Genomic DNA, 115,343 nt, shown 5'->3' with positions numbered 1-115,343 from the left:
AAAATAATGATATATAGGAACAGCTTGATTATTTTCGCCGACATTCATATCTTGATAGGGAGGATTACCGACAACCACATCGAATTTCATTATCTATCTCCTTCGCCAAAAAAAATCATTTCCCCTATATCCCAATTCATAATTTTTACACGCTTACCGTGGTTTTTAAGCAATTGTTGTGCATTGTTTTCTTGACTAAAAGAAGTTAACTGATTGTCACACAATGAGGCTTGTTGTTCTGACAAAGGAATAATCTGTTGTAAAGCATCCATCTGGAATAAATTATAGCTAATCACTTCAGCCACATTTTTCAAAAATTCATATAATGGTTCTTCTTGCCACTTAGCAAAATAATAATCACAACATGTGTAAAATAAATTCTCTCGAGCTAATAAAAGCGAGTCGCCATTCCATTCAAAGCCATAACTGGCTTGATAAGCTTTGATAGCGAATCTTTGCCATTCTTTTTTATCATTTATTTCAGCATTGATACGTTTTAGTTTCCTATCAACAAAACCTACTCTTTTTTGCAGTGGTATCATTTGCCCAGAATTCATATCATAGCGAGTAACCATATACGGCGCTTCACCACATGATATTTCTAACCATTTTCGCTTAATATAAGTATCCAAATCATCATTAGCGTATTCTTTCTCAAGAATATCATTTTGTTTTTGCACAACCCAAATTGGTGTAAATACTTCCGCTTTTGATTTAGTTCGTTCTTTTTGCTGCTCTCGCGGTTTTAACGCCCGAGGCATGATGATTTTTGCCATGTTACCTGTGATTAACTCAGGTCTTATCTGAGCAGATGGTGAATAGGCTGTATGGTTATATTGGCTATAATTATCATTGGCCCAAATAATATTATTTATCTCATCAGCTGTAGATGTCGTTCTATCAATTAATAATATGTTGAATATTTCAGGCATTTGTTCTCTTATGTTGTTTTCTGAAATATCCGTAACCGGATAGTCACGATTCAATTGCTCATCCTTATATAACTTATTATTGGGATTAATTATTCTGTTTGGCATACAACTCGTTTCATCCAAAGATATAAATTTTAGATATGTTGATAATAGTTACAGTAATAGATCCTATAAATAAATCAGATTGTTGCTGTAATTTCCTCAAATGCTCCATGTTTTAGCATACAATATTTCATTTAAACTAAGTTTATAAATACTCAATTTAAGGATGCGTATAATTCACCAGTATAATCATTTAAAGCTAATTTATCTAATAACATTGCTTGTCGTGGCCTAGTGAAGGTGGATAATTAAAGGAGAAGATGACAATATTACTTAGTTGGTTGTTATTCCTGAAGAAATAACAACCTAATTATATATAATGCGAATAAATTAATTTTTAATTAATAAGTTTTTGGCGAGTAAAAAATTACCAATTGTTGCACTACCATTATTTTCAACTGACGGGGTTTTTATATATTTATCAATATTTTCAATGGTGACATAATTATTTAATAATCTTTTAAAATGCGTTTTTATTCGTTCTAGCATATGATTTTGGCTCATCACACCACCACCAACAATGACTAACTCAGGTCTAATCACTAAGGTCGCATTTAAAATAGCTTGGGCAATATAGTATGCTTGAATATCCCAAACATCTGAACTAGCATCCAATTCTTGGCCTTTTTTACCCGTTCTTGCTTCAATACTTGGCCCTGATGCTAGCCCTTCTAAACAATCACCATGTAATGGACAAACACCTTTAAAATTGACATCTAACGAATGTTTTTTTATTAATTGATGCCCCATTTCTGGGTGACCGACGCCACCTATAAATACGCCATTTTGAATAGCGCTTCCTCCAATTCCAGTGCCAATTGTGTAATAAACCAAATTATTACATGAGTTTAAATACATTTCACCATAAGCGCTTGAGTTAACATCCGTTGTAAAAAAGATAGGTATATTGAGTTCTTTCTGTATTGGTAAAACAATATTTACATTAGTCCAACCTTGTTTTGGAGTATTCAGTATGCATCCATACTGGTCACTAGAAATATCAAGATCTACCGGCCCAAAACTGCCTATTGCTAAAGCATCAACACTATTTTGTTTAAAAAACAGAATGACCTTTTTTATCGTTTCTGCATAAGTTGTGGTTGGAATAGTTTCGCTAATAATTATTTCATTATTTTCATTGCCAACAGCACAAATAAACTTTGTTCCTCCCGCCTCAACACTACCATATCGTTTCATTATTTATCTCCATTAAATATTATTCATTACAGTCAATTAGGGTTATCTACTAACCAAATTGAAATGTAAATTTTTCATCCTAGTAATTATTAAAATGCCTTACAGTATTTTTGTTTATTATATATTACTTAAATCAAAATGCAGCGACGTCGTAAAACTCTCTAATGGTGCTAAAATCAATCCCCCCTCTGGCTTATTCATTGGCCATCCTAACCAGGTTCAATACCGAGAACATATTCATTTTGACCAAATTGATTCCACTGTGTCAGATAAGGGAGCTCAGTTGAGTCATATTGACAGTCCAGCGCAATACCAATAGTTTTATTTTCAACCCTAAAACGGCATTTTTTTTCTGGTTTTGGTCGATGAAAATAGACCTGCTCATCGAAAATAGCTTGAGGCGGTAATACATCAAGAAAATGCGCCAACCCCTTATCTGCGACTTCATCTCGGGGTAACGTGGTTACTGTGGGTAGCTTTATTGTCGTATCTGGTGATAATAGTGGATAACCAAAGTTAATATGATATAAAAGTTGAATATTTTCATGCCTAAATGCTTGGTTAGTGATTGTGTCAGTGATAGTAAAAGATGAAGATTTTAATGAAGTAGTTATTGTTCTTTGTAATTGAATATTTTCAGAAAAAAACACAGCTTGACGTATTTTACCCTTCAACTGAATAATATAATCATCATCATCCCAAAATTCATTAATAGAAAAATTTTCTGTACGTAAATTAGAAAATGGGCCATGTAAACCATTAATAGCCGATGGCGGACCAATATGCGTTAATCCACAAGTAGTTAATAAACCACAATGAAAATTTTTTAAAAACTCATATCCACTATTATTCACGCTTTCTGGATTTCTGATCCCTACTTTTGATATTGGCGCAATGGGTATGCCTTTATAACGACATGCTGAAATATCCATTCCTCGATCAGGTAATACAGTAAAACTTAACCCTGCTGCGGTATTAACCTCACAAATACGAGAATTAAAACCAGGGCCATCATTTAAAATGGAACTCGTTGCCCCAGCAATTTGTTTAATATCACCAACATACTGTAGCAACTCTTTAGCCGTCATATTTTTAAACCAACTCATAATAGGCCCCTTTATCATCAAGCAGTTAGAACTTTTATCGACCTTTTATATCGCTCAATATCCTTTTTATCAACAGTTTGAGTTGTTATTAAATAATCCACTTCTTTTAATTGTGCGAAACTGGATTTTGAATCAATATTGAATTTGGTTGAGTCAATTAGTGCAATAGATTGTTGGCATTTAGCTAAAAATCTTTTTTTGTCGACAACTTCATTGTAATTATAATCAGAGAACCCGTTTTTTAGTGAAACACCTGATGCTGAAAAGAAAAACTTATCAATATTAAAAGCATTAATAACGCTATCATCAAAAGAGTTTTGTATGGTATTTGATTTTGGTTTTAAAACTCCGCCAATGATAATAACCGTCAAATTCGGGTTTTCTTTTAGCTTAACAGCAATATTGATACCCGTAGTAATAATAGTAATTTTAATATCAATATTGACTAATTTATTCGCAATTTCATTACTAGTTGAACTAGAATCAATCAGTATTGTATCTTTGTGTTTAATTAAAGATATAGCCAAACTAGCAATGCTCTGTTTTTCTTTTAGATTAAGTGCTTTTCTTTCATCATAAGGGGTTTGATGTATAAATTTATTCGATAACACAATCCCACCATGCGTTCGCTCTATATCTGGATAATTTGCACAAATTATATCAATATCACTACGCACTGTAGGCATTGATACATCTAATAACTCTGCTAACTCTTTAACAGTAATCGATTTATTTTCTATTACTTTCTTTAAAATAATCTGTTGTCTTTCTTCAGCAAACATAATTAGCCACCTTATATTTTGATTTATCTGCATAATACACAAAAAACAAATTAAAATAAAACAAAAAAACAAATAACAAAAAGAAAATAAAAAAAATAATTGACACAAATAAGAAAAGATAAAATAATAAAAGAAAAGAAAGTAAAGGAAAGTATTAATAACAGCAAATTTAAGGAGCAGCTCATGTTAATCACTGGTAAAGAAATGCTAGATATAGCAAGAAAAAATAAATTTTCCGTCCCTGCGTTCAATGCTGGTAGCGGACAATTACTGACTGCCGTAATGGAAACAGCAGAACGTTTAAACGCACCATTTATGATGGCAATTCACCCCGATGAGCTTGCTTTCTTAAAAGACAGTTTTATCAGTCAAGTTATTTATGAATGTAACCACAGTAAAATACCCGTTTGTATTCACTTAGATCATGGTGCCAACATGCAACAAGTTGCACATGCCATTCAATTAGGCTTCACATCAGTAATGATTGACAGTTCACATCAACCATTTGATGAAAATATTAGAATTACTAAAGAAGTCGTAAAACTAGCACATAGCGTTGGTGTGTCAGTGGAAGCAGAGTTAGGTACCATTGGCGATACTGGATCCACCGTTGAAGGGGGAGCAAGTGAAATTATTTACACCGATCCATTAAAAGCCAAAGAATTTGTTGAAGAAACAAAAATTGATTCTCTTGCGGTAGCCATTGGTACATCACATGGTATTTATCCAAAACACTTAGTTCCTAAATTACGTTTAGATATTCTAGAAGAAATTTATAAGCTGGTTTCAATCCCATTAGTACTTCATGGGGGTTCTAGTAATGCGGATGATGAACTTGCTGCTTCGCTAGATTTAGGAATTGCCAAAATAAACATCTCTAGTGATATAAAAATCTGTTTTGCTAACAAATTACGCGAGATGTTAAATGGAGGCAATAACGAGATTAGAGAGCCTAATGTTTTATTCCCTCCTTGCGTGCTAGAAACGCAAAAAGTAGCAGAGCAAAAAATTAAATTATTTAAAGCAGATAATAAAGCATCATTATATTATCGATAAGTTTTAAGACTACATAAGAACAAATAGCTAAATGCTTGTTCATATTAATAAATGTAAGCTAAAAGCCGGTTAATTATCGACCGGCAACAAGCAACGGATTATTACATTTAATAAGAGGAAGAGTTTATGTCATTAAATAAAATTTTAGATGAACAAGTCATTGCCACAAATATTGATGCAAAAAATAAAAATGAAGCATTACTGATTTTATCAGAGAAACTACTTAATGCTGGCTATATTAATGATATTAATTCATTTCTGGAAGATATCTATTATAGAGAATCATTGGGAGCAACAGGTATAGGTAATTATATTGCAATTCCTCATGGTCAAAGCGATAGCGTACTACGAAATGGTATTGCTATCGGGAAATTCAACCAAGAAATTGAATGGGAAACTCTTGATGATAAAGGAGTTAAATTAATATTTTTATTTTCGGTCAGCGCTAATAATGACGGTGCTAATGAACATCTCATGTTGTTAGCACAACTAGCCGGTAAACTTGGTAATGATGATGTTATTGATAGATTGTTAGAAGCAAATGATAGTCAGGAAATTAAACAAATTTTCACTAGTTACTAATAACAAATTTATCAACAAGGAATTGTAATAAAAATAGGACAAAGGCTATGAATATTATTGGAATCGCTGCCTGTACCGCAGGAATTGCACATACTTATATTGCAAAGGAAAAATTAATCACTGCCGCCAAAAATGCTGGGCATAACATACATATTGAAACTCAAGGTACGATAGGTGTACAAGATGAAATTCCCGATGAGTTAATTGAAAGTGCTGATATTGTTATATTAGCTATTGATGTAAAAGTATCTGGAAGAGAACGATTTGCCAACAAAAAAATCATTGAGGTCCCCACAGAAATTGCCATAAAGTCCCCCAATAAATTAATTAAGAAGATCGAAGAAGCTATTTCTCAATAATCTTACAGGTGAGGTTGCACATGAAGATGTTCAAATTAATAGAGTTAAAGCGTCATGCTCTAACAGCTATATCATATTTAATACCCATTGTTGTCAGTGCTGGTTTTTGTCTCGCTATAGGTAGTTTATTTGGTGGGCAAGTAATGAATAGTTTCCATGATGATTTCCGATTAGTTGATGCGCTTTCAACTATGGGGGTTCTGGTTCTTGGAATGTTACCGGTGGTGATATCTACGGGTATATCTTATTCAATCGCTGATAAACCAGGTATTGCTCCCGGTTTTTTGACTGGACTAATTGCGATTAATATCGGCGCAGGCTTTATCGGTGGTTTTATCGGTGGCTATATTGCTGGTTATATTGCTTTACTTCTCAGAGAAAAAATTAAAGTACCACATTGGGCGGAAGGGCTAAGACCGGTTTTAATTATTCCTTTATTATCGGCGTTTGCCATGGGTCTCATAATGTACTACGTTGTCGGCACCCCAATTGCTGCATTCACTGAATTACTTATGGACTACTTAAAAAATCTTAATACGAGTGAAAAAATTGTATATGGATTAATTATTGGTGTTCTTTCAGGAATTGATTATGGTGGCCCAATCAATAAAACCGTGGTCATGTTTTTACTTTCATTAGGTCCAAATGGTTATGAACCAATGGCAGTTATGATTTTAGCCTCAATGGTAACGCCTTTTGGAATGACAATCGCTTACTTTATGCAAAAAATATTTTCTAAAAATATTTATACCAACAATGAAGTTGAAACATTAAAAGCAGCATTTCCAATGGGAGTCTGCCAAATCACAGAAGGTTGTTATCCGATTATCTTTAATGACTTACTCAGATGTTTAGTAGCAACTGGTGTCGGTGGTGCTGTTGGTGGTGCAATTAGTATGGCATGTGGTAGTGCTACACCAGCACCTGCTGGTGGGCTATTTGCAATGGTGACAATGGTCAATCCTATCCAATGGTTTATTGCCTTAATGGCTGGCTCACTTGCTACCGCAATTATATTATTTGTACTGAAAAAACGAGTCAATCTAGATGATAACAATGAACTCACTATTGATGACGAGAAAGATATTGACTTAGATTCAATCAAAATCAGCTAAGTCTATAAAAATTGGATGGTTATGGAGGTCATTATCGATTAAACCATAACCATCTAAATACTAAATATAGACTTAGTTTTAGTTATATGAGGTGTACTATGTTAGTTAGTGAAGATTATAAGAATAATGTCAAAGAGTTATATAAAAAATCTCAACTTATTCTAACTGAACAAGAGTTAAATAATATTGAGTTTGCTGATTTCGGTTTAAATAATATTGAAAATGAAGGTTTAAATTTAATTATTTATATTAATACTGACCGATATTGTGCCAAAGAAATGGTATTACTACCTAACCAAACCTGCCCTGAACATCGACATCCTGACATCAACAACAGCAGAGGAAAACAAGAAACATTTCGTTGTCGATGGGGTAAAGTATATTTATATGTTGAAGGTGAAAATAAGGGCAGTATATCTTGTACTTTACCACAGGGTGGTAATCAACAATACTATACTGCTCGCCAAGAGATTGAATTACTCCCCGGTGAGCAATATACCATCGACCCCAATATTAAACATTGGTTTAAAGCTGGGCCTGAAGGTGCTGTAATAAGTGAATTCTCATCAACCAGTTATGATGAATTTGATATTTTTACCAACCCAAATATCAATAGAGTTTGCCAAGACCAAATCACATAAGTGAAATGAACTTGTCATGATAATAACTTAAATTTTACCGTGCTATAAAGCAACCTAAGAACAACCATAATAAAGGGTTTATTTATCCTAATTATCCGTGAAAATAAGATTAAATAAACCCTATACACACCAGGTAACCAACAAATTAATAACATTCGCTACTAACTAAATCTGACTATTAACAATGACACTAAGCAATCAATCTAAAAACAAAAGACCAGCAATTCGCATTAAAAGTACTGCTGTATTAAAAAAATAACCGCCGATAAATCATATTAACAACATTCTATCTGTAAAATCTAATCAAGTTAAAACGTTATCCTCTTGGTAGCCTGTTTAAACTGTTTAAAAAACTTCTTTAATTATTATTCGAAAGGCAAATAGCTATTTATCCTTTGATAGTATTGAAAAACATTTTTAAAGCTATTTTTCAATAAATTTTCTTTGTCAGCTAATTGATGATCCAATATGTTTAGAACATAATAAAATTTGTTGGCTAGATATTAATGAACTAAATCATCTTGATTGGGCTGAAGCTGATTTACCGATTGTTTCATATTTGCAGAATATTGAAACAGATCCAAATGAATAATTAACCATCGAATATTAAAAGCAAATGATAAAGTTACACAATTTGCAATAATCTTCTATTTTGGTATTAATTATCGATATAAACATCAATGCTGACTTTTGTTTGCTTGATTTAATGTACAATACGAATGATATGTAGTATTAAATAGAGGATTTCTTCATTTGAAATCGTGATATTGAGCTGATTAATTAAATATTTTTTAATGATATTTGCACATTTAAACTCATCTGGATATTGCCTAATCACCTGTTGAAAAACAAAATCATTATCAGATTGTAGCTGCTTCTGCTCAAAAATACGCTGAATAAAAAACTGCATATGAGTTAAAAAACGTGAATAATTTAACGATTGTTTATCTATTCGAATTGCAAAATTAAATTGAATAATATTGAATATATCCTTCAACATTTTAACGGACAATAACGTATGCTGCATAGTTTGTTGATGTGATTGGCCGTTAACTAAATGAAAGGCTATGTTACCTGCTTCCTCCTCAGGTAAACTAATATTAAGACGTTGGTTTATATAGGTTATGCCATACTTTGCAACTTCAAACTCTTTAGGATAAAAGCTTTTCACTTCGTATAACAAGCGATTTTGAATAACCACTCCTGAATAATATCTTTCAATAGCATAATTGAGGTGATCTAATAAGGTAAAAAAGAGTGTTTCTCTAAAAGTCGTTTGTAATGTTTTGTTCGCATAGTCTAACAAAAATCTCGTTAACTCGATGTAATCATCAGGTAATGATTCAATTAAGTTAAGATAACCTTGAATATCTGTTATTTGTTGTAAAACAAAACATTTCTCAATCTGCTCAGCATCAAGCAGATCACCAACTTTAGCATTAAAACCGATCCCTTTTCCCATCAGGATCACCTCGTTATTATCACTATTTTTGGATAATACTAGGCTGTTATTTAAAATTTTATCAACTTTAAATGTTATCATAACGGTTACGTCAATTTATCCAACTGCCCATTAGCCTTAATTAATTTCTGATACCAAAAATAACTCTTTTTCTTGATACGTTTCATGTCTTTTAAATCAAATTCGCCTCGATTAACATAGATAAAACCATAACGCTTACCATAACCTTGATGAGTACTTACCACATCAATAACAGACCATGGGCAGTAACCAATAAGTTCAACACCATCGGTGATAGCCAATTGCATTTGGGTTATATGTTGGCTAATAAAGTTGATGCGATAATCATCGTTAACAGTATTATCTGCATTAAGTTTATCTGGAGCACCAATGCCATTTTCAGTGATTAGAATTGGTAAATTGTAACGTTCATAAACTTTTCTTAAAGTTAATCTTAAACCAATAGGATCAATTACCCATCCATAAGCCGTTTTATCGACAAAAGGATTTTCCGCCGCTCGATAAACGCCCTGTTCACCCAGCATGATTTGTTGATCGCCAGCTCTGGCTGATATATCGGAAGCATTTCCTTTACTGGCGGCAATTGTTGCTGTTGAATAATAATTCATGGCAATAAAATCAGGTTGAGCATTTTTTAATACAACGAGATCCTCTGCCAAAATTGTTGGGCAAAGCCCTCTATCCTGTAAATAACTTAAAAATAACGCATTATAGCGCCCCAAAATAGCGGTATCGAGGAAACTCCAACATCGAATAGTTTCCCAATTATGAGCAGCAATAGCATCTTCAGGTCGGCAAGTTTCAGCATACATTGAAGTAATATTTAATGCTGGCCCAATTTTAGCATTGGGACAAAGAGTGTGGCATAGCTGCATAGCTTTAGCCTGAGCGATAAACATATGGTGATTTTGTTGATAAAGTGTTTTCTTATCTGGTAATTTACCATTTTCAGGAACACCAATTGCACCAGGATGAAGAATCATGGTGTTTTGTTCATTAATTGTTAACCAATATTTAACTTTTTTACCAAAATTTTGGAATAGAACTTCAGTATATCGGACAAAAGCATCAATGGTTGATCGTTCACTCCATCCACCTTGTTTGTCCAATTTATAGGGTAAATCAAAATGATATAGAGTTACTATTGGTTCAATATCATAACGTTTAAGTTCATCAATTAAGTTATGATAAAAATCTAATCCTTGTTGATTAACGTCACCAATACCATCTGGAATAATACGCGTCCAAGCAATAGAAAAACGATAGGCTTTTAAGCCTAATTCGGCAAAAAGTCGTACATCTTCTTTATAATGATGATAGTGATCACTTGCTACTTTAAAATCGGCTACATCTTCAGGATGGCAATACATATCGACAATTGATGGAGATTTTCCATCTTCATCCCATGCCCCTTCAAACTGATAAGCCGATGTTGATCCTCCCCATAAAAAATTTTGAGGAAACGGTTTTAATGTTTTATAGAGCATGATTATCACCTTGATTTGATTTTTTAACTAATATCAGATCCTCACCGATTGTGACCATATTTTTCTTAATATTTTCAACAAAATACTCATCTGAATATAAAATAATTATTGGGGTAGTTGTCATATAACCAGCTTGATTGATAGCCGCTAAATCAAATTCAATTAACTCATCACCAACATTAACCCGCTGACCTTGTTCAACTTTAGCTGTAAAAAATTGGCCACCTAATTTAACGGTATCCAGTCCTATATGGATCAAAATTTCAATACCCTGATCACTTTTTATACCGATCGCATGTTTTGATTCAAGTAAACTGACAACCTTACCGCTAATTGGTGCAACAACTTTACCTTGATTAGGCTCAATGGCTATACCATCACCTATCAAATTTTTTGAAAAAACATCATCTTTTACTTCTGATAGAGGTATTACTTTTCCTGTTAAAGGACTACTTAAGATAACATTACTCAAATCAGCAGCAACAGAGTTATTTGTTGATGATAATGTTGAATCTGTATCAATAGTTTTAATCAAATCATCCTCATCAATTGGATCATCAAATCCCATAAACCATGTCAATACAAATGTTACAACTATCGCAATACAACATGTCACCAGAGCATGAACAATATTCATCGGATTATCACCTATAAATGCCGGTAAACCAGCTAATCCTGGCGATACAAAAGCATAACGTAATAATCCAGATACCCCTGCATAAACGCCAGCAACTCCACCACCTATCATTGAAGCAATTAATGGGCGTTTTAGCTTTAAGGTTACGCCATACAATGATGGTTCGGTAATACCTAATAATGCGGTGAAACCAGCAGAATACCCAAGTTGTTTTAGATTTTTATTTTTAGTTTTGATTGCTACACATAATGTAGCTGCACCTTGTGCTATATTTGAGGCTAGCATACCAGGGCCATTAATCATTTCAGAACCATTACGACTTAACTGTCCTGTTGCAATTGGAGTCATTGCCCAAGCTGTACCAGTGATAATTAAAAATGGCTGTAACCCGCCCATTAACATTGGAATTAACCAACTAGCTTTACTATTTATATAACCCGCCCCTTGTGCAACTAAATCATTTAGTAAGATGCCAAATGGACCAATAATGACTAATGCTAATGGCCCTGCTATCAATAAAATAAGCATTGGTTTGATAAAAAATTTTATCATTGATGGAGTCACTTTTTCAGCAAAGCGCTCAATATAAGACATTGCCCATACGGTAATAATAATAGGTAATACAGAACCTGAATAATCGGCTAATTTAACCGGTATACCAATAAAAGAAACATCTTGACCCAACACCATTAATTTTCCTAAATTGGGATGTAACATTGCACCTGCAATAGTCATAGCTAAAATAGGATTACACGAAAATTTACTTGCAGCACCATATGCTAACAAAATAGGCATAAAGAAAAATGCCGCATCAGCCAACATGTCCAACAAATAATAGGTATGGCTATCTGGCGATAACACCCCCATTAATTTACATATAGCTAATAACGCTTTAATCATCCCCGCACCAGTTAATGCAGGAATTACAGGCGTAAATGAAGTGGATATAATGCCAATAATATATGAAAGTATCCCTTCTTTCTTTTTGCTTCTTACCTTGCCATGTTCTTGGTTAGATAAATTCTGACTAATAGCTTGATACACTTGTTGGACTTCGTTACCGATCACTACTTGGAACTGCCCCCCACTATCTACAATACTAATAACACCAGTTAATTTCATGATTGCATCACAATCAACGATATTTTTATCAAAAAGATCAAACCGTAAACGAGTTGCACAATGAGTCAAGGAATTAACATTATCTTTTCCCCCAACTAACCGCAAAATTTGTATTCCTAACTGTTGATAATCCATATATACACTCACTCTAAAAGATCCAAAAAAAAAGACCAAAACAAAAACTCACCTTCTAGATAAGTTTTTGTTTTGGTCCTGCCTGAATTAAATCAGTAACATGCCTTAATGGATCCGATAGTATATATAACTAATATTTATTTCAAATTAAAATTTAAGAAATGTGATCTATATCTTATTTTATATAACTTAGATAATTACATTGCTATGCGTTAATTAACCGCAAACTTTAATATTTTTGCTAATTTTTAAGGCGCCTTCAATTTCAGCTTTGTGCAATCAATTGAGATCTTTATTTAATAAAATAACCCAAATAATCCACTATGAATAATCACTAATTATCTTTAAATGACAATATTATGATTCAAATTAGAACAACCATCTTTTTACATAATTTTTCTTATCTTATCAGATAACAAATTGTGATATTAATGGTTTTGTGTTAGTTTCTCTGTCTTTACAAATTTACATTAGTCATTGACTTAGCAAGGTCTAACTATGTCCAATTCATCTGCTAAAAAAGTTGCTTTTGCTGCTTTTATTGGTACTACCATTGAATGGTATGATTTTTATATCTATGCGTTAGCATCAGTCTTAATTTTTGGTCAACTTTTCTTTCCTTCTGATAATCAATTTGTGCAAGTTTTAGGGGCGTTTGCCTCATTTGCAGTTGGTTTTTTATCTCGACCATTAGGCGCAATAATTTTTGGCCATATTGGCGATCGATTAGGACGGAAAAAATCACTAATTATTACTTTGCTATTAATGGGCATTGCGACAACGTGTGTTGGTTTGTTACCCTCTTATCAACAAGCAGGCATCATCGCACCGATACTGTTAGTTGGATTACGTATTTTACAAGGTATTGCTGTCGGTGGTGAATGGGGTGGCGCAGTATTAATGGCTAATGAACATGCTCCCAAAGGCTTAAAAAACTTTTTCTCATCGTTTGCTCAGTGGGGGAGTCCGGCAGGTAATATTCTCGCATTATTAGTTTTTTCTTATATCATTAGCTTGCCTACGGATAAACTTATAGATAGCGGTTATTGGCGGATCCCATTTTTAGTCAGTTTTGTTTTATTAATTGTTGGAATTATTGCCAGAATTACCTTAACCGAGTCACCCGTATTTATCGAATCAGCTAAAAAGCAAGCGAGCTTGAAACAAAAAGAGTCGGTGCCAATTATTGAGGTGTTTAAACGGGCAACGCCAATACTGGTATTAGCCATATGCGCCAATGTACTGTCATTTAGTGGTATTTTTTCTAATACACTAATGATTGGTTATACAACAATGGCTCTAGGTGTTGAGAAGAACATCATCGTTGATGCACTATTTTGGATTGCAATGGTACACTTTATTGCGCAACCATTTATCTCTTATTTTTCAGAAAAGTTTTCAGCAACACGCTTTTTAATTATTTCAGCAATATTAGCGATGGCATCCGTATTTTTGTTATTTCCCATTATTCAAGCAGGAACAAAAACTAGCTTTATTATTGGTATTTCATTAAATGTACTTTGTTACAGTGGTTTCTATGGGGTAATAGCGGGTTATTTAAGCCGAATTTTCCCTGCTAGAATTCGCTATACAGGCTTATCCATGAGCTATCAAGGTTGCGCAGCTATTTTTGGTAGCCTTATTCCATTGATCGGGGGTTATATTATCTTTACCTACCAAACTTATTGGTTACCATTAGCGCTATTTTATTGTGGATTAGCAATGCTATCTATTATCAGCATCTATCTTTTAAGCCATTATCACTATTATGATGAATAAAAAGGCAACGACTTATGAAAACCGTTTTATCAATTCAATCTAATGTTGTTTATGGCTATGCAGGCAACAAAGTTGCCACATTAGCCATGCAATTACAAGGCGTTGAAGTCATGCCGATCCACACAGTACAACTATCGAGTAATACGGTTTATCCCGATTATGATGGTATTGTGCTGGGGGCTCAGCAAATTACACGGATCGTAAATAGTCTCGAAAAAATTGGCGTTTTAAAATCAATTGATGCCGTTATATCAGGTTACATCGGCCTTGCCGAACAAGGTGAAGAAATTATCGAAGCAGTAAAAAAGATAAAATATTATAACCCTAACGCCATTTATGTGTGCGATCCGGTTATGGGCGGAGATATTAATAAAGGGAGTTCGCTGCCGCAAAATATTATTGATTTTTTCACTAACCAAGCGATTAAACATGCAGACTATATTACGCCGAATCTATTAGAATTACAGATATTATCGAATATCGAAATTAAAACCTTTAGCGATGTACAAACGGCAATCAAAAAACTGCAACATCAACCTATCCAAGCAATTTTAGTTAAGAATTTAGTCCATGCCGGCAAAACCACAGAATTGTTTGAAATGATATTAGCCACACCATCGCAAAGTTATCACCTTGCCCGTCCATTATATGATTTTCCTTATCGTCCATTGGGCGTTGGCGATTTAATCTGTAGCTTGTTCACTGCTCATTTAATCAATGGCAAATCACAATTAAATGCGTTTGAACTAGCGGCCAATGCAGCGAATCATGTATTAGCTGTTACCAAACAAAAAGAGGTTAGAGAACTAGCGATTATTGATTCACAGGACTGGCTGAAAAAACCTGATTTACAGTATCGAGCAACACCATTATTATAAAAACAGCATTTTAAAAATAATTTGATTTAGATTATTGGCATAATTAATTAACAACACTAATAATAGATTAATATGTCATGTAAACAGGATGGATGAGATGAAAGGTTACCGAATTAGTTTGATTGCAACAGCGTGGTTGGCAACTATTGGGGTTGCTACTGCTTACGAAATTGATTGCCCAACCCGAATCAATATTAAATCCAATCATCCCGAACTTGAAGCAACTCCTGAGGGTTGGCAAGTTTCAATCAACAAAAATCGTAGCCTACTACTCACTAGTCTTGGTGTTTATTCCGATGAACCAGTTAAATTATTTGAATTAAAACCTGAAATTGGCATTATTGATGGCAAAAAACATGACCTCACATGGCAAATCAATTCAGCCTATGATGAAAATGGAAACTACGTTAAATGTAGCTATAATGGTGAGGAAGTCCAATTGGCAAAAAAAATCGAATCCATCGATGAAAAGTTGCTGGGCGATTTATGCAAATGATGAAAATCAACACACAACAGCCAAACTTATCTGTAGTACCAGCAAATTGCAAGAAGTGGAATAAGTTTCACTGTTTAATATTAAACCTTTGAATTTACGTATCTTCAATATAGCGTTTGTTATACTTAATCAATTTGATAATTGTCTTATCACCTTATCAAATTTAGCATATTTTAATCTATGCTTAGATGTCATTAATTGAACTAATAAGAAATATATCAAGATTTGTAACAAGAAAATAAGATATTAGTAGTTTTAAACAATGAAAAAATAAAAGGAAAACAATGAATTTTTTTCACAACCTTAAGAAAAATATTAAGAAATATCCTGTTTTGTTTATCGTGTTATTTCTATTTTATATTGTGGGTATAATTTTTCTTATTTTTAATAAAATGCAACTAGATATTTGTACATTTATAATTTCTATTACATTAGTAATTATGATGCTGATAATTTATGATGTTGGTTTTGCAAGTTATCAACAAAAGCAATTAACTATTAGATGGCTTAAATTTACATTTTTACTACCCCAAAAAAAATCAAAAAAAATTTTGCATTTTATTTTTTTTCTATCTGGTTGGGGAACACTATTTGGTACTTTAGCTTTTATTGCATTATTATTAAAATTCAACTGGTTAACTATTTTTGTTTTTTTTATATTTCAATGCATTACAGCTATCTTAATAATAGCATCTTATGTAAATCATAAAAAAATTACTAGTTTGGCTGTAGCGATTAAAAGCAGTTTTTTAGTTATTATATATAATTTTTTAGATTTCTTTAGTAATAATTCTGGGCGTTCTTTAGTCTCGCAAATAATATCAGTTCCCCCAGAACAAATTCCGACTATAACACGTGGGATATATTGGTATTACTTTATTACAATAGTAAGTATGTTTTTACTGCTAATTATTATATTTTGGGCTGATTTAGCAAAAAATAGAAAAATTTTATATAAATTACCATTTTTAACTTATATTTTTATTTTCATAAGTATTATATTACCAATTCAATTAATCACTTATAATGTAAATAATATTATTAATACTATTATTGAAAAAACATACGTTGCTGACACAATGAATTATTTTAAATGCGATAACAAAATTATACAAAAAGTTCCCAGTGATAGTGCTCGATACTTGAAAGTTGATGAAAATGAATTTCGTGTATTCTATTTTAAAGAAGGTGAAAGTAATATGCAATTAACCACATATCTCTGTAATGGATCTAATTATACTGAAATTGATATTCATAAAAAATAATTATTTAAATTGCAATTATAATGATTGCAATTTAAAAATACATTTGAAGAGCACATAGAAAAAATATCTTATTTATTGTTTTTATTTAATTTTTCCATTAAATATGGTATAATAAAAGCATTAAATACTGATTTAATAAATTCAGTAAAATCACCATTAGAGGAATCGTAAAAAATGAAGAATAAAATTAAAAAAGCAAGAAATCTTTCGAAATTAAACTTAGTTAAAATTTTGACCTGTATAGCTGTGGTTTTTCCTAATAAAATAACCACAGCTATACAGGTTTAATTATATCATATTTCATAAAAAATAACAACAAATTTTTCATTTACACTTATCCTATAAACCTTTCTAGACATTTCATTTGCTATATTTTTTTAAATAATTAAGGAGTCTATGCCATCAAAAGGTCAACGATCATGTATCATTCTCTATTACCAATTGAGCAACATCTTGCCGCTGAGCGTTTTTTGCTGGCGTTGCCGGATTTGGTGGCGACAACGCCTTTATGTCGACGTTTTAAACCAGCTTCATTGTTCATAAATATTGCGCCAATGACGTTAAGCAATCAACCACATAGCTTTATTGCAGATAAGTTTAACCTTTCAGCGCGAGCAGCACGGCGGTGGGATAATGTTATCCGTCAATTGTTAGCACAATATGAACCAGAACTTTATCAAGCGATTCTTAACCTTGCTCAAGCAAAACCAACAGAAGTTTTTCAGCAAGCTAAGGCTTTTAAATCGTGGCTTACTAGGCTACTTAAGACGTCTGTCATGCCTTGCGATTATTGCCACTCTTTGAATACTATTCGCATTGGCCATCGGCTTAATTTTCGTTGTAAAACCTGTCGGAGAACCTTTAACCCACTGAAAAAATATCAACTTAATAAGTTATCTCACCATGAACGATGGTTGCCGTTTATTGATTTATCGCTGCAAGGTGAAACATATAAAACCATTCAGCAACAATTAGGCATTAATGCCAATACCGCAGCTAAATGGCAGCGCTATTTTTTTACATTGATGGAAGAACAAGGATTTACACTTTTAGTTAACTATTGCCGAACAAAGCGACGCCAGCGTTATCGTCAAACTTGGTTAGATATTAATGCCAATAGTCCACATATTAAAGCAAAATAATATTATTATATTTGTAAAAAATATTGAGGAGTCTATACCGTCTTAATTTTTCTTAATAAGAAAATAGATGCGATAAAACACAATAAGGTTATGTTGAGCTATTTTAATTGCTGCCGATAATCATAGATTAATGGGTGCAACCGATCCTCGTGGTGATAGCTTAGCTGCGGGGGTATTGATGATTGATTAAAATAACAAATCAAATCAGAAATGATAAAACTAATATAATAAAGATAATGACATCAATCATTATCTTTATTAACTCGCTATATAGATGCCAGTTTTTGGAGAAACTGACATCTTTTTTACATCATACTTTAAAGGTTATCCACGGTTTAAGTTTGACTGCGGTTTGGATTAAACCGGCATTCTCTTGTGCTTGAATGACTGGCGTAATCGGTTTATATGCAGCAGGCGCTTCCTCAAATAATCGCTCTTGTTTTAAAGTAACGCATTGCCATGGCAATAAGGCGTTATCAGAGGCCAATTTTTTACTGCGCATCGTTTGCCTTTTTTCAGCTCGTCCTGCGCCATGTGAGCAAGACCATAACCAATCAGGATGACCTTTTCCTATTGCAACATAAGAATAATCACCCATAGAGCCTGGTATCAATGCTATTTCACCTAAATGTGCGGGTGTTGCACCTTTGCGATGAATATTCATGCCATTCTCAGGAAAAATGACATTGTGTGAGATATCAACCAATAATTGACTCGCATCCTGCTTAAAGAGAGTATTAAAGGTTTTACGTACCAGCTCTGTGATCACAATGCGGTTTATCCAAGCATAACGCGCAGCAACACCCATCGCTTGCAAATACTCTTGAGCATGATTGTCTGTCAAAGCAAATAAACCTGATTTAGGGTATTTTTGATCGACCGGCCATAATGCTTTGGCTTTATCTTGCCAACGCTTGCCAATATAAAAACCGACATCACGTGATCCAGTATGGATCATAACCACAATAGCATCTTTCTTTAAACCTAATTGATAAGCGACATGGCGATCAATAATTTCATCAACAATTTGTAATTCAACAAAATGGTTACCTGAACCGACTGTACCTAAACTTGCCGGACGAATAATTGCTCGTTTTTCAAAAAAGGCTTCGGGAGCATACTGGCTATCGGCTGAAAGAAGATCATTGCCAGAAATTTTACTAATCTCATGCGAGAGCCGATCAAAATTGACACTATTCCATAAACCTTGTTGCGGTAAAGTTCCTAACCAAGCAGTAAGACCTTCATCAAACAGCGCTTGAAAAGATGTAGGGGTAACCGGTACATCGCGCTCATCATGCAATAACACCTGTTTTAATTGCTCAATGAGTTTTGATTTTTGTTCATCCACCTCATTAAGACTTAAGCCTGTAGTAAACAGGCGCATACCACAATTAATATCCGTGCCTATCGCCGCAGGAATAATTAAATCAGGAGTCGTGGCAACTATACTTCCAACTGGTGCAATCGTACCAGGATGAAAGTCTGGCGTAGCCCTTGCAGCGCAAACTTTGCCATCACTATTGGGCATTGTTACCGATGCAAAATCGAGTAATTGCTCAACCGCTTTTTCTTCTAACGGTAACGGATTAGGTAATAATACTTGTGCCGTAATATCTTGTTTATTAAATGTGTAAATATCATTATTAAAATGAGTTTCAATCCCACATCGGGATAAGCGTTTTTGTAAACGGGTAAATGTAGACATAATAGCCACCTAGAAAACAATAAAATACCGTCCTCTCAATTTGAGAAGATAATTACTGTTTCCTGCAGCAGCACTATTCAGGAAAGCGGCCGTATTCTAGACTAAAGTTTATTAAAAAGTAAACTGATAAATCATTTTTTTATTAGATCATCAATTATTACTGTGTATTATTTCCCAACTCAGGCCAAATTTAGCTAAGTATTTTTTTAGGCGATCAGCATCGTTACTGCGCTGTTTTTTGCTTCTTGAAACAGCAAATAGTGCTCGGCCTGCTTCAGACAAGGAGGCACTGTTTTGGCATATTTCTAATACTTTTTCTAACTGGCAACGATCAAATTCATCAATTTCAGTTGGAATTAAATCGTTAAAGCTTTTGGTTGTTTGCTGCCAATTTTGCTGTAAACGACCGATTTCTTGCTCAACTTGTTGTAATGTAATATTGGCTTGTGGTGCTAATGTCGCCATACGGGTAATCGAACTATTGAGTTCACGAAAATTGCCTTGCCATTTTACTTGAGGAGAAGTGGCAAATTTCAGATAGGCATTACGGGATTGTTGATTGAATCGTGGCAGAATGCCATATTCTTTGGCATAACGGGCTAGCTCAAAATCTATATTGGGTTCAATATCTTCCTTTCTTTCCGCCAATCCTGGTAATTGATAACTCCAAAGATTAATTCTTGCAAAAAGATCTTCACGAAACTCACCTTGTGCTATAGCCTGTTTGAGATCTTTATTGGTACCAGCAATTAATTGAAAATTGCTTTGAATCGGTTTGTCACTGCCATACGGATAAAATTGTTTTTCCTCTATCGCTTTCAATAGCATTGCTTGTTCATCAAGACCTAATTCACCAATTTCATCTAAAAACAATAAGCCGCCATCGGCACTTTTAAGTAATCCGGTGCGGGCAATATTGGCACCAGTAAAAGCACCTTTAACGTGACCAAACAAGGTTGACATTGCGCCATCACCGCGTAATGTTGCACAGTTGATCTCAACAAATTGCCCTTGAATTTGATGATTATTGTGTTTGAGTAAATAAATCTGTTTAGCTAAAAATGATTTACCCGCACCAGTTGGCCCAGACAATAAAATCGGCGCATGTGATCGACTAGCAACTTGTTCTATTTCGGCTATTAGCTGATTAAATCGCTGATTACGGGTTGCAATACCCGATTTTAAAAGATCGGTGGCCTGAGATGCATAGTGTTGGAAACGAGTCAGGATCTTATCATATCGATGTAGATTCAAATCAATCTGATTCATTGTGCCACGAGGAGTCATTGCCAATATGTCATCGTCATTTAACTCATTATTGCTAGCGCTAATATCTTTTGGTTGTGGCGGTGACATTTGGAGCAATTTGGCCGGAAAGTAACGTGATTCAGTCAATAAAAACCAGCAAATCTGTGCAACGTGTGTCCCAGTAGTAATGTGAACATAATATTCTTCTTTATCAGGCTCAAAGGTATATTTTTCGGCAATATCAAATAAGCAAGTATAAACTTGCTCAAAATCCCAAGGATCTGCTATGTCTATGACTATTGGTCTAACTTCAGTCTGTGGTGATAACAGTTTAATATCATTAATGATTTCACAAAGTAGATGATAATCATTTTGATAATAAAGTAATTCTAAACGAGTAATAGGTTTATCGGCATGATGACATAAAGCAATGGTTGGTCGCCAATGCTTCCATCGTCGTTTACCTTTGCCTCGTTGGTCAAGGACATTTCCGAGAAAACCAAACACCACATTCTTTTTCATAAACTTATCTATTTTTATAAATTAATATCTAAAATTATAAAAAATACCATTAAAAAAAACCATGTAAATTTTAATCAATAATGAAGAAAAAAATTTATTTCATTTAAAAACATGTAATTAAAAAATAATTTTAGCTTTTTTTATTAATTGGCACGCTTTTCGCAATAATTAATATGAAGATATAAAAAATATTTTTATAAAACTAAACTTATCAACAAGTGATAACTTGTTAAATGAAATGAAAAAGAGAAAAGGAATTAAAAATGACTCAATATCATTTATTGCAAACCGAAAATGCCAAACCGATTAAGATGTGGACAGAAGGAGTACCAGTTGATCAAGGAGCTAAAGACCAATTAAGCAAAACAGCACAACTTCCTTTTATTTTTAAGCATATTGCTGTAATGCCTGATGTTCATGTTGGTAAAGGTTCGACTATTGGTAGCGTAATCCCAACAATGGGCGCCATTATTCCTGCTGCCGTCGGTGTGGATATTGGTTGCGGGATGATAGCCGTACAAACATCATTAATGGCAACAGATTTACCAGATAATTTATTACCATTAAGAACCGAAATAGAAAAAGCGGTACCACATGGTATCTCGCCAAAAAATCATAAACAAGATAATGGTAGTTGGCATAATCCACCGACTTTGATCGACCAACATTGGCAACAATTATTACCAGGTTTTCAAAAGTTAATTGACAAGTATCCTCATTTGGAAAATACCAATAACTATCGACATCTAGGAACACTTGGTACAGGTAACCATTTTATCGAAATCTGTTTAGATGAAGCCGACCGAGTTTGGATCATGTTGCATAGTGGATCACGAGGTGTCGGTAATGCTATTGGTCGCTTTTTTATTGAGATGGCCAGAAAAGATATGGAAGTCCATATAAAAAATCTACCAGATAGAGATTTAGCTTACTTAGAAGAAGGTACTGAACATTTTCAGGATTATGTCGATGCCGTTCATTGGGCACAAGAGTTTGCTCGACTTAACCGTGAAGCAATGATAACCAATGTGATTTTAGCTATGCGTAAAATCATTACTAAACCATTTACAACACATATGTCGGCAATTAACTGTCACCATAATTATGTGCAAAAAGAGCATCATTTTGGTGAAGAGATCTTTGTTACACGTAAAGGAGCAGTTTCTGCCCGTAAAGGGGAATTAGGGATTATTCCAGGATCAATGGGAGCGAAAAGCTACATTGTTCGCGGACTGGGAAATGAAGAAAGCTTTTGCTCTTGTTCTCATGGTGCTGGACGGGTTATGAGTCGCACAGAAGCGAAAAAGAAATTTACCATCGCAGATCAAATTAAAGCAACTGCACATGTTGAATGTCGTAAAGATGCCAATGTTATTGATGAAATTCCAATGGCATATAAAGATATTGATGCTGTAATGACAGCACAAAATGAATTAGTTGAGATTGTTCATCAACTACGACAAGTGGTCTGTGTGAAAGGATAAATGATATCGAGGATAACTTCCTCGATGATCATGACAGTAATAATATGATAACTAATGATTACTTATAACATTTTGATATAAACAATTAATCATTCACGATAACGATAACATATTTTAAGGATAAACAATGACAACGAATTTAAACACAACAACTGAGCAACCATTTCCAATAGTATGGGATAACAATAGAATCAGTATTTATCAGTTTTTACTCCCTTATCAAAATGCTGATAAATTACCAGATATAGCGCAAACACTCCCTGATGAATCTTTGGATAATAACGAATTCAAATGGGCAGATGGAGCAATGGATGGTGTTATCAATCATCACGGCGCATCAACAGAACAAAATTGTGCAGAAAATATGCTAATGTTGCTTCAACAAATAACAATACAACCTAATCAATCAAATATCGAGCAACTGTATAATTTAGTCACCACTGAACGTACATTAAGCTTTATTGATGATTTAGCTGAAGCAATACCGAACATTGATGTTGATTTTGATAAATTATATGAGTTTGTCTATTGGTTAGCCATTAATAGTCCTGATCGTGAAATCATTAAATTTAGTATTGCTATATTGGGCTGTTTTACCACCGAACAAACCGAATTATTTATGTTATTCGGTATGCATAATGAGTTTAGCTTATATTCTGCTATTGCATTAGAAAATACATTATCATCTGAAAATGATATTGAAAATACCTTAATGAAACTAGCCCAAAAAGTTGATGGTTGGGGACGTATTCAAATCGTCGAACGGTTAACCAACTATCCATTATCATCAGCAAGCAAAGATTGGTTGTTAAGAGCTGGTTATCAAAATAGCATTATGAATGAATATCTTGCTTATACCTGCGCAGTAGCCGGTGAATTAGATAAGGTGTTAGAGCAAGAGAGTATTGATAATGAATTAATTAGCTCAATCGGTGAAATTCTAGAAGCTTTAATTAACGGTGGGCCTGCTGAGGATATATATTGTTATGATGTTGGTGCTCAAATTTGTGCCAATTATTTAACTCATCTACTTAAACAACCAAACTTAGTCGATCTGAATATATTACGAACGGTCAAATTAATACATAATTTTGTTGCTGAAGAGGTAGATGAAAATACGCCTAACTGGCAAGAACAAATAAAAGATGAAATAATCGAAAAAGCTAATCAGTTTATTCAACAAGATAAATGGCTAGAATTGATTGAAGAAAACCTAACGGCTAACAGTGAGAATCAATTTTCGCTAGCAGCAGAACTTTATTCTCAATATGGTTTTGATGCATGGCCAGCACGATTTGAATATCAGAAAAAATATAATGGTGATCAGTGGAATGATTTAATGCAAAGTGATTCAATATCAAGAATCCAACAAGTTATTCAATTAGCTAATCAACAATATGATTTTGCTAAACTCGCAACCGGACCTACATTGGATGATGGCTTTGGCGAAGATGATGCACATTATATATTATTACTGATATTACAAGAACTTAATCGTTTTCCTGAGGTTGGTGAAGATTTATTATTAATCGCTTTAAAAAGCCCGCTAATACGACATCGAACTATGGCATTAAATGCTATAAAAACTTGGGATCGGTCATTATGGTCAGACAATATCAAAACAGCAATACAAGAATTGGTAATCATCGAACCTGATGACGAGATTAAAGAAGATTTAACCGCATTAATAGCTGAAATGAATGATTAAAAATTTTATTCAATTGATGGTTATTATAAAAATTAATAAGGATGTTATTGAAAATGCAAAACCGTATACAAGAAAAACTTATTGAATTAGAACAACAATATAACATCAATATCATTTTTGCCTGTGAGTCTGGTAGCCGAGCATGGGGATTTCCCTCACCAAATAGTGATTATGATGTTCGTTTTATTTATATTCATCCAATTGATAAATATTTATCAATTGATAATCCTGCTTCTCATCTGACTTTTCCAATCGACGATGAGTTGGATTTACATGGGTGGGATTTGAAAAAAACGTTACAGTTAATTCGCAAATCCAATACTACGCCATTTGAGTGGTTGCAGTCACCAATTATTTATCAGCAAAATGCTGCAATTGCTGAGCCATTATGGCAATTATGCGCAGAATTTTTTAATGCCCGCGGTAATATTTTTCACTATTTAGGTATAGCGAAAAGTGCTTGGCAAAGTAGTGAAGGGCAACAAATTGGTGTCAAAAAGTTATTTTATGTGTTAAGACCACTATTATGTGCTAAATGGTGTTTAGAAAAACAGCAAATCGCGCCGATGGCAATAGCACCATTATTGACGCTATTGCCCGAAAATTTACGTAACAAAATCAATAAGATTATTGAGCAAAAAGCAACCATGGCTGAATCACAACTTATCGCTATCGATCCTGAAATATTACTATTTATTGAACAATCGATGAATGATATTTTGCAACAGGTTGCACCAATAACAGAACGGCATTTTAAACCAGCTAAATTAGATCAATTTTTCATAAAAACATTGATGAGTTTGCAATAGGAAAAGAATATCAAATGACAATTGATGATTTAAAAAGGCAAAATTTAATCTTATTTGAGGTTATCAGTGGTAGCCGTGCTTTTGGATTAGCCACTGAAACATCCGATACTGATATCAAAGGGGTATTTTACTTACCAAAAGAAAAATTTTATGGACTTGAATACATTCCACAAATTAGTAATGCCTCAAATGATATTGTCTATTATGAATTAGGCCGGTTTGTTGAATTACTGCTTAAAAATAACCCTAATATTTTAGAAGTGTTAGCTTCCAGCCCGGAATGTATTTTATATCAACATCCGATTATGCAGCAGTTGACCCTCAATCTTTTTTTATCTAAACAAACCGAACAAACATTTGCTCACTATGCAATATCGCAAATAAAAAAAGCTAAAGGGTTGAATAAAAAAATCAATAACCCAGTAGAAGTTAAACGAAAAACAGTACTGGATTTTTGTTATATTATTCAAGGGCAACATACTTATCCAATGACCAACTGGTTAACACAAAATGGTTTACAGCAACAGTGTTGTGGTTTAGTTAATATACCTCATGGTAGAGATTTATATGCCCTTTTCTATGATGCGTCAGGTAGTTGTGGTTATCATGGCATTATTCAGCATGAAGATTCCACGGAACTCTGTTTATCTTCGGTGAAAATCGATACCCCTGTGATGGCTTATTTGAGTTTTAATCGTGATGGCTTCTCATCGCATTGCCGTGACTATAAAGCGTATTGGCAATGGGTCGCCAATCGTAATCAACAACGTTATAAAAATAATATTGAAAATGGCAATGATTTTGATGCTAAAAACATGATGCATACCATTCGGTTATTGCAAGTTGCCTACGAAATCATGACAAAAGGAACCATTACCAATAAACGATCTAATCGCGATGAACTGTTAGCCATTAAGCAAGGTAAATTAAGCTATGATGAGATTATGCAACTTGCTGAGTCGTTATTAGCAAAAATTGAAACCGCATCATTGTCATCGCGATTACCTGACCAACCTAATCGCCAAAAAGCATTAGCGGTTTTACTAACTATGCGTAATCACTTATATCAATCATAATGATTAATAAAAAAGCGCTCATTTTAATAACGGCGCTTTTTTACATTCATTTTTACTAAAGCTTATTATTTATCATCACCAGCCAATAAATATAATGCTTCGTATGGTCTTAATTGGATTTCAGAGTCGAATGCGGTTGCTTGCTGATAATTACTCAATAATCTTTGCCAATTACTACCTTGTAAGTTTTTTGGTAACTGCCAGTTAACAGGTTGTTCAGTTAGATTGGTTATCACTAATAGTTGTTGATTATTGTAGCGGCGCAAGTAACACCAATAATCAGCAACATTGGTGGTTAAATCTTGATAATCACCAAAAATAAATATTGGGTGCTCTTTGCGTAATTTAATTAATGTTTGATAGCAGTAAAAGATCGAATTCTGATCAGCCAATGCGGCTTTGACATTAATTTGTCGATAATTATTTGCCACCTCAATCCATGGTTTTCCCGTTGTGAAACCAGCATTTAAGCTATCATCCCATTGCATAGGCGTACGACTGTTATCACGTGATTTACTCGCTAAAATTGCTAAAATTTCCGCTTCATTCATCCCTTCAGCTATTTTTTCTTGGTAGATATTTAAACTTTCGACATCACGATATTGGTTAATACTATTAAAATGCGGATTGGTCATGCCGATCTCTTCACCTTGATAGAGATATGGCGTACCTTGTAATCCATATAGTAACATAGCAAGCATTTTCGCTGATTCACGGTGATATTGGTTTTCATTACCTAAGCGTGACACAATTCTCGGTTGGTCATGATTACACCAAAAAATGGCATTCCATGCTTTAGCATGCATCCCAGTTTGCCAATCACCAATAATATTCTTTAACTCAAGCAAATCTGGTTTAGCTAATGCCCATTTATAGCCATTTGGATAATCAACTTTTAAATGATGAAAGTTGAAAGTCATAGTGAGCTCTTTTCCGTCTAACGAGGCATATTGCAAACAGTTAGCTAATGAGGTCGAAGACATTTCACCAACAGTTTTGAGATCATTAGGTTGGAAGGCATCACGACTCATCTCTTGTAAAAACTCGTGGATTTTGGGGCCATCGGTATAGAAACGTCGACCATCACCATTGTTGTCATCAGCAAAATCCTGTTGTTTGGAGACTAAATTAATCACATCCAGTCTTAATGCATCAACGCCTTTATCTGCCCAAAATTGGCATACTTTCTTAATTTCGTTGCGAACTTGTGGATTTTCCCAATTAAGATCAGCTTGCTCTTTGGCAAATAGGTGTAAGTAATATTGCCCAGATTGTTCATGCCATTGCCATGCTTTACCACCAAACTTGGAGCGCCAATTATTGGGCTCGCTACCGTCCGCCTTAGCATCTTTCCAGATATAAAATGAGCGATAAGGGCTAGATTTATCTAAGGCTGATTTAAACCATGGATGCTCGGTTGAGGTATGGTTAAACACCATATCCATCATAATGCGGATGCCACGTTCATGCGCCTGTTTGACTAATAATTCAAAATCCGCCATTGAACCATAAGCCGGATCGATATCGTAATAATCGGCAACATCGTAGCCGTTATCTATTTGCGGTGATGGGTAAATCGGCGTTAACCAAATTGCGCTAATGCCGAGTTTTTTTAGATAATCTAATCGGCTAATGATGCCTAATAAATCGCCTGTGGCACTATCTTGGCTGGCTTGAAAACTTTTTGGGTAGATTTGGTAAATGGTGCCGTTTTGCCACCACGGAATATCAATTTTATTCATCACTTGCTCTTTATTTTTAATCAGTAAATTGTAATATTCACTCTTCTGTAAAGTTGGGTGAATCACCCGCGCTATTTTTTATTGGACATTGAGCGTGCCTTTTTTCTGTTTTATCTTATAAACCACTATCGTTAATAAGATCGGAACGACAATCGCCACTAACATCGCCAATGCATAAATCAACCAGTAAACTGGCTTTATCGATAAAATACCTGGTAATCCCCCCACGCCGATACCGTTGGATAATACGCCATTTAAACCACAGATTAATCCCGCACAAGCGGCACCAATCATGGCGCAGTACATTGGGAATTTATAGCGTAAATTAATACCGTACATCGCTGGCTCTGTCACACCGAGATATCCAGATATTGCCGCAGGAATGGAGACTTCTCGTTCATTATGTTTTTTACTTATTAAGATGATACCAACCACCGCTGATGCTTGGGCGATATTGGATAAAGCGATAATTGGCCAAATAGGTGTACCACCCATGCTTTCGGTCATCTGCATATCGATGGCTAATGTGGTGTGGTGAATACCTGTAATAACCAAAGGAGCATAGAAGAAGCCAAAAATAGCTGAACCAATAAAGGCATAATCACCGGTCATTAAATACTTAACCACATAAGCAATCCCATCACCAAGCATGCGTCCAATAGGCCCTAAAACAAAGTGAGCTAAGACGACTGATAGCATTAAGGCAACGATTGGCACAATCACTAGATTTAAGTAATCAGGAATAATTTTACGAAGGCGTGTTTCAATCCATCCTAATGCTAATCCAGCAAAAATTGATGGTATAACTTGTGCTTGATAACCCACTTTGGCAATGGTAAACCAACCAAAATCCCATACTTCAGGAATAACCTTACCCAAATTATAAGCATTCATCAATTGTGGTGAAACTAACGTTATACCTAAAACAATACCTAAAACCGGCGATCCCCCCATTTTTTTAACAGTTGACCAGCAAATAGCCACCGGTAGAAAATGGAAAATCGCTTCACAAGGTAACCATAAGAAACTATGAATCGGTACTAACCAATGATAGGTATCAGTAAGAGGTTTATCGTCAATAGTTGGCATTTCACCAATCACATTACGCAAGCCAAGTAATAAACCACCAGCAATTAAGGCTGGCAACAATGGCACAAAGATTTCAGCTAAGTTTGAAATTAACCGTTCAAACCACGACATATTTTGCTTAGCTGCGGCTTTGGTTTGTTCTTTGGTTGCTTCATCAATATTTAGTTGTTCAATCAATAATTTGTAATAACTATCGACATTGGTACCAATAATAATTTGAAATTGCCCAGCATTATTAAAACAGCCTTTGACAAAAGGTAATTCTTCAATAGCATCAACATTGGCTATTTTCGGATCAGCAAGCGCAAATCTTAATCTAGTTAAACAATGGGTGACACTGGCAATATTTTCTTTTCCGCCAACCAGCTCAATTAGTTGCATAATTGATGCGGTTGAAACTTTAGGTGCTTTCGCCATTGTTAAGTCTCCTTATTTTCAATTTAAACCAATATTTTGGTTTTTAGTTAAATCATTTCGATCCTAATTTGATAAAGATTAAGCATAAATGGAATGACTATTTAAATAAATGGGAACGTTCCCTTTTTGTGATAAACCTCACAATTTTCAGACAATCACAACTAAATGCTATACACAGTGAGTTATTTCAGTAGTTGGGATGGAACAGTAATAATTTTAGCGTTTACCTGTTTTTCTAACATTAGTAATAGCTCGTTTGCCGCATAGATGCCAGCTTTATCGAAACCAAGATCAACCGTTATCGTTTGAGAAAATAAGAAATTTAACAACTCACTACTACCGATACTAATAACAATAATATTATTAATATTTTTTTCCGATAAAAATTTATTTAAGCCTAAAGCAATCGAATCAGTAGCACAAACTATCGCTGTTGGTGAATGAACTAACACCGATTCGGCAAGCTCATAACCAGAATAATAACTTAAATTACCAAGTACGGCGTTGGGTTGAATTTTATAGGCAGTACAAAAATCAATATAGGCCTGATAACGTAAACCACCGGTAGTTTGATCTTGTTTATCAACACCAATAAAACCTATTTTTTTATGTTTTTCTGATTGATATAAGTAAGTTAGTGCTTTGTTTACTGCACCAATATCATCATAACAAATACAAGAATAAGCTGAAAATGGCCTAGCAATCACCACACATTTATGTTGCCAAACCGTTAACAATGAACTGTCCAATCCCGTAAAAGCAAACACAATAATACCATCAGCTTGTTTTTCTCTTAACATCATCAGATGTTCGGCGACTTTTGCGGCACTAAATTGACTCTCGATAATTATAGGATCATAGCCATTAGCATAAAAAATCGGCAACATACTTTGCACTGCATGATTTTCAGATATTGAATCAAGGCGTGTGACAATAATACCGATAACCTTATTCCCATAACCGCGCATTGCTCTTGCTGATTTAGAAGGAGTGAATTGATATTGTTCAACAATTGCCATCACTTTATTGCGAGTTGATTCCTTCACCATAGGATCATGATTAATCACTCGTGAAACCGTTGATTTACTGACGCCACTTAATTTAGCTATATCTTTAATGGTTAAATTAGTTGATGATTTACTCATAATCAATTTGTTGAATGAATATCAATTAAATCATAGTAATACAGATTAAAGAAAATAGCGATATTGACGCTTATTATGCGGTGGCAAAACAACTTAATCTATTATTCAAAAATAACATTAGTGTATTGTTTTAATTTGTTTTTATTATAATCATCAGCATATATTGCTAGTAATCGATTTATTGTTATCGACTGCGAAATCTTGATAGCAAAGTCAATTATTCTCATGACTGCCATTATTTAAAAATTTAAATTGACTCAATAAGTAATTTTTAATCATTACATTGATTATATTGGATTTATCAACCACAGCATTAGCTATAGGAAAGACGATAGCATAGAATCTCAGCTTTATTGTATTTAACAAATCCTACGCAGGCATGGTATTGGCGATTACTATAAATAGACCACATCGAAGACTGAACTAAACCCAGATGAATTTTATTTTGATTGGGAAAAATGTGATAGCTAAGCGCCAAGCATATTTATTAAAAAAGGGCAGAATAGCCCCTTTTCTGAGTAAACTTAAACCCTACTCGTTTTAGTGCTATATTTTGATTTGTAGATACTCCCCCAATCTAACATAGCATCGTGTACTTGCTTTAAACTTTCTCCAACTTCAGTTAAGGTATATTCCACTTTAGGTGGCACTTGTGGGTATACTTTACGGGTGATTAGGCCATTTTTTTCCATAGTACGTAGATGAGAAGTAAGCACTTTTTGTGATATACCATTTAGTGATTTTTTCAGTTCCCCAAAACGTTTGGTACCTGTCAGTAAATCTCGCACAATTAGGACTTTCCATTTGTCACCCATTAATAATAGAGTAGTTTCAACAGGACATGGCGGTAAATTTTCAATCACCTGCATAACAAAATTCCTTTAATTTCAACAATAGTATCTAAACGGTAACTATATTACTACTTGGTACCTACTTTACAATAGAAACTTTGGATATTAAGCTAAAAAAATTAATTTATCTAAGTCGTATTAAGGAGAACAAGATGAAAATTGCAGTCATTGGTGCAAATGGTAAATCAGGACAACTATTGGTTAAAGAAGCATTATCACGAGGACATGATGTCACAGCTATCGTACGTAAACCAAGTTCAAATAGCGACGCAAAAGCGAAAGTATTAGTTAAAGATCTATTTCAATTAACTTATGACGATTTGAAACCATTTGATGTGATTATTGATGCATTTGGTACTTGGACACCTGAATCATTACCATTACATCAAACTAGCCTTAAACATTTAACCGATATTTTAAGCGGTAAACCTAACCGTTTATTAGTTGTTGGTGGTGCCGGCAGTTTATACGTCAACCCAGAGCATACCGTTCGTCTAGTTGATTCACCAGATTTCCCTGATGAATTTAAACCATTAGCCAACAATATGGCGAAAGCTTTAGATCAACTAAGAACCTGTGATGATGTGCAATGGACCTATTTAAGCCCAGCAATTGAGTTTATTGCTGATGGAGCAAGAACTGGTCATTATACTGTTGGTGGCGAGCAATTCTTAGTTAACAGCCAAGGTAAAAGTCAAATCAGCTACGCTGACTATGCGGTCGCTATGATTGATGAAGCAGAAAAAGCCCAACATATCAAACAACGTTTCACTGTTGTCGCTGAATAATAGATATCGATAAATAACCTTACATTAAGATAGCCTATATACAAACGGTTATTTTAATGTAAGGAAAATCATTTAAACTTTCCACTCGACTAACCATATTTGTTCACTCACGCCAACAAACCAAAATGGTGCAAAAACACCAACCTTTGGTATATAAATGGATCATTTTAGTGCGCTAACAATTGAAAAAACTAGATTAGACCGGTTATCGGTTAACTGTTCAATTATTGGCATGCTTATTGCATAAATAAAAGATTATTATGAATAATTTGATAATGCCAATAATACTGATAATATGAATTATTATGTGTTTAATTTGTTATCACTTTACTTGGGAAAACGCTTATGCAGTACGATCTAATCATTAAAAATGGTATTGTTATTCTCGAATCAGGCGAGACTAATACCGACATTGCAATAAAAAATGGCAAAATTGCTGCTATTGGCCCTAATTTGGAGCAAGCAGAGCAAATTATCGATGCTGAAGGTTTAATTGTCAGCCCGGGAATGGTTGATATTCATGTGCATATTAGCGAACCTGGCGGTATCCGCCATGAATGGGAAGGTTATGTTACTGGAACCAAAGCATGTGCAAAAGGTGGGGTGACAACTTTTGTCGAAATGCCACTAAATCAACTTCCTGCTACCACCAGCGGTGAAACATTGCGAACCAAATATGCAGCTGGTGAAGGTAAATTATATGTTGACGTTGCTTCATATGGTGGATTAGTTCCCTATAACCTAACTAATAATGGTATAGAAGAACAAGTTCAAGAAGGTGTTGCTGCGTTTAAATGCTTTATGGCAACCTGTGGTGACCCAAATCTTGACGGTGATTTCGCTAATGTTAATGATTATGCATTATGGGAAGGGATGCGCCAAATAGCTAAAACCGGTAAAGTTTTAGCTATTCATGCCGAAAATGCAGCAATCACAGATATTTTGGGACAACAAGCCAAAGCACGAGGGGAAAGCAAATTATCACAATACGTAGCAACTCGTCCGGCATTCACTGAAGTAGAAGCTATTCGCCGAGCTATCTTTTTTGCCAAACAAACCGGTTGCCCAATTCATATTTGCCATGTAGCTTGTCCAGAAGGAGTTGAAGAAGTAATAAAAGCACGTCAAGAAGGTGTTAATGTCACTTGTGAAACCTGTATTCATTACCTCTATTTCACTACAGATCAATTAGATGCAATTGGCCCAATTGCAAAATGTTCTCCGCCAATCCGTGATCAACAAGCACAAGAAGGTTTGTGGAAATATCTCTTTGCCGGCCACATTATCACCGCCGTATCTGACCATTCACCATGTACCTACGATTTAAAAGATAAAGCCAATGCGTTTGATGCATGGGGAGGAATTTCAGGTGTGCAAAATAATGTCGATATTTTGTTTGATGAAGCCGTTCAAAAACGCGGTATGTCATTAAAACAGTTTGCCGATATCATCGCTAAAAATCCAGCCGAAAGATATAACTTACCAACCAAGGGATCAATTCAAGTTGGTAAAGACGCAGATATTATCTTTATAAAACCTCATTCAGACTATGTTTTAACTGCACAAGATCTCGAATATCGTAATAAATTTAGCCCTTATGTGGGTAGACAAATTGGTGCTCAAGTTGTGCAAACCATATTACGAGGAAAAACCATTTATCAGATTGATTCTGGTATTGATGCAACGCCGAGAGGTAGTTTTATTCGACGTTAATCATAAAATTAAAACGATAAAAAAATAAAATAGGTAGGAAAGGAAAATAATGAAGAATAACACAGCACAGTCATCGACGACACCATTGCAGATTGATAGTTCGTTATTACCCAAATCTAGCAAAGATAGAACAATGAATCCTTTGGCTTATGCCTTTATGTGGATTGGTGATGGTATGAATTTGGGTAATATGACCTTAGGTGCTAGCTTAGTCGTAGCTGGTGTCGCCACCATGAATATTTTCCAAACGTTTGCCGCAACGTTTATCGCAATATTAATCATTACCACAATTTTTGTCTTTAATGATCGTCTAGGATATCGATCAGGTATTCCTTATGTCGTGCAATTGCGAATGTCATTTGGCATAAAAGGTGCGATTATTTCTTCATTGCTCCGCGGTATTCCTGCTATTGTTTGGTATGGTTTTCAAAGCTGGATCGGTGCCACGGCACTCAATGAGATTGTAAAAATATTATCTAATGGTGATTTCGATAATGTATTTATTTGTTTCCTTATTTTACAATTTTTCCAAATAGCCTTATCACTATATGGATTCCATGCTATAAAATGGGTCGAAACCCTAATTTCAGTGGTGATTCTGTGTGCATTAGTTTATGTCTTTATTCTATTACTCAACAATCACCAAGATATTATTATCGATAAATGGGTAAATGCCGAAGGAACTTGGGGACTACCATTTTGTGGCTTTATTATGATGTTCTTGGGTAATTATGCAGCAATTTTTCTTAGTGCAGCTGATTATTCACGAGAACTAAAATCAGGTTTTAGCAATCGCAAACGTGGCCTACTCTATTTTTTACCCATTTTTGTCGCTTACGGCTTTATTATTACTATTGGTGTAATGTTAGCATCAGTCACCGGTAACTCGAATCCAGTTAAAGCGTTCGCCATTGTAGTAAATAATCCATATATTACCATTGTAGTCTCATCCTTTATTGTATTAGGTACCATTGCCGTAAATATTGTTGCTAACATCATCCCACCTGCTTATGTAATTACTTTATTAACTAAAGCGAAATATAAAGTGGCGGTAACCATTACGGGTTTATTAGCTATTGCTTCTTTCCCATGGGTGTTAGTTCAAGATACGTCAGCTAAAGGATTAGGTTTATTTATCTTAATTTATTCGGCATTTTTAGGGCCAATTGTGGCAATTTTATTGGTGGAATATTATCTGTTACGTCGACAAAAAATTGATGTAAACACGCTATATGATAATAACGGTCAATTTGCTGGTTTTAACCCTGCAGCGATTCTAGCAATGCTGATTGGCTCAGCGGCTGCATTTTATGAAGTTAGCTTAACATGGATTGTCGGTTTTGTTGTTGGTGGAATTAGTTATATTTTATTAACCAAATTTACCTTTAAAGATTCGCCGTTCAAAAAAGGAACTATTTTTGAAAAGAAATAGCTCAATTAAGTGACCAGCAAAATTAGGTAGTAAATTCAATGTTATCATCATGATTCACTACCAATTTGACAGGTCACCTTAATTTCACGATTATCGCTAATTTCTAAATTTGATAATACCGCTAATTGTGGAAAGTTAGGTCTTAAAAACTGCGCCAGCATAGCTCGCAAAGTATGATTAACTAATAAAACTGGCGGTGCACCAATTGCATCTTGCTGATTAAGGGCTTGCTGAAGCTGTTGGAGTATATGTTCCGCCAAACCAGGCTCAACATTACTGGTATTTTGTAACGCTTGCAGTAATATTCGCTCTAAACTGATACTTAATCCAATCACTTTTATCGGCTCTGTTCCCGGAAACCACTGCTGAGTAATCACTCTACCCAATGCTATTCTAACAATACTAAGTAAATGGTAAGCATCATTTTGGTTAGGTGCTTGTTCACAAATTGTCTCAATAATCGTACGCATATCACGAATAGAGACTTTTTCGGCCAACAAGTTTTGTAAAATTTTATGAAACGTGGTTAATGGTACAACACCAGGAATAAAATCCTCGACTAATTTAGGAATATCTTGTTTGATGCGCTCCAGTAATTCTTGCGTTTCTAAACGCCCTAATAGATCACTGGCAAATTGATGCAATAAATGATTAAAGTGAGTAGCAATCATGGTACTGGTATCAACCACGGTATAACCTAATATTTGGGCAGCTTCTTTATTATTAGCATCTATCCAAACCGCAGGTAAACCAAATGCGGGTTCAGTTGTTGCAATTCCATCAATTTGTTCGGTCACTGTGCCAGGATTAATCGCCAACCACTTGTTATTCATAATTTCACCTTGGCCTATCTCGCCACCCTTTATAAAAATTTTATATTGATAAGGTGATAATGAGAGGTTATCGCGAATATGTACTTGTGGTGGTAAAAAACCTAATGTTTGGGCAAACTTTTTGCGTAAACTGCGAATTCGGCCAAGTAATTCACCATTTTGGTTTTGATCAACCATAGGGATTAAGCCATATCCAACTTCCATCGCTAAAATATCTTCAATATTGACATCAGACCATGAAGCGTCAACATTTGACGGTTTAGTTGCTGCTATATTTTGTTGCGGAGTAGAGACTGATTTTTCAAGTTTCTTTTGTTTGCTTAACCACCACGAAATGAGCGATAAAATAGCCGTAAACATTAAAAATACTAAATTTGGCATACCCGGAATAAGGCCAAGTAACCCAATTACAACCGCAGTTAAAATTAATACTTGTGGATTATTAAATAACTGCTTTAACATTTGGTCACTGATGTTTTCTTGTGAAGTGACCCGCGTCACAATAACACCGGCAGCAGTGGAAATAATTAGGGAAGGAATTTGCGCAACTAATCCATCACCAATAGTTAATAGCACATAGGTTGTACTGGCATCGGATAATGTCATACCATGCTGCATCACCCCAACTAATAAGCCACCGACAATGGTAATCGCCATAATCAATAAACCAGCGATAGCGTCACCACGCACAAATTTACTTGCCCCGTCCATAGAGCCATAAAAATCGGCTTCTTGAGTAACTTCTGCTCGCCGAGCTTTAGCTTCATCCTCACCGATTAATCCAGCATTAAGATCGGCATCAATAGCCATTTGCTTACCTGGCATACCATCTAATGCGAAGCGAGCACCTACTTCAGCTATCCGACCAGCACCTTTAGTGATTACCATAAAGTTAATAATAACTAAAATGATAAACACAACAATACCAATGGCAAAATTACCACCAACTAAAAAGTGGCCAAAAGCTTCAATTACTCGACCAGCCGCGTCACTACCAGTATGGCCTTTTAGTAACACCACTCTAGTTGAGGCAACATTAAGGGATAAGCGCAATAAAGTTGCAAACAATAAAACGGTGGGAAAAGCGGCAAAATCGAGAACTCGCTTAGTAAACAGTGCCACAATCAAAATGATAATCGATAAGGCAATATTAAAAGTAAAAAAGAGATCTAAAATAAATGCGGGTAAAGGTAATACCATCATCGAAAGAATCAATAAAATCAGCATTGGCCCAGTTAAAATTCGATAATGACCGTTTTTTAAGCTATTTATTGATAATAGATTAGTTAATTTTGATTTCATCATAACAATTGCAATTACCTTTATTTATTCACAGATAAAGATTCTGGGATTGATAAATTGGTTGGTTTGAGTGGTTTTTCACCACCATATCTATGCCATCTTTTTAATTGATAAACCCAAGCGAGAATTTGTGCTACCGCAGCATAGAGCTCTGCTGGTATTGATTTACCTATCTCACCATGGCGATATAATGCTCGAGCTAAAGGTGGCGCTTCTAATTGCGGGATCTGATGCTCTTGAGCAATTTGTTTAATTTTGCTCGCTATATTATCGGTACCTTTAGCCAATATCTTGGGCGCACTCATGGTTTTTTCATCATATTGCAGAGCAACCGCATAATGGGTTGGGTTGGTAACAATAACATTAGCTTTAGGGACATCTTTCATCATCCTACGCCTTGCCATTGCCTGCTGCATTTGTCGAATACGCCCTTTAATTTGCGGATTACCTTCTTGCTCTTTAAACTCATCTTTCACTTCTTGCTTCGACATTTTTAACTTTTTCAAATTGCTCCATATTTGGTAAAAAATATCAAAACCTACCATTGGTATTAAGGCTAATACAATCAATAAACTAGCGTAAATCAGCAATTGCATTACCTGAGATAATGCATTATTTAAATACATACTGGGTAGTACCAGCATATTGGGAAATTGATGTATCAAAAATAGGGCAGCAGCAAAAGCGATTAAAACCACTTTAAGAATACTTTTAAACAGTTCTGAAAAAATTCGCAGACTAAATAACCGTTTAAACCCACTAATAGGATTCAATTTGCCTAAATTAGGCTTAATCGATTGTAGACTAAACAGCAAACCACCAACACTAAGCGGAGCAATGATAGCAACAATAACTAATCCCACAAAAATAGGTAAAATCGCCCAAAATCCAGCGGTTAATAAATTAATTAAATTGAAAATAATCTGTTTATCATCATCGGTTCGGTGGGCAACTAACATGGCTTGTTGAATAATTGCTTTTAATTTGCTGACAAAATGTGTTCCCATTATCCAAAATAACATAATGCCAACTAACAATATCATTAGCGATGTTAACTCACGAGATCGAGGAATTTGTCCCTTTTCCTTAGCCTTTTTTAATTTACTATCGGTGGGTTGTTCACTTTTCTCTAGATCACTATCATCAGCCATATATCAGTTAAACCAATTTTACTGTCTAATTACACTTTACTTTGATAGCACAGTATGAACGCAACTGATTAAAGTTATTGGCTTAATAAGACCCCAAATTACTGGTTATTTAGCTCGTTTAGCTTTAAATAGCATTAAAATGATTAAACTTTAGCACGTTTAGATGAAATCGTTTCAGGCTGTTGATAACCGTGATAAGTGTAAACCGCGGGGTTATTAATACTTTTTAAATAATCAATCGATTGTTGTGTCATATTCATACGATTTTGAATAAGTATACCGTTATCTCGATTGATTTGAGCTAATCGCTGAGTGGTATTAGTGATGGCTTGCCATTTCAACGCTAGCTCAGGGTTTTCACTATAAGGTGATTGGATATTATAGCGTGCACTTACTTTTAGCCGTTTTTCATCAAGTAACTTTAACTCGATAAGTAATTGGCTTTTTTGATTTATAACGTCATTTAATTGGCTAATTGTATTAGTCCCAATTAGGATTTGCTGTTCAGACTCTAGAATATCTGAAAGTGATTGCAACATGACTGTTACATTATTAAAAATGTTATCTAACTCTAACATTATGATATTCCTTCAAAAATTAATTAGCTTTCAATCTCTTCAAGAGTTTGCTTAATAATTTCGTCTGCAATTTTATTTGGATTGATGACTAAGTTACCATTAGTAATGGCCTGTTTTATTTTCTCAATTTTACTAATATCAATATCATTTTCTGTCGAATGTAATAATGCGATAGTGTTTTGGCTCAATTTGACATTGCTATTCAAATTTAAGCTATTTGACGTTTGCACAGATGCTTTAGTTTCTTTATTTTGTCCATTTATTAAATCACGATTTAGCAATCCCGATACTGCTGTAACCAATTTTGTTGCATCTATACTCATAAAATTCCTTTAATTCAAGTCAAGGTTTATAGGGTTGGTTTAGTCTAATTATCGGCAAAAATCAAAAAATCATTAATTTTATTTATTGATAATAGTGATAGCTTTTTCACTAACAACACCTTCAACAACATTACCCGTATTAAGTTTAATATTAATTGATTCTCCCAATGCCCCATTACTTAATGTCTTGCCATGCGTTGCAATTGAGTAACCTTCGCCATTAATAATGACCTTTACGGTTTGACCGACTTTAACATACCAGTTTTTCTGCAGCATTGAATTTTTTATTACTTCACCATCATTAATATTACGTAAAGCAAGATGATTGATAACTTCAGATTGATTTAAAATTACTGTTGCTGGTAATTTATCTAACTGACCAGGTTGCATTTTTACCAGTTGTTCAGTAATTAATGTTCCTGCACTAATTGCTTGTTTAGCAATAACATAATGGCCACTCACAGCCACGTATATCTGGATATATTTAGTGATATTTTCGCATCTGGCGGTAATCGTTAAATTGCCCCATTGTTTATTTTTGTTCAATATTGCCAATGTTGGTGAGTCACAACTTAATTGCGGTTTTGCAGTTGGATAATTAATGACAACTTTATCAACATTCACATCAATAAGTTGTTGATGGATCAGATCACTAATTTGTTTTTCAAGTGCAGTGGCACAAACTATTTTTGAACTACCTAACATACAAAAAAGAAACAACAATCTAATAATCTGAGGCATATTTGTCGGGGTTCATATAATTATTGATAACTAAATTGTACTTTATAAGCTCACCTATCGAATGTTGAAATAAGGGCAATTTTTATCGTTATTTATACGATGATTTTTTTTTGATTTGCTTAAAATTCTTTTTATCTATCAGGATGAGATGATTTTATGCTAAATAAATTAGATACTTTCGTTAATTTTCACCAACAAGCACTCAATGTTCGTGAAAAACGTCAAAATATACTTGCAACCAATATTGCTAATAGTGATACGCCTAATTACCAAGCGAGGGACATTGATTTTAATACTGAATTAAACAGAGCCATCAATAATCAATCGACCCACAATAATATAAAACTAAATATTACTTCTGCAAAACATATTCAAATAACTAGCGCTGATTTCACTAATTATAATCTTCTTTATCGTATTCCTTATCAATCATCTGCTGATGGCAACACTGTTGAGATGGATCAAGAACGAACTGCTTTTATGGATAACAGTATCCACTATCAAAGTAATTTAACCTTTTTAGGTGAACAGTTTAAAAATGTCATTTCGGTATTACAGCAAGGATAATCATCATGAGCTTCTCTATTTTTTCGGTTTCTGGTTCAGCCTTAATGGCACAAACACAACGAATGAATGTCAGTGCCAGTAATTTAGCTAATGCTGATAGTGTTACCAGTACTTCTGGTCAAGCTTATCGAGCCAAACAAGTTATCTTTCAAGTCGATGACAATGGTTATTCCAATAGTGTTGCTGGAGTAAAAGTAGCACAAGTTATTGAAGATCCTGCGCCAATGAATTTAGTTTATGAACCAAATCATCCTTTGGCTGACGAACAAGGCTACATTCAAAAACCTAACGTTGATGTAGTAGCTGAGATGGTTAATACCATTTCTGCATCTCGTAGCTACCAAGCAAATGTAGAAGTGATTAACACCGCAAAAAGTTTAATACTAAAAACACTGACTCTAGGACAATAAAAGGGCGTAATTGATGGGTATCTCAAATGTAGCAGTTTCAGAATCAACTAATATGGCCAGTCCACAAGCGCTAAAGAAAGGTACGTCTGATGGTAACTCTAGTCAGGAACTACAAGATAATTTCTTAACATTACTTATTGCCCAAATGAAAAATCAAGATCCTACCAATCCAATGGATAACAGTCAGTTAACCTCGCAATTAGCTCAAATCAATACGTTAGCGGGTATCGAACGACTGAATACCACATTAGGTATGGTTTCAGGTCAAATTGACGATAGCTTATCGGTCAATGCCAGCAACATGATTGGTAAAGGTGTCATGGTTCCAGGTAATAAAATTTTAGTCGCTACATCAGAAGTGGAAGGTTCGGAAAGCGAAAAAGAAACTATTACCACACCATTTGGCTTTGAACTTATGCGTGATGCTGAGTCAGTGGTCATTACCATCAAAGATGAAAATGGCAATGTTGTACGTGAGGTCGATTTAGGTTCGATTCCTGCTGGAGTTAGCTCTTTTACTTGGGATGGGGAACTGAATGATGGAACACTGGCGCCAGATGGTAGTTATACGTTTTCGGTTAATGCCACTTATGACGGGCAAAAAGTATCGTCCACACCACTATCTTACTCGGTTGTATACGGCGTAATTAATAGCAAAGTTAATAATAAAGTATTACTTGATTTAGGGATACTTGGTTCAATTAGTATTGACGAAGTACGTCAAATTCTTTAAAGGGGAATAAGTTAATATGGGATTTTCTCAAGCAATTAGTGGTATGAATGCCGCATCAAAACAATTAGATGTTATTGGTAATAATATTGCCAATTCTGCAACAGTTGGCTTTAAAAGTGCTAGCATTTCATTTGCCGATATTTATGCTGGTTCAAAAGTAGGAATGGGCGTCAAAGTGGCTGCGGTTATGCAAAATTTTAATGATGGCACAACAACGTCAACCAATAATAGTCTAGATGTTGCTATCTCTGGTAATGGCTTTTTCCGCTTAGTTGATAGTAGTGGTCAAATCTATTATACCCGTAATGGCCAGTTTCAATTAGATGCTGATCGCAATATTATCTCAGCGGATGGTTTTCAATTAACCGGTTATCTTGCCACAGGCACACCACCACAGATCCAACAAGGTTCAGCACCAGGCCCATTAAAGATTTCACAAGAGATGTTAAATGCATCAGCAACCAATAAAGCCTCTTTGCAAACAAATTTAAATTCAAATAGCAAAGTACCTGAAAAACAACCAATTAATGCCACCGATGCTGATACCTTTAATTATTCAACTACGATCACCACTTATGATTCTTTAGGTAATCAACGTAATGTTCAGCTTTTTTATGTTAAAACGGCTGATAATCAATGGGATGTTCATTATCTTGATAGTAGTGATCCTAACGCAAGCCTACAAGCATTAGGGCAAATGGAGTTTGATTCATCAGGCAAATTAATTAGTGATCCAGAAATGACGATTAATATTAATGGGCTTAATGGTTCAGCCGCCAATAGCTTCACGCTGTCATTAGCAAACAGTACTCAACAAAATATGGGTAAAGAAGTCGGTAGCATTAAAACCCCTGTCGTTGATGGTTATGCTGCTGGTGATCTAGTTGGCTATAGTATCAGTGATGATGGCTCAATTTATGGCGTCTATTCTAACCAACAAACGATGTTATTAGGTCAAATTGCCATGGCTGATTTTGCCAATGTTAATGGCCTAGAATCAGCCGGTAACAATAACTGGCGGGCGACTCTTAAATCAGGTGGTGAAGTATTAGGCTCAGCTAATACTGGTACTTTTGGTTTACTAACCAGTGGTGCAGTTGAATCATCCAATGTCGATATGAGCCAAGAGTTAGTCAATATGATTGTTGCCCAACGTAATTATCAATCTAATTCACAAACCATCAAAACTCAGGATCAAATTCTTAATACATTGGTTAATTTAAGATAATTTAAGGAGTATTTATGGATCGCGTTATTTATACTGCTATGTCTGGCGCAAGCCAAACATTAAATCAACAGTCCATAACTAGTCATAATTTAGCTAATGTATCGACAGTTGGCTTTCGGGCGCAATTAACAGCAATGAAAGCCGTTCCCATTGTCGGTAGTAGTATGCCGACAAGAACTATGGTAACGGCAACTACGCCAACCTATGATTCAACAATCGGTGCCTTTAATTACACTGGACGCAATTTAGATGTTGCTTTATCCCAAGACGATTGGCTAGCAGTACAGTTAGCTGATGGCAGTGAAGGATATACCCGTAATGGTGCGATTCAAATAGATGAAAACGGCACACTTAACATTCAAGGCTTTCCGTTACTTGGTGATAATGGCGTATTAACAGTACCTCAGCGTTCACAAGTTAGTGTCAGTACTGATGGGACTTTATCAGCTTTAGGTGCTGGCGATAAACGCACCACCATTGCCCAAGTAGGAAAAATAAAAAAAGTTCACCTTGAACGCAATGAATTGGTACGTGGTGATGATGGATTTTTCCATGCCACTGAGGCAACCATAAATAATCGTGGTGCCGTGTTACAAGATAACCCTAATGCAAAATTGATGTCCGGAGTACTCGAAGGCAGTAATGTTAATCCGGTAACGGCAATGGTGAATCTAATTAGCCATTCTCGTCAATTTGAAATGCAGATGAAACAAATTACTACTGCCGACGAAAATGCCCAAAAAGCCAACCAAATATTATCGTTAACTTAACTAAAATAGGAAACAGCAATGATTAAATCATTATGGATTGCAAAAACCGGTTTAACTGCGCAACAAATGAATATGGATATTATTTCCAATAATTTAGCCAACGTTAGTACAGGGGGTTTTAAACGCCAACGCGCCGTTTTTGAAGATCTGTTATACCAAACAGTTCGCCAACCAGGAGCGCAATCTTCAGAACAAACAACATTACCTTCAGGATTACAAATTGGTACCGGTGTAAGACCAGTTGCAACCGAACGAATTCATAGCCAAGGTAATTTAGAATTAACCGATAACAGTAGTGATATTGCCATTAATGGACAAGGATTTTTCCAAGTTCTTATGCCTGATGGAACGCAAGCCTATACCCGCAGTGGCGCTTTTCAAGTTAATCAAAATGGTCAGTTAGTAACAGCTGCCGGTTATGAAATTCAACCAACAATTAACATTCCATCCAATGCTATAAAAATGACCGTAGCACGTGATGGCATCGTCAATGTCACCTTAGCTAATCAATCAACTCAAGTACAAGTTGGTCAATTAACATTACACACTTTTATCAATGACACCGGATTAGAAAGCGTTGGTGAAAATCTATATCTAGAAACCGAAAGTTCTGGTGCACCAACTGAAAATACACCGGGGCTCAATGGTGCTGGATTGCTATACCAAGGTTATATTGAAACGTCAAATGTAAATGTGGCCGAAGAGCTGGTTAATATGATTCAAGTACAACGTGCTTACGAAATTAATAGTAAAGCAATATCGGCATCTGACCAAATGTTGCAACGTTTAAATCAATTATAAATCTAACAAAATGATAGCGGTAATGAGATATCTTTACATTTTAATAACTTTGTCGTTAGTTGGTTGTAGTCAATTACCTAAAAAAGCATTAGTTGAAGGCGATACCAGTATTGTTCCAAAAATGCCAGAAATTGTGAACAGCAGTGGTTCCATTTATCAAGCCTCACAACCAAGTAGTTTTGGTTATCAACCGATGTTTGAAGATCGTCGACCACGCAATATTGGTGATGTATTAACTATTGTTTTACAAGAAAACGTTAGCGCAAGTAAAAGTTCATCCATTAATGCCGGCCGTAATGGTGGGGTCAATTTAGGGGTAAAAACCGTACCGCACTTTTTAGATGGGCTAGTTGGTCGTGGTAAAGTGGATACCGATATCTCAGGTAGCAATGATTTTAAGGGTTCTGGTGGTGCCAATGCTAAAAATACCTTTAGCGGTACCATTACCGTCACCGTTCAAGATGTCATGATTAATGGTAATTTAAAAGTGATTGGTGAAAAACAAATTGCAATAAATCAGGGCACAGAATTTATTCGATTTTCAGGTGTTGTTAACCCTCGGACAATAAGTGGTAGTAATACCGTTATATCAACTCAGGTCGCTGATGCTCGTATTGAATATGTAGGTAATGGCTACATCGATGAAGCACAAACAATGGGTTGGTTACAGCGCCTGTTTTTTAATCTTTCGCCATTTTAATGAGTATCATTATGCTAAATAAATTACGTACTTTTATCTGTTTTGTTTTGCTAATAGTGGTTGTCCCTTCTAGTTATGCCGAGCGAATAAGAGATTTGGTGACAATACAAGGCGTTCGCGAAAATGCCTTAGTCGGCTATGGTATCGTGGTAGGGCTTGACGGTACCGGTGACCAAACTTCACAGACACCATTTACGATACAAAGTATCACCAATATGCTCTCACAATTAGGTATTACCGTGCCATCAGGAAGCAACATGCAGTTAAAAAATGTGGCAGCGGTAATGGTCACGGCTAAATTACCGTCTTATGCGCGTGTTGGCCAACAAATTGATGTGGTTGTTTCGTCATTAGGCAACGCCAAAAGCCTGCGTGGTGGTACATTGATTATGACACCATTAAAAGGCGCCGATAACCAAGTTTATGCGATTGCACAAGGTAATCTTTTTGTTGGTGGTATGGGGGCAAGCAGTAGAAGCAGTAGTGTAACGGTTAACCAAATGGCTGGTGCCACCATTCCTAGCGGTGCAACCATCGAAAGAGAATTAGTTACACGCTTAGATGAAAACAGCACTATTCATTTACATCTTAACTATTTTGATTTTACTGTGGCTACAAAAATTGCTGATGCTATTAACAAAGTGCAAAAAAATATCGCCATTGCTTTAGATGGCATGACCGTAAAATTGACTATGCCACAAGACAGTCAAGCAAGAGTTAAATTATTATCTACAATTCAAAATCTCCAAATTAGTGCTAGCCCTATTTCCGCTAAAGTGGTGATTAATACACGTACTGGTGTCGTGGTCATGAATCAAAAAGTACAATTAGACAATTGTGCCGTTGCACATGGCAATTTATCCGTGGTGGTAAATAACAAATTGAAAGTTAGCCAACCCAATACACCACTCGCCGGTGGCAACACAGCAGTGGTTCCAGATGATGAAGTAACTATCGAGCAAGATGGTGGCGCACTGCAGAATTTAGCGTCTGGCGCCGATCTAAATCGAGTTATTCATTCACTTAACTTATTAGGTGCCAATCCTACTGAGTTAATGTCAATACTAGAAGCATTAAAAACCGCTGGTTGTTTGCATGCCGCATTGGAAACTATTTAAAGCAGAACTATTGAAATGAAAAACCTAATAAATCAGTCTATAAATCGTTTTGCTTATGATTTTTCTAGCATTAATCAATTGAAACGTAATGCTGTTAGTGGTTCAACTGACAGCATCAAACAAGTTGCCGATCAGTTTGAAACACTATTTGTAAATATGATGATGCAATCTATGCGCAAAGCGGTACCCAATGGCGGTTTATTTAATCAATCAGCAATGCAATTATTTACCTCTATGTTTGATCAACAAATTGCTCAACAAGCGGCAGGTAAAGGTTTAGGGCTATCTAATGTTATTGTTAAACAATTAACTAATCAGCCACATTCTACGCTTAATATTCATTCACAAGCTCAAGCGAATAATAATCAAACCAATATGCGATTGGCACAATCTTTATTTAGTGATAATTCATCCAATTTATCGCCAGCAGCATTAGGGCAAATGCTTTATCAACAGCATAAAGCCAACAATTTAACCAAAGCCAATGTTAATGAATCAACCTTGCCAACTTCGCTCAACAAAGTTGATAAAGACCATATTAGCCAATTTGTCGTCGAATGGTTTGAGCCAGCAAAGCAGGCATCGAAAATATCTGGCATCCCTTATGAAGTCATTATTGCTCAAGCAGCTTTAGAAACAGGTTGGGGTAAAAAACAGATAAAAACGGCTGATAATAAGCCGAGTCATAACTATTTCGGTATAAAAGCAACCTCATCATGGCAAGGTGATTCAACTCGGTTAACGACTCAAGAATTCTTAAATAACAATATGGTTAAAATTAAAGATGAATTTAGGGTATACAACAGTAAACAACATGCATTAACTGATTACCTTAATTTATTAACCAAAAGCCCACGTTATCGTGCCGTGGTTAATGCTCCCGATGCTAGAACAGCAGCCAAAGCACTACAAGACGCACACTATGCAACTGATCCTAACTATAGCGAGAAACTGATCCAAATTATTGGTCGAATCGAGCAAATTGCCAAAAATACACCGCAAAAATCAATATCTGGATTTAGACAAATTGCCTTTAAATAGTGCTTAAATAAATATAGCTGTTAAATAAATTACATTATCATCACAGCCAAAAAGTAGACCAAACTCTACGCTATAGTCAATAAATAACCAATAATGCGTTAGTTACATATATCAAGATCACCTATAATCACGTTTCTCACCCTTTGGCAAATAGCTGGTCATCAGCATAGCAATATAAAAATCTGTATGATAATAAAATGATAACAGTAAGCAAATTGATAGTCAGGAGGTTGTAACCCCCTGTTTGTTAGATGAATAGTCATGTTTAGGATGTGTAAAAATTAATAATAGATTATTTCATTTGAAATAATGACATGTTTTGCATGTTCATAAATGTATATTGTGCTGCTTGTAAATTTGCTTGTAGCATCACATAATCTGAAATCGCTTCATACCAATCAACATCTTCAATTTGACTAATTTGCGTTTCAAAATCAATATCTAAGGTTTTACCCAGTGCGGTTAATCTTTCGACTTCAGCCAATACATTTCCGCCTGCAGCTCTAACAGTCGAGATGTTTTCAAATGAGTTATCAACACCTTGACTGGCTTTAGATAAACCTAATCGAAACTGTTCAATAGCTTCAGGATCATTATCATCTAAACCAATTTGCAATGCCGCTATGGCATAATCGATACTCGCAAAGACATCACTTTCTACTTCTGTATTGGCGCCTGTCATAAAAATCTGTTGACCAGTAAAACTTAGCGATACTTCACGGGTATCATCGATGAAAACATTAATCGTGGTTGAACCACCGACATAATTCACTTTACCGCTTTCATCAACCACAAAAGGAGGGGTATCATTTTTATTACCAGCAAACAGATAATTACCATTGGTATCTTTAGCATTGGCTAACGAAATTAACTGATCTTTTAATCCTTGTAGCTTATTGGCTAAATCTTGTCTGTTTTCATCATTTAACGTCTCATTACCAGCATAAACTAAAGTTTCTTGGATTGATTGAATCACAGTATTCGCTTCTTTTAATACCGTATCTTGCCGACTTAATGATTTATCAACACTATCTCGCGCTGCTTGAAATTGGTTATTTCTTGATTGAGCTTGCTTTAAAATTAATGTTTGTGAAGCACCCATCGGATCATCTGAAGGTGATAATATTTTCTTGCCGGTTGCCAAATGTAATCCTGACTTTTGCCACTTGGTATTGGTATTTAAAATACTATTTAGATTTTTTTGATACATTGAATGAGTACTAAGTCGCATGTTTAAATCCTTTTATTATTTGGCCAAACCTAAAATGGTATCAAATATTGTCGTTGCCACATCAATAACTTTGGCATTTGCTTGGTAATATTGCATATAAACTTGCATAGAAATATATTCTTCTTCGATATTCACACCAGAGATAGATTGATTCTGTTCATAAATTTCTTGAGTGATATTTTGGCTCGATTGCGCTGAAATTTTAGCTGTCTGCGTCTCACTACCTATATAACTAACTAATGATGTATATGCACTATTTAAAGTTTTAGTCCCATTAACTAGTTTTTCATTTTGTATATCAAGTAGTTTTGCCACATTTCGATTATCACCACTACCATTTTCATCATCGTTAATACCGGTAGCGAGTTTATTTACATCTTTAACCAGTAACTGTAATGATGAGGCTACATCGGCAACAGGTTTAAGTAAAAAGCTATCACCAGCAACCGCATTGCCAGTAATTTCAATCGATAAGCCGTCAAACACTAACTTACCATCGCTAACTTGTGGGGTAATTTGTTGATTATCTGATAATCTGGTTACTACCCAATCATTGCCATTGAACTCTATTTTATAATCAGAAGCTTTGACTTCTGTTACCGAGTTATAATCCATTTTAACGGTAGCATTACCTTGATTTTGGCTATTAGCAATACTAGTTGGTTTGTGATAATCAAATAGTTTTTCGCCAGGATCGCCATTAATATCAACGCCAGCCGTATGTACTTCATTAAAGCGCTCAGCTAAATTTAACGCCAGCAACCCTAATTGATTGCGAGCTTCAAGGAGTGGTCCATCACGAAAAGCTAATAATCCATTTAATCGACCTGATGCGATATTTTGACTTGTCAGTTCTTGTGTCGCACCAGAATTATGGGTGTAAATAATCGTATTTAAGGCAGGATCAGAGGCCGAAGGCTGCACCGATAACTGATTTGTCGATGCGCCTTGTACTAAGCTTAAACCATTGCTAAGCGAAATATTATATTGGCCATTTTGCTCGCTAACTGTTATACCAATCAGTTCGCTTAATTCAGTTACCAGTTGATCTCGTTCATCTAGTAAAGAATTAGGTTCATGACCACCACTTACAGCCTGTAATTTGGCAATTTTTTGATTGAGATCGGCAATTTGTTGGGTATAAGTATTAACTTTATCTATGTTATTTGTCAGTTCAGTATTGATATTGGCAATCTGATTTTTTAAATTCAATTCCGTTTTATTGAACTGGCTGACTAAAGAGGTAAGATCGCTAATAACTGTCTGTTTCGTTGCTGCATCACCCGCATTGGAAGAGAGCTTATTTAAGCTAGCAAACAGATTATTTAATTGTGAGGAAATACTGTTTTCGTTTTCAGCTAGTAAATTATCGACTTTTGATAATTCATTGTAATAGGCTTTTATCGAACCATTTTGCGATTGTGATTGGCGTAATTGACCAACCACAAAACTGTTATATGCGCGGTTAACTGATGATACCGCAACACCATTACCTACAAAGCCAAAATTATACTTAGTGCCGTTTGCTTGACGCAAAATTTGCTGCTGGCGATTATAACCAACTGTATGTGCATTACTAATATTATTGCTAATCACATTAAGCATATTTTGTGCTGTATTTAATCCACTAATACCGGTATTCATCAATGAATTTGACATAAAGGCTCCTAAATATAATCTCAGTTAATAATAAAATTATTAAACTAAAGTGTTATTATTTATATCGGCCTACAATTTAAAAACTTTAGTTATTTTTAGATAAAAATGGATTTTTTTTGATTTTAATTTTTTAACCAGCTTAATCTGAGTATTTATGTTGATATTATTCTGATTTAATTTGTTTGGCCTGTTTTAAAAAATCGATGCCAGTCATGGTATTTTCATCTTCAATATACTGCTGTGCTGATTTGTTCAAAATTAAAATACTAATACGACGATTGGCATCTTTGCTGTAATTTGGGTTATTTAATCCCACCGTATCGGCTAAACCAATAATACGAATGATTTTATTGGAATCTAATCCACCAGCTATCAACTCTCTTCTTGATGAGTTTGCTCTATCTGCGGATAACTCCCAGTTACTATAACCACGATCGCCGGTTATATACTGACGCTCATCAGTATGACCAGATAACGTCATTTTATTAGGTAACGAATTTATGATTGGTGCTAAAGCATACAAAATTTCTTGCATATTAGGATGAATAACCGCACTACCAACATCAAACATCGGTTTATCATCGGTGGCTAAAATCTGAATTCTTAGCCCCATTTCTGTTAGTTCAACAATAAGATTAGCGGCTAATTTCTGCAATCGAGGATCAAGTTCAAATACTTCATATATTTTATTCGCTGTATCAATTAATTGCTTTTTTTCATCTTGATTCAAATCAGACTCGACATTCAATATGGTATTTTTATCTTCACCTACATTTTTAGATACATCATCGCCACCACCCGGTATCGGACTTTCACTATCACTGATATTTTTGCCACCATTTTGACCTAATATCAATGGTGTTCTAAAGTATTCAGCAATGCCTTGTAACTCTTGTGGACTGGACTTAGCAATTAACCACATGACGAGAAATAGCGCCATCATCGCCGTCATAAAGTCAGCATAAGCAATCTTCCATGATCCACCATGATGGCCACCGCCATGACCGGATTTCTTTTTAGAAATAATTATTCTTACTGACTTCTTTTTCATTATTCATTATTTTCTGTTGGGTTAGCGTTTTTATCTTTCACTTCTTGAATATATTTTTCTAATTCAAAGAAAGATGGCCGTTCGTGGGAAAAAATTGTTTTGCGACCAAACTCAATACAAATTTGCGGAGCATAATCATGCATACTGGCAATAAGAATCACTTTAGTACATTCTAAAATTTTTACTGTATCGGCATTTTTTTGCCTTAATAAGGCTGCTAAAGGCGACACAAAACCATAAGCAAGTAAAATACCTAAAAAGGTACCAACCATAGCATGGGCAATAAGCTCACCCAATTCGCTAGCTGGGCGGTCAGCTTGTGCTAAGGTGTTAATTACCCCCATAACTGCTGCCACAATACCAAAAGCGGGTAAACCATCACCGACGCTAGCAATAGCATCAGCTGGTTTTTCAAGTTCATGAGTATAGGTTTCTATTTCCTCATTCATTAGTGCTTCGATTTCATATACTTCCATATTGCCACTGATCATCAAACGTAAATAATCAGTGATAAAATCACAAACTTGCGGATTGGCTAAAATAAGTGGGTATTTTTTAAATAACTCACTCTCTTTGGGATTATCGATATCTTCTTCAATGGATAAGCCACCACTTTGACGCACTTTAGTTAATATGGTGTACATTAAATTAATTAATGTTAAATAAAGTGTTTTATTATATTTTGAGGTTTTAAATAAATTACCTAGTGATTTAAGTGTCGCTTTGATAACTTTCTTTTCATTACTGACAATGAAAGCACCAATAGCTGTCCCACCAATAATGAGAAACTCTAATGGCTGAAAAAGTACCGCCAAATACCCGCCACTTAGCACATAGCCGACTAAGGCTGAAGCGATAACCACAATATATCCTATAATTATTAGCATTGGCTTTCCTTTATCTCCATAAAATATAACTAACTCTGTTTTACAGCTTAATGTTTACTTAAATTGTTACCTGATTTGCTGTGACTAAATTAAATGCATTTGGTATTGATAAAACTTGTAAACATTTGGCATGACTCTCTTTATGTGTTTTATTATTTTTTTCTGCTCTTGATGGTGGCTGGCATAAACTGCACACAAAGCTATTATGCGGTTGATAAGCATGGGTAATAAATCGCCCTTTGCACTCCTTGCAACTTGACTGCTGCATAACATTACTTTCAACAAATTTAACTAAAATCCATGCTCGGGTTAATCCTAAAATAGGCTCTTCATCTTGAGGAAAGGAACACTGTTCTAAATAGAGTTGATAGGCTTTTAAAATGGCCTGAACACCAGGTTTAATGCCATGTTTAACTAAAAAATGGTAAGCATTATAAAACATACTTGAGTGAATATTGGGCTCCCAAGTCATAAACCACGTAGTTGAAAAGGGAAGCAAACCTTTAGGAGGAGGACATCCTTGAATTTCTTTATATAATTTAATTAATTTACCACGGCTTAAATTGGTTTCACTTTCTAACATTTGGATTCTAGCGCCGAGTGAAATTAATCGAATAGCTAATTGAACTTCTTTATACTTTTGAATAATACTTGTGCTACTCATCTTTATCATCTACCTACTTATTAATTGAATCTAAAAGTAAGCTTGATAGAAGGATCCCTGTATGCATCTGCTTTATATCACTAACGCGAGATTCCTCAGTTAATTTTTCCATCATTGCCGAATTTTTAAATCTAAATTGAAATGTTAATTGATTGGTTTCAGATAGAACCAACATTTGAGAAGCACTTAAATTACTCAAGATATCAGCTGTTTTTTCATCAATTCCTAATCGATACATCGCCATCACTTTATCTTTTTCAATCATCTTTTGACTTAATAAAAGCGTTGAAAGATTTAAATGATGAATACATTTCAAAATATCGTCATCTTGTATATTTCCCAATTTAACCACCACAATCCATATCTGCTTGCGTTCGTATAAAAAAACGCAAAATTAATAAAATACAACTAATACCACTTTTTTAAACTTAAAGTTACATTTTTAAATTCGAAAGGTCAATAAAAAAATCATTTCAATTTATTTTCGATTTATTTTTCCATGTTTTACTGTTTTAATTCTTTTTTTTATAAAACAATTTTACTTTGTATTCGTTTAATTGCTTGGCTATGTAATTGACTTACTCGAGATTCGCTAATATCCAACACTTTTCCAATCTCTTTTAAATTTAATTCCTCTTGATAATAGAGAGCTAAAACCATTTTTTCTTTTTCTGGTAAGTTACTAATTTGTTGAACAATAATATTGCGAATTTCATCATTAATAATGGAAGCAAAAGGATTGTTATCTGCGTCAGGCTCAATTAACGCATCCAAATTATCGCCGAGTTTTTTGTGAATCTCATCATAAGAACAGATTTGGCTATAATTTGAATCTAATAATACTTTGTGATATTCAGTCAGAGATAATTGCAGATGTGCAGCTATCTGCTGATCATTGGGAGGTATGCCTAATTTTTGTTCTAATTCATTAATAGCATTAGTGACATCTTTAATTTTTTTCCGTGTTTGCCGTGGTAACCAATCTCGACTACGCAATTCATCTAGCATAGCCCCTTTTATTCTCGGAGTAGCAAAGGTAGTAAAAGTATAACCTTGAGATGCATCATAGCGTTTTATAGACTCTAATAAACCTATATAACCAACTTGCAGTAAGTCATCAAGTTCAATCGTTGTTGGCAATCGAACAGCTAATTTCAACGCTTCATTACGAACTAAATATAGATATTGTTGCCAATCGATTTGATTCACTACACCTTGAGAGTTATACAGGCTATCACTCATTTTTCTGAACCAATGTAAAAAAATGCTAATGATTATTATGACGATAATTGATTGAATTAATGGCAAGAATAAGATATTAAAAAATAGGTAATTAACATTATTAACAATAGTGGTATTAAAAAATACCACTATTGTTATCGTACAAAATTAGAGTGACCGAAATTCTAGTTATGTACTTGTATTGTTTTATTGTAATAAAGACAATACTGATTGTGGTACTTGGTTAGCTTGTGCTAATACTGAAGTACCTGCTTGTTGTAAGATTTGACCACGAGTCATATTTGATACTTCTTCAGCATAATCTGCATCTTCAATACGGCTACGTGCTGAACTTAAGTTATTTACAGTATTATTGATGTTAGTTACGGTTGATTCAAAACGATTTTGTACCGCACCAAGCTTCACCACGTAATTCATCAATTTTTGATAATGCTTCATCGATTGTTTTTAATGGATCTGCGGTTGGCGCATCAGATACATTAAAACCAGATAAACCTAATTTATCACTGTCAATTTGTTTTAAATTGATAGCAATGATTTCACCATCATTTGCACCAACTTGAATGTTCAGTGTTTTGTCTTCTGATAATACTTTAGTACCATTGAAGTCGGTTTGTGCTGATACACGGTCGATCTCTTGTAAACGTTGATCGATTTCATTTTGGATTGATACAAGATCGCTTTCAGAGTTAGTACCGTTTGCTGCTTGAACAGTTAATTCACGAATACGTTGTACGTTATTATTGATTTCGTTTAATGCACCTTCTGTAGTTTGTGCAATTGAAATACCGTCATTGGCATTACGTGCAGCTTGAGTTAAACCACGAATACTAGAAGAAAAACGGTTAGCGATTGCTTGACCAGCGGCATCGTCTTTAGCACTGTTGATACGCATACCAGATGATAGACGCTCAATTGCAGTTCCAAGCACGCTTTGAGAATGATTAAGGTTGTTTCTTGCCATTAAAGACATAGTATTAGTATTAATTACTTGTGCCATTTTTATCTCCTTTAATATGATTAGTTAGATCAACGAGATATTGAAAAACAATTCAATATATATGCTGATGGTTTAGTTATCGGTATTAAAAAAGGAAACTTTAATATTTTTTTGAATTTTTATTTATTGAGGTTAAATAAAGCGGAATAACTAAGTTGTTTGATGAACATGATTAAAGGGCATCATAGATATTTATATGTATAGTAATCAAAGTTATGTATCGCTGAATCGACTGGTTGATAGCCTTCTTTAATAAAAATTTGTGGCAACAAAGCTTAAGCTTGTCCCAATTTAATTCATGGCAATATATTTTCTAATCAATCAATAGTAATGATATTGGAAGTTTCACTACACAATTTTAATGTTAGGCAACATAAAGGACAGCTAACAACACTATTGATTGAGATAACTAACTCATTTTTTAATAGATAAAACTGATTATCAATATTCTCATTGCCAAAACCGACTTATTTATTAGTAAAGATAAAAAACTAAAAACAGCTAAACTTTTTACGGTATTGGTCGATAAAACAAGGGATGAAAGAATTTATATTAGGATAATCAATCATGGCAATGAGTATATTAGGAATTGGTTCTGGTATTGATTTAAATGAAGTATTAGATCAATTAGAAGCCGTTGAGAAAAATCGTCTTACACCGATAAAAGCCCAACAAAAAGCAGTTAATAATAAAATAAGCGGTTTTGGTAAATTAAAAAGTGCATTATCAACATTCAACAGCGCAACAGCAAAACTGCAAAAAAAAGAGCTGTTTCAAGCGCGTTTTGCATCTGGTAATGACAACTATTTTACCACTAATGTAAATAGCAAGGCCCAATTAGGTAATTATGCAGTTAGCGTCGAACAACTTGCCACTGCACATAGTGTTGCCACGAATGCTATAAATGATAAAACATCAGCTTTAGGTAATGATAATGAAACCCGTACCCTCACAATAGAACAAGCTAATGGCCAAAAATTAAATATCACGTTAGGCAAAGATGACACATCGCTCGAATCAATAGCCAATGCAATCAATCAAGCTAAGGTGATTAATGAAGATGGTTCAACCAGTGACACAACGGTAAATGCCACTATTGTCCGTTCTGGAACTGATAGCTATCAACTGGTTATCACATCGAAAGAAACCGGTGAACAACAAGCCATTACCTCTATTTCATCCGATGATGATAAACTTAATTCACTAATTGGTTTTAATGCTAATCAAGCTGATTCATCAGCTATGAGTGAAGTAGCTAAAGCGCAAGATGCTAAATTTAGCTTTAATGGTATAACGATTAATAGCTCATCAAATACCGTTAAAGAGGTTATTCCTGGTGTCGATATCACATTAAAAGCAGTCACTACAACAGCGCAAAATTTAACCATCAGCGCTGACAATGACAAAGCTCAAGAAGCCCTTAAAGAGTGGGTTGATGCCTTTAATCAATTACAATCAACCATATCAAGCTTAACGCAATTTACCGCTGGTGATGCCAATTCAGATGAATTAAATAATAGTAATGGCCCACTGATTGGTGATTCAACTCTACGTAATATTGATCAAAGTATTCGCTCTATATTTTCTAAAGGTCAAACAGGAGAATTATCGGTATTAGCACAAATTGGTATCAATATGGATAGTAATGGCAAGCTGGTAATTAAAGAAAACGAATTAGAAAAAAACCTTAAAGAAAACAGTGAAGCAGTCGCCATTTTATTTACTGGTGATGGTGAAACAACTGGCATTGCCAACGAAGTCTTTGCCAAAGTAAGTAGCTTTATTGATAGCGACGGCATGATTGATACGGCAACTAACGGTTTAAATTCTACCTTAAAATCATTAGATAAACGCTATGACCAAGTTAATAACTCTATTGACCAAACTATCGAGCGTTATCGGGTACAATTCACAAAACTAGATATCTTAATCAATGAATTAAATGGTATGAGTAATTATCTTACCACCCAATTTGAAATGATGGCGAATTTGAAAAAATAAGGCATAACAATGTATAAAATGGGATCTCAAGCTTATAAACAAGTTAATTTAGAAACCAGCGTTAGTCAGGCTTCACCTCATCAGCTTATTGTTTTGTTATTTGATGGCGCATTAAATGCTATTCGCTTAGCTGAGTTATATATACAAAAGGGTAATATTGCTGGTAAAGGAAAAGCCATTTCTAAAGCTATCAATATCATTGATAATGGGCTTAAAAGTTGCCTTGATCTAGATCAAGGCGGTGAAATTGCTGAAAATTTAGATCAGTTATATCAATATATCAGTCAACAACTGGTTTTCGCTAATCTACATAATGATACACAAATACTGCAAACTTGTTTTGATCTGCTTAATAATATTGCCCAAGCTTGGCGTGAGATAGCATAGTTATGGATGTAGCAACATTGAATACGAGTCTAGTACTAGAACAATACGAGCAACTTAATTATGTTGTTGAGCAAATGCTAATTAATGCACAACAAGAAAATTGGGAATTATTAATTAGTTGGCAAACTAAATATCAGCAGTTAGCACGTGATATTCAACTCAAAAATGGGTTAACTACTATTGATAATATACCATTATCACAACAAGATATTCTTCAAATGTATATCAATAATATTCTTAGTTATCATGAGCAATTAAAGCAATTAATCCATCTTCGACATAATGAATTAAGCCAATTAATTGGTGAGCAGGTTGATTATCAAGCCAAAATAGATAGCTACCAAACAATCGCCAATTTAGTTTAGATTATTCACAGAGTAGTTAAAAAAAAGAATAAAAATAATTGAGGAACGGGGTTTTTTAGCTATTTTTATCTGCCAAAAACCCCACTCCGCAAACTTTTTTTGCTTAATTTTACATCGTTAATGTATACACTTTGCTTGTACTGGTGACTAGCTCACTTCGCAATAACTAAAGCATTTTTAACTTCAAAAATAATCTTATAGCGAGTATCTCGATAGTCGTTGTAATAACAATAGTGGTGAGGTTAAACCAATTTAGGATAAAAATTGGTGATTAATTAATACTATTTTTTAAACCAAAATATTATCATCTAGTCGATAAGTAACCATCCGATAAAGGTTTAAACATTCATATTCATAATTTCTTGATATGCTGCGACTAATTTATTGCGAACTTGAATACCAAATTGTAAAGAAACTGAAGACTTTTGCATGCTAACCATCACCTCATTTAATGCGATATTGGCTTCACCCATCTCAAATGCTTTGGCTTGCTGGCTAGCGTCTATTTGTGTTTGACTGATTTTATCTAATGCCATTTTTAATTCAGCCATAAAATTTTGTTCACTATGATTAATAGATTGCTTATGTGAAAAATCAAGTTGGGTTAATGTTGTGCTATTAAAGGCATCAATACTATTCATAATAAAGGTCACGGTTATTCGTCTTAATCAAGTTATAGCGTAAATTATCATAAAGATAACAATCTAAAAGCGATAACTAAAGGGTAAAGCATATGCTTTTTTAGCTATTGATTTTTTTAAATACACAGATAATAAACCCTAGAATTAATCTAGTCAGTTTAGTGTTAGGATACATATGGATAGCCAGGCAGTTGGTAACAAAGGCGAATCAATATTGAGTAAGTTACCTTTTATTAATCAATTAAAAATAAATCGTAAAATGCTACTCCTTATTGTAGGAGTAATTGTAATAGCAATTAGTAGTATTACTTACTTATGGCTTAAAGACGATAATTATGGCGTATTATTTAGTAATTTGAATGATAAGGATGGCGGTGAAATCATTAGCCAACTTGATAAGTTAAATATTCCCTACAAATTTTCATCCTCTGGCACAAATATCTTAATTCCCCAAAATCAAATTTATCATACTCGTTTACGAATAGCACAGCAGGGTTTGCCTAAAGGTGGTGCAATTGGTTTTGAACTACTCGACAAAGAAAGTTTTGGCATGAGTCAGTTTAATGAACAAATCAACTATCAACGAGCATTAGAAGGCGAACTATCGAGAACCATTGCCATTATTAGTAGTGTAGATGATGCCAGAGTGCATTTAGCGATGCCTAAACCCTCTTTATTTGTTCGAGAAAGAAAATTCCCTTCCGCCTCTGTTGCACTAACTTTATTACCAGGTCGAGCTTTATCTCAAGGTCAAATTGACGCCATCATTCATTTAATTTCGAGTAGTGTGCCAGAATTACAAGCGGATAAGGTGACGATTATTGATCAAAAAGGCAATTTATTAACCGGTGAAAGATACCGTGACAGTAACGTTAATATTGCCCAATTAGAATATAGTGAACGCATTGAAAATCTAATTCGAGAACGAGTAGAAAAAATTATTATCCCTATTTTGGGACAACAAAATGTTAAGGTACAAGTGAATGCGGATATCGATTTTAGTCGGCAAGAGTCAACATCAGAAATTTATGATCCCAATAGCGATGCCAGCAACCAAACTATTCGTAGTAAGCAACAAATTGAAAATAGCCAATTAGCATCAAGCAATATTATCGGTGGTGTGCCGGGCGCATTATCTAATCAACCGGTACCAACGCCTAGTGCACCAATTGATGGTGAGAGCGATACCAAAGATAAAGACGATAAACAAAAAATGTATCATTTACAGTCAAATAAGACATTGAACTTTGAAGTTAATCGTCAAGTTATTCATAGCAAAATCCCTGAAGGTCGTATCAAGCGTTTATCTGTCGCTGTTTTAGTTAATTATAAATTTATTTCAGCCGATGAAGTCACATCGGCAAATGAAGAAAATTCAGAACAGGAAGCCGTTGAAAAATGGGTAAAACTAGATCAAGAGGAACTCACCCATATTGAAGCGCTTGCCCGTCAAGCAATGGGGTTTTCTGACTTGCGTGGTGATTCATTAACAGTGGCTAATTTGAAATTTACCGATCAAATTGAAGATGAAAATGCCGCCATTGTCTTTTTACAAAAACATGAAGTTTTCGACATGCTGAAAGTCGCAATTAAATATCTGATTTATATTTTAATAATCTGGTTTGCATGGCGCAAAGTATTACGCTCGATATGGATTAAAATTCAAAGACAATATCTTAATACTGATAACAGATCATCTGATGGCACAATGGCTAGTGAAGATAAGCTTGATTACAAAGCACACAGTAAACTGCAACAGAAGATTTTTGAAGATAATATGCAACAACAGCAATACATCCGCAAAATTGTCGAGAAAGATCCTCGTGTAATGGCTCTGATTATACGTGGTTGGATGAACAAGAAGGACACCGAGTAATGAATTTAACTGAAGCGCAAAAAGCAGCGACAATTTTAATGATTTTAGGTGAAGAATTAGCAGCCAAAGTAATGCAATTTTTAAACCACAAAGAGGTACAAAAAATTAGTAGTGCCATGATGGGATTGCCACAATTAACTCAAGAACAACTGAAAAATATTCTTAATGAGTGTCAAAATACTCTTGATGATTGTGCAGTATTAAATACAGATACCAATGGCTATTTAAGAAAAGTTCTAGAAAAATCAATTGGTAGTGATAAAGCTAACCGATTGCTTGATGAACTATTAGATACTGATATCGAAGATACCACTGATGGTTTAAAAATGCTTAACTTTGTCGATGCTGCACGCGCGGTTGATTTAGTTAAAAAAGAACATCCACAAATTATCGCCACCATTTTAGTTCACTTAAATCGCGATTTGGCTGCTGAGATTTTAAATTTATTTGATGACCAATTACGTAATGACGTCATGCTACGTATTGCAACTTTCGGTGGCGTAGAGCCATCAGCATTAGAAGTGTTATCGACATCATTATCAACCTTACTACATGGACAAAATATTAAACTTAATAACATGGGTGGCATCCGCACCGCAGCAGAAATTATCAATCTGATGAAATCACAACAAGAAGAATTGGTTATCAATGCATTACGAGATTATGACAATGAGCTTGCTCAAAAAATCATTGATGAAATGTTCCTATTTGAAAATCTGATTGATGTCGATGATAGAAGTATCCAACGTCTACTCAAAGAGGTGGATAATGAAACCTTAATCATCGCTATGAAAGGGGCAACAGAAACGCTACGCGACAAGCTATTAGCAAATATGTCACAACGCGCTGCCTCAATATTACGAGAAGATTTAGAAAACAGACCACCAGTTCGCTTGTCGCAAGTCGAAACCGAACAGAAGAAAATTTTGGTTATTGCACGGCGCTTAGCAGAAACTGGTGAGATGATCTTAACAAGTGGTGATGATGAATATGTATAATCATACTAATAGTGTAAGTTGGAAACCATTGCATTTCCAAGATTTGGCACTTAGCGAATTATCACCATTAACCAGCCAGCAACAGCCAGAAGAGTTGGAAGAATTTGCGCCACCATTAGAGCCAGATAGCCACGATGATAAAGATGAAGACTCTTTTGATATTAATAGCCCAGCAATATTGCTAGAACTCGAAAATATTAAACAACAAGCAAGAGATGAAGCATACCAAGAAGGCTTTAATTTAGGTAAAGAAGAAGGTTTTAATATTGGCAAACAGACTGGCTATGAGCAAGGATTCACTCTCGGTCACCAAGAAGGGCTGGACACAATAGAACAACAGTTAACAGCAGAAAAATTAACTAGCATAAATGCCATCAAAAATTTAGCAATCAGCTTTCAACAATCGATTAGCCAAATTGATGAGAAAATTGTACCAAAGCTATTTGACTTAGCTTTACTTGCTGCCGAAAAAACAGTTGGTTCATTATCAAAAGTAAAACAAAAACAATTATTACATATTATAAAATCATTAATTGAACAAAATACAATTGTTAACCCACCAATTGTAGTACGAATTAATCCAACAGACTTGTTATGGCTTGAACCACAACTAAATAATGAGTTGCAACCACAGCAATGGCAGTTTATAGCCGATGCCAATATCGAATTAGGGGGTTGCAAAATATTTACCCAAACCAATGAGATCGACGCCAGTGTAACCCATCATTGGCAAATCATCTCAGATAATGTACATGGAGTTGAACATTAAGGTGGACTTTTGTAGGCAATGGATGACTAAAATTGATTGTGCGCAACAAAAATTACAGTCAATATCGTTAATCCGTCAATATGGTCGCTTAGTTAAAGCTTCGGGCTTAGTTTTAGAGGCCGTGGGTTTAAAATTACCTTTAGGTTCTAACTGCTTTGTCGAACGGCAATTAGATGGAAAAGTACAAGCTGTTGAGTGTGAAGTTATTGGTTTTAATGGTAAAACCTTATATCTGATGCCATTTGAATCAACCGATGGCATATTACTTGATGCCAGAGTATATACCTCACAATATGATTTAACTCATTTTAGCCATAAAGTTTTACCTATTGGTACGGGCTTATTAGGACGAATAGTTGATGCAATGGGCAAACCATTGGATGGCAAACCTTTACCAGAAAATATTGAATATGAAGGATTAATCAATAAATCACTAAACCCTCTGACTCGCACACCTATTCATCAAGTATTAGATGTCGGTATTCGTGCTATCAATGCATTATTAACCGTTGGCCAAGGTCAACGAATGGGGCTTTTTGCCGGTTCTGGTGTTGGTAAAAGTGTACTACTTGGCATGATGGCTAGGTATACCAAAGCTGATATTATTGTGGTTGGTCTGATTGGCGAACGAGGCAGGGAAGTAAAAGATTTTATCGAAAATATACTTGGTGAAGAAGGCTTAGCGCGTTCAGTAGTTGTCGCGGCACCAGCCGATGTATCGCCATTATTACGTCTACAAGGTGCAGCTTATGCCACAAAAATAGCCGAAAATTTTCGTGATCAAGGGTTTAATGTATTACTGATCATGGATTCACTAACCCGTTATGCCATGGCACAACGGGAAATAGCCTTAGCCATCGGTGAACCGCCGGCAACCAAAGGTTATCCACCATCAGTATTTGCAAAATTGCCAGCATTAGTTGAAAGAGCAGGTAATGATGCCAAAGGAAAAGGGGCAATTACTGCTTTTTATACTGTGTTAACCGAAGGTGACGACCAACAAGATCCTATTGCTGATTCAGCAAGGGCAATTCTTGATGGTCATATAGTGTTATCACGTTCACTAGCTGAATCGGGGCATTATCCAGCCATTGATATCGAAGCGTCAATCAGTCGTGTAATGACCGATCTTACCCCGCCAGAAAATGAAAAAAAATCACGGTTATTTAAACAATTATTTTCAAGTTTCCAGCGCAATCGGGACTTGATTAATGTTGGTGCTTACGTAGCTGGAACCGATCCATTATTAGATAAAGCTATCTCACTTTTTCCAGCTATGCAGCAATTTTTACAACAAGGAATCAATGAGTATTGTAGTTATCAAGACGCTTATCAACAATTAATCAATATTGTTGCTGCTCGCTGATAAATTAGGAAAGAATTATGGCCAATCAACATCATGGTAAATTTGCATTTATAACGTTAAAAAAGCTCGCTGAAAAAGCAGTTGATGAAAAATTGATTAAATTAAAACATGCACACGAAAATAAACGTAATGCACAATCACAACTAAATGTATTAAATGATTATTATCACGAGTACCAACAACGGCTAAATAATGCTTTATCCAGTGGCATTAAGGGATCGGAATTAAATAATTTTAATGCTTTTATTACAGCTATTGAACAAGGTATAGCGCAACAAAAAAAACTACTATTAACTTTAGATATAAAACAAAAGCAGATCACCAATGAGCTTAATCAATCACAAAAAAGCCTAAATACTTATACTACATTATTAGATAAACAACATAAAAAACTGTTACTACAACAGAGTCGTTTACAACAAAAATTAACCGATGAATTTGCTCAGCAGCAGATAGCAAGGAGAACATTGAATGAATATTAATCAGTTTAGCGATATTCCATTAATCTCATCTCAACAATTTGAATTAAACGACAACCAGTTATCTATTCTTGATGATGATTTTTTCCAAAAATTATTACAACTTACCGAAAAACAACAATGGCTAAGTGATAATAATAATCACGTTAATGCTACAAACTTAAAAGACAATGAGTTAGAGCAGAAAGAACGAATGGAAAGTGAAGAGTTGTTCATACTATTTTCTATGCCATTCAATCAGCAAGAGGATATACAGCAAAATAGGCAATCGGATGCTCAACCAAAAAATCAACCAATATATGAAACTAAACTATTATTAGAAGCTAATCCAACCATGATTGATCCAAAGTTGGATACACAATGTACTGATGATATCAAACAGCGCATCCATATTGATGAAAAAGCTGCCGAAATTATTGCCTCAATTAATCACAGTGAGCAATTAATCAACAAAACCAATCAACCAAACCATAGTCATTTATTGGCTTGGGAAAATAATCAGCCACAAACGACCAAAAATGTACATTTGATCATTAATCAAACACAGTCAACTGATACGCTGGTAAATAATCATAGCAATGATCATCATACTGATTTGGCGTCAATTTTGACAGATAAATTGTTTACTACTAATTTGGTTAATACACCATCAGAAATGGCTTTATCAATAGATCTAAATGGCCAATCATCGCTATTTAATCCACCAACCTCTACAGCAAATCCAACCACATTAAACTTAAATTTACCGATGCCCATGGATATTAGTAAGTGGCAAGCATCTTTAAATGAACAAATTTGTTTGATCAGTAGACAAGGTATTCAAAATGCCGAAATAAAATTAAATCCACAAGAACTAGGATCATTACATATTAAATTAGCCATGATTGATGACAAAATCGATCTGCACATGGCGGTTGCGCATAATATGGTTAAGGGTGTGTTAGAATCAGCTCTCCCCATGTTAAGAACCTCATTGGAACAACAAGGTATCACTTTACAACACACTAACATTAGTGATTTTTCAATGATGAATGATTCTAAACAGTCATCTTCTTATCAACAACCACAACAATTTGAAACAGAACAACTATTAGATGATATCAATCCAATTCAACAAAAAATTGATCATCATACTGAGGTTGTTCAATCAGGATTAAGTATTTTTGCCTAAATAACGGTTATGACAATGTTTATAAAATGATTGATATCTAGGCTTATCGCTGTGTTTAACGTTGATAACTTAATATTAAAAAGGTTGAATAGATAATATTTTTATTGCCTATTCTTCCGATTAATTCTTACGGCATGATTTATTATTTTGGTAATTTTTGGTTATTTAAATAGCTACAAATCTTTCGTTAATTTTCATTGAGACAATAATAAATATGCAAACCACCAATAAAAAAGTAAGAATTTTAAACCTAATACTTATTCTAATTACCTTACTCGCAATAGGTTCAGCAGCTTATTTATGGTTCGAAAATCAAGCTAAAAATACGACGCACACTCATCAAGAACCTCAAGTTTCATCACCAGTTTTTTTAACCTTAAAACCATTTACCATTACATTACCACCTTCTGAAGATAATTTAGATATCAATAAAATTCTATATGTTGGTATGGTGTTACGTGTCGAAGATGAAGATCAAAAAACGGTATTATTAGAATATTTGCCTGAAGTAAGAAGTGATGTATTGCTGTTAACCTCAAAACAATATGTCAATAATTTGAAAAAAGAATCTGGCAAACTCGAATTACAAGAGCAAATAAAAACAGCATTATCACGTCAATACGATGCCAAACATTCAGTAAAAATCGATGAAGTGTTATTCACTGATTTCATTATAAGGTAATTATCATGTTTGATAAGCTTCAATCTACTAGCGATAAAAGTGAATCTTTAGCTAAACATTCACCGAATAATGTTGCCAGTATTGAAAAAAATATTGTGCAAAATTATCAATCACAGCAAAGTAAACGGACTGAAGTAAAACCTTATGATATATCAGTTAAACATAGTTTTATCCCTGAAAGACTAACAGCATTAGAAATCATTAATGAACGCTTTGCTCGTCAATTTCGAATTGGTTTATTTAATTTATTACGTCGTAACACGGATGTTATTACCTCGCCAATTGAGCCAAAAACATTTAAAGAGTTTTCGCATATTTCGGCAACTTACCATTTAAATTTAGTTCATCTTAATCCTTTACGAGGAAGCTGCTTATTTTCTTTTTCACCAGAACTGGTATTTATTGTTGTTGATACGCTTTTTGGCGGTGATGGACATACCTCCAATATGGAAAAGGAAGGACGTGAATTTACTCATACCGAACAAGAAATTATTAGACGAGTATTAGATCTTGCTTTAACTACATATCAAAATTCATGGATTGACGTATACAGTATTGAAACTGAATATATTCGTTCTGAAGTTGAGAGTAAATTTACCAATATCACCAGTTCTCCCGATGATGTTGTGTTAACGTCCACCTTTTTAATTGAAATTGGAAGCTTTAAAGCAACTTTCTGCATATGCATTCCATATACAATGGTTGAACCTATCAAAGAGCTATTAATTAAACCACCGATCGAAAGTCAAACCCATCAAGATGATAATGTCTGGATGAGTTCCCTCACTAGCGGTATTAAACAATCAACGGTTGAGTTAGTCGCTAATTTTACAAATATTCAAACAACTGTTGCCAAATTATTAGCATTAAAAGTAAACGACATTTTAGATATTGAAAAACCAACCAGCCTAGATGCCACTATTGGTGGCGTACCGGTTTTAAAAGGCCAATATGGTAGTGTAAATAAACAATATGCAATTCAAGTAGAGCAAATAAGCAACCCTGTATTAGAACAATTGAATGAAGGAGTGTTCAATGAGTGATATGCCAAATAACAGTGATGATAGCCAAGCAACTAACTTAACTGATGAAGAATCGGTAACGACAGAAGCTATTTTTGAAACCCTTTCTCCCCAACCATCAAATGTAAAAGAACAAGATATTAATCTTATTTTAGATATTCCGGTTAATTTAAGTGTTGAACTTGGCCGCACCAAAATGGCCATTAAAGATCTATTAAATTTAACTCAAGGCTCAGTTATCGCCTTAGATGGTTTAGCTGGTGAGCCATTAGATATTTTAATTAACGGTTACTTAATTGCGCAAGGCGAGATCGTGGTGGTGGGTGACAATTATGGTGTACGAATTACCGATATTATTACCCCATCAGAACGGGTACGTAGATTAAGTCGTTAATAAACATTAATGAGATAACCATGAGCGAATCAACTATCAACTCCGGTATACAAAACTTTTCGTCTATTCCTGCTGAATCAAGTTTATATAGCCAAATAGGAATAGCCTTTTTTAGTGTCATCACCATTATTTTCGTTTTAATCTGGCTAATAAAACGGTTAGGTTGGCAAAAATCTACTAAGCAATTCATTGATGTTAAAGCAACTTACAATATAAATGCCAAAGATCGCATTATGCTGGTTTATGTTGATCATCAATTACTGGTGGTCGGGGTTACAGCACAACAAATGACTTTACTCCATACTATCAATGAACAACGTACTGAAATGTTATTCGCAGAGCCAGCTGACGTTGAACAACAGTCAAAAAATAATCTGTTCAATCAGATATTAAGATCTGTGTTAAACAGTAAAAAGGTGTGATTAATTGTGCGGTTAAAACTTGTTATTTTATTTAGCTTATTGCTGGCCAGCCAATATAGTTATGCTGAATTATCACCGTTAACAATTGTTACTCAAACCTCACTACCAGAAGGGCAAACTTGGTCATTACCAGTTGAAACTTTAGTTTTTTTAACCCTACTAACTTTTATCCCAATTATATTACTATTAATGACGAGTTTTACTCGTATCATTATTGTGTTAGGACTATTACGTAGTGCACTTGGTACCCAATCCGCACCGCCTAATCAATTAATTTTAGGTATTGCACTATTTATGACATTTTTTATTATGTCACCAACATTGGATAAAATATATCAAGATGCTTATATTCCCTATTCACAACAACAAATCACTATGCAACAAAGTTTGACGGAGGCAAGCAAACCACTGCGTGAATTTATGTTGAGTCAAACTCGTGAAAGTGATTTAACACTATTTGTTAATATGTCCCATACTGGTGATATTCAAACGCGTGAAGATATCCCGCTACGAGTTTTAGTCCCCGCTTTTGTGGTTAGTGAACTTAAAACCGCTTTTCAAATTGGCTTTACTCTGTTTATTCCTTTTTTAGTCATTGATTTAGTTGTTGCCAGTACATTAATGGCATTAGGGATGATGATGGTACCACCAGCAACAGTATCACTACCTTTTAAAATTATGTTGTTTGTATTAGCTGATGGCTGGCATTTATTGTTAGGTTCATTAGCACAAAGCTTTTTCAGTTAACAACAACAGTATAAGGGATTATATGCCTTCTGAATATATTAGCCATTTTGCCATTCAAGCAATTAAAGTTGCCGCATCACTTGCAGGTCCTTTACTACTCGCAGCATTAGTCACTGGGCTAATTATCAGTTTGTTACAAGCTGCAACCCAAATTAATGAAATGACCTTATCTTTTATTCCTAAGATTTTAGCGGTGGTGTTAGTATTAATCATTTTAGGCCCCTCAATGCTGACGACTATGATCGATTATATCCGTCTGGTTATTACTGATATTCCTAACTTAACTAGTTAACCTTAATGGACGCCGCGATTCACGATCTGTTTAATATTGATTTTTTTGCTTGGGTTCGATCAAGTTTTCTGCCTTTTACCCGTATTTTAGCGCTAATTATGGTCGCACCTATTGTCGGTGAAAAAGAGGTGCCAAATCGGTTAAAGATTGGTTTAGCAATGCTGATCGTCATTTTATTACCTTTACCAAAGTTAGACGACAACCTTACCCTTTATTCATTACTCGGTATCTGGGTTATTGCCCAGCAAATCATGATTGGCATCATAATCGGTTTTACCGTACAACTTACTTTTTTAACGGTAAGATTTGCAGGTGAATTAATTGGTATGCAAATGGGATTAGGCATGGCAACCTTTTATGATCCTATTGGTGGGCCATCTACTTCTGTACTGTCACGTTTAATTAACATTATTGCCTTGTTGATATTTCTCAGCTTAGATGGACATCTATGGTTACTATATGGGTTAGCTAACAGCTTTGAGATTATTCCTATTAGCGTTTCACCTTTAAAGGCCAACGGTCACTTAGCCTTAATCGAAACAACCGGTCTATTATTTAGTAATGGCGTTATGTTGGCATTACCATTAATGACGTTATTGCTGATTATTAATTTGTCATTAGGGCTATTAAATAGAATTACCCCTCAGTTATCAATTTTTGTAGTTGGCTATCCACTCACCTTATTATGTGGCTTAATGATGTTAAGTTATTTATTTTCCACCTTGCCTTCATTTGTTGAATTTATTTTAGAACAGATATTTTCAACCACTTCGCAAATTTTAATCTATCTTGCAACCACCAATAATTAAGCCAATTAAGCTTAATAAAATTCAGGGGTATTTTTTAACAAAAAATTTTGAGGAACGGGGTTTTTTAGCCTTAACATTAAAGGTTATTAACCATGTATATAACTAATAGTTGCTTATACGAGATAATAAAAAACCGCTGTGTAGCTTTGCGTTACACAACGGTTCAAGTTAATTATAAATTAAAAATTAATTAAATAATTTATGGAATTGTAAGCTTATCCAATCCCAAATATTACCAAAGAAGCCTGCTTCTTCAACATTTTCAAGGGCAACTAAAGGTTGTTCGTTGATCACTTTATCATCTAATAAAAATTGAATTTTACCAACCGCAGCACCTTTGGTAATTGGCGCATAGATGTAATCATCAATGGTGTATTGTACTTTAACATCAGCTGAACGGCCTTTTGGCACAGTAATATAAGCACCATTAATAGTCCCTAAATTTACTTTGTTTTGATCGCCATACCAAACTGACTCTGTCACTAATGGCGCATTAGGCTTAACTGGATTAGCCGTTTCAAAGAATCGGAATCCCCAAGTGAGTAATTTTTTACTCTCTTCTTCACGACCTTTAAAGGTTCGGCCACCAAGCACGGCTGAAATTAAACGGGTATTACCATCAACTGCTGATGCAACAAGGTTATAACCAGCAGCATTCGTATGACCAGTTTTAATACCATCTACATTTAAAGTTGTATCCCAAAGTAAACCATTACGATTTAATTGTGGTTTAGACAAGTTATAGGTGAACTCTTTTTCTTTATAGATAGCATATTCAGTTGGTAAGTCACGAATCAAAGCTTGACCTAATAGTGCCATATCTTTAGCTGTTGTATACTGTCCTGGCGCATCAAGACCATGTACCGTTTCAAAATGGGTATGTTGCAAACCTATTTTTTTTGCATATTCATTCATTAAATTAACGAAAGCACCTTGACTACCAGCAACATGTTCAGCCATAGCGATACATGCATCATTACCCGATTGAATAATGATACCTTTATTCAAATCGGCAACCGAAACAGTTTTACCGACCTCTAAAAACATCAATGATGAGCCTTTTAAAACCGGATTACCGGTTGCCCATGCATCTTTACTCACCAGTACCATATCATCATTTTTAATACGGCCTGATTCTAATGCTTGACCAACAACATAACTTGTCATCATTTTAGTTAAGCTTGCTGGATCGCGTTGTTGTTCAGCATTATATTGCGCTAGGATTTCGCCAGATTTGGCATCGATTAAAATATAGGCTTCTGCATCTAATTGAGGGATAGCTGGAATAGGAAAAGCCATCTCTGCAGAGGCAGAAGAACATATTGCAAGCGCCAATAAGCCAAAAGATAATTTTAATTTCTTTTTCATTTATAAAAATTCCGTTAAATGTTTTTAGATAACATGTATCGATGAGTGTGAATAGACATCATAATGCCAAAACTTGCCATTAAAACGACCAGAGAAGAGCCACCATAACTTATTAGAGGTAATGGTACACCAACTACTGGTAAGATTCCACTGACCATACCGATATTAATAAATACATAGACAAAAAATACCAAAATCAAACCACCAGACAGTATTCGTCCAAACGTCGTTTGTGCCTGAGCAGCAATAATTAATCCACGTATAATTAAGCATAAAAACAAGACTAACAAAACAATAGAGCCAATAAAGCCAAACTCTTCAGCGATAACTGAAAAGATAAAGTCAGTATGTCTTTCCGGTAAAAATTCTAGCTGAGATTGCGTACCTTCAAGCCAACCTTTACCCCATATTCCCCCCGATCCTATCGCGGTTTTCGATTGCAAGATATGATAGCCAGCACCATTAGGATCACGCTCAGGATTAAATAATGTTAATACTCGTTCACGTTGATAATCATGCATTAAATAAAACCACATAATCGGTAAAAATATGGCTATCAATATCAAAGCAACAAGAATAAATCGCCAGTTAATCCCAGCTAAAAATATAATAAAAATACCCGACATAATAATTAAAATAGCCGTTCCTAAATCGGGTTGCATTGCTACTAATAAGGTAGGTACACCAATAATAGCTAAAGTTTGCAAAGTTGTTTTAAGCGGTGGTGGGCAGCCGTCACGATGAATAAACTTAGCTACCATTAATGGTACAGCAATTTTAGCAATTTCTGACGGTTGAAAACGAATGACGCCTAAATCTAACCAACGTTGAGCACCTTTACTGGTATAACCGAAAATATCAACTAATAGTAATATAATAATACAGGCAATATAGAGATAAGGTGCCCACTGTTCATAGCTTCGCGGTGAAATTTGGGCAAAAACAATCATCACAAAAAAACCAAGAATTATTTGGATAATTCGTTTTTGCATCATATCTACATTTTGGCCACTAGCACTCCATAAAATATAAAGGCTATAACCAAGTAGTAAGGTTATAAATAAGCAAAAAAGGGGATCGATATGTATCTTTTGCCAAAAAGATTTCTTAATATTGTTCATAATTAATCTTCATGTCCTGTCGTCGATGATGATGCATCATCTAATTCTGTTGAGTTATCACCCTCAAGATAATAATCCAATATTTTACGGGCTACTGCACCACCATTGGAGCTACCACCGCCACCATTTTCAAGGACTATAGCTAGCGCTATTTTCGGTTTATCATAAGGTGCATAAGCGATAAATAAGGCATGGTCACGTAAATGTTCGGGTATTTTATGGGCATTATAAGTTTCGTTTTCTTTTAAACCATAAACTTGAGCGGTACCTGACTTACCTGCCGCTTGATATTTAGCACCAGCATAAACTTTACGTGCAGTACCTCGAGCACCAAACATAACTCGATGCATACCTTCTTTAGCTAATGCCCAATAGCCTGGATTAACATCAACTAGGCTATTAGGTTCAACATATTTTTCGGGATCAATAGTTGGCTGATTCTGATTAGTATTAATAATGTCACTTTTTTTATAGAGTAAAAAGTGCGGCGTAAAAGTTTTACCGTTATTAATTAATGTGGTTAATGCTTTAGCCATTTGCATAGGTGTGGCAGTCCAATAACCTTGACCTATACCAACCGGAATGGTGTCACCTTGTAACCAAGATTTTTTATGGCGCTTCAATTTCCATTCGCGACTTGGCATAACCGCACGAGTCTCTTCATTAGCCGAAATATCGATACCAGTACGCTCACCATAACCAAACTTAGTCATCCATAAATTTAGGCGATCAATACCCATATCATAAGCAACTTGGTAAAAATAGGTATCTACCGATTCTTCAATTGCTCGTAATACATCAACATGGCCGTGCCCCCATTTTAGCCAATCTCGATAGCGTCTTTCAGTACCGGGTAATTGCCACCAGCCAGGATCATTAACCACACTTTTTGGTGAAACGACTCCTTCACTTAAAGCGGCTATCGAAATAAATGGTTTTACCGTTGAAGCAGGAGGATAAGCACCAAGTAAAGCTCGGTTAAATAGTGGTTTACTTGGATCATTAAGTAACTCACTATATTTTTTACTGGAAATACCACCAACAAAATCATTTGAGTCATAACTAGGGCTAGACACCATTGCTAATACTTCACCATTATTGGGATCAATAGCAACAACTGATGCTTTTCGTCCAGTAAGTAGTGATTCAATATAGAGTTGTAATTTAAGGTTGATGGATAAATAGATATCTTCACCAGCTTGTGGCGGATGTTGTTCAAGTAAGCGAACAATACGACCTCGGCTATTTACTTCAACTTTTTCATTACCAGCCGTACCATGTAAGACATCTTCGTAATACCGTTCAATCCCCATTTTACCAATATTGAAAGTAGCCACATAATCGCTGGCTTTATTTTCTTCTTCTAAACGTTGTTTATCTTGAGTATTTATTTTAGAGATATAGCCAAGAATATGGGTAAGTGAAGCGCCATATGGATAATATCGATGTTGAATTTTAACAATCGACACAAATGGAAAACGATGCTGATCAACAATAAAACGTGCTATTTGTTTTTCGGTTAGATTTTCTTTTAGTGGCACAGGTCGATGAGCCCGATAATTACGGCGTTCCTTTTGGAAATTCTCAATATCTTCATCAGTTAAATCAACAATCATTTTTAACTGTTCAAACTGTTCGTTAAGGTTTTTGGTTTTATCAGGAACAATATTAAGTTGATAGGTAATATTATTTATCGCCAATGGCGTACCATTACGATCATAAATCATACCGCGACTAGGAGGAATAGGGATAATTTCAATACGATTGTTGTTTGATTTAGTACTGTAATAACTAAAGTTTGAAATTTGTAGATCAGCTAAATTGGCTAATAACACAAAAATTAATAGAATAATTACCACAAATGCAAACAACGCCCTACGCAAAAATAAGTTTGTTTCTGCTGAGTGATCGCGAATATTGCCCTTTTTTGTTTTACCTGAAATAGAGATAATATAGCTCCTCTAAATTCTGTTTATGACTGTTGTTGCTTGTGTTCTTGTTGTTCCCATTTTTCATAAGCATTAACAATTCTAGCTACGACAGGATGGCGAACTACATCTTCACTCTTGAAAAAATTAAAACTAATATCATCAACTTCGCTTAATACTTCGATGGCATGGCGTAATCCTGATTTTTGGTGACGAGGTAAATCAATTTGCGTAATATCACCAGTGATGACCGCTTTAGAATTAAAACCAATACGCGTTAAAAACATCTTCATTTGCTCAATTGTGGTATTTTGGCTTTCATCAAGAATAATAAAGGCATCATTAAGAGTACGCCCACGCATATAGGCTAATGGAGCAACTTCAATAACACTTTTTTCGATTAGTTTTTCAACTTTTTCAAAACCAAGCATTTCAAACAATGCATCATAAAGTGGACGTAAATAAGGATCGACTTTTTGACTTAAATCACCAGGTAAAAAACCTAGTTTTTCGCCGGCTTCAACCGCAGGGCGAGTTAAAACGATACGTCTAATTTGCTGTTTTTCTAGTGCATCAACCGCTGCGGCTACCGCTAAATAGGTTTTTCCGGTACCAGCCGGACCAATACCAAAAGAAATATCATAATCTAATACATGAGCAATATATTGAGCCTGATTAGGTGTACGTGGTTTTATTACTCCACGTTTGGTTTTTATCATGACTTGCTTACTACCATGCAGATCAACATACGCAGGAAGATGCTCTTTAGCTTTTTCTAATGCACCAGATTCTTTAATAGCTAAATGTATCTGCTCTGGCTCAATATCGATAATATTATCTTTTTGTTTAGTTTGCTTATAAAGCAATTGTAATATTTCTGATGCAGCTTTTACACAAATGGTATCACCAGTGATGGCAAAGAGATTACCACGGTGATTTATTTCAATCCCTAAACGACGTTCAAGTTGTTTAATATTGTCATCATAAGGACCACAAAGACTATTAAGTCGCTGATTATCTGCTGGCTCTAGCACGGTTTCATGGGTCGTAATATTCAATGATAAGTCCTCTAATTATTCAGGTTAATGATCAAATACGCTCTTCACATAAAGAACATTTTTCAACACCTTTTAAAAAATCCATATGGCAATGATGACAAGTCACTATGTTGTCACCAACTACATTATTCACAGCACTAGTTGCTTGATTATTATCGAGCCCTTGGCTTTTCAACTTATTGATAACCATCGTGATAGGTGTACCACTTTTTAACTCTTGCTCGACATAAGATGCTACTTGCTGTTCAAATGTAGGTGGAATATAAGTTAAAACATTTTCATTAAAATCAGAATTACAGTGTTGGCATTTAATATATCGACCTAAAGTTTGAAAACTAAAAATAGGAATAAAAAATAGCGTAAAATATTTGGCTACCTTTATTTGCGTATACTGATGTTGTTTTTTATCACCAGCAATATTTTGCTGTGCACAACAGTTCGGGCAATTAAATGGTCCTGTATGTTCATTAACTTCACGTCCTTTTGTACCAAATATAATAAACACTTAATATTCCTTATTTATAAATTACCATCTTTATTATTAATTAAATTACACCACTATTTGTATAATTATGGTTGATAAATACCAACGCCTAAATTATTTTCTTTACGAGTTCGGGAAATAACTGATATTGGTGATTCACTAACCCGTAGATCCATCTGATCTTCAGTTCTCACTACTTTACCACGCAATGAGTTAGGATAAACATCGGTAATTTCAACATCAACAAATTTACCAATCATATCTGGATGTCCAGCAAAATTAACAATTCGATTGTTTTCAGTTCGGCCGGTTAATTCCATAAGATCCTTTTTAGATGGACCTTCAACTAAAATACGTTGTACGGTATTTAACATGCGACGACTAAATTGCATAGCTTGTTGATTGATTCGCTCTTGAAGAATATAGAGCCGTTGTTTTTTCTCTTCTTCAGAAACATTATCTTCCATTTCTGCAGCAGGCGTACCTGGACGAGCTGAATAGACAAAACTATAACTTAAGTCAAAATTAACATCAGCGATTAATTTCATAGTTTGTTCAAAATCTTCTTGAGTTTCACCAGGGAAACCAACAATAAAATCAGAACTGATTTGAATATCTGGGCGAACTTTACGTAATTTACGAATAATTGATTTATATTCAATTGCAGTATGAGTTCGTTTCATCAAATTCAATACGCGATCAGAACCACTTTGTACAGGTAAATGTAAAAAATTAACCAGTTCAGGCGTATCACGATAAACATCGATAATGTCATCTGTAAATTCAATTGGATGGCTAGTGGTAAAACGAATACGATCAATACCATCAATAGCAGCAACTAAACGTAATAATTCAGCAAAAGAACAGATATCACCATCAAAGGTTGGTCCGCGATAGGCATTTACGTTTTGCCCTAATAAATTCACTTCACGAACACCTTGTTCTGCTAACTGAGCAATTTCATAAATTACATCATCACAAGGTCTACTTACCTCTTCACCACGAGTGTAAGGTACCACACAATAAGTACAGTATTTGTTACATCCTTCCATTATGGATACAAATGCCGTTGGGCCTTCACTACGTGGTTCAGGTAGACGGTCAAATTTTTCAATTTCAGGAAAACTAACATCAACAACATGCTGACCATTACCACTGCGGATCTGTTCAATCATATCTGGCAAACGGTGAAAAGTTTGTGGTCCAAAAATAATATCAACAAAAGGCGCTCGTTTACGAATATGGGCACCTTCTTGTGACGCTACACAACCACCAACACCAATAATAATATTAGGATTATGTTGTTTTAAATTTTTCCAACGACCTAGTTGGTGAAAAACTTTTTCTTGGGCTTTTTCTCGAATAGAACAGGTATTTAATAATAAAATATCTGCTTCTTCGGCATTTTCTGTTAAGGTTAAACCATGGGTGGATTCAAGGAGATCTGCCATTTTAGTTGAATCATATTCGTTCATTTGACAGCCCCAAGTTTTGATATGTAATTTTTTGCTCATCAATAACTCAGCTATATTTAATTGTTAAAATGAAAACGGGTTTAAATCCGCGATTTTAGCGAGCCATATTGTAATCCTTTGTGATTGTAGGGTCTATAATAAATATAAAAAACTATATTTATTACTTTATATATAAAAAATAAACAATTAGTAATTAATTTATCGAAAAAACAACTAATTATAATAATCATTCTATTTATTTTATGTTATTATTCTCGTCCTATTAATATTATTAACAATATAAGTGTTTAGGTATGTCAAAAACATTTAGTCCAACAAAGCGCTTTTTGATTAAAGGCATTATGGCAACTTGTTTATTGTCGGTCACACGGGTTGGTTTTGCTGCATCAATGGCTCAGATTATTGCTGTGCGTGTTTGGCCATCATCAACTTATACACGAATAACGTTAGAATCGAACGCAAAACTTAACTATAAACACGCAAAGTTACACAACCCCGATCGTATTGTTATTGATATTGATAATCTCAATTTAAATCCAACGTTAAAAACGATTTCAACAAAAGTACTAAGTCGAGATCCTTTTATTAAATCTATTCGAGCATTGCAGTTAGATCCCAAAACTGTCCGTTTGATGATTGAATTAAAACAAGGTATCGATCCAAATACATTTACATTACCACCGATTGCTGAATTCAAACATCGATTAGTTGTAGATCTTTATCCTTCTAAACCAACTGTAACTGATGATGATCCCCTTTTAGCACTCTTAGAAGAGTATCAAAAAGGCGAGCTAAATAAAAAACAATCACAAATAAAATCATCTAATAAGAAGAAAAATTCACCTATTATCGTTATGCTAGATCCTGGTCACGGTGGTGAAGATCCTGGCGCTATTGGTTATAAGAAAACTCGGGAAAAAGATATAGTGTTGCAAATTGCACGCCGTACTTACAATTTGCTCAAAAAAGAACCTAATGTAAAAGCCTATATGACCCGTAAGGAAGATGTGTTTATACCTTTAAATGTTCGTGTAGCGAAGGCAAGATCTTTACATGCAGATCTATTTATTTCTATCCATGCTGATGCTTTTGCTAATCGCTCAGTTAAAGGATCATCAGTATTTGCTTTATCAACCCGTGGAGCTAGTAGTTCAGCAGCCAGTTATTTAGCTCAAACCCAAAATGATGCCGACCAAATAGGTGGCGTAAGTAGAAGTGGTGATAAATATTTAGATAATACGATTTTAGATTTAGTACAAAAAACAACGTTGTCTAATGGGGTATTATTAGGTACAGCTATTTTAAATCGTATGAAAAAAGTGAATAAACTGCACAAACCATCGATTGAAAAAGCGGGTTTTGCAGTATTAAAAGCACCAGATATCCCATCAGTTTTAGTTGAAACAGCCTTTATTAGTAATATCAATGAAGAGCAAAAACTTAAGACAGCTTCCTTCCAAAATCAAGTATCTAAAGCAATTGTTGATGGTATTAAAGATTATTTAAAACGTCGTAAAAATTGATCTAATCATTTTTTAGATCAATTTTACCTTTACTGAATGATCATTAATCGTCGTTCAGCATTTAACTCCGGAATAGTCAGTTTAATATTTTGTTTAAGAGTAAACCCTTCAGGGATCACATCAAGATCGCTACCTTTTAATGCGTAAAATGATCCTTGCTGATTAGGAAGATGTTTACACCAAGTTAGCATATCTTGCAAAGAAGCAAATGCTCGGCTAATGACTCCATCAAATTTTTTCTCATTATATTCTTCTATACGACTTTGAATAGGTTGAATATTAGTTAATTTTAATTCAAATTGAACTTGTTTTAAAAAACGAATTCTTTTACCTAAACTATCCACCAGATCAAATTGTTTATCAGGATTTATTATTGCTAAAGGGATCCCTGGTAATCCAGGGCCTGTTCCCACATCAATAAAAGTATTGCCAACTAAATAAGGCGAAACAACTAAACTATCCATAATATGTTTAATTAACATTTCACTAGGATCGCGCACTGCTGTTAAATTGTAAGCTTTATTCCATTTATTAAGCATTTCAACATAATGGATCAATAGATCAATTTGTTGAGAAGTGATCGAAAGATCCGTTTGATCAATAAGATTAATGAGTTTCTTTTTTAACATAGTTTTTCTTTTTTAAATAAACCAATAACATTGAAATTGCCGCTGGTGTAATGCCAGAAATACGTGAAGCTTGACCAATTGAAACAGGTTTATGCTGTTTTAATTTAGCAACGACTTCGTTAGATAACCCTGATATTTCAGCATAATCAATGTGCTCAGGAATAAGAGTTTCTTCATTTCGTTTTTGTCTTTCAATTTCTTCAATCTGTAATTTTATATAACCATCATATTTTACTTGTATCTCAACTTGTTCAGCGGCTTGAGTATCAGTTAAACCAGGCGCAAAAAGTGATAATGATTGTAGTGTTTTATAGCTCATTTCAGGGCGTTTAAGCAACTCTTCACCATTTGCCTCTTTGGTGAGATTAGCACTTAAAACAGCATTCACTTCGTCGATAGTTTCAATATGAGGATGAACCCAGATATCTCGAAGACGGGCTCTTTCTTGTTCAATAGCTTCAAATTTTTCATTAAATCGTTGCCAACGATAATCATCAACCATGCCTAATTGTCGGCCGATTTCAGTCAAACGAATATCGGCATTATCTTCACGTAACATTAAGCGATATTCAGCACGCGAAGTAAACATACGGTAAGGTTCGTTGGTGCCTAAAGTACAAAGATCATCAACTAATACCCCTAAATAAGCTTGATCACGAGTAGGGAACCATTGATCTTGATCATATACAAATCTTGCCGCATTTAAACCTGCTAACATACCTTGAGCAGCAGCCTCTTCATAGCCGGTAGTACCATTTATTTGACCCGCTAAAAATAAACCTTTGATCACTTTACTTTCTAAAGTTGGTTTAAGATCACGTGGATCAAAATAATCATACTCAATCGCATAACCCGGTCTTACGATATTCGCGTTTTCTAGCCCTTTCATACTACGAACAAAAGCTAATTGTGTGTCAAAAGGTAAACTGGTCGAGATCCCATTAGGATAAATCTCATTACTATCTAACCCTTCTGGTTCTAAATAGATCTGATGAGAATTACGATCAGCAAAACGCATTATTTTATCTTCAATAGACGGACAATATCGCGGGCCAACACCTTCAATCACACCTGTGTACATAGGACTTCGATCTAAGCTATTGCGAATGATCTCATGGGTTGTTTCATTAGTACTTGTTATATAACAAGGGATCTGTCTAGGATGCTGTTTAGCATCGCCTAAAAATGAAAATACTGGCACTGGATCATCACCATATTGAGTGCCTAATTTAGAAAAGTCTATTGTTCTGGCATCAATACGTGGTGGTGTTCCTGTCTTTAATCGTCCCATTCTAAATGGATATTGATGTAAAGATTTAGACAAACCGATAGAAGCGGGATCGCCAGTTCTACCACCACTATAATTATCTAAACCTATATGGATCTTACCATCTAAAAAGGTACCTGTTGTAAGTACTACAGCTTTTGCTTTAAAAGAGACACCCATTTGGGTAACAACACCGGTGATCTGATCGTTTTCAATGATCACATCTTCAACAGATTGTTGAAACAACATTAGGTTTTCTTGGTTTTCCAGTGTAGTTCTTATTACTTTACGATATAAGGATCGATCCGCTTGAGCACGTGTTGCTCTTACCGCTGGCCCCTTACTGCTATTTAAGATCCGAAACTGGATCCCTGCAAGATCTATAGCTTGCGCCATTAATCCGCCCATAGCATCAATCTCTTTTACTAAGTGACCTTTACCAATACCACCAATAGCTGGATTACAAGACATTTGTCCTAATGTATTGATATTATGCGTTAAAAGTAATGTTTTTCGGCCCATTCTTGCTGATGCCATTGCAGCTTCAGTTCCGGCATGACCTCCACCAACAATGATGACATCAAAAAGATCTGGATAAAACATATAAAGCCTCGTTTTTTATATTACTGATAGATGATCACTATTTTTGATCAGGTGATTTGGTTTTATTTAGTGTTACGAATTTTACGCATCTTTTTTATTACGTCAAATGATCTATTTTGATCGCGATCTAAATTAAATAAGATCTTTTATATGATCTTTTTATTTTTACTATTATTAGCTTGGATCCTTTTTGTTGATAACTGGTTTTTATTTTTATTTTATATGATCTTATTGATCAGTTAATTCTGTTAATTGATCGGATCTTTTTTTAATTAAACTTGTTTATAACTCTCTTATTTATCCACAACATTGACTTCAATTAAGGTTATTAATGCGATCATAACAGCTTATGATCGTTGTTTGTCACAGAGTTATCCACAAAAAATAAATTTGTTTGCTTAAATTTTTATCTTTTATTGCTCATAAATTAAGCTAGCTAATTTAAGTTAATTAGAGGATTTTAGTTAAAAACAATTTATAATAGCAGAAGTTGTATAGATAAATATGTTGTTATGAGTATTAAACAGTTCTACAAAATTCAAAATAAGATCGTCAGTCGTTCTTGGCGCCATAAACCAACTTATCCTGTTCTACCGAGCTGGGAGACTGAATTTGTCTGCATTAAAGGAATAATTGAGCGTATAGATTTAGAAGAAGAGTATAATTATTTTGAATTCGTACCTAAAAGCGAACTTAAAAATAGGATAATTAATACTTATATTAATGATTTATCTCCTGAGTATAATTTTGAGGAATTAAAAAAAGATTTCTTAGCAAAAGAAGTTAATTCTTCTATTGATACAGCATCTCTTGAGTTTGATTTTAAGGAATTTAAAAAAAGCTTATTAGCAAAAGAGCCTTCTATTAATGCTGCATCTCTTGAATTTGATTTTGAGAAATTTAAAAAAAGCTTCTTAGCAGAAAAAGTTAATCCTTTTTTAATTAAGGCTAATTTTGTTAATGTTCAAATTGATGGTGTTATTTATCGAGGTTGGATAGGTGATTGCCCTTTTCAAGCGGGTGAAAAAGTTGCTGTTATAGCGCAGTGGCAAGAAGATCATTATGAACTTTATGCTTTAACTAAACCTGACGAAAGGATTATTAGTATATGTCCTAATTGCAGTAAAGGACGAATAGCTTATTTAATACATCAAGCTAAAACGACATTATTTCTGATCCTTTTTTTTATGATTATTTTTAATGTTTTTTATATTTTAGTTTGGGGTAGTCTCTATCAATTACTTCATTTAACAGCTGAATATATCTCTTTTATGAAACCTATATTCTTTGGTAGTAGTATTTTTTGCAGTATTGGTATGATTATTGAATCTATACCTAATGTTAATAAAAAAGCAAAAATAGCCGAGAAAATTTTTAAAACTTTAAATCTGCCGAAAATAGCTAGAATGGATTTAAGACGTTTTACTAATAAAAAAGTCGCTAAATTAAAACAAAAAAAGCAGCATAATAGTGTGAAACCTTCTAAAAGGTTCTTTCTTGGAAAAAATGAAAATAATTTATTTTATTATTAATGAATAATAATAAGTTAAAGTTTATAACTAAATAGCATTTTAGTTATGTTATTATTTGTTTTTTTGTAGGTTAACTAGTTTTTGTATATCGATTTTTAATAGCTGCTTTTGCTAACTTATTTTGTTCTCTATAAAAGTAATTGATTTTTGTGAAAGCAAATTTATACTTAGTATGATTGTATTTTTATTGTGAGGTCATTTTATTACTCTTTCACAGTTGCCTTTACCTTTTATATTACCTAATAACGAAACATTTGATAGTTTCTATGTGGGTGATAATCAGCTATTGTTTGATTCTTTGCAAACCTTACTTGATAGGGAAGGTTTTAATGTCTTTTATATATGGTCAGCAAGCGCAGCTGGTCGTACGCATCTATTGCATGCTTCAAGCCAAAATAAATTAGCTAGTTATATTCCATTAAAGCAACATGTGTTATTGGTTCCTGAAATTTTACAAGGTTTAGATAATTATGATTTGGTTTGTTTAGATGACATTGATGCCATAGCTGGTCATCGAGATTGGGAAGAGGCAATATTTGATTTATTTAACCGTTTAACTGAAAAAAATGTTAGTAAACTTTTAATTACTGCTTATGCTCCGCCTAAACAAATTCCTTTTATCTTGCCTGATTTAGCTTCAAGATTAACTTGGGGACAGGTTTATCAGCTAAAAGAATTAAGTGATGAAGATAAACTAAAAGCTCTGCAACTTAGAGCGCAATTAAGTGGCTTTGAGTTATCAACTGAAGTTGGTTTGTTTTTGTTAAAACGTGTTAATCGCGATATGCGAACATTGTTTTCTTTAATGGAAAAATTTGAGGTTGCAACATTAGCTCAACAACGCAAATTAACTATTCCTTTTATTAAAAATATTTTGGATTTGTAAAAATGACTAAAAAACCTGATGCTATCGTTTTTTTCGATTTAGATGGTACTTTATTTGATAGTAATATAGAAGTGTTGCCAAGTTCTTATGCTGCAATTGAAAGATTAAAGCAAAATAATATTATACCTATGCTAGCAACAGGCCGAACCCCTATGGAAGCCGCTAAATTGATGAAAGAGACGGGCATAAATTCGATTATAGCAATGAATGGCCAAGCTGTTATTTATGAAAAAGAAGTCGTATTTACCAATAATATTGATAAAAATGTTATTACTAGATTATATGAATTTTCAAGGGAAAAAATGAATATTCCTTTGTCTTTTTATAATTATAATAAGATGAGAGTCAGTGAAATTAATCAAGCTACCGAACAGTTTTATCGTTCTTTAAAACTAGAAATTCCTCCGGTTGATGATCAAATTTATTTAAAAGAACAGATTCAGATGTTGTTATTGCTTTGTGAGCAAGGCGAATCGCCTTATCGAGAAGCTTTTCCTGAATTAACTTTTATTCGTAATACTCATTATTGTGTTGATGTCTTTAACCATGGTGGATCGAAAGGTAACGGCATTAATGAATTATTAAAAACCAAAGGTTTTGATAATGTGCCTACTTATGCATTTGGTGATGGCATGAATGATTTAGAAATGTTCTTAACCGTTGATCATCCAATTGCTATGGCTAATGCAGTTGATGATTTGAAAGATAAAGCTGAGTATATAACCGATAATAATGATAATGATGGTATTGTTAAAGCGCTGCAAAAATTTGGTTTAATTTAAATTTAGATATAAAAAAATCATCTAATCTTATCAATTAGATGATTTTTTATTTAATTATAAATCGTTATTTTGGATGATGTTGTTTAAAACCAACATTATTGTTACCAAAACAGTTATCATAATCAAAGCCAGTTAGTTCTTTAACTAAGCTTCTTATTTCTGGTGTTGCATCTTCTTTTTTACCACCAGTTTTTAATCTATCAAGTTCTTGAATAATAAGTGCATGAGTAGATTTGTCTAATTTCATTCGGTAAGTAAAGAAAATACCCAATAATGCCATTCCACACACGCCAAAGATAAGAACTAAGTTAATTGCAGTCACTGCACTATCTGGTTGAACGGTATTTACACCAGAGACAAAACCTGAGTATTTCAATACAATTCCTAGAATAAATACAATGGTCGCTCGCATTAGTTTTCCAGCCATAGTCATTGCACCTGCATAGATACCTTCACGACGTCTTCCGGTTAATACTTCATCGATATCTGCTAAGAAGGTGTATACACTCCACGGAATGTAATAAACCCCACCAGTTCCTAAACCAAACCAAATTGTAATACCAATAACAATCCAAGTAACATGAGGCATGTTAAAATAATAGACTCCGATATAACCAATTACTGAAGATATTACGATTAGTATTGCAATAACAAATGGTCTTTTGAATCCTCGTTTTACACACCAAGCCATAAAGAATGCCGTTGAAATTAACTGACATATACTACTTAAACTATTCATTTGTGAAACAAAAGTTTTAGGTTGGCCTAAGTTAAATACTACAAAATAGGTAAATGTTGCCGCGAATAGCCATTCAGCACCAAAACCAAATAGATACATACCTAAATGGTTTCTAAATGTTTTTAAACGGAAGGTTGAAAACACATCTGAGAATAATTTAACAATGCTTTCCCAAAGACCAGAAGTTGTTTCATCTTCAATTTCATCAATTGATTTTTCCCAACTATTTAGGTAAAGCAAGATTAATGCAATAGCCATAATAGTTGCATAAGTAATACCTGTTAGTAAGAACGGTAATGGGGAGTCTTTACCATCAAATAGATAGAAAAATACCCCTGGAATTGCTGCAGCTAAGAAATTAGCAACTTTACCAAACATTGCTTTAGAACCGGCTAAGTAAGTTCTTTGATCAAAGTTTTTGGTCATCTCTACCGGTAAAGTATTATATGGAATCATAATCATGGTATAGATGAATTCAAATAAAATATAGGTAGTTAAGTAGTACCAAAAATTCATGCCATCAACCCAAAGTAATGGGTAAATAATCATACATGGAACAGCAAATAAAATGAAAAATCGGCGACGGCCAAATCGACGGCCAAGTTTTGTGTGGTTAAAATTATCAGTAATAAATCCCATTAATGGATTTAGAATGACATCTAAATAAGTAGCGATTGAAAAAATTAATGTTGCTTGAAATGCAGAAAGACCACAGAATGTTGTATAAAAATATAGTAACCAAGCAGCACTAATTGCTAGCGCCCCACTTCCTATCAAATTACCACTACCATACGAAAATCGAGTTAGTGTGGTTATTTTCTTTTGATTGTCAGCCATAAATTTATTTCCTTTAATAATTATGAAATACCGTTTTAAAAATATTATTAGAATAATACTAAATTTATACAAATTTATTTCAAAATTTTTTAAGAAATGTGACGTTGGTAACAATTTATTTAATTTGAAAAGTTAATATATTGATATTATTATAAATTAAATTGATAAATATCATAGAGTTATTGTTTTTCTGAAATTGTTTTCTGAAATTGTGATCTTATTAACAGAAAACATTAAAAAAATAATAAAAAATATAAAACAGTATTTCAAAAAATATATTAAAAATAGGAAAACAATAATGAGTCATTTTAAATTAAAAAAAATACCGCTTTTAATGTTTCTATCCACCTTTCCTATCTATTCTTTTGCTGGTTCAAGTCAAACAACCTTTCAATATGAACATAACTGGAAATCAATGGATCGAATTCTTCGTGGTATTATTAAGCTAATTTATTAATACTTTGTATTAGTTGGCAAGCCGCAATAAAAGATTCATTTGGACCACAGATTAAAAGTAAAGATTTTAAATCTGTGACCAGCAGTGAATTATGGAAAGACAATGTTGATTTTAAAATAACTCGTGATCAAAATGGTAATATAGTTTTACCAAAAGAGTTAAAAATCTTAATTGAAAAGAATAAAGCTAAATAATTAAAGAGTTATCAATCTATAAGAACGCTAAGTCTAATAATCAGATTTAGCGTTTTTATTCTTTTTATTATCAATTCAATTTTACTTATTTCTATTCGTCAGTTAGTTTTTAATCTTGTTCAATAAGCTATTATTAATAAGGATATTTAAGTTTATTGCTAACCTTAGCTTAAATATTAATTTAATTGTTATGAAGAAATGTAGAAATAAAAAAGTGTCATTTCATCAATTGAGTTGAAATGACACTGACATTATAGGATGTAGTAACTAATTAATTAATATCAATTAAGCTAATAGGCTTTTGATATAAGCTGTTATTTCAGGATTTTGGCTGTTTTCAAATAAACATTTTTGGAAACGTTCGCCTTTGATTGCATCTTTAAGTAATGATTGATCAATTGATTTCAATGCTTCGATTAAACTTTTTCCTGCAGCATTTTTCATATCATTTAAAATTACCGCATTAGCATTTTGAGATTCTCGGCGTTCAGGTGGATAACCTAAACCTTTTTCACCATCAAATGCTTTTTCAAAAATATAACGAGCATTAAGTTCTGCACCCCAACCAAAGCCTTTAGCAAAAGCAAGTGATAATGCATTACCATTATTCACTTGTGCAAATAAATAAGCATCAGTAGGTTCGATACAATAACCACAATTAACACCAGGAAATGCATTTAATGCCATTAATGCGCCTTGGCCTGTGCCACATCCGGTGATAACAAAATCAACTGCTTTACTGTTTAATAAAATAGCGCTAATTATACCTAAATGAACATAAGTTAATTTTTTATCATTGTCGCCATCCATGCCAACATTAAAAACAGTATGTCCATATTTCTCAGTTGCATTTTTTAATTCATTTAAAATAATTGGATTTTTAGCTGCTTGGCTAAACTCGTTCATTAGTGCTATTTTCATGATTTCCCTCTATTTTCATTGAAATAATAACAAACCATCTAACAATTTTGTCATTTGTTATTAGTACTTACGCTTTAATTATAAGCTCGCAAAAAAATATATCAATTTTTTTAACTAAAATAAAACGATGTTTTAATAAATTTATTGCAATGTGATGAAAGTCACAAAACCATCATAGTTTTTATATTACTATATTTAACAAATCATAATATTTTGAACTTTTTATTATACTTATATTCAGGGAGTTTATATGGCTAAGGGAAATATCGTAAAGCTATCATATTCATCATTTACTGATGAAGATTCAAAAAATGAAATTATCCGGTTAACGCCAGAAGGTGTTTTATGCCATCGTAACTATTTTTATCAAAAATGCTTTACCAATGATGGTCAAAAGTTACTCTTTGCCGGTGAATTTGACTCTAATCGCAACTACTATTTGCTTGATATTGAAAATCAAACAGCAAAACAACTTACTGAAGGACCTGGCGATAATACCTTTGGTGGTTTTTTATCACCAGATGATAAATTTTTATACTATGTCAAAAATGAACGTAACTTACAACAAGTCAATCTTGAAACTTTAGAAGAAAAAAATGTTTATACAGTACCCGATGAATGGGTTGGTTATGGTACATGGGTTGCTAATAGCGATTGTAATGAAATTGTTGGCATTGAAATTGATAAAAAAGATTGGACACCACTCACTGACTGGACAATATTTAAAGCGTTTTACGATAAAAACCCACACTGCCGTTTAATCAAAATTGATATTGAAACTGGTGTTGCTAAAACGGTTATTGATCAAAATGTATGGTTGGGCCATCCAATCTTTAGACCTTTTGATGATAAAACTATCGCATTTTGTCATGAAGGGCCGCATGATTTAGTTGATGCACGAATTTGGTTAGTTGATCGTGATGGTAAAAATGAACGAAAAGCTCATGATAATTTACCTGGTGAAAGTTGTACGCATGAGTTTTGGGTACCAGATGGTTCAGGATTAGCTTATGTATCTTATATGAAAGGACAACAAGAGCGCTATATTCGTCTTTATAACCCAGTAACCAATGAAGATAAAGAGATTATGGAAATGCCTGCCTGTTCACATTTAATGAGCAATTTTGATGGCACGCTTTATATCGGTGATGGAACAGGAAGCCCTGTTGATGTTATTGATACTAGTGGTTATAAAATTGAAAATGATCCATGGCTTTATATTTTAGCGCCTAAAACCAAAACAGCACATAAACTCGTTAAACATAATAGTACATGGCGAGTTTTAGATGGTGACCGTCAAGTTACTCACCCTCATCCATCGTTTTCACCTGATAATAAATACGTTTTATATTCTTGTGATGCACAAGATGAACCTGCACTTTATTTAACCAAAGTGCCAGCTAACATATTAGAAGAAATGTGATAGAGCGATTTTGTCTGTCACAACTATAACGGAGAATATAATTATGTCGATTTTAAATAAATTTTCACTCAATAATAAAATAGCGCTGGTTACCGGCGCTTCTTATGGTATCGGTTTTGAAATAGCAAAATCATTAGCTGGTGCCGGAGCGAAAATCGTATTTAATGATGTGGTACCTGAAAATTTACAAAAAGGTCTTGAAGCTTATAAAGAAGCAGGCATTGATGCACATGGCTATTTATTTGATATAACCGATGAAGCTGCGGTTGAAAAATCAATTGCGCAAATTGAAAAAGAACATGGTGTGATTGATATTTTAGTGAATAATGCCGGCATTATTCAACGCAAATCAATGCTTGAAACAAGTGCTGCCGATTATCGAAAAATTATCGATATTGATCTTACAGGTCAATTCATTATGGCAAAAGCAGTGCTTCCTTCCATGATCAAAAAAGGCAGTGGTAAAATTATTAACATCTGCTCAATGATGAGTGAGCTTGGCCGTGAAACCGTTGTTGGTTATGCATCAGCTAAGGGCGGCTTAAAAATGTTAACTAAAAATATTTGTTCTGAATTTGGTCATGCCAATATTCAATGTAATGGTATTGGTCCTGGTTATATTGCAACTCCACAAACGGCACCATTACGCGAAAAACAGGCTGATGGTTCTCGTCATCCTTTTGATCAGTTTATTATTGCTAAAACACCAGCTGGACGCTGGGGAACTCCAGATGATTTAGCGGGTGCAGCAGTATTTTTAGCATCGGAAGCTTCAAACTTTGTAAATGGTCATATTCTTTATGTTGATGGTGGTATCTTAGCCTATATTGGTAAACAACCTTAATGCCATAACATTGAAAATTAATTGATTTAAGAGATAATAAATTAAAGGGAAGTTTTTATTATCTCTGTTTATTTTATAAATTTAGGAGTAATGCGATGTTTTGTTTTAATTCAGATATTGAATTAATTGATTTAGGAAATGGTGTTAAACGTAAAGTTTTAGCTCATGATGGTAATATGATGGCTGTTGAAGTTCATTTTGAAACTGGCGCTATTGGAGCCATGCATCATCACCCACATGAACAATTAACTTATGTTTTATCGGGTGAATTTGAATTTACTATTGGCACTGAGACCAAAATTGTTCGTGCTGGTGATACTTTGTATAAAAAACCAAATATTGAACATGGTTGTATTTGTAAACAAGCTGGTGTGCTACTTGATATGTTTACTCCGCAGAGATTGGACTTTTTATAAAATAGCTAGTAACTAGTCATTATTAATTATGATATACTTTCGATAATTTTGTGTTGTTCTAATTGATCATTAAATAATAGAATAATGACTATTTTTTAGTAAGGAGATGTGCTAATCATGAATGATAGCTCACCAGAATCGGTTGCTTCGGTTTTAAAAGTTTTCGGAATTTTAGAAGCTTTATCTGAATCTAAAGACATTGCTATTTCGGAATTATCGCAAAAAGTAATGATGCCAAAAAGCACTGCTTATCGCTTTTTACAAACCATGAAATCATTAGGTTATGTTAATCAAGAAGAAGATTCAGATAAATATTCTCTTAATTTAAAATTACTTGATTTAGGTAATCGAGTGCTTTATCACCAAAACTTTTTGGCTATTGCTGATTTAGAAATGAGAAAGCTAAGGGACAAAACGAAAGAAACAATCCATTTAGCTGTTCGTGAAGGTGATCAAATTATCTATATTAATAAAGTGGCATCAGAACAATATAGTCTTTGTTTGACATCTAAAATAGGTAATCAAGCGACGGTTCATGCTAGCGGTCTAGGTAAAGTTTTATTGGCATGGTTAGATGATGAAAGCAAAAAAAGCTTAATAAACAACATCGATTTTGTTCAATATACAGCTAACACCATTACTAATAAAGACGCATTTTTAGCTGAACTTGATGAAGTAAAACGTGTTGGTTATGGTAAAGATGATGAAGAGTCTGAACTAGGTTTACGTTGCTTTGCTGTACCAATTTACAATCGTTTAGGTAATATTATTGCTGCTTTAAGTTTATCAACTTCTATCTTTAGATGTAGTACAGCTGAAGATGAAGCTAATTTAGTCAGTGAAATTAGCCAATGTGCAGCTAAAATATCTGAATTAATTGGTTATGTTAAGCAATCAAAATCAACGGACTAAAGGTGGTTATTGATAAATAACCCCTAAACATACAGATTGGCTTGCTCCAGTAACTTCTGGAATATTAGAAGGAATATTATTCATTCTACAATAAGCAAGCCAAGCAAAAGCGATCGCTTCCATATCATCACTGTTTACTCCTTTTTTATCTGTAGCAGAAACTTGCCATTTCGGTAGTAATGCTGATAATTGTTGCATAATAAGTGGATTTTTGGCGCCACCACCACAGACTAATAACTGGCATGGCAAGTTATTTTTTATCGGTAATTTATCAATTTCATTGGCAATTGTAATGGCGGTAAATTCAACCAATGTCGCTTGAATATCTTGGCCATTTAAAGCAAAGTCAGTTAATTTTTGCATCAGCCAAGCTAAATTAAATAATTCTCTGCCAGTACTTTTTGGCGCTGGTAATTGGAAATAATCTTCATTACATAACGCACTTAATAAGTTTTGATTTACTTTACCTGATTTTGCCCATAAACCATCTTTATCATAGCTTGTTCCGAGGCTTTTATTTATCCAGCCATCAAGTAATACATTACCAGGGCCGGTATCGTAGCCAATTACTGGTTGGTCAGGTATTAACACAGAAATATTACTGATACCGCCAATATTTAAGACTACACAGTTAATTGCCGAGTTTAAAAATATTGCTTTATGAAAAGCAGGAACTAATGGCGCACCTTGACCTCCATAAGCCATATCTTTACGACGAAAATCTGCAATAGTTGTAATGCCTGTTTGGGCGGCGATGATATTGGCATCACCTATTTGCATGGTAAATGGATTATCACCATTCGGCGAATGATAAATAGTCTGTCCATGACAGCCAATCGCTTTAACTTGTTTGTTATCAATATTATTTTGTTTTAAAAATTGATTAATACTTTTAGCGTAAATTATGCCAAGTTGATGATCAAGTTCGCCTAAATCTTGTAATGTTGTTTGTTTACTATTACAAAGCGTTAATAATCGAGTTTTAATTTCGTTTGGCATTGGATAGCAATCACTAGCAATAGCGGTAATTTTTCCATTGCTGATATCAACTAATGCGATATCTACTCCATCCATACTGGTACCCGACATGACACCAATATATAAATTTTGCATAATATTACCCCTGCCGAATGATAGTGCCAGTTTGCACATCGCGAATGATTGATGGTTGTGAACGATTGCCTGTTTGACCAGCTAAAATGGGGAAATTATTACCGAATTGGTTCGCCACTTCTAACGCTGTTTTACAAGCTGGATGGCCAGAAAGATTGGCACTGGTTGAAACTAATGGCTTAGCAAATAAATCACACAATTTACAAACTAAAGGATGATCGGTAACACGAACAGCAATGGACTGATATTTTCCACTTAAAAAATCAGGAGTGTTAGCATTCTTGGGAAAAATCCAAGTATTTGGTCCCGGCCAACTGTTAAACGCCATTTGTATTTGTTCTTTCGTTACTGCCGATTGATCAATATAAGGGATCAGTTGTTGATAATGACTGGCAATTAAAATCAATCCTTTATCAACTGAACGTTGTTTTAGATTTAACAGTTTATACACTGCTGATTCACTGTCAGGATCACAACCTAAACCAAAAACGGCTTCAGTTGGATAAGCAACAACTTCACCTTTTTGTAACAGTTGATTAATTTCTAGTAGAGTTAATAAGTTTGCCATCAAATTTTTATGTTTACCCAATATCATTAAAATTTATATTAAACTGAGGTAAGACTATTTGCAAATTGGCAACAAAAGAATTAATAATGTTATTACAATGAATATCGCTTATTTGCTGTGATAGATAAATTAGCATTTATCGAAAATAGCAAAATTATTCCCAATTCATTTGCGGAAAATAGTTAACTGTTAAATCAATAACCTGTTGCAGGTTGATAATTTTAACTCTTGAATCGATTAGGTCGCCTAAGCCTCGAGCATTAATGTCGTTATCAAGAACATAACAATGATGGGTGTTTTGCAAAATAGCATTTAATGTAGAGTTATCTTGACAACACATAATTACACCATTTTGCCAAAATAGTACGGCATCTTGCGCTGAAATTAATGTTGGATCGATTGTTGATTGGTTCGGTGTTGCAATGGTATGTAACATTTTTCCTCTTTTAGCGTTAAATTTACCCTTAAAAAACCCCGTTCCTCAAAATTTTTTTGGTAAAAATTCAACTTAATCTTAGTTGGTACATCTTTAATGGTTATTAGTATATAATAAGGGCTATTTATTGAGCAAAGAATTCGTTATGAAACCCATTATTTTAGCTAACGAGCAAGAGACAATATTGTTTGGTAAACAGTTGGCAAAACAGTGTTTAAATTATTTATCTAATCATTATAGTACAATTGTCATTTATCTGATTGGTGATCTTGGCGCTGGTAAAACCACTTTTAGTCGTGGTTTTTTGCAACAATTAGGTCATCAAGGTAATGTTAAAAGTCCAACTTATACATTAGTTGAACCTTATCAATTTGATACATTTTCAGTTTATCATTTTGACTTATATCGCCTTGGTGATCCAGAAGAGTTAGAGTTTATGGGCATTCGCGAATATTTTTCCTCAAGATCTATTTGTTTAATTGAATGGCCTATGCAGGCAAGAGGTATGTTACCTGCTGCCGATATTGAAATTCATTTGGCATATTTAGCGCTTGAACGTACGGTTTGTGTGCAAGCTAATAGTGAAAAAGGTCAAGCTATTATCAACCCATTACTATAAAAATTAGTGAAAAAACAATGAAGAAAATATTAACTTTTTTTATATTATTACTACTATGTAGTTCAGCTTATGCTGCAAAAGTTGTTATTGCCGTCGATGCTGGACATGGTGGTAAGGATTCTGGTGCTGTTGGTAAGAATAAGTTATATGAAAAAAATGTAACTTTATCGATAGCGAAAAAATTAACTAATTTATTAAATAAAGATCCTAATTTTAAAGGGGTATTAACCCGTAATACCGACAATTTTATTTCAGTCCCTCAGCGTTCTGATATTGCGCGTAAAAATAAAGCGAACTTGCTAATTTCTATCCATGCTGATGCCGCACCGAATCGTAATGCTTCTGGTGCATCAATTTGGGTATTATCTACCAAACGAGCTGATACTGAATTGGGTCGTTGGTTGGAACAAGATGAAAAACAGTCACAGTTATTAGGTGGCGCTGGTGATGCATTAAGTGATGATCACGACCAAAATTTAAGCCAAGCAGTACTCGATTTACAATTCTCTTATTCGCAGCGTGTTGGTTATGAACTTGCTACTCAGGTTTTAAAAGAGATGAAAGGTGTTATTAAATTGCATAAAGGTGTACCTGAACATGCTAGTTTAGGCGTATTACGTTCACCTGATATCCCTTCAATTTTGATTGAGGTTGGATTTATTACTAATCAAGCTGAAGAAAGTTTGTTGGCTAGTAATGCTCATCAAGACAAGATCGCTAAATTGATTTATCAAGGCATAAAAAATTATGTCAAAAAAAATCCTAATTTTGGAGAACAGCATTAATGGCAATTCAAATTCTATCACCTCAACTAGCTAATCAAATTGCTGCTGGTGAAGTGGTAGAACGACCTGTATCGGTAATTAAAGAGTTAGTTGAAAACAGCCTTGATGCAGGTAGTACGCAAATTGATATCGATATTGAACAAGGCGGTAGTAAATTAATTCGCATCCGTGATAATGGTGGTGGTATTGCTAAAAGCGAATTAGCATTAGCTTTAGCACGCCATGCGACTAGTAAAATTAGCTCGTTGGATGATTTAGATACCATAATGAGCCTAGGTTTTCGTGGTGAAGCGCTAGCCAGTATTAGTTCTGTTGCTAGGTTAACTTTAACGTCACGTACTGCCGATCAATCTGAGGCATGGCAAGTTTATGCTGAAGGTCGAGATATGAAATCAACCATTAAACCTGCGGCACATCCTGTTGGTACTTCGGTTGAAGTTCTGGACTTATTTTATAACACCCCTGCTCGGCGTCGTTTTCTAAAGACCGAAAAAACTGAATTTATGCATATTGAAGAATTTGTTAGGCGTATAGCTCTGGCTCGGCCTGATGTCACTTTCAATCTGCAACATAATGGAAAACTAATTAAACAGTATCGAGCATCTGCACTTGAAAAACGCGTTGAATTAGTTTGTGGACGTACATTTGTACAAAAAGCAGTCAAATTAGATTGGCAACATGATGATTTGTTAATTCAAGGATGGGTAGCAAGTAATGAAATTAGTGATCTGCAATATTTTTATGTTAATGGTCGAGTAATAAAAGATAAATTAATTAATCATGCGCTGCGCCAAGCTTATATTAGTCGAACTAATGAACAACAAAGTTATGTGGTTTTTCTACAAATCGATCCCAAACAGGTTGATGTTAATGTTCATCCAGCTAAACACGAAGTGCGTTTTCATGAAGCAAGATTAGTACATGATTTTGTTTATCAAGCTATTGTTATGGCTCTCGAATCAAACCAACAGCTTACCGATGATGAAAAAGTGGTAATAACACCAAATCGACAAGCTGCTGGTGAAAATATTTTTAATCAAAAAATAGCTACGGAGCCTAAAGGCTATTCTGCGACTAACATATTACCCAAAAAACCGATTAATCATGTTAAAGAAAATGTAATTTATGGTCAGTTAATCGATACTAAAGCAAGCTTTGAAATTCAAAAAATGCAATCTGAGCAGTTGCCGTTAGCTGATGATAATGATTCAATAACTGCACCACAACAAGCGGTTATTGAGACGTTGTTTCCTAAACGGAATGTACCATTACAATCACTGCAACAGCAGCTTGATAGTTCTTCATTAGTTCAGTTTGGTCGAGTATTAACCGTTATTCAACCTGATATTGCTTTACTTGAAAAATTGCAAGATAGTCAGCAAACATTTATGCTTATGAAGTTAAATATTGCTCAGCAAAAAGTAAAAGCAATAAAATTATTAACTCAAGAGTCAGAAAAATTACTGATTCCACTAACAATTTTGGTCAATCAAAAAGAACAACAGGTATTAAGTGATTATCGTCCGCAATTAATTTTTTTAGGATTTGATTTTTATATTGATAAAGCTAAATTACATTTGCATAATGTGCCGAAAATGTTACGAACTACTAATTGGCAACAATTATTACCAAGTTTAATTGCTTTTCTTTTATCTGATCAATCGGCTGTTATCGATCCTACGCAAATTGCGATGTGGTTGGCAGAAAATAGTAGTGATAATTATGCGGAGAGTTGGAGCGTAACGAAAGTTATTCAGTTATTAGCACAACTAGAACAGATAGATATTAATTTATTACAGCAAGATACATTTTTATATCCGATTGATCTTCAATCTTTATCACAATCAATTTTATCATGAATAAAGCAAAAATTATTTCATTAATGGGGCCTACTGCGTCCGGTAAGACGGCTTTTGCCATGGAACTTTATGACAAGTATCCGATTGATATTATTAGTGTTGATTCGGCACTTATTTATCGCGGTATGGATATCGGCAGTGCGAAACCCACTAAACAAGAGCAGCAAAAATATCCACATAAACTGATTGATATCTGTGATCCTGCTGAAAGTTACTCGGCAGCTAATTTTCGGCATGATGCGATTGAAGAAATTGAAAAATCGTTAAGTAATGGTCGAACACCATTACTAGTTGGCGGAACGATGCTGTATTTTAAAGCTTTAATTGAAGGACTTTCACCTCTTCCTGCTGCGGATAGTGATATACGGCAGCAAATTGAAGAAAAAGCCAATAAATTAGGTTGGCAAGCGATTCATGAGGAGTTAAAGAAGGTTGATCCTGTGTCAGCTCAGCGAATTCATCCGAATGATCCGCAACGGCTTAATCGCGCATTAGAGGTTTATCTCATTTCTGGTAAAAGTTTAACCGAGCTTACTCAAGAAAGTGGCGAAGCATTACCTTATGACATCATGCAGCTAGCTATTATGCCGGAAGATAGAGCTGAGTTGCACCAACGTATTGAGCAGCGTTTTTTACAAATGCTAGATCAAGGCTTTGAAGATGAAGTAAAAACACTTATGTTGCGATCTGATCTGCATACCAATCTACCTTCTATCCGTTGTGTTGGCTATCGTCAAATGTGGGAATATCTTAATGGTGATATCAGTTATGATGAGATGGTATTCAAGGGTATTTGTGCTACTCGTCAATTAGCGAAACGGCAAATTACTTGGCTTAGAGGTTGGAAACAACCGATAACATGGTTAAATCAAGATAACAAAGATACCGTTTTTAAGCATATTTTTTAAATTATAAATTGCAGCGATAGGTATTAGTGTTTTTTCTATTGATTATAATACTAAACAGAAATTTTTCATTTCGAAAGCCTTTCTAAATTTATGATATCTATCATGCGTATTTTTTTGTATAAATTTCGTTAATTTATTAAATTTTTAGTTATTTGTGCATAAATTGCAGTTGATTAGTTTAAGAGCTGGGTTTTTTATGTTATTTTGATACTTACTACATAAGTATGTTATGTTGCAATCGGATAGATCATCATTTTGATTGTAAATTTATTTTATCTTTATCTTTATATTTTTATTTCATCTTAAAGGATAAACTCATGTCAAAAGGGCAGTCATTACAAGATCCTTATTTGAATTTGCTTCGTCGCGAGCATATTCCAGTATCAATTTATCTTGTTAACGGTATTAAATTACAAGGACAAATTGAATCATTTGATCAGTTTGTTATTTTATTAAAAAATACTGTTAGTCAAATGGTATACAAACACGCAATCTCTACAGTTGTTCCTTCAAGACCTATTTCTGGTTTGGTGTCTCAACCTGAAGAGGAAAGCGAAAGCTAATTATTTGAGTGGAGAATGTGATTGTTTGAGCGATATAAAGGCGGCGAGTCCGCTTTATTAGTCCATGTATTCTTCCCTCAAGAAAGCGATATCGAGGATTTAAAAGAGTTTGAAGTGTTAGTTTCTTCAGCTCAAATTGAAATTCTCGATATTGTGACAACCTCAAGAAAGTCTCCGCAAGCTAAATATTTTATTGGTGAAGGAAAAGCGTTAGAAATCGCCGATAAAGTAAAAGAGCTGAATGCTTCAGTTATTCTAGTCAATCATACCTTAACCCCAACTCAAGAACGAAACTTAGAACAACTATGTGAATGTCGTGTAGTGGATAGAACAGGATTGATTCTGGATATTTTTGCCCAACGAGCTCGAACCCATGAAGGTAAGTTGCAAGTTGAATTAGCGCAATTACAATATCTGTCAACACGTTTAGTTCGAGGTTGGACTCACTTAGAACGTCAAAAAGGTGGTATAGGCTTACGAGGTCCTGGGAAACTCAGCTAGAAACCGATAGACGATTAATTCGTCATCGTATTCAGTTAATCTTATCAAGACTTGCGAAAGTTGAAAAACAACGCAATCAAAATCGTCAATCTAGACAAAAAGCAGATTTATCAACAGTATCACTAGTTGGTTATACCAATGCTGGCAAATCGACACTATTTAATGCACTAACTAACGCTGATGTTTATGCTGCCGATCAATTATTTGCTACGCTGGATCCAACCTTAAGACGCATTATAGTTGATGATGTTGGCGAAGTAGTTTTAGCTGATACGGTTGGATTTATTCGTCATTTACCCCATGATCTGGTTGCTGCTTTTAAAGCGACTTTACTTGAAACACAAGAAGCATCACTGCTATTACATGTCGTTGATGCTGCTGATCCTAATTTATTAGATAACATTCAAGCTGTTGATGAAGTTTTACTTGAAATTGATGCCCATGATATTCCTACTTTGTTGGTAATGAATAAAATTGATTTAATGGAAGGTAAGCAACCAAGTATTGATCGTGATGAAAATGGCGTGCCAATTCGAGTTTGGATTTCAGCACAAAATAGTTTAGGATTAGATCTCTTATTTACTGCATTAAAAGAAAGGCTTGCCGGTAAGATTCAAGTTTGTCAATTAAACTTGCCTATCCATCTAGCAAAACTTAGAAGCCGTTTATATAAATTAAATGCGGTAGAACATGAAGTCATCAATGATGACGGTAGTTTTCTGCTAAATATAAGAATGCCTTTAATTGAATGGAATCGCCTCTGTAAACAAGAGCCAGATCTGTTATACTTAATCAATACGCAAAATAACAACTAATTGTTAAATGGAGCATATAAAATATGGCGTGGAATCAGCCCGGCAATAACGGACAAGATAACGACCCATGGGGAAATAATAAGAAACCTTCCAATTCAACTGGAGGGATATTTAACCAACTCAAAGATCTCTTTAAAAAAGGGAGTTCAGGTAATAATCGAGGACCTTCTGATATTAAGCTATCAATGAATAGTTCGAAAATTATTTTGGCAGTGATAGTTGTTCTTATCCTAATTTGGGCGGTAAGTGGTTTTTATACTATCAAACAAAATCAACGAGGTGTGATAACTCGTTTTGGGCAAGTTCAACCTGAAATTATTCAACCTGGTTTGAATTGGAATCCATCATTTATTGATAAAGTTTATAAAGTCGATACGCAAGGTACTTATAACTTCAATGTGCATGGCGATATCATTACAACAAGTGAAAAAGGTGAAAACTTAGTCTTTGTTGAAATGAACGTACAATATCGTATTAGTGATCCAGTTAAATACTTATTTAATGTGACTAATGTTGAAGATAGTTTACGTCAAGCTGCGGATAGTGCACTTAGGACTTCAGTAGGTAGTTCTAACATTGATGCTATCATTTCAGATGGTCGTTCAGATTTAGAAGATAGTACTAAAGATGAATTAATTAATGTTATTTCTCATTATGATATGGGGATTACTATTGTCGATCTTAACTTCCAAGTTGCTCGTCCACCTGTAGAAGTGCAAGATGCTTATGCAGATGCAATTAGAGCTCAGAATGATAGTGAACGCGAAATAAAACAAGCTAAAGCTGATAAAGTTCAATTAGTTCAGCAAGCAGAAGGTCGTTCGGCGACCATTTTGGCCGATGCAAATGCTTATAAAGTAAAAGTAGAATTAGAAGCAATTGGTGATGTTGCTCGGTTTGAAAAATTATTACCACAATATAAAGCTGCGCCCGAAATTACTAAAGATCGTTTATATATTGAAACGATGGAAAAAATATTAGCTAAAACGCAGAAAGTTATTGTTAATGATAAGAGTGGTAATTTATTAGTACTACCGTTAGAACAATTATTAAAAAATAAAAATGAGCAATCATCTGAATCAATCACAGCAAATTCAGACAGTGATTATAATATTAATCTGCCAAATCCTTTGGATGCAGAAAGTGCTCAACAAAATAGTATTGATGTGCAAAATCATAGCTCAACGACTAATAATAATTCTAATAATCGCACTAGACGGACTATGGGTCGATAAGGAGAAAAAAGAATATGCGAAAATTATTGATTCCTATAGTTTTAATTTTAATTGGCGTACTTTTTTCAAGTATCTATGTGATAGAAGAGGGTACTCGTGGTGTCGTTTTACGTTTTAATAAAATTATTGGTTTATCTGAACCTGGATTACATTTTAAAATGCCACTAATCGATAGCGTTAAAACGATTGATGCTAAAATCCAAACTACCAATAGTTCAAATAATAATAATGAACAACGTTTTTTTAATGTACAAAAGAAAGAACTAATTGTGGACTATTTTGTGCAATGGAAAATTGTTGATTTTAACCGTTATTATGAAACTATTGCTGGTGGTAATGATGTTAACGACTTAATTTTGGCTCGGTTAAATGGTCGTTTACGTTCTGAGATTGGTAAATTAAGTAATCGAGATATCATTAATGATTCTAATGCCGATACCAAATCAAGAAATTCATTAATGGCGCGAGTTAAAGATTCGTTAAATGGTTCATCACAAGATGGTGAAGAAAATTTACCGATTGATAAATTAGTTACTGACGCGAAAAAAGATCCTGAAAACAGTAAAACTAGTTTAAGGGCTTTCGGTGTTGATGTAATTGACGTTCGAATTAAACAAATTAACTTCCCTGCTGAAGTCTCTGAATCGATTTATGCTAACATGAGAGCTGAACGTGAAGTTATTGCTCGTGACAAACGTTATGATGGTATCAAACAAGCTGAAGAAATAAGAGCGGAAGCTACATTTGAAAAAACCAAAATTATATCAGAAGCCGAACGTCAATCTCGCTCAATTCGCGGTGAAGGTGATGCTAATGCAGCTAAACTTTATGCTGACGCTTTTGGTAAAGATATTGAGTTTTTTAGCTTTATTCGTAGTTTAAAAGCTTATGAACAAAGCTTTACAGGTAATGATGTTATGGTCATTAGTCCTGATAGTGAATTTTTCCAATACATGAAATTAAAGTCTAACAAATAATACAATGAGTAAATAAACTATGAGTAATAATGTTGTTGTGCTAGGTACACAATGGGGTGATGAAGGCAAAGGTAAAGTTGTTGATTTACTCACAGAAAAAGCAAAATATGTAGTACGTTATCAAGGCGGACATAATGCCGGTCATACTTTAGTTATTAATGGTGAAAAAACAGTATTACATTTAATACCATCAGGTATTTTACGTAATGATGTCATAAGTATTATTGCTAATGGTGTTGTACTCTGCCCTGATGCACTTATGAAAGAGATGAAAGAGCTTGAAGATAACGGTATTCCGGTGAAAGAAAGGCTACTTATTTCAGAATCATGTCCGTTGATTTTGCCTTATCATATTGCATTAGACCAAGCACGAGAAAAAGCACGTGGTAAAAAAGCGATTGGTACGACTGGTCGCGGTATTGGCCCTGCATATGAAGATAAAGTTGCTCGTCGAGGATTGCGTGTTGGTGATTTACGTGACCGTCAGGCATTTGCTGAAAAATTAAAAGAAGTTATGGAATATCATAATTTCCATTTAGTCAATTACTATCAATCAGAAGCTGTTGATTATCAGAAAGTGCTTGATGACACATTAGCGATTGCTGATATTTTAGTGGCAATGATTGCTGATATCCCAGCACTACTTGAAAATGCGCGCAAAAATGGCGAAAGAATTATGTTTGAAGGTGCGCAAGGTACTTTACTCGATATTGATCATGGTACCTATCCTTATGTGACTTCTTCAAATACTACTGCTGGTGGCGTAGCAACAGGATCAGGATTTGGTCCGCGTTATGTTGGTTATGTATTAGGAATCGTTAAAGCTTATTCTACCCGTGTAGGAGCTGGCCCTTTTCCTACAGAATTGTTTGATGATGTTGGTGAATATCTCTGTAAGCAAGGTAACGAATTTGGTGCAACTACCGGTCGTCGTCGTCGTACCGGTTGGCTTGATGCTGTTGCGGTACGTAAAGCAGTGCAACTTAACTCTGTCTCAGGTTTTTGTTTAACTAAGCTAGATGTTTTAGATGGACTTAAAGAAGTCAAAATCTGTGTTGGTTATCAATTACCGAATGGTGATGTTATCCAAAATGCACCAGCGGCGGCTGAAGATTGGAGTTTAGTCAAACCAGTATATGAATCTATGCCTGGTTGGAGTGAGTCAACTTTTGGTGTCAAAAGTTATGACGCATTACCGGCAGCAGCTAAAGCCTATATTAAGCGAATTGAAGAATTAACTGAAACACCAATTGACATTATATCAACTGGACCGGATCGAAGTGAAACCATGATCTTACGTGATCCATATTCAGTCTAATTTTGCATACAGAAAATCGGGGTAATTATCCCGATTTTTTATTTTTTGCTTGTTAATAAAGTATAATCATTAAATCTCTAAGAGGATACTATGGCAAAAATAGGGACACCACTCTCATCAAGTGCTACCAAAGTATTACTTTGTGGTGCCGGTGAATTAGCCAAAGAAGTTGTTATTGAATTACAACGTTTTGGCTGCGAAATTATTGCAGTTGATCGTTATGCCAATGCCCCCGCTATGCAAGTAGCCCATCGTTATCATATTATCAACATGCTAGATGGCAATGAGTTAAGAAAAATAATTGAAGCAGAAAAGCCTGATTATATTGTTCCTGAAATAGAAGCAATTGCTACTGACACCTTAGTAGAATTAGAAAAAGAAGGTTTTACTGTAATCCCTACTGCTAAAGCGACGCAATTAACGATGAATCGTGAAGGTATTCGTCGTCTTGCTGCTGAAGAACTTAAATTACCAACCTCTCCATATCGTTTTGCTGTAACAGAAAGCGAATATAAACTTGCGGTTAAAGAAATTGGTTTTCCTTGCTTAGTTAAACCGGTTATGAGTTCTTCTGGTAAAGGACAATCTTTATTAAGAAGTGACGCTGATATTGAATCTTCATGGAAATATGCTCAAGAAGGTGGTCGTGCCGGAAGTGGTAAAGTTATTATTGAAGGATTTGTTGACTTCGATTATGAAATAACGTTATTAACCGTTAGACATATTAATGGTGTTTCATATTGTCAGCCTATTGGTCATCGGCAAGAAAATGGTGATTATCGAGAATCATGGCAACCTCAGCCGATGTCGGCAAATGCATTATCTTTAGCGAAAGATATTGCTACCAAAATAACTGAAGCTTTAGGTGGTTATGGATTATTTGGCGTTGAATTGTTTGTAAAAGGTGATCAAGTCTGGTTTAGCGAAGTATCTCCTCGACCGCATGATACCGGCATGGTAACATTAATATCGCAAAATCTTTCTGAGTTTGCATTACATGCTAGAGCAATTTTAGGGTTACCAATACCTTTAATAGAACAATATGGTGCTAGTGCATCAGCAGTATTAATTGCAAATGGTGATTCTGACACAGTTACATTCTCGAATTTAGATAAAGTATTAAGTGAAGCAGACACTGATCTACGTTTATTTGGTAAACCTGAAGTAAAAGGTATAAGAAGAATGGGTGTTGCATTAGCTAAAGCGCCAACTGTAGAAAAAGCGGTTGAAAAAGCTGTTAATGCTATTAAACAGCTAAAAATAACCTTTTAAATAGCCTTTTTGATTAAAAAGCAATCGGTTGAAGAAAAAAAAGCAAATTTTGTAAAATAGGGGTTGACGTAGGCAAGTGAAATGCGTAACATACGCAACCCTTGAGACAGCAAACTGAAACAAGAAATTGTGAAGTAAATTAAAAAGCTGTCAGCTCTTTAAAAAGAAGAAACAGACAATCTGTGTGGGCACTTGCGAGACGAAAAATTAAAAGTCTACGGACTGAAAAAAATTAAGTCTTGATAAGTGACACTGAAGATTCATTTGAATAATGTCAGAGACAGTTATTGAGCATCAAACTTTAAATTGAAGAGTTTGATCATGGCTCAGATTGAACGCTGGCGGCAGGCTTAACACATGCAAGTCGAACGGTAACATGAGTGCTTGCACTTGATGACGAGTGGCGGACGGGTGAGTAAAGTATGGGGATCTGCCGAATGGAGGGGGACAACAGTTGGAAACGACTGCTAATACCGCATAATGTTGAGAGACCAAAGCATGGGACCTTCGGGCCATGCGCCATTTGATGAACCCATATGGGATTAGCTAGTTGGTAGGGTAAAGGCTTACCAAGGCGACGATCTCTAGCTGGTCTGAGAGGATGACCAGCCACACTGGAACTGAGACACGGTCCAGACTCCTACGGGAGGCAGCAGTGGGGAATATTGCACAATGGGGGAAACCCTGATGCAGCCATGCCGCGTGTATGAAGAAGGCCTTCGGGTTGTAAAGTACTTTCGGTAATGAGGAAGGTGGTGTATCTAATAGGTGCATCAATTGACGTTAATTACAGAAGAAGCACCGGCTAACTCCGTGCCAGCAGCCGCGGTAATACGGAGGGTGCGAGCGTTAATCGGAATGACTGGGCGTAAAGGGCATGTAGGCGGATAATTAAGTTAGGTGTGAAAGCCCTGGGCTCAACCTAGGAATTGCACTTAAAACTGGTTAACTAGAGTATTGTAGAGGAAGGTAGAATTCCACGTGTAGCGGTGAAATGCGTAGAGATGTGGAGGAATACCGGTGGCGAAGGCGGCCTTCTGGACAGATACTGACGCTGAGATGCGAAAGCGTGGGGAGCAAACAGGATTAGATACCCTGGTAGTCCACGCTGTAAACGATGTCGATTTGGAGTTTGTTGCCCTGAGTGATGGGCTCCGAAGCTAACGCGATAAATCGACCGCCTGGGGAGTACGGCCGCAAGGTTAAAACTCAAATGAATTGACGGGGGCCCGCACAAGCGGTGGAGCATGTGGTTTAATTCGATGCAACGCGAAGAACCTTACCTGGTCTTGACATCCACAGAATCTTGCAGAGATGCGAGAGTGCCTTCGGGAACTGTGAGACAGGTGCTGCATGGCTGTCGTCAGCTCGTGTTGTGAAATGTTGGGTTAAGTCCCGCAACGAGCGCAACCCTTATCCTTTGTTGCCAGCGATTAGGTCGGGAACTCAAAGGAGACTGCCGTTGATAAAGCGGAGGAAGGTGGGGACGACGTCAAGTCATCATGGCCCTTACGACCAGGGCTACACACGTGCTACAATGGCGTATACAAAGGGAGGCGACCTCGCGAGAGCAAGCGGACCTCATAAAGTACGTCTAAGTCCGGATTGGAGTCTGCAACTCGACTCCATGAAGTCGGAATCGCTAGTAATCGTGAATCAGAATGTCACGGTGAATACGTTCCCGGGCCTTGTACACACCGCCCGTCACACCATGGGAGTGGGTTGCACCAGAAGTAGATAGCTTAACCGCAAGGGGGGCGTTTACCACGGTGTGGTCCATGACTGGGGTGAAGTCGTAACAAGGTAACCGTAGGGGAACCTGCGGTTGGATCACCTCCTTACGAAGCGCTCGTAAGTGTTCACACAGATTGTTTGTTTAGAAAGAGTCACTTTATTGGGTCTGTAGCTCAGGTGGTTAGAGCGCACCCCTGATAAGGGTGAGGTCGGTGGTTCAAGTCCACTCAGACCCACCAATTCGACTGCTTAAGCTGATGGTTAGCTTGATTGGTTGATGAAGTGAGACAATGGGGCTATAGCTCAGCTGGGAGAGCGCCTGCCTTGCACGCAGGAGGCCAGCGGTTCGATCCCGCTTAGCTCCACCATTAAAGAAATCTCTTTTATCTATAAAAAAAATTATTTTTGTATTTATTTGATATTCGAATGAATAGAAAGATAAAGCTCTTTAACAATTAGGAACAAGCTGAAAGAAACGAGTTCTCGTTTTTATGGCAAGCTGATATATGAGAATATATTGGATTGAGGTGAAAAAGAGAAAAAAAGCGTAATTGAAACCAAGACAACTGTGAGTTGTAAGGTTAAGAAATTAAGCGTACACGGTGGATGCCTAGGCAATCAGAGGCGATGAAGGACGTGTTAATCTGCGAAAAGCGACGGTAAGCCGATAAAAGGCGCTATAGCCGTTGATGTCCGAATGGGGAAACCCAGTGTAGGTGACTACACTATCATCTGATGAATACATAGTCAGATGAGGCGAACCGGGAGAACTGAAACATCTAAGTACCCCGAGGAAAAGAAATCAACCGAGATTCCCTAAGTAGCGGCGAGCGAAAGGGGAGGAGCCCAAGCGGGTAGCATAATGTGTTAGTGGAAGCGTCTGGAAAGTCGCACGATAGAGGGTGAAAGTCCCGTACACGAAGATGCATTGTGTGGAAGCTTATAGAGTAGGGCGGGACACGTGATATCCTGTCTGAAGATGGGGGGACCATCCTCCAAGGCTAAATACTCCTGATTGACCGATAGTGAACCAGTACCGTGAGGGAAAGGCGAAAAGAACCCCGGGAGGGGAGTGAAATAGACCCTGAAACCGTGTACGTACAATCAGTGGGAGCTGTTACCGTTAGGTAATAGTGACTGCGTACCTTTTGTATAATGGGTCAGCGACTTATATTCTGTAGCAAGGTTAACCGAATAGGGGAGCCGAAGGGAAACCGAGTATTAACTGTGCGTTAAGTTGCAGGGTATAGACCCGAAACCCGGTGATCTAGCCATGGGCAGGTTGAAGGTTGGTTAACACTAACTGGAGGACCGAACCGACTAATGTTGAAAAATTAGCGGATGACCTGTGGCTGGGGGTGAAAGGCCAATCAAACCGGGAGATAGCTGGTTCTCCCCGAAAGCTATTTAGGTAGCGCCTCATGAGTAACTGTTGGGGGTAGAGCACTGTTTCGGCTAGGGGGCCATCCCGGCTTACCAACCCGATGCAAACTCCGAATACTGACAAGTTTAATCATGGGAGACACACGGCGGGTGCTAACGTTCGTCGTGAAGAGGGAAACAACCCAGACCGCCAGCTAAGGTCCCAAAGTCATAGTTAAGTGGGAAACGAAGTGGGAAGGCTTAGACAGCTAGGATGTTGGCTTAGAAGCAGCCATCATTTAAAGAAAGCGTAATAGCTCACTAGTCGAGTCGGCCTGCGCGGAAGATGTAACGGGGCTAAAACTATGCACCGAAGCTGCGGCAGCGTATTTAGATACGTTGGGTAGGGGAGCGTTCTGTAAGCCGTAGAAGGTGTATTGTGAGGTATGCTGGAGGTATCAGAAGTGCGAATGCTGACATAAGTAACGATAAAGCGGGTGAAAAGCCCGCTCGCCGGAAGACCAAGGGTTCCTGTCCAACGTTAATCGGGGCAGGGTGAGTCGACCCCTAAGGAGAGGCCGAAGGGCGTATCTGATGGGAAACGGGTTAATATTCCCGTACTGGCTATAACTGCGATGGGGGGACGAAGAAGGCTAGGTTTACCACCTATTGGATGGTGGGTTAAGCGTGTAGGGGTGTGATTAGGCAAATCCGGTCACTGATACTCTGAGGCGTGATGACGAGGCACTAAGGTGCTGAAGTAATTGATGCCCTGCTTCCAGGAAAATCCTCTAAGCTTCAGGTTATAGTCAATCGTACCCGAAACCGACACAGGTGGTCAGGTAGAGAATACTAAGGCGCTTGAGAGAACTCGGGTGAAGGAACTAGGCAAAATGGTGCCGTAACTTCGGGAGAAGGCACGCTGATGGTAATTGAAGTCCCATGCGGATGGAGGTGAAATCAGTCGAAGATACCAGCTGGCTGCAACTGTTTAATAAAAACACAGCACTGTGCAAACACGAAAGTGGACGTATACGGTGTGACGCCTGCCCGGTGCTGGAAGGTTAATTGATGGGGTTATGCGTAAGCAGAAGCTCTTGATCGAAGCCCCAGTAAACGGCGGCCGTAACTATAACGGTCCTAAGGTAGCGAAATTCCTTGTCGGGTAAGTTCCGACCTGCACGAATGGCGTAATGATGGCCAGGCTGTCTCCACCCGAGACTCAGTGAAATTGAAATTGCCGTGAAGATGCGGTGTACCCGTGGCAAGACGGAAAGACCCCGTGAACCTTTACTATAGCTTGACAGTGAACATTGAGCCTTAATGTGTAGGATAGGTGGGAGACTAAGAAGTGTGTACGCCAGTATGCATGGAGTCGACCTTGAAATACCACCCTTTAATGTTTGATGTTCTAACCTATACTTCTGAATCGAGGTAAGGGACACTGTCTGGTGGGTAGTTTGACTGGGGCGGTCTCCTCCCAAAGAGTAACGGAGGAGCACGAAGGTTAGCTAATCCTGGTCGGACATCAGGAGGTTAGTGCAATGGCAAAAGCTAGCTTGACTGCGAGAGTGACGGCTCGAGCAGGTACGAAAGTAGGTCATAGTGATCCGGTGGTTCTGAATGGAAGGGCCATCGCTCAACGGATAAAAGGTACTCCGGGGATAACAGGCTGATACCGCCCAAGAGTTCATATCGACGGCGGTGTTTGGCACCTCGATGTCGGCTCATCACATCCTGGGGCTGAAGTAGGTCCCAAGGGTACGGCTGTTCGCCGTTTAAAGTGGTACGCGAGCTGGGTTTAGAACGTCGTGAGACAGTTCGGTCCCTATCTGCCATGGGCGTAGGAAAATTGAGAGGGTTTGCTTCTAGTACGAGAGGACCGAAGTGAACGCACCGCTGGTGTTCGGGTTGTGATGCCAATTGCATTGCCCGGTAGCTACGTGCGGAATAGATAAGTGCTGAAAGCATCTAAGTACGAAACTAGCCTCGAGATGAGTTTTCCCTGATGAGAATCAGTAAGGTCCGTTTGAGACTAAGACGTAGATAGGTCAGGTGTGTAAGTGTAGTGATACATTGAGCTAACTGATACTAATGAACCGAGAGTCTTAACCTTACAACTCGGAGTTGTTTTGGATACGCGAAGATAGAGATTGATTATGAGATAATCGAACAGTTTGTTCCGGATTGAGGGATTGTTGTGGATATGAGATAATGCACAGCAATAGAGATAAGAGAAGACAGAATATGTCTGGCGGTAATAGCGCGGTGGTCCCACCTGACCCCATGCCGAACTCAGAAGTGAAACGCCGTAGTGCCGATGGTAGTGTGGGTATTACCCATGTGAGAGTAGGGTGCCGCCAGACTTTTAAATATACGAGCCCAGCAGCGATGCTGGGCTTTTTTGCATTCTAAGAATAGTTAAAAATTCTTCTGAGGGTGAGATGAGTTCATTAATCGCTTTTAATAAACCGTTTAATGTTGTGACACAATTTTCTGCACATGAGAAATATCAAACATTAAAAGATTATATATCTTTACCTGGTTTTTACCCTGCTGGTCGTTTAGACACCGATAGTGAAGGTTTGTTGCTGCTTACTAATGACGGTAAACTACAAGCAAAAATTAGCTCACCAAAATTTAAATTACCTAAAACTTATTGGGTGCAGGTAGAAGGATTAATTGATCGACAAGCCATAGATAGATTAACTCGTGGTGTGCAATTAAAAGAGTTTCATACCGCTCCGGCAATCGTGGCATCACTTGCAGAGCCAACTAATTTATGGCAACGAATACCCCCTATCAGAGAACGCAAAACTATTCCTACTTCATGGATAAGTATTACCATAACAGAAGGAAAAAATCGGCAGGTTAGAAGAATGTGTGCTGCGGTTGGATTCCCGTGTTTACGCTTAGTTCGTGTTCAGATTGGAAAATATAATTTATTCACTCATCAGTTACCGTTAGGCGAATGGCGTTCGGTTGCTATTGGTGATCTTTATCTCCGCTAACCTCATTTAACAGACAATTCTAAAAGAATTATATTTTTTGAAAGATCAAAAGGATCAATTATATGATTCTCTTTGATCGAATCCTTTGGGCTTTATTGTAAAATAAGATAAAATGATTATTAATATTGATCGTGGGATAGATTATTTATGGTTGAACAAAAGAAAGAAGGTTTTTTTTCTCGTTTAAAGAAAGGGCTTTTTAAAACTAAACAAAATATTGGATCTGGTTTTCTAAGCTTATTTAAAGGCAAAAAGATCGATGATGAGCTATTTGAAGAATTAGAAGAACAGTTGATCATTGCTGATGTCGGTTTCGACACCACGCAAAGATTAATTAGCTCGTTAACGCAACAAGCCTCAAGAAAAGAATTAAAAGATGCGGATGCATTACATGATCTATTAAAAAATGAAATGAAATCTATTTTAGATGGTGCTCAGCAACCACTTAATATAGAAAACCATAAACCTTTTGTTATTTTGATGGTTGGTGTCAATGGTGTTGGGAAAACGACAACCATTGGTAAATTAGCCCGTCAATTTCAACAACAGGGCAAATCAGTAATGCTTGCCGCTGGTGATACCTTTCGTGCTGCCGCGGTTGAACAATTGCAAGTCTGGGGTGAACGTAATAACATCCCTGTCATAGCTCAGCATATTAATGCTGACTCAGCATCGGTAATCTTCGATGCTATTCAGGCTGCAAAAGCAAAAAATATCGATGTTTTAATTGCCGATACTGCTGGCCGTTTGCAAAATAAATCTCATTTAATGGACGAATTGAAAAAAATAGTCAGAGTAATTAAAAAGCAAGATGAAACAGCACCTCATGAAATTATGTTAACTATAGATGCTGGGACAGGACAAAATGCAATTAGCCAAACAAAGTTGTTTAATGAAGCGGTTGGCGTAACAGGGATGACATTAACCAAGTTAGATGGTACCGCAAAAGGTGGCATTATATTTAGCATAGCTGATCAATTTAATATTCCAATCCGCTATATTGGCGTAGGTGAAAAAATTGAAGATTTAAGACCTTTTGTTGCTGATGATTTTATTAATGCCCTATTTGACGAAACGGAAGAATAGAGATAAATCATGATCCAATTTCAACGCGTTAGTAAAGTTTATTCGGGTGGTAAACCAGCTTTACAAAATATAACATTTACTTTAGCGCAAGGAGAAATGGCCTTTTTAACTGGTCACTCTGGCGCGGGTAAAAGTACATTAATGCGTTTAATTTGTGGATTAGAAAAAGCTAATGACGGCAAGGTATTACTGAATGGCGTTGATGTTTCCAGCTTGAAAAAAAATCAAATGCCTTTTCTGCGTCGTACCATTGGTATGATTTTCCAAGATCATCAACTATTACTCGATCATACTGTTTATGATAATGTTGCTTTTCCATTAATTATCTTAGGTAAACCTGTTGAAGAAATTAAAAGACGAGTTTCTGCGGCATTAGATAAAGTTGGTTTGATTGATAAAATGAAATTTTACCCAATACAGCTATCTGGCGGTGAACAGCAACGAGTAGGGATAGCTCGAGCAATCGTCAATCGACCTACGGTTTTACTTGCTGATGAACCAACTGGTAATTTAGATGACAAACTCTCAAAAGATATTTTGAAATTATTTGAAGAGTTTAACCAAGCTGGTGTAACTGTGTTAATGGCGACCCATAACATGGGATTGATACGTCGAAAACATCATCGAATACTAAATTTAAATCAAGGACGTTTAGAGGTTAAAAGTTGATGATAAATGCGAAGGTTAAACCATCTAAACAAAAAAACAAAACCAACAACAATAGCTTTTTGGGCCGCTGGCAAAGGCAGATCAGCTACGCATGGCATAATGTGTTTAATTATTTTTACCAAAATATATTTGCTTCTCTGCTGACAATTTTGGTTATTGCTATATCAATTACTTTGCCGACGATAGGCTATTTATTATTGAAAAACGCCAATCAAGCGGCGGAACAGTGGTATCCGACTCCTAATTTAACAGTTTATATTAATAAAACATTAGATTCGGAACAAACTAATGATTTAATTGATAAATTTAAGACTATTGCTGAAGTTGAAAATGTGACTTATCTTTCTCGTGAAGATACACGAGAAGAGTTTAAAACTTGGTCTGGATTTGATGATGCTCTTGACCTACTTGATGAAAATCCATTACCAGCTGTTGCTATTGTTTTTCCAATAGAAGAAGCCAAATCTACCGATAAATTACATGATCTGCAAACACAGTTAAAAAAAATAGCGGGTGTTGATGATGTGCAACTCGATGATAGCTGGTTTACTCGATTAACCGCATTAACCAATATGGTAAAATCGATAGTGTGGACAATCTCAATTTTTATGGTTATTGCAGTATCACTGGTTATAGGTAATAGTATTCGGTTAAATATATTTGCCCGTAGGCAAACAATTATTGTTATGCAATTGATTGGTGCGACTGAAGGCTTTATTTTACGACCATTTTTATATAATGGTATTTTTACTGGATTGATTAGTGCGGTTTTGGCGTTGATTCTATCGAAAGTATTTATTCTTCAAATAGATTCAACCATGTTGCATGTATCAGATGTTTTTGGAACAATGATTAATATAAATGGGCTTTCATGGGAAGAAAGTTTGTTAATTGTTTTATTTTCGATGATTATTGGCTGGTTTTCAGCATTTATTGCCACTAAAAAGTATTTGAATAAAACGGTAATAGCTTCATAATTGTAGGTTAATCATTTACGATTTTTATCAGATGCTTTACTGCAAATATAATGATAAAAATGTGAACTAAATCACATTTTGATGGTCTAAGTTTATAGAAAGATTTTAAATTGTTACTGATGTAAAATGTAGCAAAATTAGTTTAATTTAAGGGGGAATTAAATGAGTACTGATTTAAAAATGCAAGCAGGTGCTTTAATCCCACAAGGAAATATTGAATCATATCTTCGTATGATAAATACTTATCCGATGCTAACTGCAGAGGAAGAGAAGTCTTTAGGTGAACGTCTTTATTATCATGATGATGTGGATGCAGCAAGACAATTGATTTTGTCCCATTTGCGTTTTGTTGCACATATTGCGCGTGGTTATTCTGGTTATGGTCTACCACAAGCCGATTTGATTCAAGAAGGTAATATTGGTTTAATGAAAGCCGTACGTCGTTTCAATCCTGAAATGGGTGTTCGTTTAGTATCATTTGCAGTACATTGGATAAAAGCTGAAATTCATGAATATGTACTAAAAAATTGGCGTATTGTTAAAGTTGCTACAACCAAAGCACAAAGAAAATTATTCTTTAATTTAAGAAAGAATAAACAACGCTTAGGTTGGTTTAATAGCGCTGAAGTCGATATGGTTGCTGATGAACTAGGTGTAAGTCGTAAAGACGTCTTGGAGATGGAATCACGTATGTCAGCGCAAGATATGTCATTTGATATTGATAATGATGACGATGATAATTCAATTGTCGCTCCAGCGCTTTATTTAGAAGATGGTAATTCTGATTTTTCAAAATCGATCGAAAACGATAATTGGGAAAATGACGCAACTGACAAGTTACATGATGCCTTGTCTCAATTAGACGAGCGTAGCCAAGATATTATCAAAGCTCGGTGGTTAGATGCCGATGACAGTAAATCAACATTGCAAGTGTTGGCCGATAAATACAGCGTTTCTGCTGAACGTATTCGTCAACTTGAAAAAAATGCAATGAAAAAATTACGTGTAGCGATTGAAGCGTAATTGCTTTTATTAACATATAAGCCCTACTTTGGTTAAAAGTAGGGCTTTTTTATATGCTGAATTTAAGTTAGTTTATAAATAAATTAAGAATTAAAATAACTATTTGAATAAAGTAGTTATATTTAAATTTTTTTATACACTATAGTTTAAGATTAAATAAATAATTACCAAGAAGTTAGTTTTGATACGAGGGATAAAAATGTTAAATAATTTGCAGAGAGTTATTTTACTTAGTCTAATTACTGTTAGTTTAGTTGCTTGTAATGATAATGCTAAAAATACATCTTCTGATGAATCCATTGATACTGGTGTTATTGAATGTGATCGCTATATAAAATTAGTTCATGAATTACAATTATCATCTAAACTCCCAGCTGATCCTGAAGAATCATTAGAAACTACTATAAATCATTTTAAACAATTGATAGAAAAAAATCCCGAATCAACTAGGAGAGAATGTAATTCTGCCTATACTGCTTTGCGATCAATGAATCGCTAACCATGCAGCTTCTTGAGCATGTAATAAGGCTGTATCAAAGAAAGGAATGGCGTAATCTTGTTGGGATATTAATAAACCGATCTCCGTACAACCTAAAATCACCGCTTCTGCACCTTGTTTAACGAGTTTATCAAT

At 35.1% G+C, this 115,343-nt stretch carries 106 protein-coding genes, 2 tRNA genes, 3 rRNA genes and 4 pseudogenes (2 of these 115 running past the window's edge); 72 read left to right on the top strand and 43 right to left on the bottom strand.

Going from position 1 to position 115,343, the window contains the following annotated elements; translation table 11 throughout:
• The 5 genes from RAM17_RS01670 to RAM17_RS01650 form a co-directional block, all read right to left on the bottom strand.
• A protein-coding gene (locus RAM17_RS01670) for an Eco57I restriction-modification methylase domain-containing protein (protein ID WP_110448787.1) crosses the window boundary here: on the bottom strand, positions 1-90 show its start. The gene continues 942 nt to the left of window position 1, outside the view; the window shows 90 of its 1,032 coding nt (coding positions 1-90); it begins with the start codon at positions 88-90; the stop codon falls past the left edge of the window.
• Positions 90-1,037 carry a hypothetical protein gene (locus RAM17_RS01665; RefSeq protein WP_198201531.1) on the bottom strand — a complete coding sequence of 316 codons (948 nt, stop codon included), beginning with the start codon at positions 1,035-1,037 and terminating at the stop codon, positions 90-92. Before RAM17_RS01665 ends, RAM17_RS01670 begins: the two co-directional genes overlap by 1 nt.
• 327 nt (positions 1,038-1,364) lie before the next feature.
• Entirely contained in the window at positions 1,365-2,234 is an 870-nt protein-coding gene (gene scrK / locus RAM17_RS01660; RefSeq protein WP_110448789.1) for a fructokinase ScrK, read from the bottom strand.
• Between the two features lie 206 nt (positions 2,235-2,440).
• A complete protein-coding gene (locus RAM17_RS01655; protein ID WP_306240530.1) occupies positions 2,441-3,337 on the bottom strand; it encodes a DUF4432 family protein in 897 nt (298 codons plus the stop codon).
• 17 nt (positions 3,338-3,354) lie between these two features.
• Positions 3,355-4,119 (bottom strand): DeoR/GlpR family DNA-binding transcription regulator, encoded by a 765-nt coding sequence (locus RAM17_RS01650; protein ID WP_181414714.1) that lies wholly within the window; start codon positions 4,117-4,119, stop codon positions 3,355-3,357.
• A gap of 183 nt (positions 4,120-4,302) precedes the next feature.
• On the opposite strand from RAM17_RS01650, the gene RAM17_RS01645 reads away from it, so the two are divergent.
• The 5 genes from RAM17_RS01645 to RAM17_RS01625 all read left to right on the top strand — a co-directional run bounded on the left by RAM17_RS01645 (position 4,303) and on the right by RAM17_RS01625 (position 7,872).
• Positions 4,303-5,175, top strand: coding sequence for a ketose-bisphosphate aldolase (locus RAM17_RS01645; RefSeq protein WP_110448792.1), 873 nt, complete (start codon positions 4,303-4,305; stop codon positions 5,173-5,175).
• A gap of 126 nt (positions 5,176-5,301) precedes the next feature.
• Entirely contained in the window at positions 5,302-5,757 is a 456-nt protein-coding gene (locus tag RAM17_RS01640) for a PTS sugar transporter subunit IIA (protein ID WP_110448793.1), read from the top strand.
• Between the two features lie 47 nt (positions 5,758-5,804).
• Positions 5,805-6,116 carry a PTS fructose transporter subunit IIB gene (locus RAM17_RS01635; protein WP_086364192.1) on the top strand — a complete coding sequence of 104 codons (312 nt, stop codon included), beginning with the start codon at positions 5,805-5,807 and terminating at the stop codon, positions 6,114-6,116.
• A gap of 20 nt (positions 6,117-6,136) precedes the next feature.
• Positions 6,137-7,231 carry a PTS fructose transporter subunit IIC gene (locus tag RAM17_RS01630; RefSeq protein WP_086364193.1) on the top strand — a complete coding sequence of 365 codons (1,095 nt, stop codon included), beginning with the start codon at positions 6,137-6,139 and terminating at the stop codon, positions 7,229-7,231.
• A gap of 98 nt (positions 7,232-7,329) precedes the next feature.
• Complete coding sequence (locus RAM17_RS01625) at positions 7,330-7,872, top strand: D-lyxose/D-mannose family sugar isomerase (protein ID WP_110448794.1); 543 nt, start codon at positions 7,330-7,332, stop codon at positions 7,870-7,872.
• A gap of 703 nt (positions 7,873-8,575) precedes the next feature.
• Here RAM17_RS01625 and RAM17_RS01620 read toward each other — a convergent pair.
• The 3 genes from RAM17_RS01620 to RAM17_RS01610 are packed head-to-tail and all read right to left on the bottom strand — an operon-like array spanning position 8,576 to position 12,736.
• Positions 8,576-9,415, bottom strand: a complete 840-nt coding sequence (locus tag RAM17_RS01620; RefSeq protein ID WP_110448795.1) for a PRD domain-containing protein — start codon at positions 9,413-9,415, stop codon at positions 8,576-8,578.
• A 5-nt stretch (positions 9,416-9,420) separates the two neighbouring features.
• The gene (locus tag RAM17_RS01615) at positions 9,421-10,842 is read right to left on the bottom strand and encodes a glycoside hydrolase family 1 protein (RefSeq protein WP_110448796.1); all 1,422 of its coding nucleotides are present in this window, start codon (positions 10,840-10,842) and stop codon (positions 9,421-9,423) included.
• Positions 10,832-12,736 (bottom strand): beta-glucoside-specific PTS transporter subunit IIABC, encoded by a 1,905-nt coding sequence (locus RAM17_RS01610; RefSeq protein WP_110448797.1) that lies wholly within the window; start codon positions 12,734-12,736, stop codon positions 10,832-10,834. The genes RAM17_RS01615 and RAM17_RS01610 overlap by 11 nt, the downstream gene beginning before the upstream one ends.
• 498 nt (positions 12,737-13,234) lie before the next feature.
• Between RAM17_RS01610 and RAM17_RS01605 the strand changes: the two genes are divergently transcribed.
• From RAM17_RS01605 to RAM17_RS01585, 5 genes are all read left to right on the top strand, one after another.
• Entirely contained in the window at positions 13,235-14,515 is a 1,281-nt protein-coding gene (locus tag RAM17_RS01605) for an MFS transporter (protein WP_086364198.1), read from the top strand.
• 14 nt (positions 14,516-14,529) lie between these two features.
• Positions 14,530-15,393 (top strand): pyridoxal kinase PdxY, encoded by an 864-nt coding sequence (pdxY, locus tag RAM17_RS01600; RefSeq protein WP_086364199.1) that lies wholly within the window; start codon positions 14,530-14,532, stop codon positions 15,391-15,393.
• Positions 15,394-15,490: 97 nt separating this feature from the next.
• Positions 15,491-15,889, top strand: coding sequence for an STY0301 family protein (locus tag RAM17_RS01595; protein WP_306240522.1), 399 nt, complete (start codon positions 15,491-15,493; stop codon positions 15,887-15,889).
• A gap of 284 nt (positions 15,890-16,173) precedes the next feature.
• Positions 16,174-17,154 carry a hypothetical protein gene (locus RAM17_RS01590; protein ID WP_306240520.1) on the top strand — a complete coding sequence of 327 codons (981 nt, stop codon included), beginning with the start codon at positions 16,174-16,176 and terminating at the stop codon, positions 17,152-17,154.
• 419 nt (positions 17,155-17,573) lie between these two features.
• Positions 17,574-18,296: a hypothetical protein gene (locus RAM17_RS01585; protein ID WP_110448801.1), complete on the top strand. Its 723-nt coding sequence runs from the start codon at positions 17,574-17,576 to the stop codon at positions 18,294-18,296.
• Between the two features lie 310 nt (positions 18,297-18,606).
• On the opposite strand, the gene RAM17_RS01580 is transcribed toward RAM17_RS01585, so the two are convergent.
• Both RAM17_RS01580 and rtcR read right to left on the bottom strand, forming a co-directional pair.
• Positions 18,607-20,004, bottom strand: a complete 1,398-nt coding sequence (locus tag RAM17_RS01580; RefSeq protein WP_110448802.1) for an RtcB family protein — start codon at positions 20,002-20,004, stop codon at positions 18,607-18,609.
• 150 nt (positions 20,005-20,154) lie between these two features.
• Positions 20,155-21,774, bottom strand: coding sequence for an RNA repair transcriptional activator RtcR (rtcR, locus tag RAM17_RS01575; RefSeq protein ID WP_110448803.1), 1,620 nt, complete (start codon positions 21,772-21,774; stop codon positions 20,155-20,157).
• Between the two features lie 263 nt (positions 21,775-22,037).
• On the opposite strand from rtcR, the gene RAM17_RS01570 reads away from it, so the two are divergent.
• The 4 genes from RAM17_RS01570 to RAM17_RS01555 all read left to right on the top strand — a co-directional run bounded on the left by RAM17_RS01570 (position 22,038) and on the right by RAM17_RS01555 (position 26,851).
• Entirely contained in the window at positions 22,038-23,258 is a 1,221-nt protein-coding gene (locus RAM17_RS01570; RefSeq protein ID WP_110448804.1) for an RtcB family protein, read from the top strand.
• Positions 23,259-23,385: 127 nt separating this feature from the next.
• Positions 23,386-24,966 (top strand): hypothetical protein, encoded by a 1,581-nt coding sequence (locus RAM17_RS01565; protein ID WP_110448805.1) that lies wholly within the window; start codon positions 23,386-23,388, stop codon positions 24,964-24,966.
• A 53-nt stretch (positions 24,967-25,019) separates the two neighbouring features.
• Positions 25,020-25,775: a nucleotidyltransferase domain-containing protein gene (locus tag RAM17_RS01560; RefSeq protein WP_110448806.1), complete on the top strand. Its 756-nt coding sequence runs from the start codon at positions 25,020-25,022 to the stop codon at positions 25,773-25,775.
• Positions 25,776-25,789: 14 nt separating this feature from the next.
• Complete coding sequence (locus tag RAM17_RS01555) at positions 25,790-26,851, top strand: nucleotidyltransferase domain-containing protein (protein ID WP_306240515.1); 1,062 nt, start codon at positions 25,790-25,792, stop codon at positions 26,849-26,851.
• 65 nt (positions 26,852-26,916) lie between these two features.
• On the opposite strand, the gene treC is transcribed toward RAM17_RS01555, so the two are convergent.
• From treC to RAM17_RS01535, 4 genes are all read right to left on the bottom strand, one after another.
• Positions 26,917-28,593, bottom strand: a complete 1,677-nt coding sequence (gene treC / locus RAM17_RS01550) for an alpha,alpha-phosphotrehalase (RefSeq protein WP_110448808.1) — start codon at positions 28,591-28,593, stop codon at positions 26,917-26,919.
• A gap of 78 nt (positions 28,594-28,671) precedes the next feature.
• Positions 28,672-30,099: a PTS trehalose transporter subunit IIBC gene (gene treB / locus RAM17_RS01545; RefSeq protein ID WP_110448809.1), complete on the bottom strand. Its 1,428-nt coding sequence runs from the start codon at positions 30,097-30,099 to the stop codon at positions 28,672-28,674.
• Between the two features lie 182 nt (positions 30,100-30,281).
• Positions 30,282-31,244 carry a trehalose operon repressor TreR gene (gene treR, locus RAM17_RS01540; protein ID WP_110448810.1) on the bottom strand — a complete coding sequence of 321 codons (963 nt, stop codon included), beginning with the start codon at positions 31,242-31,244 and terminating at the stop codon, positions 30,282-30,284.
• 524 nt (positions 31,245-31,768) lie between these two features.
• On the bottom strand, positions 31,769-32,113 hold the full coding sequence (locus RAM17_RS01535; protein ID WP_110448811.1) for a winged helix-turn-helix transcriptional regulator: 345 nt from the start codon (positions 32,111-32,113) through the stop codon (positions 31,769-31,771).
• Positions 32,114-32,247: 134 nt separating this feature from the next.
• On the opposite strand from RAM17_RS01535, the gene RAM17_RS01530 reads away from it, so the two are divergent.
• From RAM17_RS01530 to RAM17_RS01520, 3 genes are all read left to right on the top strand, one after another.
• Positions 32,248-32,883, top strand: coding sequence for an NAD(P)-dependent oxidoreductase (locus RAM17_RS01530; RefSeq protein WP_110448812.1), 636 nt, complete (start codon positions 32,248-32,250; stop codon positions 32,881-32,883).
• A 345-nt stretch (positions 32,884-33,228) separates the two neighbouring features.
• The gene (gene allB, locus RAM17_RS01525) at positions 33,229-34,596 is read left to right on the top strand and encodes an allantoinase AllB (RefSeq protein ID WP_110448813.1); all 1,368 of its coding nucleotides are present in this window, start codon (positions 33,229-33,231) and stop codon (positions 34,594-34,596) included.
• A 49-nt stretch (positions 34,597-34,645) separates the two neighbouring features.
• Positions 34,646-36,028, top strand: a complete 1,383-nt coding sequence (locus RAM17_RS01520; RefSeq protein ID WP_110448814.1) for an NCS1 family transporter — start codon at positions 34,646-34,648, stop codon at positions 36,026-36,028.
• Between the two features lie 47 nt (positions 36,029-36,075).
• Here the strand turns inward: RAM17_RS01520 and flhA are convergent, their stop codons facing one another.
• The 5 genes from flhA to flgA form a co-directional block, all read right to left on the bottom strand.
• Positions 36,076-38,163: a flagellar biosynthesis protein FlhA gene (gene flhA / locus RAM17_RS01515; RefSeq protein ID WP_110448845.1), complete on the bottom strand. Its 2,088-nt coding sequence runs from the start codon at positions 38,161-38,163 to the stop codon at positions 36,076-36,078.
• Positions 38,164-38,183: 20 nt separating this feature from the next.
• A complete protein-coding gene (gene flhB, locus RAM17_RS01510; protein WP_110448815.1) occupies positions 38,184-39,314 on the bottom strand; it encodes a flagellar biosynthesis protein FlhB in 1,131 nt (376 codons plus the stop codon).
• 143 nt (positions 39,315-39,457) lie between these two features.
• Positions 39,458-39,892 (bottom strand): flagella synthesis protein FlgN, encoded by a 435-nt coding sequence (locus tag RAM17_RS01505; RefSeq protein WP_034901007.1) that lies wholly within the window; start codon positions 39,890-39,892, stop codon positions 39,458-39,460.
• Positions 39,893-39,915: 23 nt separating this feature from the next.
• A complete protein-coding gene (flgM, locus tag RAM17_RS01500) occupies positions 39,916-40,215 on the bottom strand; it encodes a flagellar biosynthesis anti-sigma factor FlgM (protein ID WP_065579058.1) in 300 nt (99 codons plus the stop codon).
• 78 nt (positions 40,216-40,293) lie between these two features.
• Entirely contained in the window at positions 40,294-40,956 is a 663-nt protein-coding gene (flgA, locus tag RAM17_RS01495) for a flagellar basal body P-ring formation chaperone FlgA (protein WP_110448816.1), read from the bottom strand.
• Positions 40,957-41,112: 156 nt separating this feature from the next.
• Between flgA and flgB the strand changes: the two genes are divergently transcribed.
• Genes flgB through flgJ form a run of 9 tightly spaced genes read left to right on the top strand, consistent with a single transcriptional unit; the run spans position 41,113 to position 48,324 of the window.
• Complete coding sequence (gene flgB / locus RAM17_RS01490) at positions 41,113-41,523, top strand: flagellar basal body rod protein FlgB (protein ID WP_065579056.1); 411 nt, start codon at positions 41,113-41,115, stop codon at positions 41,521-41,523.
• Between the two features lie 2 nt (positions 41,524-41,525).
• The gene (gene flgC, locus RAM17_RS01485; RefSeq protein ID WP_110448817.1) at positions 41,526-41,933 is read left to right on the top strand and encodes a flagellar basal body rod protein FlgC; all 408 of its coding nucleotides are present in this window, start codon (positions 41,526-41,528) and stop codon (positions 41,931-41,933) included.
• A 13-nt stretch (positions 41,934-41,946) separates the two neighbouring features.
• A complete protein-coding gene (gene flgD / locus RAM17_RS01480; protein ID WP_065579055.1) occupies positions 41,947-42,666 on the top strand; it encodes a flagellar hook assembly protein FlgD in 720 nt (239 codons plus the stop codon).
• A gap of 16 nt (positions 42,667-42,682) precedes the next feature.
• Positions 42,683-43,894 (top strand): flagellar hook protein FlgE, encoded by a 1,212-nt coding sequence (gene flgE / locus RAM17_RS01475; protein ID WP_034900993.1) that lies wholly within the window; start codon positions 42,683-42,685, stop codon positions 43,892-43,894.
• Positions 43,895-43,908: 14 nt separating this feature from the next.
• Positions 43,909-44,664 (top strand): flagellar basal body rod protein FlgF, encoded by a 756-nt coding sequence (locus tag RAM17_RS01470; protein ID WP_065613572.1) that lies wholly within the window; start codon positions 43,909-43,911, stop codon positions 44,662-44,664.
• An 18-nt stretch (positions 44,665-44,682) separates the two neighbouring features.
• A complete protein-coding gene (gene flgG / locus RAM17_RS01465; RefSeq protein ID WP_110448818.1) occupies positions 44,683-45,465 on the top strand; it encodes a flagellar basal-body rod protein FlgG in 783 nt (260 codons plus the stop codon).
• 22 nt (positions 45,466-45,487) lie between these two features.
• Positions 45,488-46,165 carry a flagellar basal body L-ring protein FlgH gene (locus tag RAM17_RS01460; RefSeq protein ID WP_110448819.1) on the top strand — a complete coding sequence of 226 codons (678 nt, stop codon included), beginning with the start codon at positions 45,488-45,490 and terminating at the stop codon, positions 46,163-46,165.
• An 11-nt stretch (positions 46,166-46,176) separates the two neighbouring features.
• Complete coding sequence (locus RAM17_RS01455; RefSeq protein WP_110448820.1) at positions 46,177-47,283, top strand: flagellar basal body P-ring protein FlgI; 1,107 nt, start codon at positions 46,177-46,179, stop codon at positions 47,281-47,283.
• A gap of 15 nt (positions 47,284-47,298) precedes the next feature.
• Positions 47,299-48,324 (top strand): flagellar assembly peptidoglycan hydrolase FlgJ, encoded by a 1,026-nt coding sequence (flgJ, locus tag RAM17_RS01450; RefSeq protein WP_110448821.1) that lies wholly within the window; start codon positions 47,299-47,301, stop codon positions 48,322-48,324.
• A gap of 292 nt (positions 48,325-48,616) precedes the next feature.
• On the opposite strand, the gene flgL is transcribed toward flgJ, so the two are convergent.
• The 9 genes and pseudogenes from flgL to RAM17_RS01405 all read right to left on the bottom strand — a co-directional run.
• Positions 48,617-49,555, bottom strand: coding sequence for a flagellar hook-associated protein FlgL (gene flgL / locus RAM17_RS01445; RefSeq protein ID WP_086358406.1), 939 nt, complete (start codon positions 49,553-49,555; stop codon positions 48,617-48,619).
• Positions 49,556-49,570: 15 nt separating this feature from the next.
• Positions 49,571-51,214 (bottom strand): flagellar hook-associated protein FlgK, encoded by a 1,644-nt coding sequence (flgK, locus tag RAM17_RS01440; RefSeq protein ID WP_110448822.1) that lies wholly within the window; start codon positions 51,212-51,214, stop codon positions 49,571-49,573.
• Between the two features lie 163 nt (positions 51,215-51,377).
• On the bottom strand, positions 51,378-52,265 hold the full coding sequence (gene motB, locus RAM17_RS01435; RefSeq protein ID WP_110448823.1) for a flagellar motor protein MotB: 888 nt from the start codon (positions 52,263-52,265) through the stop codon (positions 51,378-51,380).
• The gene (motA, locus tag RAM17_RS01430) at positions 52,265-53,152 is read right to left on the bottom strand and encodes a flagellar motor stator protein MotA (protein ID WP_034900975.1); all 888 of its coding nucleotides are present in this window, start codon (positions 53,150-53,152) and stop codon (positions 52,265-52,267) included. Before motA ends, motB begins: the two co-directional genes overlap by 1 nt.
• 58 nt (positions 53,153-53,210) lie before the next feature.
• Positions 53,211-53,816, bottom strand: coding sequence for a flagellar transcriptional regulator FlhC (gene flhC, locus RAM17_RS01425; RefSeq protein ID WP_086358409.1), 606 nt, complete (start codon positions 53,814-53,816; stop codon positions 53,211-53,213).
• Between the two features lie 13 nt (positions 53,817-53,829).
• Positions 53,830-54,150, bottom strand: a complete 321-nt coding sequence (flhD, locus tag RAM17_RS01420) for a flagellar transcriptional regulator FlhD (protein ID WP_086357028.1) — start codon at positions 54,148-54,150, stop codon at positions 53,830-53,832.
• 191 nt (positions 54,151-54,341) lie between these two features.
• On the bottom strand, positions 54,342-55,058 hold the full coding sequence (locus RAM17_RS01415) for an RNA polymerase sigma factor FliA (protein WP_086357009.1): 717 nt from the start codon (positions 55,056-55,058) through the stop codon (positions 54,342-54,344).
• A gap of 186 nt (positions 55,059-55,244) precedes the next feature.
• Positions 55,245-55,463: a flagellin gene (locus tag RAM17_RS12660; RefSeq protein ID WP_306240495.1), complete on the bottom strand. Its 219-nt coding sequence runs from the start codon at positions 55,461-55,463 to the stop codon at positions 55,245-55,247.
• A 61-nt stretch (positions 55,464-55,524) separates the two neighbouring features.
• A pseudogene (locus RAM17_RS01405) lies at positions 55,525-56,058 on the bottom strand (flagellin N-terminal helical domain-containing protein); the annotation flags it as partial.
• A gap of 567 nt (positions 56,059-56,625) precedes the next feature.
• Between RAM17_RS01405 and fliD the strand changes: the two are divergent.
• Genes fliD through fliT form a run of 3 tightly spaced genes read left to right on the top strand, consistent with a single transcriptional unit; the run spans position 56,626 to position 58,811 of the window.
• Positions 56,626-58,059, top strand: coding sequence for a flagellar filament capping protein FliD (gene fliD / locus RAM17_RS01400; protein WP_110448824.1), 1,434 nt, complete (start codon positions 56,626-56,628; stop codon positions 58,057-58,059).
• A 9-nt stretch (positions 58,060-58,068) separates the two neighbouring features.
• Complete coding sequence (gene fliS, locus RAM17_RS01395) at positions 58,069-58,446, top strand: flagellar export chaperone FliS (RefSeq protein ID WP_034900965.1); 378 nt, start codon at positions 58,069-58,071, stop codon at positions 58,444-58,446.
• Positions 58,447-58,463: 17 nt separating this feature from the next.
• Positions 58,464-58,811: a flagellar protein FliT gene (fliT, locus tag RAM17_RS01390; protein WP_181414715.1), complete on the top strand. Its 348-nt coding sequence runs from the start codon at positions 58,464-58,466 to the stop codon at positions 58,809-58,811.
• 338 nt (positions 58,812-59,149) lie between these two features.
• Here the strand turns inward: fliT and fliE are convergent, their stop codons facing one another.
• Positions 59,150-59,452: a flagellar hook-basal body complex protein FliE gene (gene fliE, locus RAM17_RS01385; RefSeq protein WP_034900954.1), complete on the bottom strand. Its 303-nt coding sequence runs from the start codon at positions 59,450-59,452 to the stop codon at positions 59,150-59,152.
• Between the two features lie 175 nt (positions 59,453-59,627).
• Between fliE and fliF the strand changes: the two genes are divergently transcribed.
• From fliF to fliR, 13 genes are all read left to right on the top strand, one after another.
• A complete protein-coding gene (gene fliF / locus RAM17_RS01380; protein ID WP_110448826.1) occupies positions 59,628-61,328 on the top strand; it encodes a flagellar basal-body MS-ring/collar protein FliF in 1,701 nt (566 codons plus the stop codon).
• On the top strand, positions 61,328-62,326 hold the full coding sequence (gene fliG, locus RAM17_RS01375; RefSeq protein WP_086358416.1) for a flagellar motor switch protein FliG: 999 nt from the start codon (positions 61,328-61,330) through the stop codon (positions 62,324-62,326). Before fliF ends, fliG begins: the two co-directional genes overlap by 1 nt.
• Positions 62,319-63,095 (top strand): flagellar assembly protein FliH, encoded by a 777-nt coding sequence (locus RAM17_RS01370; RefSeq protein WP_181414716.1) that lies wholly within the window; start codon positions 62,319-62,321, stop codon positions 63,093-63,095. The genes fliG and RAM17_RS01370 overlap by 8 nt, the downstream gene beginning before the upstream one ends.
• A gap of 22 nt (positions 63,096-63,117) precedes the next feature.
• Positions 63,118-64,461, top strand: a complete 1,344-nt coding sequence (fliI, locus tag RAM17_RS01365) for a flagellar protein export ATPase FliI (RefSeq protein ID WP_258334385.1) — start codon at positions 63,118-63,120, stop codon at positions 64,459-64,461.
• A 17-nt stretch (positions 64,462-64,478) separates the two neighbouring features.
• The gene (gene fliJ / locus RAM17_RS01360; RefSeq protein WP_110448829.1) at positions 64,479-64,943 is read left to right on the top strand and encodes a flagellar export protein FliJ; all 465 of its coding nucleotides are present in this window, start codon (positions 64,479-64,481) and stop codon (positions 64,941-64,943) included.
• A complete protein-coding gene (locus RAM17_RS01355; RefSeq protein ID WP_110448830.1) occupies positions 64,933-66,111 on the top strand; it encodes a flagellar hook-length control protein FliK in 1,179 nt (392 codons plus the stop codon). Before fliJ ends, RAM17_RS01355 begins: the two co-directional genes overlap by 11 nt.
• A gap of 214 nt (positions 66,112-66,325) precedes the next feature.
• Positions 66,326-66,793 (top strand): flagellar basal body-associated FliL family protein, encoded by a 468-nt coding sequence (locus tag RAM17_RS01350; protein WP_034900941.1) that lies wholly within the window; start codon positions 66,326-66,328, stop codon positions 66,791-66,793.
• Positions 66,794-66,798: 5 nt separating this feature from the next.
• Entirely contained in the window at positions 66,799-67,836 is a 1,038-nt protein-coding gene (gene fliM, locus RAM17_RS01345) for a flagellar motor switch protein FliM (RefSeq protein WP_110448831.1), read from the top strand.
• A complete protein-coding gene (gene fliN / locus RAM17_RS01340) occupies positions 67,829-68,209 on the top strand; it encodes a flagellar motor switch protein FliN (protein WP_034900937.1) in 381 nt (126 codons plus the stop codon). Before fliM ends, fliN begins: the two co-directional genes overlap by 8 nt.
• A gap of 20 nt (positions 68,210-68,229) precedes the next feature.
• Positions 68,230-68,631: a FliO/MopB family protein gene (locus tag RAM17_RS01335; protein ID WP_110448832.1), complete on the top strand. Its 402-nt coding sequence runs from the start codon at positions 68,230-68,232 to the stop codon at positions 68,629-68,631.
• A 6-nt stretch (positions 68,632-68,637) separates the two neighbouring features.
• Complete coding sequence (gene fliP, locus RAM17_RS01330) at positions 68,638-69,378, top strand: flagellar type III secretion system pore protein FliP (protein WP_110448833.1); 741 nt, start codon at positions 68,638-68,640, stop codon at positions 69,376-69,378.
• A gap of 22 nt (positions 69,379-69,400) precedes the next feature.
• Positions 69,401-69,670 carry a flagellar biosynthesis protein FliQ gene (gene fliQ / locus RAM17_RS01325; RefSeq protein WP_034900933.1) on the top strand — a complete coding sequence of 90 codons (270 nt, stop codon included), beginning with the start codon at positions 69,401-69,403 and terminating at the stop codon, positions 69,668-69,670.
• A 5-nt stretch (positions 69,671-69,675) separates the two neighbouring features.
• Positions 69,676-70,479 (top strand): flagellar biosynthetic protein FliR, encoded by an 804-nt coding sequence (gene fliR, locus RAM17_RS01320; protein WP_110448834.1) that lies wholly within the window; start codon positions 69,676-69,678, stop codon positions 70,477-70,479.
• Positions 70,480-70,665: 186 nt separating this feature from the next.
• Here the strand turns inward: fliR and RAM17_RS01315 are convergent, their stop codons facing one another.
• From RAM17_RS01315 to miaB, 6 genes are all read right to left on the bottom strand, one after another.
• On the bottom strand, positions 70,666-71,847 hold the full coding sequence (locus RAM17_RS01315; protein ID WP_110448835.1) for a serine hydrolase: 1,182 nt from the start codon (positions 71,845-71,847) through the stop codon (positions 70,666-70,668).
• A gap of 14 nt (positions 71,848-71,861) precedes the next feature.
• Positions 71,862-72,968 (bottom strand): peptidoglycan glycosyltransferase MrdB, encoded by a 1,107-nt coding sequence (mrdB, locus tag RAM17_RS01310; RefSeq protein ID WP_110448836.1) that lies wholly within the window; start codon positions 72,966-72,968, stop codon positions 71,862-71,864.
• Between the two features lie 2 nt (positions 72,969-72,970).
• Positions 72,971-74,911, bottom strand: coding sequence for a penicillin-binding protein 2 (gene mrdA, locus RAM17_RS01305; RefSeq protein WP_110448837.1), 1,941 nt, complete (start codon positions 74,909-74,911; stop codon positions 72,971-72,973).
• 29 nt (positions 74,912-74,940) lie between these two features.
• The gene (locus tag RAM17_RS01300) at positions 74,941-75,954 is read right to left on the bottom strand and encodes a PhoH family protein (RefSeq protein WP_110448838.1); all 1,014 of its coding nucleotides are present in this window, start codon (positions 75,952-75,954) and stop codon (positions 74,941-74,943) included.
• Between the two features lie 31 nt (positions 75,955-75,985).
• On the bottom strand, positions 75,986-76,459 hold the full coding sequence (locus tag RAM17_RS01295) for a hypothetical protein (protein ID WP_110448839.1): 474 nt from the start codon (positions 76,457-76,459) through the stop codon (positions 75,986-75,988).
• Between the two features lie 65 nt (positions 76,460-76,524).
• Positions 76,525-77,952, bottom strand: coding sequence for a tRNA (N6-isopentenyl adenosine(37)-C2)-methylthiotransferase MiaB (gene miaB / locus RAM17_RS01290; RefSeq protein ID WP_110448840.1), 1,428 nt, complete (start codon positions 77,950-77,952; stop codon positions 76,525-76,527).
• 254 nt (positions 77,953-78,206) lie between these two features.
• On the opposite strand from miaB, the gene RAM17_RS01285 reads away from it, so the two are divergent.
• Positions 78,207-79,436, top strand: a complete 1,230-nt coding sequence (locus RAM17_RS01285) for an N-acetylmuramoyl-L-alanine amidase (protein ID WP_110448841.1) — start codon at positions 78,207-78,209, stop codon at positions 79,434-79,436.
• Between the two features lie 29 nt (positions 79,437-79,465).
• Here the strand turns inward: RAM17_RS01285 and rsmG are convergent, their stop codons facing one another.
• Both rsmG and mnmG read right to left on the bottom strand, forming a co-directional pair.
• Positions 79,466-80,065 (bottom strand): 16S rRNA (guanine(527)-N(7))-methyltransferase RsmG, encoded by a 600-nt coding sequence (rsmG, locus tag RAM17_RS01280; RefSeq protein WP_110448842.1) that lies wholly within the window; start codon positions 80,063-80,065, stop codon positions 79,466-79,468.
• Positions 80,043-81,935, bottom strand: a complete 1,893-nt coding sequence (gene mnmG / locus RAM17_RS01275) for a tRNA uridine-5-carboxymethylaminomethyl(34) synthesis enzyme MnmG (RefSeq protein WP_110448843.1) — start codon at positions 81,933-81,935, stop codon at positions 80,043-80,045. The genes rsmG and mnmG overlap by 23 nt, the downstream gene beginning before the upstream one ends.
• A gap of 512 nt (positions 81,936-82,447) precedes the next feature.
• Here mnmG and RAM17_RS01270 point away from each other — a divergent pair.
• From RAM17_RS01270 to RAM17_RS01260, 3 genes are all read left to right on the top strand, one after another.
• Positions 82,448-83,467, top strand: a complete 1,020-nt coding sequence (locus tag RAM17_RS01270) for a putative type VI secretion system effector (RefSeq protein ID WP_110446865.1) — start codon at positions 82,448-82,450, stop codon at positions 83,465-83,467.
• 202 nt (positions 83,468-83,669) lie between these two features.
• Positions 83,670-84,353, top strand: coding sequence for a DnaA inactivator Hda (gene hda, locus RAM17_RS01265; RefSeq protein WP_110446866.1), 684 nt, complete (start codon positions 83,670-83,672; stop codon positions 84,351-84,353).
• Positions 84,354-84,355: 2 nt separating this feature from the next.
• Positions 84,356-85,135, top strand: coding sequence for a Cof-type HAD-IIB family hydrolase (locus tag RAM17_RS01260; protein WP_110446867.1), 780 nt, complete (start codon positions 84,356-84,358; stop codon positions 85,133-85,135).
• 64 nt (positions 85,136-85,199) lie between these two features.
• Here RAM17_RS01260 and RAM17_RS01255 read toward each other — a convergent pair whose 3' ends face one another.
• Positions 85,200-86,711 carry an MFS transporter gene (locus tag RAM17_RS01255; RefSeq protein ID WP_110446868.1) on the bottom strand — a complete coding sequence of 504 codons (1,512 nt, stop codon included), beginning with the start codon at positions 86,709-86,711 and terminating at the stop codon, positions 85,200-85,202.
• A 298-nt stretch (positions 86,712-87,009) separates the two neighbouring features.
• On the opposite strand from RAM17_RS01255, the gene RAM17_RS01250 reads away from it, so the two are divergent.
• The gene (locus tag RAM17_RS01250) at positions 87,010-87,168 is read left to right on the top strand and encodes a hypothetical protein (protein ID WP_181414605.1); all 159 of its coding nucleotides are present in this window, start codon (positions 87,010-87,012) and stop codon (positions 87,166-87,168) included.
• 479 nt (positions 87,169-87,647) lie between these two features.
• Here the strand turns inward: RAM17_RS01250 and RAM17_RS01245 are convergent, their stop codons facing one another.
• On the bottom strand, positions 87,648-88,283 hold the full coding sequence (locus RAM17_RS01245) for an RpiB/LacA/LacB family sugar-phosphate isomerase (RefSeq protein ID WP_306240472.1): 636 nt from the start codon (positions 88,281-88,283) through the stop codon (positions 87,648-87,650).
• Between the two features lie 250 nt (positions 88,284-88,533).
• Here RAM17_RS01245 and RAM17_RS01240 point away from each other — a divergent pair, with 250 nt between their 5' ends.
• The 4 genes from RAM17_RS01240 (at position 88,534) to kdgR (ending at position 91,878) form a co-directional block, all read left to right on the top strand.
• On the top strand, positions 88,534-89,706 hold the full coding sequence (locus RAM17_RS01240) for an oligogalacturonate lyase family protein (protein ID WP_110446870.1): 1,173 nt from the start codon (positions 88,534-88,536) through the stop codon (positions 89,704-89,706).
• A 49-nt stretch (positions 89,707-89,755) separates the two neighbouring features.
• The gene (locus RAM17_RS01235) at positions 89,756-90,550 is read left to right on the top strand and encodes a gluconate 5-dehydrogenase (RefSeq protein WP_110446884.1); all 795 of its coding nucleotides are present in this window, start codon (positions 89,756-89,758) and stop codon (positions 90,548-90,550) included.
• Positions 90,551-90,645: 95 nt separating this feature from the next.
• On the top strand, positions 90,646-90,966 hold the full coding sequence (locus tag RAM17_RS01230; RefSeq protein WP_110446871.1) for a cupin domain-containing protein: 321 nt from the start codon (positions 90,646-90,648) through the stop codon (positions 90,964-90,966).
• Between the two features lie 117 nt (positions 90,967-91,083).
• On the top strand, positions 91,084-91,878 hold the full coding sequence (gene kdgR / locus RAM17_RS01225; RefSeq protein ID WP_110446872.1) for a DNA-binding transcriptional regulator KdgR: 795 nt from the start codon (positions 91,084-91,086) through the stop codon (positions 91,876-91,878).
• Positions 91,879-91,884: 6 nt separating this feature from the next.
• Here kdgR and RAM17_RS01220 read toward each other — a convergent pair whose 3' ends face one another.
• The 3 genes from RAM17_RS01220 to tusB form a co-directional block, all read right to left on the bottom strand.
• A complete protein-coding gene (locus tag RAM17_RS01220) occupies positions 91,885-92,991 on the bottom strand; it encodes an anhydro-N-acetylmuramic acid kinase (protein ID WP_110446873.1) in 1,107 nt (368 codons plus the stop codon).
• Positions 92,992-92,995: 4 nt separating this feature from the next.
• Positions 92,996-93,559 carry a Sua5/YciO/YrdC/YwlC family protein gene (locus RAM17_RS01215; RefSeq protein ID WP_110446874.1) on the bottom strand — a complete coding sequence of 188 codons (564 nt, stop codon included), beginning with the start codon at positions 93,557-93,559 and terminating at the stop codon, positions 92,996-92,998.
• A 154-nt stretch (positions 93,560-93,713) separates the two neighbouring features.
• Complete coding sequence (tusB, locus tag RAM17_RS01210; RefSeq protein WP_110446875.1) at positions 93,714-93,995, bottom strand: sulfurtransferase complex subunit TusB; 282 nt, start codon at positions 93,993-93,995, stop codon at positions 93,714-93,716.
• 145 nt (positions 93,996-94,140) lie between these two features.
• Between tusB and tsaE the strand changes: the two genes are divergently transcribed.
• The 21 genes and pseudogenes from tsaE to RAM17_RS01105 all read left to right on the top strand — a co-directional run bounded on the left by tsaE (position 94,141) and on the right by RAM17_RS01105 (position 115,208).
• Positions 94,141-94,614 (top strand): tRNA (adenosine(37)-N6)-threonylcarbamoyltransferase complex ATPase subunit type 1 TsaE, encoded by a 474-nt coding sequence (tsaE, locus tag RAM17_RS01205; RefSeq protein WP_110446876.1) that lies wholly within the window; start codon positions 94,141-94,143, stop codon positions 94,612-94,614.
• Positions 94,615-94,673: 59 nt separating this feature from the next.
• A pseudogene (locus RAM17_RS01200) lies at positions 94,674-95,378 on the top strand (N-acetylmuramoyl-L-alanine amidase); the annotation flags it as partial.
• 20 nt (positions 95,379-95,398) lie between these two features.
• A complete protein-coding gene (mutL, locus tag RAM17_RS01195; RefSeq protein WP_110446878.1) occupies positions 95,399-97,258 on the top strand; it encodes a DNA mismatch repair endonuclease MutL in 1,860 nt (619 codons plus the stop codon).
• A complete protein-coding gene (gene miaA / locus RAM17_RS01190; RefSeq protein ID WP_086363748.1) occupies positions 97,255-98,166 on the top strand; it encodes a tRNA (adenosine(37)-N6)-dimethylallyltransferase MiaA in 912 nt (303 codons plus the stop codon). The genes mutL and miaA overlap by 4 nt, the downstream gene beginning before the upstream one ends.
• A gap of 317 nt (positions 98,167-98,483) precedes the next feature.
• Positions 98,484-98,729 carry an RNA chaperone Hfq gene (gene hfq, locus RAM17_RS01185; protein ID WP_065555596.1) on the top strand — a complete coding sequence of 82 codons (246 nt, stop codon included), beginning with the start codon at positions 98,484-98,486 and terminating at the stop codon, positions 98,727-98,729.
• A gap of 21 nt (positions 98,730-98,750) precedes the next feature.
• Positions 98,751-100,045 (top strand): annotated as a pseudogene (hflX, locus tag RAM17_RS01180) (ribosome rescue GTPase HflX).
• A gap of 23 nt (positions 100,046-100,068) precedes the next feature.
• The gene (gene hflK, locus RAM17_RS01175; protein ID WP_110446880.1) at positions 100,069-101,280 is read left to right on the top strand and encodes an FtsH protease activity modulator HflK; all 1,212 of its coding nucleotides are present in this window, start codon (positions 100,069-100,071) and stop codon (positions 101,278-101,280) included.
• Between the two features lie 14 nt (positions 101,281-101,294).
• Positions 101,295-102,257: a protease modulator HflC gene (gene hflC, locus RAM17_RS01170; protein WP_110446881.1), complete on the top strand. Its 963-nt coding sequence runs from the start codon at positions 101,295-101,297 to the stop codon at positions 102,255-102,257.
• Between the two features lie 19 nt (positions 102,258-102,276).
• On the top strand, positions 102,277-103,575 hold the full coding sequence (locus RAM17_RS01165; protein ID WP_110446882.1) for an adenylosuccinate synthase: 1,299 nt from the start codon (positions 102,277-102,279) through the stop codon (positions 103,573-103,575).
• Positions 103,576-103,665: 90 nt separating this feature from the next.
• Entirely contained in the window at positions 103,666-104,847 is a 1,182-nt protein-coding gene (purT, locus tag RAM17_RS01160; protein ID WP_110446883.1) for a formate-dependent phosphoribosylglycinamide formyltransferase, read from the top strand.
• 303 nt (positions 104,848-105,150) lie between these two features.
• Positions 105,151-106,688, top strand: a 16S ribosomal RNA gene (locus tag RAM17_RS01155).
• Positions 106,689-106,743: 55 nt separating this feature from the next.
• Positions 106,744-106,820, top strand: a tRNA-Ile gene (locus RAM17_RS01150).
• A gap of 53 nt (positions 106,821-106,873) precedes the next feature.
• Positions 106,874-106,949, top strand: a tRNA-Ala gene (locus RAM17_RS01145).
• A 211-nt stretch (positions 106,950-107,160) separates the two neighbouring features.
• Positions 107,161-110,059, top strand: a 23S ribosomal RNA gene (locus RAM17_RS01140).
• A gap of 134 nt (positions 110,060-110,193) precedes the next feature.
• A 5S ribosomal RNA gene (gene rrf / locus RAM17_RS01135) occupies positions 110,194-110,309 on the top strand.
• Together the 16S, 23S and 5S rRNA genes with 2 tRNA genes alongside form the textbook arrangement of a ribosomal RNA operon.
• 78 nt (positions 110,310-110,387) lie before the next feature.
• Positions 110,388-110,954, top strand: coding sequence for a pseudouridine synthase (locus RAM17_RS01130; protein WP_110446885.1), 567 nt, complete (start codon positions 110,388-110,390; stop codon positions 110,952-110,954).
• Between the two features lie 162 nt (positions 110,955-111,116).
• Positions 111,117-112,040, top strand: a pseudogene (gene ftsY / locus RAM17_RS01125) (signal recognition particle-docking protein FtsY); the annotation flags it as partial.
• 9 nt (positions 112,041-112,049) lie between these two features.
• Positions 112,050-112,709 carry a cell division ATP-binding protein FtsE gene (gene ftsE / locus RAM17_RS01120; protein ID WP_065577961.1) on the top strand — a complete coding sequence of 220 codons (660 nt, stop codon included), beginning with the start codon at positions 112,050-112,052 and terminating at the stop codon, positions 112,707-112,709.
• A complete protein-coding gene (gene ftsX, locus RAM17_RS01115; protein WP_110446886.1) occupies positions 112,709-113,686 on the top strand; it encodes a permease-like cell division protein FtsX in 978 nt (325 codons plus the stop codon). The genes ftsE and ftsX overlap by 1 nt, the downstream gene beginning before the upstream one ends.
• A 162-nt stretch (positions 113,687-113,848) precedes the next feature.
• Entirely contained in the window at positions 113,849-114,709 is an 861-nt protein-coding gene (gene rpoH / locus RAM17_RS01110) for an RNA polymerase sigma factor RpoH (protein ID WP_086360144.1), read from the top strand.
• Positions 114,710-114,908: 199 nt separating this feature from the next.
• Positions 114,909-115,208: a hypothetical protein gene (locus RAM17_RS01105; RefSeq protein WP_110446887.1), complete on the top strand. Its 300-nt coding sequence runs from the start codon at positions 114,909-114,911 to the stop codon at positions 115,206-115,208.
• Here RAM17_RS01105 and RAM17_RS01100 read toward each other — a convergent pair.
• A protein-coding gene (locus RAM17_RS01100; RefSeq protein WP_110446888.1) for an aspartate/glutamate racemase family protein crosses the window boundary here: on the bottom strand, positions 115,194-115,343 show its end. 540 nt of this gene lie beyond the right edge of the window; 150 of the gene's 690 nt are visible here — the last part of the coding sequence; its start codon lies beyond the right edge, outside the window; the stop codon is at positions 115,194-115,196. The genes RAM17_RS01105 and RAM17_RS01100 overlap by 15 nt on opposite strands.

This window comes from Gilliamella apis (assembly GCF_030758615.1).
GTDB classification, from domain to species: Bacteria; Pseudomonadota; Gammaproteobacteria; order Enterobacterales; family Orbaceae; genus Gilliamella; species Gilliamella apis_A.
This window is presented reverse-complemented; position numbering and strand designations above follow the sequence as displayed.

Excerpts from the sequence above, each read along its gene's own strand:
- RAM17_RS01665 (WP_198201531.1), bottom strand. The coding sequence starts at position 1,037 with ATGCCAAACAGAATAATTAATCCCAATAATAAGTTATATAAGGATGAG.
- RAM17_RS01655 (WP_306240530.1), bottom strand. The coding sequence starts at position 3,337 with ATGAGTTGGTTTAAAAATATGACGGCTAAAGAGTTGCTACAGTATGTT.
- RAM17_RS01650 (WP_181414714.1), bottom strand. The coding sequence starts at position 4,119 with ATGTTTGCTGAAGAAAGACAACAGATTATTTTAAAGAAAGTAATAGAA.
- RAM17_RS01645 (WP_110448792.1), top strand. The coding sequence starts at position 4,303 with ATGTTAATCACTGGTAAAGAAATGCTAGATATAGCAAGAAAAAATAAA.
- RAM17_RS01640 (WP_110448793.1), top strand. The coding sequence starts at position 5,302 with ATGTCATTAAATAAAATTTTAGATGAACAAGTCATTGCCACAAATATT.
- RAM17_RS01635 (WP_086364192.1), top strand. The coding sequence starts at position 5,805 with ATGAATATTATTGGAATCGCTGCCTGTACCGCAGGAATTGCACATACT.
- RAM17_RS01630 (WP_086364193.1), top strand. The coding sequence starts at position 6,137 with ATGAAGATGTTCAAATTAATAGAGTTAAAGCGTCATGCTCTAACAGCT.
- RAM17_RS01625 (WP_110448794.1), top strand. The coding sequence starts at position 7,330 with ATGTTAGTTAGTGAAGATTATAAGAATAATGTCAAAGAGTTATATAAA.
- RAM17_RS01620 (WP_110448795.1), bottom strand. The coding sequence starts at position 9,415 with ATGATAACATTTAAAGTTGATAAAATTTTAAATAACAGCCTAGTATTA.
- RAM17_RS01615 (WP_110448796.1), bottom strand. The coding sequence starts at position 10,842 with ATGCTCTATAAAACATTAAAACCGTTTCCTCAAAATTTTTTATGGGGA.
- RAM17_RS01610 (WP_110448797.1), bottom strand. The coding sequence starts at position 12,736 with ATGGATTATCAACAGTTAGGAATACAAATTTTGCGGTTAGTTGGGGGA.
- RAM17_RS01605 (WP_086364198.1), top strand. The coding sequence starts at position 13,235 with ATGTCCAATTCATCTGCTAAAAAAGTTGCTTTTGCTGCTTTTATTGGT.
- pdxY (WP_086364199.1), top strand. The coding sequence starts at position 14,530 with ATGAAAACCGTTTTATCAATTCAATCTAATGTTGTTTATGGCTATGCA.
- RAM17_RS01595 (WP_306240522.1), top strand. The coding sequence starts at position 15,491 with ATGAAAGGTTACCGAATTAGTTTGATTGCAACAGCGTGGTTGGCAACT.
- RAM17_RS01590 (WP_306240520.1), top strand. The coding sequence starts at position 16,174 with ATGAATTTTTTTCACAACCTTAAGAAAAATATTAAGAAATATCCTGTT.
- RAM17_RS01585 (WP_110448801.1), top strand. The coding sequence starts at position 17,574 with ATGTATCATTCTCTATTACCAATTGAGCAACATCTTGCCGCTGAGCGT.
- RAM17_RS01580 (WP_110448802.1), bottom strand. The coding sequence starts at position 20,004 with ATGTCTACATTTACCCGTTTACAAAAACGCTTATCCCGATGTGGGATT.
- rtcR (WP_110448803.1), bottom strand. The coding sequence starts at position 21,774 with ATGAAAAAGAATGTGGTGTTTGGTTTTCTCGGAAATGTCCTTGACCAA.
- RAM17_RS01570 (WP_110448804.1), top strand. The coding sequence starts at position 22,038 with ATGACTCAATATCATTTATTGCAAACCGAAAATGCCAAACCGATTAAG.
- RAM17_RS01565 (WP_110448805.1), top strand. The coding sequence starts at position 23,386 with ATGACAACGAATTTAAACACAACAACTGAGCAACCATTTCCAATAGTA.
- RAM17_RS01560 (WP_110448806.1), top strand. The coding sequence starts at position 25,020 with ATGCAAAACCGTATACAAGAAAAACTTATTGAATTAGAACAACAATAT.
- RAM17_RS01555 (WP_306240515.1), top strand. The coding sequence starts at position 25,790 with ATGACAATTGATGATTTAAAAAGGCAAAATTTAATCTTATTTGAGGTT.
- treC (WP_110448808.1), bottom strand. The coding sequence starts at position 28,593 with ATGAATAAAATTGATATTCCGTGGTGGCAAAACGGCACCATTTACCAA.
- treB (WP_110448809.1), bottom strand. The coding sequence starts at position 30,099 with ATGGCGAAAGCACCTAAAGTTTCAACCGCATCAATTATGCAACTAATT.
- treR (WP_110448810.1), bottom strand. The coding sequence starts at position 31,244 with ATGAGTAAATCATCAACTAATTTAACCATTAAAGATATAGCTAAATTA.
- RAM17_RS01535 (WP_110448811.1), bottom strand. The coding sequence starts at position 32,113 with ATGCAGGTGATTGAAAATTTACCGCCATGTCCTGTTGAAACTACTCTA.
- RAM17_RS01530 (WP_110448812.1), top strand. The coding sequence starts at position 32,248 with ATGAAAATTGCAGTCATTGGTGCAAATGGTAAATCAGGACAACTATTG.
- allB (WP_110448813.1), top strand. The coding sequence starts at position 33,229 with ATGCAGTACGATCTAATCATTAAAAATGGTATTGTTATTCTCGAATCA.
- RAM17_RS01520 (WP_110448814.1), top strand. The coding sequence starts at position 34,646 with ATGAAGAATAACACAGCACAGTCATCGACGACACCATTGCAGATTGAT.
- flhA (WP_110448845.1), bottom strand. The coding sequence starts at position 38,163 with ATGAAATCAAAATTAACTAATCTATTATCAATAAATAGCTTAAAAAAC.
- flhB (WP_110448815.1), bottom strand. The coding sequence starts at position 39,314 with ATGGCTGATGATAGTGATCTAGAGAAAAGTGAACAACCCACCGATAGT.
- RAM17_RS01505 (WP_034901007.1), bottom strand. The coding sequence starts at position 39,892 with ATGTTAGAGTTAGATAACATTTTTAATAATGTAACAGTCATGTTGCAA.
- flgM (WP_065579058.1), bottom strand. The coding sequence starts at position 40,215 with ATGAGTATAGATGCAACAAAATTGGTTACAGCAGTATCGGGATTGCTA.
- flgA (WP_110448816.1), bottom strand. The coding sequence starts at position 40,956 with ATGCCTCAGATTATTAGATTGTTGTTTCTTTTTTGTATGTTAGGTAGT.
- flgB (WP_065579056.1), top strand. The coding sequence starts at position 41,113 with ATGCTAAATAAATTAGATACTTTCGTTAATTTTCACCAACAAGCACTC.
- flgD (WP_065579055.1), top strand. The coding sequence starts at position 41,947 with ATGGGTATCTCAAATGTAGCAGTTTCAGAATCAACTAATATGGCCAGT.
- flgE (WP_034900993.1), top strand. The coding sequence starts at position 42,683 with ATGGGATTTTCTCAAGCAATTAGTGGTATGAATGCCGCATCAAAACAA.
- RAM17_RS01470 (WP_065613572.1), top strand. The coding sequence starts at position 43,909 with ATGGATCGCGTTATTTATACTGCTATGTCTGGCGCAAGCCAAACATTA.
- flgG (WP_110448818.1), top strand. The coding sequence starts at position 44,683 with ATGATTAAATCATTATGGATTGCAAAAACCGGTTTAACTGCGCAACAA.
- RAM17_RS01460 (WP_110448819.1), top strand. The coding sequence starts at position 45,488 with ATGAGATATCTTTACATTTTAATAACTTTGTCGTTAGTTGGTTGTAGT.
- RAM17_RS01455 (WP_110448820.1), top strand. The coding sequence starts at position 46,177 with ATGCTAAATAAATTACGTACTTTTATCTGTTTTGTTTTGCTAATAGTG.
- flgJ (WP_110448821.1), top strand. The coding sequence starts at position 47,299 with ATGAAAAACCTAATAAATCAGTCTATAAATCGTTTTGCTTATGATTTT.
- flgL (WP_086358406.1), bottom strand. The coding sequence starts at position 49,555 with ATGCGACTTAGTACTCATTCAATGTATCAAAAAAATCTAAATAGTATT.
- flgK (WP_110448822.1), bottom strand. The coding sequence starts at position 51,214 with ATGTCAAATTCATTGATGAATACCGGTATTAGTGGATTAAATACAGCA.
- motB (WP_110448823.1), bottom strand. The coding sequence starts at position 52,265 with ATGAAAAAGAAGTCAGTAAGAATAATTATTTCTAAAAAGAAATCCGGT.
- motA (WP_034900975.1), bottom strand. The coding sequence starts at position 53,152 with ATGCTAATAATTATAGGATATATTGTGGTTATCGCTTCAGCCTTAGTC.
- flhC (WP_086358409.1), bottom strand. The coding sequence starts at position 53,816 with ATGAGTAGCACAAGTATTATTCAAAAGTATAAAGAAGTTCAATTAGCT.
- RAM17_RS01415 (WP_086357009.1), bottom strand. The coding sequence starts at position 55,058 with ATGAGTGATAGCCTGTATAACTCTCAAGGTGTAGTGAATCAAATCGAT.
- fliD (WP_110448824.1), top strand. The coding sequence starts at position 56,626 with ATGGCAATGAGTATATTAGGAATTGGTTCTGGTATTGATTTAAATGAA.
- fliS (WP_034900965.1), top strand. The coding sequence starts at position 58,069 with ATGTATAAAATGGGATCTCAAGCTTATAAACAAGTTAATTTAGAAACC.
- fliE (WP_034900954.1), bottom strand. The coding sequence starts at position 59,452 with ATGAATAGTATTGATGCCTTTAATAGCACAACATTAACCCAACTTGAT.
- fliF (WP_110448826.1), top strand. The coding sequence starts at position 59,628 with ATGGATAGCCAGGCAGTTGGTAACAAAGGCGAATCAATATTGAGTAAG.
- fliG (WP_086358416.1), top strand. The coding sequence starts at position 61,328 with ATGAATTTAACTGAAGCGCAAAAAGCAGCGACAATTTTAATGATTTTA.
- RAM17_RS01370 (WP_181414716.1), top strand. The coding sequence starts at position 62,319 with ATGTATAATCATACTAATAGTGTAAGTTGGAAACCATTGCATTTCCAA.
- fliI (WP_258334385.1), top strand. The coding sequence starts at position 63,118 with ATGACTAAAATTGATTGTGCGCAACAAAAATTACAGTCAATATCGTTA.
- fliJ (WP_110448829.1), top strand. The coding sequence starts at position 64,479 with ATGGCCAATCAACATCATGGTAAATTTGCATTTATAACGTTAAAAAAG.
- RAM17_RS01355 (WP_110448830.1), top strand. The coding sequence starts at position 64,933 with ATGAATATTAATCAGTTTAGCGATATTCCATTAATCTCATCTCAACAA.
- RAM17_RS01350 (WP_034900941.1), top strand. The coding sequence starts at position 66,326 with ATGCAAACCACCAATAAAAAAGTAAGAATTTTAAACCTAATACTTATT.
- fliM (WP_110448831.1), top strand. The coding sequence starts at position 66,799 with ATGTTTGATAAGCTTCAATCTACTAGCGATAAAAGTGAATCTTTAGCT.
- fliN (WP_034900937.1), top strand. The coding sequence starts at position 67,829 with ATGAGTGATATGCCAAATAACAGTGATGATAGCCAAGCAACTAACTTA.
- RAM17_RS01335 (WP_110448832.1), top strand. The coding sequence starts at position 68,230 with ATGAGCGAATCAACTATCAACTCCGGTATACAAAACTTTTCGTCTATT.
- fliQ (WP_034900933.1), top strand. The coding sequence starts at position 69,401 with ATGCCTTCTGAATATATTAGCCATTTTGCCATTCAAGCAATTAAAGTT.
- fliR (WP_110448834.1), top strand. The coding sequence starts at position 69,676 with ATGGACGCCGCGATTCACGATCTGTTTAATATTGATTTTTTTGCTTGG.
- RAM17_RS01315 (WP_110448835.1), bottom strand. The coding sequence starts at position 71,847 with ATGAAAAAGAAATTAAAATTATCTTTTGGCTTATTGGCGCTTGCAATA.
- mrdB (WP_110448836.1), bottom strand. The coding sequence starts at position 72,968 with ATGAACAATATTAAGAAATCTTTTTGGCAAAAGATACATATCGATCCC.
- miaB (WP_110448840.1), bottom strand. The coding sequence starts at position 77,952 with ATGAGCAAAAAATTACATATCAAAACTTGGGGCTGTCAAATGAACGAA.
- RAM17_RS01285 (WP_110448841.1), top strand. The coding sequence starts at position 78,207 with ATGTCAAAAACATTTAGTCCAACAAAGCGCTTTTTGATTAAAGGCATT.
- rsmG (WP_110448842.1), bottom strand. The coding sequence starts at position 80,065 with ATGTTAAAAAAGAAACTCATTAATCTTATTGATCAAACGGATCTTTCG.
- mnmG (WP_110448843.1), bottom strand. The coding sequence starts at position 81,935 with ATGTTTTATCCAGATCTTTTTGATGTCATCATTGTTGGTGGAGGTCAT.
- RAM17_RS01270 (WP_110446865.1), top strand. The coding sequence starts at position 82,448 with ATGAGTATTAAACAGTTCTACAAAATTCAAAATAAGATCGTCAGTCGT.
- RAM17_RS01260 (WP_110446867.1), top strand. The coding sequence starts at position 84,356 with ATGACTAAAAAACCTGATGCTATCGTTTTTTTCGATTTAGATGGTACT.
- RAM17_RS01255 (WP_110446868.1), bottom strand. The coding sequence starts at position 86,711 with ATGGCTGACAATCAAAAGAAAATAACCACACTAACTCGATTTTCGTAT.
- RAM17_RS01250 (WP_181414605.1), top strand. The coding sequence starts at position 87,010 with ATGAGTCATTTTAAATTAAAAAAAATACCGCTTTTAATGTTTCTATCC.
- RAM17_RS01245 (WP_306240472.1), bottom strand. The coding sequence starts at position 88,283 with ATGAAAATAGCACTAATGAACGAGTTTAGCCAAGCAGCTAAAAATCCA.
- RAM17_RS01240 (WP_110446870.1), top strand. The coding sequence starts at position 88,534 with ATGGCTAAGGGAAATATCGTAAAGCTATCATATTCATCATTTACTGAT.
- RAM17_RS01230 (WP_110446871.1), top strand. The coding sequence starts at position 90,646 with ATGTTTTGTTTTAATTCAGATATTGAATTAATTGATTTAGGAAATGGT.
- kdgR (WP_110446872.1), top strand. The coding sequence starts at position 91,084 with ATGAATGATAGCTCACCAGAATCGGTTGCTTCGGTTTTAAAAGTTTTC.
- RAM17_RS01220 (WP_110446873.1), bottom strand. The coding sequence starts at position 92,991 with ATGCAAAATTTATATATTGGTGTCATGTCGGGTACCAGTATGGATGGA.
- RAM17_RS01215 (WP_110446874.1), bottom strand. The coding sequence starts at position 93,559 with ATGGCAAACTTATTAACTCTACTAGAAATTAATCAACTGTTACAAAAA.
- tusB (WP_110446875.1), bottom strand. The coding sequence starts at position 93,995 with ATGTTACATACCATTGCAACACCGAACCAATCAACAATCGATCCAACA.
- tsaE (WP_110446876.1), top strand. The coding sequence starts at position 94,141 with ATGAAACCCATTATTTTAGCTAACGAGCAAGAGACAATATTGTTTGGT.
- mutL (WP_110446878.1), top strand. The coding sequence starts at position 95,399 with ATGGCAATTCAAATTCTATCACCTCAACTAGCTAATCAAATTGCTGCT.
- miaA (WP_086363748.1), top strand. The coding sequence starts at position 97,255 with ATGAATAAAGCAAAAATTATTTCATTAATGGGGCCTACTGCGTCCGGT.
- hfq (WP_065555596.1), top strand. The coding sequence starts at position 98,484 with ATGTCAAAAGGGCAGTCATTACAAGATCCTTATTTGAATTTGCTTCGT.
- hflK (WP_110446880.1), top strand. The coding sequence starts at position 100,069 with ATGGCGTGGAATCAGCCCGGCAATAACGGACAAGATAACGACCCATGG.
- hflC (WP_110446881.1), top strand. The coding sequence starts at position 101,295 with ATGCGAAAATTATTGATTCCTATAGTTTTAATTTTAATTGGCGTACTT.
- RAM17_RS01165 (WP_110446882.1), top strand. The coding sequence starts at position 102,277 with ATGAGTAATAATGTTGTTGTGCTAGGTACACAATGGGGTGATGAAGGC.
- purT (WP_110446883.1), top strand. The coding sequence starts at position 103,666 with ATGGCAAAAATAGGGACACCACTCTCATCAAGTGCTACCAAAGTATTA.
- RAM17_RS01130 (WP_110446885.1), top strand. The coding sequence starts at position 110,388 with ATGAGTTCATTAATCGCTTTTAATAAACCGTTTAATGTTGTGACACAA.
- ftsE (WP_065577961.1), top strand. The coding sequence starts at position 112,050 with ATGATCCAATTTCAACGCGTTAGTAAAGTTTATTCGGGTGGTAAACCA.
- ftsX (WP_110446886.1), top strand. The coding sequence starts at position 112,709 with ATGATAAATGCGAAGGTTAAACCATCTAAACAAAAAAACAAAACCAAC.
- rpoH (WP_086360144.1), top strand. The coding sequence starts at position 113,849 with ATGAGTACTGATTTAAAAATGCAAGCAGGTGCTTTAATCCCACAAGGA.
- RAM17_RS01105 (WP_110446887.1), top strand. The coding sequence starts at position 114,909 with ATGTTAAATAATTTGCAGAGAGTTATTTTACTTAGTCTAATTACTGTT.